Source organism: Reichenbachiella sp. MALMAid0571 (assembly GCF_040151475.1).
Classification (GTDB): domain Bacteria; phylum Bacteroidota; class Bacteroidia; order Cytophagales; family Cyclobacteriaceae; genus CAXBNB01.
In genome coordinates, this window is sequence record NZ_JBDKWG010000122.1 from 1 (window position 1) to 115343 (window position 115343).

Consider the following 115343-nt stretch of genomic DNA (forward strand, 5'->3'; position numbering starts at 1 on the left):
CTGTGCCACCTGAGGCGGTCAGCAGGTTGCCTTGCGCATCGGCCAACTGAACCGTTACCGTACTCGTACTGGCTCCATCGGCTACTACCGGACTGGTTGCTGCTATTGTCGTATTCCCATTGGTTGGATCGGCTGAGCCAGGGGTAAAGACCACCTGTACCGGACTGCCATTGACTACTGTGTCATCTACTGTGTCGTCATTATCTGTGTCTATCTGGGCGGTCACATCGGCCGTACCTGCTGCCATGGAGGTCAATGTCACGCTCACTTGGCCACTCGCATCCGTCTGCAATGCGCCCGTACTGCTCAACGTGCCCAAGGTCGTGGCAAACTGGATTTCTACGCCAGCCAGTGCCAAATCATCTCCATTTTCATTCTTTAACTGGACGGTGATCGTAGCTTCTTCTGAGCCATCGGCTACCCTCGTTAAGGCCACCCCACTGATTAAGGTACCTGTGGCTGTTGCACTAGGGTCATCATCTGTGATGGTATAGGTAGTGATTATTTCTGTAGTAGCACCTCCATCAGCATCTCCAATTGATAATGATGTACCCGGATTTTGCAAAGTCAAAATAATTGTCTCATTAGGCTCTGGGGTATTATCATCTGTAATACTCAAATTCAGGTCACTTACACCAACAATATCAACAGTTTGGGCCATACTATAATCTGCTGCAGGTATAGTAACAGTAACCGGAGATGGGACATTAAAAGCATAATCCGTACTCCCAATTGCCGTACCACTAAAGGCTACTTCAACAGTAGCATCACTCAAAATAATTCCACCCTGAACAGTCAGGCTTGGAAGGTTTCCACCTAACGTTTCATCATCAGAGGAAGTGGCATCAGTAAATTCTACCAAAATTGGAATTGCAGCAATAGTGAAATATTCTCCGTCACTTAAATCCAATGTCAATTCCCAATCTGTACCATTGAGGGTCATTAACTCGGGCACATCATCCGAAAAATTTGTATCCGTACTTTTAATCAGGTACACATTGGATAGTGTAGCAGGCAACTTGGACGCAAGGCTACTGCTATTCGCAGGTATGCTAATTTCCACATTACCAATCGCTCCCTCTTCATGCACCAACCAACTTCTACCTAATATTTCATAATTGGCAGGAGCTCCTGTGGTACTAAATTCTGCAATAGATCCATTGTTATTCCCTACAGTTAAAAAATTCAAATCTGCACCAAAAGTGCTGGCATTTGAAGTATTGTCTACAGCTATTGCTCCCAGAGCTAATGTGACCAATGCATCACTATTGACGGATTTAGATTGTTTTTGACTCAGCGCAGAGTTATCATCACGACCTATACCAAAAATATCGTTATTGTAAGAAGACGCATTCGTGGCGTCCTTATCCCACATTTCCGTAGTTCCATCGCTGGCTAGGTAATCTTGTGGTGCAGTTTGGTCTAATGTGATACCGTATTTTAGAGCAAGGTAAGATTCGATTCTTTGGCGATCTGTAACCGATCCATCTTCCCCATAGATAATAACTTCTGAAATATCCCCATCCCAGTGATTTGTCCCCGTCCCAGAGACTCCTATAGGTAATGTTGTTAAATCACCTGGGGATGCCCCTGCCTGTGTAGTGGAAGCATCAAGCCCATTGATACGTGCAATATTAGTCCCCAATGCTATTCGTGCACTGAACAATCGACTTATTCCCATAGAGTAGTCACCAATATTTCCAACTACTGAAGTTGTACCATCTACAGTATGTTCTAAACCAGTACCATTATTAACAACCAAGTTATATTGGTCTTCAGTGCTACCTAACAACTCTTGCTGCGAATTAGAACTAGTAGAACCTACCGCAAATATTTCATAATCGCCATTAACACCAAGTCCGCCTGGAGCACTAACATCCATCTGATTTGTACTAAAGGTCAACGTTGTATTAAAATTGGCAGTGCTTGAAGTACCATCAGGGTTTCCATCTGAAGCGGTCGCATTGTTTTCATTCACAGACTGGTCGTCCCATTGGGTTACTGTGGCTCCCCCTGTCACACCTACATCTGCTTTTAACCAAAGACTAAGGTTACCAGCCACTCCTCCAGGTGCGGTATTATCCAGGAAATTTAACGGTACATTACTTTCATGAACCGCCCCTGAACCGGAATTGGTCACAATGGAAGCATCCGCCCCAACAAATGCTGAGTTGGTAAACTGAAAGTTTAGCGAGTTTACGTTTTCTGAATCATCATGATTGGTTGCAGTTCCTGTAAAGGTAAGAACAGCACTATATCCGTTTACAGCAACTGTCAAGGCAGGAGTTAGCCCTGCAGGCAGGTTGGTTATAATGTAGTCGGAAGTATGTGTCAGGGTCGTGCCAGCATCAGAAAGCTGATCGCCAGAAATGTGTATAGTCAATGGAGTAGCATTATCAATTGACCCATCATTTATCAGGTTTTCGCCATACTCTCCCAGCGTTGTTGCCACAACTGAATTGCCAACTCCTAAATCTGCAACACCGTACAGTCTGATACCATCCGATGAAATACCAAACCCCGTGTTGTTAGGGATGGTACCAGAATAGATTGACAAACCAGGATCCACAGATACAGAAGTGGAAATGACTGTTGTAATGTCGTATGATGTGCTTAGGGTGCGCCCTACCAATTTGTCTCCACCTGAAGAAGAAAATTCGTATAGGATCGTACCATCCTGATTGAAGAAAATATCCATACACTTATCAGAAGCCACACCACTGAGTGTATTTCCGGTGACCACCGCAGTTGAAACATCGAAGGCAGTAAGAGAATACTCAGTGATTAAATTGGCACTCGCTTGAGATACAAGCATTATTGTTCCTGTATTATTAAATTCTATCGCTGTAGCTTCTGCCAGACCTGTTGAAAGAGATTGACCAGAACCAGTATAATAGGCATTGATAACATCATAGGCTGTGCCAAGAAAGTACTCTTCAATTGTCCCAGCACCCAGCAATACAAACATCTTAGTTCCATCACTACTGAATGTGAAGGCTTCAGCCCTTGTACCATACACACCATTAAAGCCAGTATCAAAAACTTTACCTGTACTGGAAAGAGTAGTTACGTCAAAAGCAGTAGTTGCATTGTATTCCCTGATTTCGCCTGAAGGAATACCGGATGTTCCATCGTCTCCAAGTACATAGGCCGTCATTCCATCGGGAGTAAAATGAATGTCAACTCCGGTAATATTGCTATCTGTTCCTGCTGCTGTAGGAGCGATTGTGAAGTTTCCCCCGCCGAAGGGTACATACCCCAAGTATGGTTCTTTAACAGGAGCAGCAATCGCCAATGTGAATTCATTGCCGTCATTCAAATCCAATCCTGTAATCCTCCAAATATCACTGCCCTGATCTATCAATGACACAGGCGTTTCATCAGCCAGACTACCATCATTATTGGTATCGACAATGAGGAAATAAGGCAGGCTCTGCGTTGTAGCTGGCACATCAAATTCTGCATCTGCCATATTGAAATCCAACTGTAACGTACCTACTTCACCCGACTCTTGTACACTCCATTGGCGTGACAATATATTCAAGCCCGTTGGAGCTCCTGTAGCAGTAAATGTTGCTGCACCGTCATTATTCCCAATCGTAAGAAATTCACGATTGCCAATATCCGTGAAATTATAACTTGTTGGAAGGTTGCTATCGTCCGTACTTTCACCCTCGGCAAGTAAAGTTACGATGGCATCACTATTTATCGACTTGGATTTGAGCTGCCCCAAGGCAGAAGCATCGTCCCTTCCTATCCCAAAAATATCATTATTATGCGTCGCTGCATCAGAAGCATCCTTGTCCCACATCTTCGTAACCCCATCTGATGCGATGTAACCCGTTCCAGTGCTTTGATCTAAGGTAATGCCATATTTAAGTGCAAAATAAGACTGAACCCTTTGCACATCCACTCCAATGTCAATATTGGAGTCGTAATAAATAATCTCAGCTATATTCCCATCGAAGACATTAGCAGTGCCATCATGACCTATAACAAAATCGGATGATATAGGGGCTACATTTCCCACATTCGTAAAGCTGGCTAAACTTCCATCGTCATATATTGTTGAGCTGCCAGCATCATTTCGAGTAGCCGTGAATCCTCTATATTCTAATCTGGTGGTGGATGCGGGATCAATATTTTGAGTGGTACCATTAAATGCTTCTACTCCCGCATATTCCGTTTTAAAAATATTGCCATGAGCTACTGAAACAGAATTGTCCAAGTTGGCTTTATAAACCATAAAAACGCTGATATTATCCCCAACAGAAAAGCTTGGAGTAGATAAGCCATATCCCTGATTATTAGCTTCTCTGGTAAACTCAATTGTAGTATTGAAATTGAAAAACTCACTGTCGGAGGTATTATATTTTATAGTGGATGCAGCTGTTGGTGGAACCGTGGTGCCCAGAAGCGAAGTAGTAGCATTGTTATCGGATTTATCTACCCAATTGGTAATATCTGTGCCATCGGTTGTCACTCCTCCGTTATCATCCGCTTTAAACCAAAGCCTGGCAGTCGCTCCTACCCCTCCCGGACTTATCTGTACCGCAGCGAGGGTGAAAAACAGGTCGTCAGCCAAGGTCACCCCTGTGATCTCCCCGTTGGCATCTAGTGGCCCCAATTGAGTATATCCTGAAGAAAAATCCCCGTCTGCATCTGAAATAAGGTAGTAAGTGGTAGCAGCAGTTTGTCCAAACCCATCAAATTTCAGGTTTACCGCTCCCACACTTCCCGTATTATCCACTTTCCATTCCCTTGCTATCCGTCCCTGATAGACGGCAATGTCCAATTCGGAAGTCTGAAGTGTTAATACCCCACCATCATTGGCCACTGTCAAAAATTGTAAGTCGTTGGTATGTGCTGTGGTACGGGCTGGATCGTTGTTTGTAGTAGCAAAGTCATTGTCAAGTGCTATGGTCACAATTGCCCCTGAATTGGAAGATCTACTTATACGCTGATCAAGCTCCGAAGCATCATCCCTACCTATACCAAATACGTCAACATCAAAGGTTCCGTTGGTTTCCGTTCCATCATTGGTCCAAATAGGAGACCCATTGGAAGCTATATAGTTGGTAGCTGAAGTTTGATCCAGTGTAATCCCATATTTTAGAGCCATGTAAGATTGTACTTTCTGTAAATCAGTACCGAATAAATCATCGGTATAGACCACTATTTCACTGATCAATCCCTCCCAATCTTCTCCTCCATTATCAGAATCACCTCCAATAGTCGTTTCTATAGTGCCATCAGTGCTTACGTGTGCAGATCCTTTACTCCCTCTATTGCCATCATACCCAATAGTGGCATCCGTTGATGACCAAGAGTAATCAAAAAGTGATAATTTATTCGGTATAAATGTTCCCTCTGCGGGTTGAAAGTCACTACCATCAAAAATGTTGGTTAATGCATCCTTAGTACCCAATTGTGGATCTTGACCTCCTGTGCCTGCTGTACCAAATCCAATAATACTATTGTAACCGCTTGTGGTTGGTTGGCTGGCAATGGTGAATACTGAACCATCCTGACTGGCTGCAAAAGTGGCTGTGGTAAGATTGACCAATTCTGCGTTAGCAGCAGCAAAATCAAGTGTATTGATGAAATTATTGGTTTGATTTCCTACAACCAGCGTTGGTGCTGCATTTCGTTCAACAACATCAATGCCTATAAAGGATTGATCCTGCCAATAACTTACTTCGTCCCCTACAACAGCAGGATCAGTTCCTGCCACATCATCAAATACTCCATTGTCTGTTTTCAACCACAGTCCAAGGTTAGCAGTAACCCCACCGGGTGCTTTTTGAAATCTGGCCAAGGTAAAAGTGACCCCATCCAATAGCGTTACTCCTGTAAGTTCCCCATTGGCATCCAATTGGCCCAAAGTAGTAATGCTACTGGAAAAATCCCCATCAGTTGTAGTTACCAAATACCAATCTTCGTTGAACCCGTCAAACTTAAGATTGACGGCACCTACACTTCCAGTATTATCCACTCTCCACTCCCTGACCAACCTCACCTGATATTCCAACAAATCAAGTTCTGAACTTTGATTGGTAAGAGTTCCTCCATTATTGCCAATCACTAAAAATTGCATATCACTTGTGTGAGTCGTAGAACGGCCTGCATCGTTGTTGGCACTTATAAAATCATTGTCCAATGCGATGGTTACTACTGCATCGGAGAGTATTGATTTTGAAACCCTCTGATCTAGTCCGCTATTGTCATCTCTGGCAATACCAAAAATATCATTGTCATACCCACCGCCCAAAGTCCAAACAGGAGTAGCATCTGAAGCCAGGTAATTGTGAGATAAGGTTGATCCATATTTTATTGCCAAATAGCTGTTGATTTTTTGTCTATCTGTCTGAGACAAAACGACAGAATATTCTATGATTTCCTGACCCCATCCGCTTTGTCCGTATGTGCTTCCTCCTCCAACAGTGAGGTAATTGTTAACAGATAGCGCCGCATTATTAATGGTTACATTATTAATACTTTCATCTCCATCAAAACCCACTATTGTTTGACTTCCTGGTTGATCAATAATAGCACTAATAATACCTGTCGTTCCTGTTGCCCATTCTTTACTCGTATTGTATTGATTGTACTGGTAGGTTGTATAGTTTCCCTTGCTTCCTCCTGAGGCAAAAGGAGCAGAGATATAATGAATACTTACAGAATTTGCTCCTGGGTAGGTATTGTAGCCAAATCCCCATCTATGAGAACCTCCATCTGAATTGGATGCACTTGAAAAACGCATAAAATGTGCGTAAATACTTCCCGGAGATGCCTGATTGTTGTGATATGCTGCGAATATACTATGCGACTTGGCATAGCTGCTGCCTGTCACCGTTTGATGTAATCTCGTCTTTCCTGTAAAATCAATATAAGGATTAAAATTACTTGAAGGTGTTCCAGAATTAAAGGTCGGTAATAAAGCTGTTGTACCCTGAGCTAAAACTGGATTATTTACAGAAAGAGATTCCTTATCACTCCATTGAGTTACTGAGGAGCCCGAAGTTACTACATTTACGTTGGGATCTAACCAAAGATCAAGCCCAACAACAACCCCTCCCGGAGCTACTACAAAAGATGCAAAAGTAAAATACTGGCCATCTGTAAATGTAACATCTGCATAATTATACGTTACCCCGTTGATGGCTTGTGTATTGGCTGACATATCGGTAGCGATATCCGTACCATCAAAAGTTGCATCGCTACTTTGAATAAGTTTCAGGCTGTTCAAACCTTCTTCAGGCCACATTACCCTTACTGTTCCTAAAGAACCAGTATTGCTCACTTTCCAAATCGCAGGGAAACGATTATTCACACCATTAATACCTGTTAGAGATACAATGGGTTCTTTTTCTAATCCATTGTCGCCCCATAGTAAGAATTGACCATCTGTGAAAGTACCAGCATTGTCGGCATTTGTATTTGCCATACCTGTTGTACCTATCAATACTTGTTCCCCTTCATTTACAGATTGTGATTGTTTTTGATTTAGTGCCGACAAATCATCTCTACCTATACCTGCTATGTTATTGTGATACGCTTGGTTAGCAGATGCATCCCAAACAATTGTTGTTCCATCTGAAAGTACATAATCTCCTTCATTTATACCATCTCCATTTGGGGCTTCAAATGGAGTTGTATTAAAATCAGTATCTGCATCTAGTGTTGAACCATACTTAATTGCCAAATATGTATTTACACGTTGTACTTGTGCATCCGTTAGTATGGTTGTGTAGCGAATATGCTCGGACATAGCTCCACCATAAAAATAATTTGGCGTATTATTCCCATCTCTACGAGCCCCTAAATAATATGAGCCAACAACCCCTTGCTGAGCAGCTGATTGATTGCCTGAATATGTCTCTATTTTTGCGCCTCCGAAATAATAATCTGCGGCTCCATCTGTAGCGGACGGTGTAGAGCTCCCGGTCATTATCATGCCGTGAATAGCAATATTTCCTATGGTTGCCAAATTTGGATATGTATCAAATACATGTCCTCCCGACCCGGTATTGGGATAGGGTGTTTCTATAGATATCAGTGAAGCGGAACTGTAATAGAAGGATCTTCCTCCATTATTAGAAGTGTTATTATGGCGATTAAAACTCCAAAGTGAACTTGCCGTTACATTATCGGGTTTATCTACCGTGAATATGGAAATGTCATCACTATTAAGATCAGAGTCAAAAGCTCTGCCCAAATAACCCGAGGAATTAAATTCTATTGAAGGATTAAAGTTTGTTGCTTTTGTTATTGAATTGAAAGATTGTGCACCAGCACCATTACTGCTATTATCAAAAACTTTAGTCGTTGTTACATCTGTCCAATATTCCACATTGTCAGAATCGTTAGCCAAAGTAACACCAGCATCAGAAAACACATTTTGATCAGCCCTAAGCCAAAGGCGAAGGTCAGAAATCACTCCACCTGGAGATGGTGCTGTATAAGCCAATGTAAATACGTCTCCATCATTTAAATCAACACCTGTAAAGGTAGCTTTGCCTCCTATTACTACACCTCCAGTAATTACAGATGCATTGGTGAAATTGCCATCTCCATCAGTATCTATAAGAAGTTCAATATTCGATGCTAGTGAAGATACATTGTCAAAAGCTATAGTCAAATTACTTACATTACCAATTTCTGAAACTTTCCATTCTCTAGCTAAACGATATGCGGCTGATGCAGCTCCTGATAATTCGGTACTTTGCAAATCTGTACTTCCATCATCATTGCCCCATACCAAAAAGTTCTTGTCTGCGGCAAGAGTGTTCGCATTTGTAGGATTGTCCACTGCGATTGCTCCCAGACCAATGGTTACTATATCGTCTACATTTATAGATTTGGATTGTTTTTGATTAAAAAATCCATCGTCATCCCTACCAATACCTGTAACATCATTGGTATAAGCCGCATTGACGGTGGCATCCCAAACTTTAGTGGTGCCATCACTAGCAAAATAATCGGTAGCGACTGTTTGGTCTAGTGTAATGCCATATTTCAGTGCCAGATAGCTTTCTATCCTATCTTTTTCTGCATCAGTTAAATTTCTATTATAAACAATCACTTCAGATATATCGCCTATAAAAGCTTCTCCTGCTGTTCCTATTCGTACCCCAATATGGCTACTGCCTGATGAGAACTGTGTATTGTAAGTTCTTGCTGATGTAGAAACCTCCCGCCCATCACTATTGATACTTGCAGTTGTACCATTATGGTCATACCTGCCTATAAAAGGTTCGTTTACCGTAAAAGCCCCTGCTCCTGTAAAATCATTGCTCCAACCTATATAGCGCAAAGTCCCATTCTCATAACGCCAAGATTGGTTTTGGCTTGTGGTATTTACACCATAACTAAAAGCAGTTTGACTACTAGTGGTGGTTATCTTTGAAACTATAAAAACAGTACGGTCATCATTTCCTGTAGGAAACGCATTGAGGTCAACATTTAACTGATTTAAATAATCATTACCATCAAAAACTACGGAGTGATTGAAATTGATAACATTGCTTACCAGTTCAGGGTCACTGGCCACAGCTTGTTCATAGTGGTTTTCGTTACCGGAGAAATCCAACCAACCATTGCCGACAGTGAAATTGCCATCTGCCTGCCCAGAAATATCGGCACGAGCCCAAAGAGCTATACCCGCATCTACATTGGCGGGTCCTTTTGGGTTAATGGCCACTGCACTACTGAATTCTGAAACCGAGCCATTTTGAGTGTTGTCTTTTAACGTAGTGGTCCAAAAACCATCGGTAGCTCCTCCGCCACTAACGGTAACGATATGCGGCCCAACTCCTGAAAGACCTGTAGCTACATCGGTGTAAGTACGTCCATTGTATTTTTTGTCGCCAACTTGGTTTGTGAAAAACTCTACGTCACAATCTGTACAAAATGCTGGCAAAGTAAAGGTAACCTCATAATTACCACTGCCAGCATCTATTGAAGACATCAACCTTGGTGTGTCCCCATCCAATTGCTCGAGATCATTGTTTCCATTGTTAGCAAGGTTATCTATACCTGCCAGGTTATTGTACATACTGTTTTGAGAAATATGTACACCATCTACTTCTCTTATACTTATTGCCTCAGCGGCATTATCGAAAAAGGTATTTCCAATAATATCTAAATCAACAACAGAATTGTTATAGTACAGCCAAACACCATAGCCAGCATAAGATGAAGCAACTGTTCCGCTAATAGTATTATTTAAAATCTTAAGGTTAGAAGTACTATTAGCACCTCTCATATCCCACTCCATAGCCGCACTGCTAAGGTTTGTGAACGTACTGTTCTGTACGGTTATGTTTTTTTTCTGGTAATTATTGTCAAATTCAACTCCATAATTGGCTGTATTTGTTTCTGAATTGCCAGAGAACGTACAATCGTCAATGGTTAAATTATTTACTTCTAATCTAGTATATAATCCATGAGAATCGGCCTGATTTATAGTTACATCTGTAAAAACGGCATTTTTCGTTTCGTCATCATTTATATGAGAGTAGAAATAGATTCCATAATCACCATCATCTAAACTCGCCCCATTATCAGTTATATTTAAGTCAATATCCACATTGGTCAATGTAATGCCATTGACTACACCATTGAAACGAATCATTTGATTTCCTGTGTAACCATCAAAATTATCGAAGGTTGAGTTGATAATACTAATATCGGTTGATACACCGCCAATAAAAATTCCATAAACCTCCGCATCATGTATTGTCAAACCATCAATCGTAACATTAGAAGTTGTGGTATTGAAATAAATTCCGTAATCGCCATCATCTGTAGTAGTTGAATGATCTAAGTCCAACTCTACGTTGGTCATGGAAATATCATCAGCAACGCCAACAAAACGCATTCCAAATGCCGTAGTGCCACCTTCATCATTTATAAATTGGAAACCGTTAATATCTACATTTGTTGTTGTTGAAGCAAAATAAAGAGCATACGCATCTATATTGGTAAATGTGTTATCAGTTAATGTAATGTCAGTTGCCGTGCTACTAAATAAAACACCGTAATCACCATCATTTCCATTTGCTGTCAAATCTAAATCAATATCACAATTCTGGATGGTTACATTATTGGCTGCCCCCCCAAACCTAATTGCTATAATACCTCCACCACCAGAGTCACTTAAGTCAAAATTATCTATTAGCACATTTGTTGCAGTACCAGAAATATAAATAGCACCATGACCAATGTTTTGCTGTTGGGTCATGGTGAAATTTAATACTGTAAGATTTAATGCATTGCCAGCGTAATAAATCCCATAATTAAAATAATTACCTCCTGTATGTAAAGCAACTATATTTTCTATAGTAATGTCCGTAGGGCTACCACTGAAGCTAAAAGGCTGATAACCTGTATTTTGAATAATAAAGTTTCTGAAAGTAGCAAAATCCCCTGTTGCATCTGCTCTAAAAACATATCTGGTAATATCACCTCCATTACCATCAATTGTAATATTTCCAGAGCCATCGCCTATTCCATCAATAGTTACATTTGGCACAGAAATTATTGGCAAATCACTCAATATGGTAATAGTGCTACCGCTCAGTGCTACATCGAACACAATGCTATGCGGACCTGCACCCGCTGCATTGATATCAGTTATTGCTTGGCGGAGAGATCCCGCTCCTGAGTCATTAATAGTAGTTACAGTAATATCTGTTGCTAGTACATTTAAAGAAAAAATGGTACATACAATCAATAATTGTATGTTGCGTAAATGTTTTATCATAATGCTCTGATTCAGAATTGCTCTGAACAAACATTATCTATCTCTAAAGAAAGAACAGTTTCTAATAACTAGATACCAATATGTACGAATGTTTTATATAGTCATTTTCCTTGGGTGATAGATTTCTGCTTGGTCGGCTTTAGATTTAAAAAAAGTGTAAAAATTATTTTTTACTATTCTATTATGAATTCGTATTTTTGCATATTATTAAGAGGAGCGTTGATAGATTTTTGCTTGGTCGCGAAATCAAATCTTAAAATAGCGCTCCTCTTTTTTATTCTCATCCTAACAAACATAAATATATTTATTAGATACTCTTCATAATAGTTATTTCACTTATCTTCTTTTTATGTGAAATGTCCTATATTTATTTTAAATGTCCTCTCCTTGTTAACTAATCTTTAAGTTTATTTGGCTCGTTCATACCAGAATAGAAGTATTGTATGCTTCAATCATGTTATTAAATTCTTCCATTTTCAATCTGGAAATAGGTATATTGTATAACTCGTTTACACAACGAAGAACTGCTTTTTTTGACTTGAGAGTTCCAGTCATTTCTATTACGGTATATAAGTTAACTATGTAAGACCTGTGACAGTTATACAAGTAAGTAAAAGAATTCAGTTGTACTTGTAATTCAATTATGGAGGTTCGTAAAACTTTTTTCTTTATCTCATTAGAGTGGCTTTTATAATTGACTTCTACATAATTGCCACGTGCTTCTATAAAGACAATATCCATTGGGTTGAGTTCCAATACATCTTCCTTGTTTTTACCAAGTAGCCGAACATAAAGACTATTTTGTTTTTCAGGCTCTACTTGAAGCGGTCTCTTTTCAAATTTCTCTTGAATTTTTTTGTTCTTTTTTAACTTTAAGAGCAGAGCGAACTTCATTAAATACCTATCTGTTGAAAAAATTAAATAATACATCACCCAACCTATAGTAAAAGAATACTTTAAGACATCAGTAAATACAGGAGGCTCCAATTGTACCTCCACTTCTATCTTTCCATCCAAAAAACCAAAAAACCAAAAAACCATAACGGCTACAATCAAAAAGATACTATTGGCCCAAAGTAAATCCTTACCGATAGTCCAATTTTCATCAAGATAATTCACCATTATCAAAAATGACAAGTAATATGTACCTCCAGCTATTATGCTAAAAATCATACTCAAATAAAGCTGAACATCAAAAGTAAATCGATCCAGTTCAAAGGGCTGGAGCAAAATCAAAACAATAAAAACCTTTGAAAATAATACTATAGAAGCAATTTCAGGATAGAACCAATAAAACTTTGGGGGACATTTAGCAGAAAGAAAACGCATTCGATTTAAGTTATGATCAAATGATAAAGACAAGCAATACTAGAGTCATAAATTCCAAAGAGATTTCTGTCCCTTTGTAATCTCTACACACAAAACGTCTTTGTACTACTGTGTAGATTACATGTACTAAAAATGTTGACAGTATGCCTATCTTGAATAGAGGAACTCCTTCCTCAAAGCAGGACACATTATAAAGAAGGGCTAGGTTATTAAAACTTTCGTAGAAAGTTGTTCCTTTCTGTGTATCAGGTAAATTGATTCAAGTAAATAATTAGAAACACTCAAATAGAATTGAAAAATCATAGCTCTTGAAAGGATAGAAAGACGAAAACAATTTAAAAAAATTGAATTTAGCATTTTTTTAAATAAAAATACTAACAAAAGTTAAATTTTTAACATTTTGAAATAAAATAAGGGGAATAAAACAATACAAAGTAAATAGTTAAAGAATTAGGAGTACCCCGGAAAGTGAGATGGCATATATGAATAAAAAAACAATCAAACATACTATATAACGGTATGATGACATACTCCGTTAGACCCTGGATCCGAGTCAGCATACAACACTACTATTACAATTGAAGGATACGCCAAAGAGTACTACTTCCTTGTAAATAAAAAAGACCACCCAACCTGAGTAGTCTTTTTCTTGATGAGGTCCCGAGCGGATTCGAACCGCTGTACGAGCTTTTGCAGAGCTCTGCCTAGCCACTCGGCCACAGGACCATTTTATTTGAGTGCAAATCTATTACTAATTAGAATTGCCTACAAAAATTGATTGATTTATTCTATCAACTTTTTTTCAATACGGAAAAAGAAAATAAAGGGTGCTTTTGCACCCTTTAAAATTTATTCTTCTGTCTTCTCTTCAGCTTGATCTTCAGTCGCTTCTTCTTTTTTCTTAGAAGCTTCTTTTTTAGCTTTTGGAGTTTCCTTCACTTCTTCCTCAGCAGGAGTATCCTCTACTACCTGAGCTTCAGCTTTAGGCTCATCTTTCTTCTTCGCTGCAGCCTTTTTTGTAGCTGCTTTTTTAGCACCATCTTCCAATTGCTCTTTCAAAGCACTTAGTGCTTCAAGGTCACCAAGTGTAGATTTTTCTGATCCTTTGTTGATCTTTTCGATAGTGTTTTCTCTTGTTGGTTTTTTCTTCTTCGCAACCTCTTTGTCTTTAACATCAGAGTAAACCGCTACATGAGAAAGTACAATTCTTTTTTCGTCTTTAGAGAACTCAGTTACGATAAACTCAAGGCTTTCTCCAACTTCAACTTTAGAATTGTCTTCTTTTTTCATATTTCTGGCAGGACAGAAACCTTCCAACCCGTAAGGAAGTTCAAGAACAGCTCCTTTGTCACTTACAGAAATAATGCTACACTTATGAGATGATCCTTTGGTAAATACTGTTTCGAAAGTATCCCATGGATTTTCTTCCAATTGCTTATGACCTAATGCCAATCTTCTGTTCTCAACGTCCAGTTCAAGAACTTTTACTTCCAGCTCATCATTCACATTGATGAATTCTGATGGGTGCTTGATTTTTTTAGTCCAGGACAAATCAGAAACGTGCACTAAACCATCTATTCCTTCTTCAAGTTCTATAAACAACCCAAAGTTTGTCAGATTTCTGATCACTCCTTTATGAGTAGTACCTACATCATATTTGGTCAATACATCTTGTTTAGTCCAGGGATCTTCGGTCAATTGCTTAATGCCAAGAGACATTTTTCTGTCATCTCTATCAATAGTCAATACTACTGCATCAAGAATATCTCCAATGTTGATGAAATCCTGAGGGTTTCTTAAATGCTGAGACCATGACATTTCAGATACGTGAATCAATCCTTCTACTCCAGGCTGAAGCTCCAGGAACGCACCATAATCTGCCACATTCACTATCTTACCGGATACTTTTGATCCTACTTCAACTGTTTTATCCAAAGAATCCCAAGGATGTTCGGTCAATTGCTTCATGCCAAGAGAAATTCTTTTCTTGTCATCATCAAAATCCAGTACAACTACGTTGACTTTAGCATCCAGACTCAATACTTCCTCAGGATGATTTACTCTACCCCAAGAGATATCGGTGATATGAAGCAATCCATCTACCCCTCCAAGGTCGATAAACACACCAAAGTTGGTCATGTTTTTGATCACTCCTTCGAGAACCTGACCTTTTTCAAGGTTGGTTAAGATTTCAGTTCTTTGTTTTTCAAGATCTTTCTCTATCAATACTTTGTGAGAAACAACAACATTGTCGTTGGTATAGTTGATTTTCACAACTTTCACTTCCATTTCTTTGTCAACGAAAATGTCAAAATCTCTGATAGGTTTCACATCAATTTGTGAACCTGGCAAGAAAGCCTCAACACCAAATATATCAACGATAAGCCCACCCTTAGTTCTTCTTTTCACCATACCATTGATAACTTCATCGTTATCAAGAGCCTTTTGGATACTTTCCCAAGCGTGAACAATCTTAGCTTTTCTTCTGGACAATACCAATTGACCATTGGCATTCTCCTGTTCTTCTATAAATACATGAACCTGATCGCCAATTTTCAAATTTGGCAAATCTCTAAATTCTGACGCAGATACTAATCCATCGGATTTAAACCCAATGTTCAGAATCACATCTCTGTCAGAGATACTCACAACAGTTCCTGCTACAACTTCTTTTTCTACTATCTGATTCAATGAACCACCATATAACTCTTGAAGTTCTTCAATTTGAGCTTTAGAATATCCTTCACCAAAACCTTTGGTTTGAACACCATCCCAGTCAAATTCTTCCTCTTCTTCAACCGCTGCTACTGGAGCAGCTTTTGCTTCGGCAACTGGTTCTTGAACTTCTTCCTCAGTCTCACCTACAGTTTCTTCAGCCACTTCTTCTTTCGGTTCCTCAACAGCAATTGCTTCCTCTGCTACCACCTCTTCTTTTGGTTCTTCAACAGCAGCGGTTTCCTCTGTAGAAGGTTCTTCTACCGTTTCTTCGGATGCTGTTTCAGCTACAGTTTCTTCTACAACTGTTTCTTGAACTTCTTCCTTGCCGTTTTCTAATTCTTCTTTGTTTTCCATTTTGTTCAACTCTGTTTACAATACAACCCTAGAGTTATCAGGTGTATCTTTAATTATAAAAAAATCTCCACGTAGAGACCCGTTCTTTTGAACGGAGCGCAAAGTTAAATAATAATGGGATTAATGCAAGTAGATTTTTACTCGCCGATATTCACAGACACCATCAAAAGGCATTTGCCACAGTTAAGAGAAATACATAAGTACAAACAACAGGCTGATTTCACTATTTAGCTAAATTATATTGGATAACCATAAATCCTTAGATTCAATTTCTAAAAGTTTACCAGGAAATTATTTAGAATAATTCTAAACAATCTTGATTTTTCAAGAAACGAGACATAAGTTTGCTTCCTTATTTTTAATAGGTCTAAATAACAATAAAATGAAAAAAACTTATAAAGTAATAATAGGAATGACATTTTGCATGTCAGTCTTTGTTGGCTGTGGGGATGATGAACCGATAGTTGATACTCAGGAGCAGTTAAAACAAGAAGTAATGGAAACCTATGCTAACATAGTATATGCCAGCTATGTTGACTCTTATAATGAAGCTGTTAAATTGCAAACAGCCATCACGGCATTTTTAGCCGAACCTTCCAGCACTACAAAGTTTGAAGCTGCGAAACAAGCCTGGCTGGATTCAAGAGAACCATATCTACAAACTGAAGCATACAGATTTGCAAGTGGCCCTATTGATGATGAAGACGGGCCAGAAGGTTTTTTGAATGCCTGGCCACTGGATGAAGCATATATAGACTATGTGGAAGGAAATTCTACTGCCGGCATTATCAACGACCCCAATTCATTTCCAACTATCTCTAAAGATGTACTGGAATCACTTAACGAACAAGGAGGAGAAGAGAACATAAGCATCGGATACCATGCAATTGAATTTTTATTATGGGGGCAGGATTTAACAGATCCTTCAGCAAAAATGCCAGGTCAAAGACCAAATACAGACTTTGTTGATCAGGGAACTGCCTCTAATCAGGACCGAAGAAGAAAGTACATGGAAGTATGTGCTTCATTACTCTTGGATCACTTACAATTGATGGTTGATGAATGGAATCCTGACAATTCCGGAAACTACAGAGAAACTTTCCTTGCCCTGAATTCTTCTACCGCTTTAAAAAATATATTAACAGGTATTGGGGTATTATCCAAGTCTGAGTTGGCCGGGGAAAGAATTTTCACTGCTTACGACAACAGAGATCAGGAAGATGAGCATTCTTGCTTCAGTGACAACACACATAGAGACACCAGACAGGATGCACAGGGAGTAAAAAATGTTTATCTGGGTTCATATACGCGAGTAGATGATACCGTTGTATCTGGAAAAGGGTTACATGACTTAATGGAAGAATTGAATCCTGAATTGGCTACCTCTATACTTGCGCAACTCAATCTGGCTTTTGACAAAGTAGATGCGGTGGGTATTCCATTTGACAATGCGATAAATGATGATACCGAAAGGCCTAAAATCATTGAAGCTGTGAACGAACTTAGAACTCTCGGTGACAATTTTGCAGCAGTAGCTACTGTACTAGGTTTTAATATAAATACAGGCTTGCCAGACTAAAACCCGAAAATCCCCTTGTAAAAGAGGCTTTTCTATAAATATTGTTAGTTTTTAATTTGCCATTTGTTTCTTTTTGCAATGCAAAAAGAAACAAATGGCATTCTCTATTATAAAATCACTGATGCTTCTTAGATTATTAACACTATTGTCTGTAGCTATAACAATTATATCTTGTGGCAGTGACGAAATAGATCCTACACTTTTCCCTGAAGAAAATGAAGAACTATCCGGAGGTCTTACTACTATATTTGATGAATCTCCCAATGCATTTGGCTTGCAAGCCCCTAATTTATCCTCAGACGAGGGGCTGCTTTTTTTCGTAGGAAATTCTTTTTTCAACCAAAACTGGGTAACGTCACCATCCTCAACTACCGCTCGTGACGGTCTGGGTCCTTACTTCAATGCCAGAGCATGTAGTTCCTGCCACTTTAAAGACGGCCGAGGAAGGCCACCGGAATTCAGCGGAGAGCTCAATACCGGGCTATTATTAAGACTGGGCAGCAATACTCTGGATGCTCACGGAGGCTCTTCAGCAGACATCAATTACGGCGGACAGCTACAAGACCAGTCCATACTAGGTATAATGGAAGAAGGTGGCTTTGAAATTCTATACAGTGAAGTAACAGGAGAATATGAAGATGGAACAAAATACTCTCTGAGAAAACCGCTTTATAAGTTGTTAGGATTAAACTACGGAGACTTGAGTGCTGATACACAGATTTCTCCAAGAGTAGCGCAACAAATGATTGGATTAGGACTTCTTGAAGCCGTATCAGAACAAGACATTGTTGCCATGGCTGACGAAAACGATTCTAATAATGATGGCATAAGTGGCAAACCTAACTATGTCTGGAATGTTGAAAAACAAAGTAAAACCATTGGTAGATTCGGATGGAAAGCAAACCAACCAACCGTGCTTCAGCAATCTGCGGGTGCACTAAACGGTGACATAGGAATCACAAGCAGATTATTTCCTGACGAAAATTGTGTTAAAGGTTGTGATGACCTGGCAAATGGCGGTGAACCTGAAATTGATGATGATGACCTTGACAAAATAGCACTTTACTCCAGTACGTTGGCTGTGCCTGCCAGAAGAAATTGGGATGACCAACAGGTATTGAAGGGGAAGAAAGTTTTTAATGAAATTGGTTGTCAAAATTGCCACATTCCGAAATTGACCACAGGTCAGCATCCAAGTATTGAGGCTCTATCTAATCAGGAAATCAGACCCTATACCGACTTACTCCTGCACGATATGGGAGAGGGCCTGGCCGACAACAGACCTGACTTTGAAGCCAATGGTAAAGAATGGAGAACAGCTCCTCTTTGGGGCATTGGGCTGGTAAACATAGTAAACAGCCATACATTCTTTTTGCACGACGGCAGAGCTCGAAATTTGGAAGAAGCCATACTTTGGCACGATGGTGAAGGAAAAAGTGCTAAAGATGCCTTCTTAGCCCTTGAGTTATCAAACAGACAACATCTAATTACCTTTTTAGAATCACTTTAAGATGACGGTATTCCAAAAATCAATCATTGTATTAATCACTCTTTCCTTAGCGGCATTGATCATCCCATCTTGCTCAGATGGCACAGTGGTTTACTCCGAATTAGATTATTATAGAGAAGGTCAGCTTAAAAACACTTTCAGAAATGAAATCGCTCCATTGCATGCATTATTTGCAGGTGAGTGTGCCAAACTAAGTAATGTTTCTATCACATTCACCAATCAACTTAATGAAGAGAATCTAATTAAACTCAGGAAACAGTGGCTGGAAACCATTTTGGTCTGGAAAAGATGTGAATTATACAACCAAGGACCAGTTGAGCAGAGTTTTATTCACAACTCTATTGACAAATGGCCTGTCAATGCAACAACTATAGAAACAGCTATCAACGGTGAAGACATTATTGATAAATCGTACATAGCATCTCGTGGTTCTAATGCTAAAGGACTTGCTGCCATAGAATATTTGATTTTTAACCAAGAAAAAAACACCTCTGAGGTGTTGAATGATTTCAGCAACTCAAGAAGATTAGATTATCTTTCATCACTTTCGGAAAACTTAGTTGAGGTATCAGAGTCAACCAACTCGATGTGGACAGGTTATCAAAACGAGTTTGAAACGCAAGCAGGTGGCGGGCTTGAAGGCGGGCAAAATAAGTTAATCAATAACCTGATCAACCTGTTGGAAGAAATAGTACAAACTAAAGTAGGCAAAGTATTAGGTAATAGCAATGGAGGAACTCCAATGCCAAGCCTTGCAGAAGGCTACAATAGTGCTGCTTCTCTTCAAATGATAAAAGCCAATCTGAAAACCATAGAAAGATGCTACACTGGTGAATTCTCTCAAGCTCCTTTTCGGGTAGGGTTTGATGAGTTTCTCATACAATCAGAATCTATTGCTCTCAATGAACGTATTCTTAATCAGATTCAATCTTGCTATGAATCTATTGACAAAATACAGAATGAATTAGGTAGTGCAGTAATTTCCGAAAATCAACAAGTAGTGGCATTATACGATACTTTTGGTGAGCTTTTGATCCTACTGAAAGTAGATTTGGCCAACGTATTGGGTTCGACCATTACCTTCACCGACAATGACGGGGATTAAGGCTTATTACCAAAGCTTAAACTCAAAGGTTTCCCTCCAACCGTTAATAATTTTCCGGATTGCTTTCGGATTATTAATGGTAGCTTCTCAAATAAGATTTTTACTTAAAGGGTGGGTTAAAGAGCTTTATCTGGCTCCAAAATTTCATTTCACATATCCGGGATTTAGCTGGATCACTCCCCTTCCTGAAGTCTGGATGTATTCTCTGGTGGTAGCTACAATCCTTTTGGCTCTTTGTGTATCTCTGGGACTCTTTTATAGAATATCCATTATTCTATTTTTTTTATCATTCACCTATTTAGAATTAATAGACAAATCATTTTACCTCAATCATTACTATTTTGTTTCCCTCATTTCCTTTCTGTTAATCTTTCTACCTGCTAATGGTAAATTTTCATTGGATACGATTTTATTTCCTCATGTGAGAAAAACCAATGTAACCAAGTGGTTGATTGAAATAATCAAATGGCAAATTTGTCTGACTTATATTTTCGCCGGAATAGCCAAAATAAATTATGACTGGCTCATCCTTGCCCAACCATTAAAAATATGGCTATCAGCCAGAACTGATACCCCAATTGTGGGGTCATTTTTCAACGAACCATGGGTAGCTTATCTATTCAGTTGGACGGGGATGGTGTATGACCTTACCATTGCGTTTTTTCTTTTGAAAAGAAAAACCAGGCCATACGCCTTTGTATTTGTCATTATATTTCATTTGATGACCTGGACACTTTTCAACATTGGTATGTTTCCATTTATCATGATTTTTTCCGCCCTTATATTTTTTGATGAAAAGGACTGGAAAAAAATATTTTTCAAACAAACAAATGTTGAGGCTATAAATGAAAGAAAACCCATTTTTCTATTTAAAACAAAGTCGTTACAATATATAATGACGGGATATTTCATAATTCAAATTATATTGCCACTGCGTCATCATCTGTACAAAGGCAATTTGAGATGGACAGAAGAAGGTTATCGATTTGCCTGGCATGTAATGGTTGTTGAAAAAACAGGCTACTGTGAATTTATTGTCAAGGATAAAGACTCTCAAAAGAACTGGACAGTTCATCCCAGTCAGTACCTGACTAAGGTTCAGGAAAAACAAATGTCGTTTCAGCCTGACATGATCTGGCAATTTGCAAAATATTTAGAATCAGATTTTAAGGAAAAAGGAATTGCTGACATGTCAATAAACGTAAAGAATTTTGTGTCACTCAACGGCAGAAAAAGTCAACCATTAGTTGATCCAAATATCGATTTAACTGAAATAGAAAGCGAATTCCAATTATCTGAAATAATTGTAAAAGAGGAAGAATTAGAATCAGTTGAATTAAACTGAAGCTGTTAACTTTTCAACGCTCATTATATCTTCATTGATCTCATCAGACTCTATCAACCCATCCCTCAGACGAATGATACGGTGTGCATATTTTGCTATATCCTCTTCGTGAGTTACCATAATGATGGTATTTCCTTTTTTATGAAGATCCTCAAACAACTCCATAATACTATATGAAGTTTTAGTATCAAGATTTCCTGTCGGTTCATCAGCCAGAATGATACTGGGATCATTTACCAAAGCACGGGCAATAGCCACACGTTGACGCTGACCACCGGACAGTTCATTAGGTTTATGCGATCCTCTATCCTCCAACCCCACTCCTCTCAAAGCTGCCTCAGCCCTTTCTTCCCGGTCAGATTTGCTATATCCGGCATATATCAGCGGTAAAGCTACATTTTCCAAAGAAGTAGATCTGGGTAAAAGGTTAAATGTCTGAAAAACAAAACCTATCTCTTTATTCCTGATTTCAGCCAATTCACTTTCTGACAAATTACTTACGTCGTTGTTATTTAAAATATACTGACCAGAAGACGGTGTGTCCAAACAACCAATAATATTCATCAGTGTAGATTTGCCCGACCCTGAAGGTCCCATAAAGGCAACATACTCACCTTTATTGATCTTAATGCTAATAGACTTCAAGGCATGAATGGTTTCCGAACCCATCACATACTTCCTTGCAATTTCGGTGGTACTGATTATTTCTGACATAAAATTAAGTTGAAGGTTATAGAAAAAATTATAACGTTATTAGTTTCTAATTTGATACATTAATAGTCGATTTCTTCATCTTCATCAAATGAAGAGATCATACTGCTCAATAAATCATTGAATTGAATACCTTTTTCCAATGCATGTTTACTAAGGTAACTGTACTCTACCAATCCAAACAATACAAACTCCATTAAGAACAATTTTTCGTTTGCATTTTTAGCCTTACAGTGATTTTTAATCAACTCCTCTAATCCTGTAATTGAATTCAACACCTCCTGATATTCTTTCTGAGTATAATCATTCAAAATATCAATCATATTACCTTTCTCAAACCAGGTAGAAATCGCTTTATATGGATCTACACTCCCTTTTTTGTTTCGAACTTCTTCAGGATTTGGAAAAATATCAGGCAACATTGTTCGGATAGCCTTTCCGATCAAACTTTGAGCTACTATTCCCGGCCCTTCCTGTTCTCCTTCATACACCAACTCCACCTTTCCGGTAATCGCCGGAATAACGCCGATGAAATCAGAAATTCTCACAAAAGTTTCCTTTTCTCCATTTTTCAAAGCCCTCCGTTCTGCAGCACTAACCAAATTTTCATAAGCAGAAATAGTCAATCTTGCAGAAACGCCACTTTTTGCATCTACATACTCACTATTTCTTGCTTCTATTGCTATCTGTTCGATCAACCTCTTTGCAAAATCATTCACCTCCACATCCACTTGCATGTCATCCGCTATAGCTGCTTCCTGAGCGGTAATTTTCATACCTGTTTCTATAGATTTAGGATAATGGGTGATAATTTGGCTGCCCAACCTATCTTTCAGAGGAGTAACAATGCTTCCTCTGTTTGTATAATCTTCCGGGTTTGCTGTAAATACAAATTGTATTTGAAGCGGTAATCTCAACTTAAATCCTCTTATTTGAATATCTCCTTCTTGTAGAATATTAAACAAGGCCACCTGAATTCTTGGTTGGAGATCGGGCAATTCGTTGATTACAAAAATTCCGCGATGCGCTCTGGGTACCAGTCCGTAATGAATCACTCTTTCATCTGAATATGGAAGTTTAAGTGTTGCTGCCTTAATCGGATCGACATCACCTATCAGATCGGCAATCGATACATCAGGAGTAGCCAACTTTTCAGTATAACGGTCATTTCTATGCACCCACTCCACCTCTAAATCATCACCTTGTTCACTTAAAGCATCAAGGCCAAATCTTGAAATAGGATTTAAAGGATCGTCATTTAACTCAGAACCCTTTATCACTGGCATGTATTCATCCAGCAGTAATATCATCTGACGTGCTATTCTGGTTTTGGCTTGGCCTCTCAATCCAAGCAGGTTGATATTATGCCCGGATAAAATCGCTCTTTCTATATCAGGAATAACCGTATCTTCATAACCCCAAATACCTTCAAATACATCTTCTTTATTTTGAATCTTCGAAATCAGGTTTCTTCTCAACTCTTGTTTAATAGTTTGAGACAGATAACCTGCTTTTTTCAACTCACCTAAAGTACTTATCTTCTTCACTTCTTCTGGTGAGAATTTTTTATACGACATACGCTACAAATTTTTCTTTCTATTGTTTTTAAAATCCTCAAACACCAAATTTCCAAGCCCCTTCAAGTTGCTATAATAAGCATTGCCATTGTTGATTTTGGTAAACTCTTTTACAAATTCCTTTAAGTAAGGATCAGAGGCTATCATAAATGTAGTTACCGGAATATTGAGCCTGCGGCAAGCAGCTCCAAGGTTGTACGTTTTATTCAAGATCTGAGGATCAAGACCAAAACTATTCTTATAGTATTTAATGCCTTTCCTCATACAAGTAGGTTTCCCGTCTGTAATCATGAAGATCTGCTTGTTGCTATTTTTCCTTTTTCTCAGTAAATCCATTGCCAACTCCAATCCTGCTATCGTATTGGTATGATAAGGCCCCACCTTTAAATAGGGTAAATCTTTAATCTCTATTTGCCAGGCGTCATTGCCAAAGACGATAATATCTAGTGTGTCTTTTTTATATTTTCTGAGAATCAACTCGGACAAAGCCATCGCCACTTTTTTTGCAGGAGTAATTCTGTCTTCTCCATACAAAATCATAGAATGGCTGATATCAATCATCAATACCGTTGAAGTCTGAGTTTTAAACTCTCGCTCCTCCACTTCCAGGTCATTTTCTGTAAGTGCAAAATCGGAAAAACCATGATTGATCTGCGCATTGCGAATAGAATCCGTCATTGATATCTGATCAGGAGTGTCTCCAAACCTATATTCTCTCATATCCGAATTTCGCTCATCTCCCAATCCGGAATGAAAAGTTTTGTGCTCACCCTTTCCTGATTTTTTGAGTTTGCCAAAGATTTCTTCAAGTGCACTTTTTCTTATTTCCTGTTCGGATTTAGCACTGATCTTAAATTCACCAGTTTGATTATCTTCAGTCAGAAAGCCTTTCTTCTTCAGGTCTTCTATAAAATCCCCCATACCATAATCGGCGTTGGTAATGTTGTATTGCTTGTCAACATTGGTCAACCAACTAAGTGCCTCACTTACATCTCCTGATGTAATCAACAATAGCTGCTGTAGGATATTCCACAGGTTATCAAAAGCTGATTGATCTTTGTTCTTGTCAGGTACAAAATCCGTAATCCGGTAGCCTATCATTTACTTATTTGGGGAAATTATTTTATCAATACAATACATCAGGATTGTTTAACAGCAAACCTGTGATTCAGATTTTTAATTTAGCGATTATTTCGTTTAATTTAAGTAAACAATCTGTTTTTACCTTCATTCTAAACACATGGCTGGCAGGAAACCAATATTTGCAACCCTCATTGTTGATATTGTGACTTTTATTAGTCACACCTTATTAAAATCGCTAGAACCCAAAGAAGGAAAAGCCAAAAAGAAAACAGATCACAAAAAATGGGAATAATTATACCCTTATTATTTGGTAGGCATGGTTCTGAAAATCACATCCCACAGAGGAGATGATACACCAAACGCTCTTTCCGGCTGTTTGTAATGGTGGATTCCGTGGTGTACCCACAAAATCTTAAAAAAGTTTTTAGGTGGTTGAAAAGCATGTACCATATAATGCACCCATAGGTAAGATGCATAACCCATATAAAATCCCGGGAGGAATCCATATACCAGATCACCCATTATTACTTTAAAAAACAAATAAAACAAGAAAGCCAGGGTCACACTTGCCGGTATTGGCATGGCTAGTCTGTCTTTATCTTTAGGATAGTGGTGGTGAACACCATGCACGGTATAAACAAACTTCTTTTTAGCTTCAGTATCTTCACTCATGTGAAAAAGAAAGCGGTGCATGATATACTCAGCCAGAGTAAACAACAAAAAACCTACGATGAATAAAACCATAACCGCTGGGATATTCAGTCCTATTTTTGCACTACCGTAATAAACCAAACCAATGGAAAATATAGAAAACATAACCAAAGGAATAGCTATATGAGTTCGGGTTATTCTCTCAATAAAAGGGCTTTTAGACAAAACTGTCGTTCCCTTCATTTCGGGTTTAATACTCTTATGATCCAGCATAATAAATCAAATTAATCCAGAAAAACTTCCAGATAATGCAATTATATGAGACAAATTTAATTTGTGACAACCGATCAAAGAAATAAAATCAAAAAAAAGGCAATTAAAATAATCAATATCATGAGTCTAATTTATTTTTCGACAGTTTCCTTACTGTTTTATGGGCTGTTTGGCTTCCAAGGCGACTTTAAATGTTTCTACAGTTTCTGTATAGAAAGTTTCATACATTGGTAAAATACTCTCTAAGTCAAAAGTTTTTGCCCTATCCAACGCTGCTTTTTTAAATGTCGCCAAATTATCCTTGTCCAAAATATGGATTGCCTTTTCTGCCATACATTCGATATCACCAATATCACATAAGAATCCTGTTACTCCATCGAGATTCAACTCAGGCAAACCACCTACATTGGTACTGATGACTGGCACTTCACATGCCATTGCTTCCAATGCTGCCAATCCAAAACTCTCCTTTTCAGATGGCATGATAAAAAGATCGGATACCGACAGCACTTCCTCTACAGCTTCCAGTTTACCCAAAAACCGCACATCGTTCAGGTTACAAGAATCACGGCACAAATCTTCTATTCTTGTTCTTTCCGGCCCATCACCAACAAGGAGCAATTTGGAAGGGACTGTTTCCCGTATTTTGTTAAATACCTTCACCACATCATCTACCCTCTTAACCTTTCTAAAATTGGATGTATGAACAATCAATTTTTCACCATTAGGACAAATGGCTTTTTTGAAATGGTCTTTCTTTTGTTTTTTAAACCTGTTCAAATCGATGAAATTAGGGATCACACGTATTTCCTTAGTTACATTAAAGTGATCATAGGTGTCTTTTTTCAAGTCTTCAGACACGGCGGTAATACCATCGGACTGATTGATTGAAAAAGTAACAACAGGTTCCAGTGAAGCATCTTTCCCTACAATGGTGATGTCCGTACCATGCAGGGTAGTAATGAAAGGAACGTCAATCCCTGAAGATTTCAATATTTCTCTGGCCATATAAGCTGCCGATGCATGCGGCACAGCATAATGCACATGTAACAAATCAATATTTTCGTGCTTTACCACATCTACCATTTTACTAGCCAATGCGATCTCATAAGGTGGGTATTGAAACAGTGGATAGGGTTTGATATCTACCTCATGATAAAAGAGGTTTTCGTTGAAAAAATCCAAACGGGTAGGTTGCGAATAGGTAATAAAATGAACCTTATGCCCTTTCTCTGCCAACGCCTTTCCAAGTTCTGTTGCCACAACCCCAGACCCACCATAGGTGGGATAACATACTATTCCTATCTTCATTAAATTGGTTTTATCTAATCACTTTTAGAATCATTCTGAACCAGAAATGACTCATACATTATGTCATGAATTCTAGTACGTATATTATTCTGAATGAGTTTATTATTTTGAGCATCAGGATACACCCTATTGGACAAAAACACATAGACCAAATCATATTCAGGATCAGCCCAGACAATAGTACCGGTAAACCCGGAATGCCCAAAAGCTTTATCTGATGCATATTTGGATGCATTTTCAACAAGAGAATCCGGTTTATCCCAACCCAATGCCCGGCGATTTGAATCTCCTTGTTTTTTAATAAATTTCTGTACAGTCTGCTCAGAAAAATACCTGTTGCCACCATAGTAGCCCTTTTGCAAAAGCATTTGCATGTATTTCCCCAGATCACTGGCATTGCTAAATAATCCGGCATGGCCGGATATTCCATCCAAAAGGGCTGCATTTCTATCGTGTACATTTCCCCAGACCAAACTATTTCTGAGATAATCATCCTTTTCCGTTGGTGAAATTCTGTCTATAGGAAACCTGCAAAGCGGGGCATAACCTGTCGATGACATTCCCATGGGATCAAATAAATTTTGACTCAAAAACTCATCTATTGATTGGTTCAATTGGTTTTCTGCCAAATCCTTCAATACCATAAATCCCAAATCACTATATAAATACTCATAACCTCCACTATCTTTTTTAAGGGAATTGAAGCCGGAAGCAACTATCCAACTGCGAATGGAATCCGCCCAATTTATGGAAAGTGTTTTGTACTTATACCTGCGTCTTCCGGGTAGCTTAAACCTAAAGTCATCTCCATCCGGATCAAATTCAGCATGCCTCCAAAAGGGTAAATACGATTTCAATCCTGACTGATGAGTCAATAAGTCTGTCAGCTTCACGCCAGACTTATCAGAATTTGCAAATTCATTGATATAACTTCCGAGACTATCCTCCAATGAGATTTTATTCCAGTCTGCCAAAAACATTAAAGAAGGTACAGTAGCCACCACTTTGGTAATAGAGGCTATATCATATATTGTTTCATTGTCCACATGCTCGGTACTATCATAGGTGAGATGACCAAAGGACTTATTGTACACCACTGTTCCATTTTTAGCCATAAAAACCTGACACCCCGGAAATGCACCCATTTCAATCGCATCCTTTACTACAATATCTATTTTAAACAATTCATCGGTATCGACCTGTAAACCGGTAATATTTCCATACTTGAATCTTCCTGTTTCAGGAATGGTTTCACCCATCACTAAAACAGAGTCTTGCGCGGAAACCCAGTGCAACCTTCCTGTGATTTTTCTGGCTCCAAATATGTTTTGTGGAATCAAATGCACATAGTTGTCTTCATTTGAGGGAGTCCAAAGTATAGTCTCAAAATCTAGTAATTTCTCAATATACTTCTTATCTCCACTGTAGATCACCACTACGTGAGATTTTTCATTAATTTGTTTGAGGTAAAATAAAATATCATCTGACTGCTCCAAATTTAATGATGTAATATTGGCCAAAACAACATCAAAGTGATGCAGTGTCTCTACCGACTTCTGAGTGTTTTTCCTAAAATATCCAAAATCATAATGAGCTACACCAGTATATTTATCTATATACTTTCTAAATGTATTATCTTCTATTGTATTTCCGGAAATAGAAGCAAAATGGTATTTATCAAGATGCCGAATAGGAAAAATGCCACTTTCGTTTTTCAACAACACTACAGAACCAAACAGTGCCTTTTCATTAATATTTTCAATATCTATGTAGCGCTGGTCTCCTTCCTGCTGATTGAGTAAATCAAGTTCTCGCTTAAACCTGATAACCTGCTTGCCCTTTTCTTTAAGTATTTTATTTTTAGGTGGTTTGGTTGAAAAGAGTGTGTGTAAAATATCTTTGGCCAGCTCGATATTCTGCGGTAGAAGAACCATATCTGCTCCTTTTTCTAAAGCCTGAAAACATATATCTCCGGAAAAATTATCCGAATATTCCGGCTTACTTAAAAACAATCCTGAAAAACCTATTTCTTTCCTTTTTTCCAAATCATAGGGTTCACCCTCGAAGACCGAAGTATCAAGTTTATTAACAAAAACACCAGCATATTTTAATTGATCTACCTGGATTTTATTATCCTTGATCAAACCATCAGAACTGCCAGCCACAATGGCAACTCCCGCAGACTTTAGCCCTTCTAAATATTTTGAAATCCACCAATCTGCTTTGGTCTTTATTGGATCAAGAATGACCATATCAAAACCTACTTCTCTAATTTGTCTGCCTATTAAGAATCCCAAATCGGTTATTAATGAATCATCCGTTAATAATTCAATTTTAGATCTGTCGGGCAACTCCTGACCTCCATCAAGTGGAAATGAAAGTAATTCAGGAAGATTTAATGCTACAAAAGGCCTCTGAGGAAAGGAAGTCGATTTGAGACTTGAAATCCATTGCTTCACTTCAGATTTTTCACCATTGCTGATGATAACCCCTCCTATATGCCCGGTATTTACAATATCATTGACTTTCCTAAGGTCTTGTTCTTTATGAAAATCACCAACAGAAAGCACCAGCAACTTCGATATTCTTTCTCTTTTATTTAAGGAAACATAGACACTGTCTTCATAAGATAATTTTGATTTAATAAGCGCAAAAGATCCAAAAACGGGATAAAAGAAAAACATGAAGAAAAATAGTCCAATAACTCTTTGCACTTTGGAGCGTAATAATTGATATGTTGGATAAATTTGCATCTGGTTATTAAATTCGTCTAACCATTGAATTTGATTAAATTCTAATATAACCTAATATCTTCTCGTGAAACAATATTTACAACAATATTAGTGCCCGGATAAAAGAAATTTACTTTTCCGATTCAAGAATTTAAAGAATCGAACTAATTTTAATGCATAGAAATGAGAATTCCTTCAATCATAAAAACCCCAAAGTACAATCGGTTCAAATTTGAACCCAGGCATTATGATCCCATAAAAGAAGAAATTGAAGAAAAATTAAAAATGGCCAGAGCTCAAAAGGAATTCGATACAACGGGTTATCAATCCAGCATATCTGCTGCCTTTAGTAAAAGACAAAAGAAAAACAGTCAGGCATCAACATTTCAATTGATATTAGCCATAGTCCTGATGGGAACTTTCGTTGGGTGGCTATTTTATGGCAATCAGTTTTTTTATGCGTACCTGTTGCTATCACCTATATATTTTTATTGGAGATTGAAAAACAAATGGCGTAAAAGTTAATGTCGGACATCATCAAACTTTTACCGGACTCCATTGCCAACCAAATAGCGGCTGGTGAAGTAGTACAGCGACCAGCATCTGTTGCCAAGGAATTGTTGGAAAACAGCATTGATGCCGAAAGTCAAAATATCAGCCTGATTGTAAAAGATGCAGGAAAAACGCTGATACAAGTAGTAGATGATGGCAAAGGTATGTCAGAGACTGACGCACGCATGTGTTTCGAGCGTCATGCCACTTCTAAAATAAAAACTTCGGAAGATTTGTTCCGAATCAAAACCATGGGTTTTCGGGGAGAAGCATTGGCATCAGTGGCAGCTGTAGCACGTGTAGAGCTTAAATCTAAACCGGAAGACAAGGAGTTGGGTACATTCATTCACATAGAGGCGTCCGAACTCAAGACACAAGAACCAATTTCAACCAACCAGGGTACTTCTATTTCTGTCAAAAATTTGTTTTACAATGTCCCGGCAAGGAGAAACTTTCTTAAAAGTACTCCTGTAGAAATGCGTCACATCATTGATGAATTTCAAAGAGCTTCTCTTGCTCAACCGGAAATAGGCTTTACCCTCCATCACAATGGAGAAGAAATATATAATCTCCTTCAAGGCAAACTCAGCCAAAGAATTGTATCCCTTTTTGGTAAAAACTACGGCCAACAATTGATCGCCTGTCAGGAAGAGACAGACTGGATTCGGATTCAGGGATACGTTGGCAAACCCGAAAACGCTAAAAAAACCCGGGGAGAGCAATTCTTCTTTATCAATGGACGATTCATTAAAAACAATTATCTGAACCATGCCGTGACCGGAGCATACGAAGGATTGTTCAAAGAAGGACACTTTCCATTTTATGTTCTCTTTATAGAAACAGATCCGATACATGTAGATATCAATGTGCATCCTACTAAAACGGAGGTGAAATTCGATGATGAAAGAAGCGTATATGGAATAGTAAAGTCTGCAGTAAAACAAGCACTGGGAACCCACAATGTCTCACCTTCTTTGGATTTCAACACTGATGTGAACTTTGAAAGTTTGGCTGTTTCAAAGATGAATTTCGACAGACCATTTAAACAAGATAAAAATTATGGTAGTTTCAAAAACATAGATAGACAAAGGAGCCATTCAGTTCAGTGGGAACAATTGTATGAAAGTGCCATAAACGAATCCATTCCTGATATTGATGAAGTTCAAAAGGAAGCTTCTTTTGAACAAAAGAACCAACTAACCTTTGAAAGCAAAGTGAACAGGGAAGATTCACCGGAAAAATCTGATTTACTGGATGGAAACAACGCCCCTACTCTTATCCATCACCAGTATATCGTAAGACAAGTGAAATCAGGGATGCTGGTGGTAGATGCAAAGTTGGCATACGAGAGAATTTTGTTCGAGAAATACAATGGGTATATCTACAACAAAAAATCCGGTAGTTCTCAAAGATGTCTGTTTCCTCAAAGTGTTGAATTAAACCCTGCCGATTACACTTTGGTGATGGAATTGAAAGAGGAAATCGAGGCTCTTGGTTTTGAATTTGAAAACTTTGGAAAAAATGCAATAGTCATCAATGGTGTACCCACTGATTTGCCTTCTTCAGGGGAAAAGGAATTATTTGAAGGACTAATCGAGCAATTTAAAATCAATAGTGAAAAATTGTCGTTAGAAAGAAAAGAAAATATGTCCCGTGCTATGGCCAAAAGAACAGCAGGGAAAACAATTATAAAAAATGACAGTATAGAATTGGATATATTAATAGATAGGCTATTTGCCTGTGCTCAACCAAACTATACTGCAGATGGAACTCCGACATTCATTATATTGGGGCTTGATAAAATTACTGATTTTTTTAAAAGATAGATATGTTTAATCTTACACCCATGGTGAAAAAAATCCTGATCATCAACGTTGCGTTGTTGGCTTTAGGATCATTATTGAATTTTAATCTCTCCGCTATATTCGGAGTACATTATATCTTTTCTGATAGCTTTTACATTTTCCAATATGTGACCTATATGTGGCTTCATGCCGGATTTGGACACCTATTTAGCAATATGCTGGCTGTCATTGTTTTTGGGCCAATGCTGGAGCGGGTTTGGGGATCAAAGAGATTTCTTACTTTTTATCTGATTACGGGTATCGGTGCGGGTTTGCTTTTCGGGGTGGCTGACACTATAGAAAAAGGAAACTTAAAATCAGACATGGAATCTTACATGTCACACCCTAACCCTGAGGACTTTTATAAGTACATACACGAATATAAGTCTCGCTACGACATGGTAGCCCTTGGTGATTTTGCTGACAAATACTACGATGATGCAACAAATAGTAGCTACATAGAACAATCAGTTACAGTCGTCAACCAGATTTATGAAGATCTTTCCAACATACCAATGGTAGGTGCTTCCGGGGCTGTCTTTGGGATTTTGCTTGCCTTTGCCATGCTCTTCCCAAATACAGAATTACTATTATTGATCCCTCCCATGCCTGTAAAAGCTAAATATTTAGTACTTTTCTATGGGCTTTATGAGCTTTACTCCGAAATCAACAGATCCACTGGTGATAATGTTGCGCATTTAGCCCACCTTAGCGGTATGTTGATAGCCTATATTTTATTAAAATACTGGCAACAGAAAAGAGGCAATTTTTATTAAAAAAAATGATTTAGAAGAATAAAAAATGAACAGCAGTTTTTTAGAAGATTTTAAGAATGCGTGGGGAAAGCCAAACAATGCTTTGGCTCAGATTATATTGATCAACGTAATTATTTTTGGGGCGTTGGCTGTGCTCTACGTTTTTGGAAAAATACTGGGACTGGAAGCCATCTTTGGTTTTGTTCACGATCAGTTTTCTATTCCTCCATTGTTCAGTGATTTTATTTTGCGCCCCTGGACAATCATTACTTATGCATTTGCCCATAGCCTTGACAGTATTTTTCATATTCTGTTTAACATGCTTATTTTCTACTGGTTTGGCCAATTGATCGTTGAGTATTTGGGAAATCAAAAAATCATCAGTCTGTATGTACTCGGGGCTCTTGCAGGAGCAGTAGTATATCTACTGGTTTATAATTTTGTCCCTTTTTACAAAGAGCAAGCTGGTTTTTCCGGTATGGTTGGAGCATCCGCAGCAGTGTATGCGGTCACTGTGGCTGCCGCCACACTTATGCCTAACTACTCTTTTCATTTGCTCTTTTTCGGTCCGGTAAAAATAAAATACATAGCCGGATTTTATATTTTAACCTCATTTTTAGGCTCAGTAGGAGGAAACGCAGGCGGAAATATTGCACACATGGGAGGTGCTGCCATGGGGTACTTTTATATCAGACAACTTCAATCTGGAAATGATATTGGCCTTTGGGTGATTAGTACAATGACTTTTTTTAAAAGTTTTTTTGTAAAACAATCTAGAATAAAAGTAACACATAAAACAGAAAGACATCAGTCAACAAGTAGTCGTACTACCACATCATCATCCACAAGAACCTCAGTAGATCAGGAGGAGATAGATACTATTTTAGACAAAATATCAAAGTCGGGTTATGAAAGTCTTTCCAAAAGTGAAAAACAAAAGCTTTTCAACGCCAGCAAAAAATAATTACCTGGAATCTGATAAGGTTACCGACGAGTATTCGCAAATGCCTTTTAGCGGAGGATTGTGCTTAGAAACCTGTACTTCGACAGTTTCCACCTGAGAAAATTTACTCAAAATAGCTTTGTTGATTTTATAAGCAATATGCTCCAGCAACTTGGTATTTTCTGACATTATACCTGAGATGATCTGATATACCTCTACGTAATTCACTGTACCGGAGATATCGTCATGGGTGGCCGCTATCCCAAAATCGGTAAATAAAGTAATATTTACTGTATATCTGTTGCCGACTTTTTGTTCTTCATGATGGTAGCCATGATGGGCAAAGTATTCCAGACCCTCCAGTTGTATCTTACCCATGTATTAGTCTTCCAACTGATCGAAGAATGATAAATCATCCTTTTCCACTGCTTCCATTACTCTTTTAGTATTTTCAGCCTTCACTTCCGATCGTTTTGTAATAGGATCATCTCCAATGATACGATTTCTTTTTATTTCTGAAGTTTCGTATCTGGGTTCTTCGTTGATTTCCGAATCAGGTGACTCAACTTTCTTTTCATTTTCAGAAGGAACTTTTTTCACTTCCTCCATGTCAATCTTAGATTTCGCTTCATCATAAACCACTTTCTTAGAGGTTTCGCGTAGCATCTCCTTTACCTTCTTTAGATGGCCTTCAATGCCAAATCCTCCCTTTTGATTGTTTAGTTTAGTGACTTTCTCCATCACATCACCAGAAAGCAGCTTAAGTTGGGAAATCATATTGTCTCGTTGGTTCTCAATAATACGATAGTTCTCTTCGATCTCTTTTACTTCTTTTTGCATTTCTTCCAGTATCTCTCTGGCTTTTTCATCTGCATTTTCAATGATTATTCTTGCATTGCGTTTTGCTTCATTAAGAAGACCATCAGAACTGATCTGAACCTCTCTCATATGCAATTCAGCAGTTTTGTTGGCTTGATCTATTACACTGGCACTGGTGTCTTCTGCTGTCTTAAGGGTTTTAAAAAGAGTGTTTTCCACTTCCCGAAGCTTCTGGACTTCTTTTTCAGCCTGTTCAAGTTTGATTTTAACATTCTTGTTGTCATCCATCATCCTCTCCCATTCATGAGATAATGAAAGTAAAAAGGCGTTTACTTCGTCTTTATCCAGACCCCTAAATGCCTTTTCAAACGTTTTTTGTCTTATTTCTAATGGAGTGATTTTCATGATTAAGCCATTTAAAATGTAATGCATGCGAATTTGGTGCTTTCACATACAACTTTCTTCAATTAAATTAATAAAATGGTGGTTTATTAATTAAGCGGTGGCTTATAATGCAATTATACTAATATTTTTTGAAACTAATCAAATTATGAAGTCACTTTGATGTCCCACACGCTTAATGAACGATCGTCACTGGCAGAAATAAGGTAATTATTGAAGTCAGACCAATATAACTTATTTACTGAAGTCAGGTGTCCATTGTGGCGTGCTTTATCTATGACCTTCAAAAGCTTCCTTCGTTCATAATTCCAAATCTTAATAGTTTTGTCCATACTTGCCGTAGCAAAATATTCACCATTGGGGTGGAAGGATATGTGATTGATCGCATACATATGAGCAACAATAGATTGTTTTAAAGTGTAGTTTTGATCCACATCCCAAAACTTCAGGTGTGCGTCCCTGCTTCCAGTAAGGTAGAGTTTGTTATCAGGTGAGAATACTCCTGAAAAAATTGATTTTTCATGTCCTTCATTCACTTTTTTCACTTCAAAATCTTGTGAATCCACTATCCTAAAAGAATTATCACTAAAACCACATGCAATCTCATTTCCACCAGCCATTACGGCAATTGTTCTCAAGCTTACTTCAGACAGTGTTACTTGCTTTCTGATTTTAAGGTCATTTAACCCAACTTCGATTAAACATCCATCACCTGTACCAATCAGGATACCATCACCAATCATTTGAATATCAAAAATCTGAGATTGGGTTGTTTTTAAAGATCCTATTTCCTTTCTGTTACTTACATCTATTAAGTGAATACCCTCAAAGTTCTGGCCTATGACCAGAGTGTTGTACATAGGTATAAATCTCAGGGCATATACGGACGTTGGCAGTTTGGCTATCAACCTGCCATTTTCAAGATTATTTAAATCCCATTCTATAATCTGGCCATCAGCACCCGAGGAATAAAAAATATTAGACGTTGCTCCTCTTTCAATAGAATAAACAGCTCCCTTATGGCCAGTATATGTATGTATCTTGTTTATTTCAACCATGTGAGTTGGTTAGTCAATGATTGCCGTACGTATTTTTTCGGCAGTAGTAGCCAACTGCTCCTGGGTTACACTCAATTTGGGCGCACTAAAGTTAATGTCCCTCATACTGTTCATAGGGATCAAATGAACATGTGCATGAGGCACCTCAAGACCTATAACAGTAACCCCTACCCGCAAACAGGGAATGGCTTTATCAATCCCATTGGCTACTTTTTTGGCAAAAAGATGAAGACCGGAAAGAGTATCATCATCCAGGTCAAATATATAGTCCACTTCCTTTTTGGGAATCACAAGTACGTGCCCGATGACCAGTGGTTCAATATCAAGAAATGCTAAATAATCTTCATTTTCAGCAACTATATGAGCCGGAATTTCTTTATTAATGATTTTTGTAAAAATGCTTGCCATGTCAATGTTTGAATATCAGGTAATACGAAACTCAAAATAATAATTTTAAAACTGATTTAGTGTTCAAAATTCATTTGTTTTTTTGAATCCTATCTTGTTAACTGATATCAATGCTGATAGTTTCAATAATTACATATTACAGAAATAAAAAAAGCGGTAGAAAACCGCTTTAAGTATTATTTTAAAACCTGTAACCGGAAGAAATCAGTCGATTACATTCCTATTTCCAAAATTTCAAATTCAATGTTTCCTGCTGGTGCTTTCACTACAGCAATTTCCCCAACTTTTTTACCCAACAAACCTTCTCCTATCGGTGATTTTAAAGAGATTTTACCAGATTTTAAATCAGACTCTTCTTCGGATACAAGTGTATAGGTCACTTCCATTCCATTCTTTTTGTTTCTGATTTTCACTTTGGACAACACAGATGCTTTTGATGTATCAATTTTAGATTCATCCATTACACGGGCATTGCCTACTGCTACTTCCAGTTTAGAAATTTTCAATTCTAATAGCCCCTGAGCCTCCTTAGCGGCATCATATTCTGCATTTTCACTTAAGTCTCCCTTGTCTCGTGCTTCTGCTATTTGCTTTGCCATATCGGCACGTCCCTTAGTTTTCAAATGCTGCAGTTCATCTTTTAGTTTCTGCAATCCTTTTTCAGTATAATAAGATACATTTCCCATAATTACCTTCTTTTATAAATAAAAAGAACGGCTTCATATATCTGAAACCGTTTCGTATCATTTCGTTATTAAATTTCGTATTGAGTCTGCAAATATAGCAAATATTGAAATAATTATCTCAACAGATATCAAATTATCAGTATGACAATTTTGATATTTTGTCCGTCAGTATCTGATTTATTCGCTCGTATGATTCAAAAGTCCAGCCTCCTACATGAGGTGTTAAAAGAACATTTTCCATTTGGATCAGTCGTTGAAAAACGGCTTTCTGTTCGTCAGTCAACTGGTCAAGCTTTTCGTTTTCCAGCACATCAAGAGCAGCACATTTCACTTTTCCTTCTTCTAAGAAATCTAAAAGATCTTTCAGGTTCAGTACTTCACCCCGAGATGTATTTAAGACCACAATATTTTTTCTGAAATTCAGAAAAAATGACTTATCAGCCAGGTTTCTGGTTTCTTCAGTTAAAGGTACATGAAAACTTACCACATCTGCCTTTTCATAAATTTCCTGCATTGAGGCTTCTTTTACCAACAGCGATGAATAACCACTTTTGTACTTGTCATAAGCTATTACATTGCAGGACAATCCGACCAGTTTTTCTGAAAAAGCACTTCCCATCTGACCATATCCAATCAAAGCTATGGTTTTGTCCTTCAATTCAAAACCTCTGTGACCCTCTCTGTCCCAAACCATTTGTCTGACCATCAGGTCGCCAACATTGATCTTGTTGGCCAGGCAAAGCAACATACCAAGTGCATGCTCTCCCAAAGCATCTCTATTGCCTTCAGGTGCATTTACAATAGTAATTTTTCTGTTTTCCAACACTCTCACATCCAATTGATCAATACCTGCTCCAGCTCTGGCTACAAATTTAAGCTTGCCGGCATTTTGAAGCAATTCAGCATCAATAGTTGTTTTGCTCCTGACCACAATACCTACATATTCCGATAAAGTGTCAATTATTTCTTGTCTTGTAATTTTAGGTTTATAGTCAACATCAAAGTCTAAGTCCTCCAGCAATGGAATGATACTCTGATGCATGGTATCGATAATCAATATTTTTTTCTTGTGGGATTGCATTTGTTTTTTGGAAATAGAATTCTGTAATGATGTCACTTCTACAAACCATAAAGCGCATGTGCTACTGTAAAATAGACACCCAAACCGAGTAAATCGTTGGCAGTGGTGATAAAAGGCCCTGAAGCCAATGCCGGATTCACACCAAATTTATCCAACACCAACGGAGTAATGGTTCCCATAAAAGAAGCCAGCAGAACAACGCTAAACAAAGCTATAGAGACAATACCCGCAATTGTTTGGTCAGAAGTAACAAAAATCACGATTCCGAAAACTATCAGTGCCAGTATGATTCCGTTCACTATAGCTACAAAAAATACTTTGATCATCTTTTGAACCATCGTATCTTCAAAAGCATTTGGGTTAGCCAGACTCTGCACAACGATAGATGAAGATTGAATTCCTACGTTACCACCCGTAGCGGTGATAAGTGGAATGAAAAATGCCATTATTGGAATTACTGAGATGTCGGTTTCAAAATTGGAAATAAACCATGCTCCAAGTAATCCGCCCACCAAACCGATCACCAACCAGGGAAGACGGGCTTTTGACAGCATCCATACACTATCATCTTCTTCCACGTCCGCAGTGATACCTGTCATGAGCTGCCGATTTTCTTCTGCCTGTTCCGTAATTACATCGATGATATCATCAAATGTAATTCTGCCTACCAATTTGCCTTTCACATTCACCACAGGGATAGCATCCAAGTCATATTTCTGCATTATGGCTGCCACTTCCTCTTCATCCACGAATGTTTCTACCGATACTACATCTTCATTGTAAATGTCTGCAATGCGGGTATTGTCATCTGCAAGAATGATCTTTTTTAACGAAACTTTACCCAGCAGTACTCCAAGATTGTCCACCACATACACAGAGTATATTTGTTGTACGTTTTCAGCTTGCTTCCGTATTTCTTCTATGCACTGCTTTATGCTCCAATTCAAGTTGGCTTTAATAAGCTCTTTGGCCATCAATCCACCTGCTACGTCTTCATCGTATCGAAGGAGGTCGAGCAAGTTGGCAGACTTTTCTTCATTCTCAAGAGAAGCGATCACTTCTTCTCTGACATGAATATCCAAGTCCATCAAAATGTCTGCACCGTCATCCGAATTCAGAATTTCAACGTATATGGCTATTTCTTCCGGAGAAAAATTATTTAGAAAATCCCGTCGGGTATCTTCATCCAGTTCACTAATGATCTCTGCCGAAACCTCAGGCTCTAATAAATCAATGACATACTTGGAATCCTCTGTTTCAAACTCATCCAACAACTCGGAAATATCTGCTGGTTTTACACCTTCAAGAATGGTTTTGATAAAATCATCCTCCTGAGCTTCAACAGCCTGTCCAAATCGTTCCAAAAATTCTTTGGAGAGTTCGAATTGTAGGTTTTCTATCACTTGATTTTGTTAGTAAGGTCAACGAAATCCTGAATACTAAGCTGTTCAGCCCTTTTATTCATAACTTCCAGACTTGTTATGTCTTCGGACAAATTTAGACCTTTTAAGGCATTGCGCAATGTTTTCCTCCGCTTTTGGAAACCCTCCTTAACTACCAGCCTAAACTGTTTTTCATCACAATCCAGCCGAACAACCTTATTGCGTCTAAGCCTGATTACAGCAGAGTTAACCTTTGGAGGGGGGTTAAATACCTCCGGACCGACAGTAAATAAATACTCTATATCGTAATACGCCTGTAAAAAAACGCTCAAAATACCATAAGCCTTGGATCCGTGTTTTGATGCGATCCGTTCTGCCACTTCTTTTTGAATCATGCACACCACCTCTCCCACTTTTTCCTTTTCATCTAAAACCTTAAAAAAGATTTGAGATGAAATATTGTAAGGGAAATTTCCAATAATAGAAAAACTTTTACTCTCAAATAAAACATCTGTATCCATTTTCAGAAAATCGCCATGTAGCACCTTACAGCCTTCCCCTACGTACTTTCTTTCTAAATATGCAATGGACTCTCTGTCAATATCCAGTAAAATCAGATTTGGTATTTTTTCTTGAATAAGAAAATCTGAAAGTACTCCGGTACCCGGGCCTATTTCCAGTATATTCTCATTTTCTTTCTCCAGAGTCAACGCCGATACTATCCTTTCGGCAATAGTTAAATCCTTTAAAAAATGTTGTCCTAACTGCTTTTTGGGTCTGACACTGGTCATAGTATAATACTTTATAAAAATCGACTAAATTGCACTCCAATAACCCATCAACTTTGATTTGGGGATAGTCACATTGCAAATAAAGGTAAATAGTTGCTGAAAGCTACATGGAAAAAGAATCTAAAAAGATCAACTCAAAACCAATAATTGGCATAACCATAGGTGATCTAAACGGTATTGGTACTGAGGTCATTATTAAAGCTCTTGATAACAACAAAATATTGAATCAGGTTACCCCTGTAATATACGGTTCTTCTAAAGTTATATCTTATTACAAAAAAGCACTTGATAATAATAATTTCAATTTCAATCAAATCAGCAAACTGGAAGACATTCGTCATAAGAAAGTGAATGTACTCAATTGCTGGGATGATATGGTGGATATAAATCCAGGTGAGGTCAGTGCCAACGGCGGCAAATATGCTTTTATCGCTCTGGAGCAGGCCACCAGAGATGTAACATCCGGACATCTGGATGCCATCGTAACTGCTCCCATAAACAAACACAATATTCAAAGCGATGATTTTAATTTTCCAGGTCATACCGAATACCTCACAGATATAGTTGGAAAAAATGACAGCCTGATGTTTATGGTAAGCAATAGCTTGCGCATAGGTGTAGTAACAGGACATATCGCACTCAAAGATGTGGCATCTTCAACCACAACAGAAAAAATTCAGTCCAAGCTTGATTTGATGATAAAGTCTCTCAAAAAAGATTTTGGAATCGTAAAGCCCAAGATTGCAGTTCTGGGGCTGAATCCCCATGCGGGAGAGAAAGGCTTGCTGGGGTCTGAGGAAGAAGAGGTTATCATCCCATTGATAGAAAATTATAAATCAAAAGGGCAGATAGTTTTAGGACCTTTTCCTGCTGATGGCTTCTTTGGAGCAGGACAGCACCATAAATTTGATGGCGTATTGGCCATGTACCACGATCAGGGACTTATTCCATTTAAAGCACTGACATTTGAATCAGGAGTGAATTTTACAGCAGGGTTACCAATTGTCAGGACTTCACCGGATCACGGAACCGCCTTTGCCATAGCAGGCAAAGATCAGGCAAGTGGCAACTCCATGAGACAGGCAATTTATCTGGCTATGGATATTGCCAATCAAAGACGGGAATATCAAGACTAAACTAATTTTGGATTGAATCCGGTATTCAGGAATATTTCAAATCATGCCGCTCTTGGTATCTGGTACGTGTCAGATTCGATAGAGGTACTTTACTCTCAACTGGAAGAGAATGCTCCTGATGAAATTAAAAAATATCATCCTAATAAAAAAGTAGAGTTCTTAGCTTCAAGAATACTCATGAGGAAGCTCTGTGGTTTTTTGGAAGTGCCATACGAAGGAATGTGGAAAGACGACTGTGGCAAACCGTATTTGTTGAATAATGATCATCATATATCCATTTCCCACTCCTTCCCTTATGTGATTTGTATGCTGGACAAAAAGCATCCTTGTGGAATAGACATAGAAGCACCAAAAGACAAGTTATTAAGAATCAAACATAAATTCCTAAGTCAGACAGAACAAGATCATGTGGCTCAGAATGTGGATTTGCTTTGTCAATACTGGTGTGCCAAAGAAGCTTTGTATAAACTTTATGGAAGAAAGAGGCTTTCGTTTTCAAAAAATATCAATATCAAATCGGTGGATAAAAATATACTCATTGGAAGTATTCATACAGATGGTCAATCGGACGAATATAAATTAGTGTCAGAATTAATAGGTGGTTACTATTTAGTTTACAGTATATGATTTTTAATTTAAAAACTTGTATTTTTCTTATACATTAAGTATTATTACTTGCATTCTTTATAAGCAATCGAACATGTTATTACGTTATTTTCTAGTCATTTTGGTATTAACAATTAGTTGCCTTGATTCTTATGGTCAAAAAGTAGAAAACATTCCTGACTTTTCATTGAAAGACGTAGTTTCAGGAAAATCCATTCCTTTTTATAGTTACAAAAAGAGCAAGGCCATTGTAGTGATCTTCACATGCAACTATTGTCCGTATTCCAAGCTGTACGAGCAACGAATTGCAGATTTAGCAAATGAATACACCCCAAAAAATGTTACCTTCATGTTGATCAACTCCAACAATTCCTCCCTGAGTAAGGATGAGACCATCGAAAATATGGTCAAAAAAGCCAAAGAAAGCAAGTTTAATATTCCTTATTTTGCGGACAAGCAACTGGTGGCTAAAAAAATCTTCCAGGCAGAAAAAACCCCGGAAGCTTTTGTAGTGACTGATGTGAAAGGCACTTTGTCTGTTGTTTATAGAGGTGCTATTGATGACAACCCTCAGTCACCTCAAGAAGTAGAAAATAACTACATCAAAATGGCTTTAAACAACCTGCTTGCAAACAAAGTTTCCCCAGTGACCTTCAACAGACCAACAGGGTGTCGTATCAAAACTGAATAACTCATTCAAGCTTTACCAAACTCAGAAAGTATGGTAAAGCTTTATTTTTCTTTTCTTTGTTATTTGATGGCTTTTGTCCAAATCGGTCTCGGTGCATGATTGATTACATCTTTGGATACATGGCCTGCCAGCCAGTGAAGTAAACCATGTCTGTCGTGAGTACCCATAGCAATCATATCAGCATCTATGTCTGCAGCAAATCCCATGATAGCTTCTGCTTCATCTACATAGCGAACCACATTCACTGTGAAATTCTCAAGTTTCACATGTAAGGCAAATTTTTTGATTCTCTCCTCAACTTCATCCTCCCTCAGCCAGGTAGAATCATACACTTTAACAATATGGATTTTAGCTCCATAATGTTTCTGCATGAGTTTTAGTTCGTCTATAACCTGAACCTGATCATCATTCAGATCAGTTGCAAACACGATATTCTTTACACTGGACAAATCTCTAAATTGTTTTACAGTAATTACCGGACAACTGGCATGGCGTACCACTTTATCAGTTACTGATCCAACAAGAATCTCCTGCAATCCACTTGAGCCTTTGGTTCCCATCAGGATAAGACTGCTTTTGTGCATCGTAATGTGTTCAATAATGGATTTGTAGGTGTTGCCCATATCCACCTTATAAGAAATATTTATGTCCTTAAATTTTGGATCATCAACAATCGCTTGCAACTTCTCTTTGGTCTTTTCTATCAACTTGAGAATATACAAATTTTCCATAGGATCATAGTGACTTTCACCTACTGTTTCAAATGCATTGTAATGAGGGTCTTCAACAACATGGAGCAACAATATATCTGAATTTGTATCTGTGGCCAGTGAATGTGCAGTCAATAATGCATTATTTGCTTCTTCGGAAAAATCGATAGGAACTAGAATACGTTTCATGGTTTTTATTTTTATATGTAATGTAGTATCACGCAATTACAGTTTTTTTTTACAACTCATTCTTAGTTTTTTTTGCAAAAAATTATATGTAGTAAAAATAGAAGGGCTTCTGGAAATGCAAAATGACAAAATTATTGATTATCGATGACATTTATCAATATCCCCTTTTTTCGTAAATTAATCTTTTTTTTATTTTTTCTTAAAATAAAATTATTGAATCTTCGTACTGTTTTCCTTTAATGGAGAAAATATCTCTTATGAATAAGCAACATATCTTCAAAAGCCTATCGCTTTTAATTCTAACCCTCGCAGGACTATTTTTCAGTGGGTGTGGAGGTACGAAAGAAAAAAAAGAAAGCCTCATTATCAGAAAGCTATCAAAAGTCACTTCTCCTAAAAATGGGTCGAAAGTGGTAATCAATGAGTCAATAAATTTCCAAATTTCCGTTTCTCAGGACACTGTAAAAATAGATTCGTTTTTTGTCAAAATTGGTACAGAACTACTCTATAATTCCAATCAAAACAGTTTGGCTAGTTCTTCCTTTTCAAAAACTGGGAAACATCATTTATCATATACGGTTTTTCTAAATAATGGAAGCAAAGAAGTCCATAGCCAACAACTTTCCTTTCTTTCGGATGTTGAACCAACAAAATACTCGTATAGAAAAATTAACACCTACACACACGATCCGGATGCTTACATTCAAGGCCTTTTTTACGAAAACGGATACTTCTACGAAAGCACAGGACACAGAGGGGAATCTTCCTTGCGAAAAGTGGAAATAGCTACAGGAAACGTTTTACAGAAAATTGATCTGGACGAAGAGTTTTTCGGAGAGGGGATTACTCCTTACAAAAACCAAATATTCATGCTCACATGGGAATCCCGAAAAGGATTTGTTTTTGATAAAAATGATTTTTCTGAAGTGAGGCAGTTCAATTATCCGACAGAAGGCTGGGGAATTACTACCATAGGCGACTCACTGGTGATGAGTGATGGTACTGAAAATTTATATTTTATAGACCCATCCTCATTTACCGAAATTGGTCGGATACAGGTCTATAACCAAGCCAAATCAATAGAAGGGCTCAACGAGCTTGAATACATCAATGGTGATATTTATGCCAACATATACCAAACCGATAATATTGCGATAATAGATCCAACTAGTGGAAAGGTAAAGGGCATTATCAATCTGGCAGGAATTTTTAATAAAGAAAACTATGGACGCAGGTCGGAGGTGCTTAACGGTATCGCTTATGACCCTGAAGGCGACCGCCTGTTTGTAACTGGCAAATTCTGGCCAAAAATGTATGAAATAGATTTAGTACCTTTTCAGGAACCAACTATATAACCCGATATGAGTTTAGACAACATGACCAACAAAGTAAAGACCTTAGCCGCCACTAAAGGTGGTGCCATTAAGTCAAAAATTAAATTTCAATTTGATGAAGGGTGTATTTACCTTGACGATACGATATCACCCACAGTAGTATCGAATGAAGACAGTGCAGCTGATTGCACTGTAAAAGTCAGCCTTTCAAATTTTGAAAAACTAATCAATGGCGATATGAACGCCATGGGCGCATTTATGATGGGAAAGCTAAAAGTAGAGGGAGACATGTCTGTGGCTATGAAACTTTCGTCTTTGTTTTAAACATACTCTCATGGAGGCACAAGAGCTAGAAAAGTTAAGGTATCCGATAGGTAAATTTTTAAAATCGGAATCAGTTTCATCAGAAGATATCAAAAGATATATCCAAACCATTGAAGGCTTCCCCGACAAGCTGATTCATGCTGTATTTGGGCTCTTTGACGAGCAGCTAGATACTCAATACCGACCAGAAGGCTGGACAATCAGGCAGGTAGTGCACCATTTGGCTGATAGTCATATAAATAGTTATGTGCGGTTTAAATGGGCATTAACAGAGGACAATCCTACTATCAAAGCTTATGATGAAGTGCAATGGGCAGAACTGAAAGATGCCTCTTCTGCTCCTGTCGAAGTATCGCTTAAACTACTGGAAGCTTTACACCGTCGTTGGACGATGATGCTTAAAAATCTTACTCAGGAAGATTTTCAAAGAAAATTTGTACATCCGGAAACCAAAAGGGAAATAAGTCTTGAGACAAATCTTGCTTTATATGCCTGGCACTGTAACCACCACCTGGCACACATCGTCAATTTGAAGCAGAGCAAAGGCTGGTAATATTTTTTGCCCTATGTGTAGGCTAAAAATTAACAAATAATGAAGTTTTAGTGATGGGTTTCTACGACAGTGAATTTCTGTTTAATGTTGTACCAATCAATCTGAAATAAACTTTCTGATAATGAAAAAAGATTCACTTTTAATACTACTCTTAATCGCCACCCTGATCGGTGCATGTCAAAACAATACAAAGCCGCTTATTTTCTCTGCTATCGGAGATGTGCCGTATTCAAAGGAAGTAGAGATGGAACTGGAGGAAAATATCAAAATTCACAATGCAAAGTTCCAATCGTCTTTTCTCATTCATCTGGGCGATATCAAACCCGGTAAATTGCCATGCGAAGAGGAAATATATGCCAATGTATCCAGTCTTTTGAAAAGATTTGAAACTCCTGTTTACATTATTCCCGGAGATAATGAATTCAACGACTGTGACAATACCAGCGAAGCTTTTTCTCTCTGGGAAAAGTACTTTATGCATTTTCATGAAAACTGGCAAGTGCCATGGAAAACAGAATACCAGCCAGAAAGGAAAGAGAATTTTACCTGGGTAGAGCAAGACGTGCTCTTTGTAGGATTAAACCTGGTAGGTGGATCGGTGCATGACTCCACAGAGTGGGACAGCAGGTTGAAAGCCAATGCAGATTGGATAGAAAGTCTGATTCAAAAAAACAACAAGGTACTCAATGCTTTGGTGGCGTTTGGACATGCCAATATGGACAAGACAGAAAAGTTTAAGGTGTTTGTGGAAAAATTCAGGTCTATTGCCGCATCTTTTCAAAAACCCATACTCTACCTTCAGGGTGATGGTCATGTGTGGATTCACGACCAGCCATGGAAAGAGCAGAACATACAAAGGGTACAAGTCGATGCAGGAGCCAGAATACTACAAGTAGAAATAGACACCAAACAGGAGAATCCTTTTATTTTTACTAAATGGAGTAATTAAGTGACTTATAGAACCGCTCCAAACCTAAGTAATCAGGATGTTTCCGTTTTCCTTATATATCCCTTTAAATCCTAGTTTTCAGCAGGTACTTCATCCTCTATCAATATAGCTTCCGTATCAGCACTTGGGAATGGTATATCCAGCAAAGTAAGTAATTCCACTGTTTGGTTAAATGACTTATCAGCTTGCTTGTTGGAATATTCGGTAATGAATTGAATCGCCTGCTCCGGACTAATTTTATATTTTTCCAACGCCTCTTTTTCAAATTTCTTTTGCGCTTTTATTAGAGACGTTTCTGTTTTCATTTTCTTTTTATAAGCCACCGGATATTTTTCTACAAAGTCCATGTTAATATTTGCAGAGAGTACTTCAAAGTTCCAATATGCCAGATTCTTGTCCATTTGATGAATATCAGAAGGGGGAGTGTAATGATCCTGAATAGAATTGAAATAGCCTTCTTTTGCATAATTATCCGGCACTTCGGTCACTCCGCAGTACCAGGGTATAAATGGCTGAACATCGCATCTTCTTGGAGCCAACCACATTACTGTTCCTATTTCTACTGGCATCCACGGACGTGACTCTACCACAAAGCTATAAATAGTACCACCATTACAAATCATCCCCTCATTGAGTTCGTATGGATTTCCAATGGTACAACTTTTCGTTTTATCCATTCCCTGCATACCCTGGCTATGCCCTGCCAAAAGTTCCATAAGTTTTTCTTTACTTACTTTATTTTTGGGCTTAAAAGTAAAGGGAAAGTTATCATTTCGATTGTAATCTTCTTCTAATGAGCTGTATGCTGACCATGCTCTTCCGGTGTTGCCTTTGTTGCTAAGCGCACCTTTGGACGCATAAGCTTTACGAAAATTGAACGTACCATCTTTATCGGCATCATACCATCCTCTCTTCTGAGCATACGAGATCAGGTCTGGTGAGCCAAGATAGTTATTGGAGTCATTCAGATCCATTTCCGCAATTGGATAATAGTTGGGAAGGATCATCACTTCGTCATCCGGCACACGGGCAGCAGCCCATCTTCTGCCTCTCACAGCAGAAAACACCCATGCCTCTTCTCTGTCAGATATGCAATAGGATCTTCCCGATCCTCTGTAGCCAAACTGCTCAATAAGGCTACCCGCTATTTCGATAGCTTCCCTTGCTGTTTTGGCCCGCTGTGCCATAATAAGACGCAAATCGTAGAGGATACCTCCCTGAACTGTATCCGATTCAGTTTCTTTCGAACCACAAAAATTAGAGCCTATGATTACCCCATATTCATTCATAAAACCGTCCGACACTTCCATACCCGGCACTTCCATCCAAAGGAATTTATTTGTAGTTGCCACTTGAGGAATCTTGCCTCCGTATTGAAGCGTTTGCTCCGCTCCTTTTGGATAATTTTTTCTTGGTACCACATAATAGTTTACCAGTTGAAACCCATCGTCATCATTGTGTCCGTAAAGAAGTGCACCATCTACAGAGGCATCTTTTCCTACAAGCACTGAAAAACAGTTGTATTCTGAGGGTAGAATTTCCTGACCGAAACATGGTAAAAAGAATGCTAATAAAAGTAATGTATAGATAGTTTTCCTTAGGCTATTTTTCATATTGGTAATATTATTTGCTATTTGATTTCGAGTCGAAAATACATCTCAAAAATTTAGCCAAAGATAGTTTGGCCACCAACATGAACTATTTAATTTTCAACTTTTTACTAACTACTTAAGAAAATCATTCCCCAAACAACATCCTAAAACACACAGCGTCATCCACCTTGCTTTTGTCCAAAGGAGCATAAAAGCCATCCAGAAATGAAGAGACAGAACTCCATGAAGTATGCACCATGCCTTTGATATGTTGAGCCGTTTCTTCCTTTGCATTTTTTCTAATATTTTCAAGAAAAGTCAATTGTTCTTGAGCAACTGCTCCTTTGCGCCAAGATGAAGTAGCTACATCAAACCCTTTTAAAGCAAAATAAGCTGCAGTTGGCTCAACCCTTTCATAATGCCAGTCGCAAATCATGATGTCTTTGGGGATCATATCTATAGCCCTGTGAGTATTGTTCATACTCGCTTCCCACATACCCAGTCCGGTGGTTTTTCCGTCTAACAGGCGATCACCCCAAATCCACAACTTCTTACCTGATTGCGCCAAATGATTCCTGATTTTTGTGAGTTCACCTGCGAAAAGTTCGGCTTTATCTCTTCCGTTGCATCGGGGGCATTCTTCTTGTCCGATGTAAAAAACCTCATCCATGCCGGCATGGAAAGCATTTGCCTGAAAAGCGGCAACAATTTCATCCACCAGTTCAAAAACCACTTTGTGCACATCCGGATGTAAAGGACAATAGCTTTTACAATAAAGACCGTCTTCATTTGGCCACTCATATTTCTCAGGAAGTGTCACACCGGGGGTCTCGTCAAATTCGGGATATACTTTCAATAGCATTCCTAAGTTGGAAGCCCAGGACTGATGCCCCAGTAAGTTAATTTGTGGCACAATCTCAATACCATGTTTTTGGCAGACAGTCACTATCTTATTAACATCATCTTGAGAGAGTCCATTTTCTTGTGCCAGTTCAGGATAAGATTTGTATTGAAAATTATAATCTACCCTCAACACCAGAGTATTAATCTTTCTGGGGGGCAATTCTTCATTGATGAATTTAACAAACCTGCCCACAGTTGCCTTATCCGGAACAGCAATGGCTAAACCTCTTATGGGCAGTTCATCTTGTGCATTTACCAAAAAACTCAGGCAAAGAGCTGTGATGATTAAAAGTATTCTTTTCATTTTAAAATAGTTTAAAAATTTAAGACGAATATTTAGCTAGTAAAACTACTGTTTTACAAACACCATGCAATGCTGCCAGGGAAGGTTGCCAATGTTGCGTTCCAGTTTCATGCCTGCCACTCGCATTTCTTTCACAGCCTGCTGTTCTGTCATCTTATGTACCTTCTTGATGGGCACTTTATCATCTTCCCCCCGATATTCAATCAAATATATTTTACCATCTGTCCGCAGTGCCTTTTTGATAGAAGCTATCATTTCTATAGGATAATTAAACTCATGGTACACATCCACCATCAATACCTTGTCCACTGAGTTTTCAGGCAGGTTCACACTTTTCTCACTTCCTTTGATAACCGTTACATTTTTATGCGAACCCTCTTCTTTGTTTTTACTCAACTCAGCAAGCATTTCATCCTGAATATCAACGGCGTAAACAAGTCCTTCCTCGGCCATTGTTGCCATCCTAAACACATGATAACCTGATCCGGCACCAATGTCGGCTATCACATCACCAACACGAATATTCATATTTCGCAATAGTATAGAAGTGTTTTCTTCTGCTTCACGCTCAGGTCTGTCGAGCCACTCCATTCCCTGAAACCCCATGACATGAGCAATTTCCCGCCCCATATACCATTTCCCTATTCCATTCGGGTCGCCTGTCTTAAAAGTGTATTGTCTAGCTGGGTTTTGTGCCATACATCCACACAAAGGCATCAAAATAACAAGCAGGAATAATAAGTGAATATTTTTTTTCATTTTATTCAATAAAAAAACCGGAACAAACATAAACCAAATCTGGAGGTGATTTTTATAGTTGAAACTTATCAACTCAATTTAACTAGGCCTCTCCTTAAAAATACCGAGTGTTAGGTATAATTGATTTATCATTTTCCAATAGAAAGTTGTTTTCCGGGATTTATTGTTTTTTCACGGATACCATTATCGTCGGATAATCCAAATTCGTTTATTTTCATGGTCTAGATTTGTCGTTTTTGGTGTATGTACACAGGTATTCTGCAAAACTCGTTGGGTTCTGTTAACGAAATACTTTGTCTAGCCATAGTAATTAAATTTGGTGAGATATACACCAAACATCGTAATTGATTACACAGATTAATGAGAATTGCGCATAATTATTTCATGCTGACAATTTGCATTTTATGACTGGAAATATTCATGATCGTCAACGTCTTTCTAAAAAACTTAGGGAGTAAATAGCACCTTGTTTTCCTTATGTTCAATGTTTAAAGCATGAAATTCACACCTTTTCTCTTTTGAAAACAACCAAAAACTTGCTCGTCCTCGCCCAGGAAATCCAGGTACCTCCATTCACAGGTTCCATCTTCACTAAATCCCATCCTTCCTCTCCCCATCGTTGAAAATTTTCTTCTAATTCAGCTTGAAATGCTCTCTTTCCTAAATGAAATGCACTTATGGTCAATAATTTGTATTCGTATTTTTTCATTTTCTTTTACTTACGTTCTGTTGTTATTGTTCTTAATGTTGGTGTATTCCTTAGTGGCTCCAATCACACTTAAAGTTTGGAACAAATAGAGTAGCGAATGAAGTTCAACGGTTTAGCTATGAGCAGTAGTGTCCCGCAGAGTACTTTGCTTATAGGTTTTGTTGGGTACCGTATTTGTTACTATTTTTTTATAATATTCCAGCATTTCGTTCGGCATCATTTGATCAAATTTTGAAATTGCCATATTCTCCAAAAGATCTTTATTAATCACTTTAATTTTTAAGACTGTATTTGAAATATACCTAACTAAATGGTAGTGAAAATCGTTGAGTAAATGGCCGTAGCAATGTTGTTGGCTATTTATTTTTTTGGTTTTACCAAAACTCTGGATTTGTTTTCTTTTTAAACCATTTTCTGATAACAAATTTTCCAAAAATTCAGGTTTTATCTTAGGCATTGAGTTATTTGAACATTCTACGCATTTGAGATGTCCTTTTCTTGGCAGGAATGATTTGTTTGAACCAAACAAAATTGCATCTGCATACACACCTTCTATTATTTCTGAATGAAATTGTTGTATGCAATCGTTTATAGTATTTTTATCTATTTCCTCACCCGACAAATCCTCAAGAATTGAAACGGTAATGTCTGCATTCCAGACATCATTTTCCCAACTATACCCCCTAGTATAAAGCACATTAGAACTATTAACTTTTCGATTGTATAATTCATCAAATTCCGAATCCATAGCCGCAATGACCGTGGAAATATTATTACTTTCAATTTCGAGGGCGATTGCGTTTACTGTTGCTTTTGAACCAACGGCTTTAAATTTTAAATTGAGATGGTCGGTAAACCTGTTGAATAATTTACGCCAAAAAATAATGTCAATTGCTTTTTCATTGTATTCGTCTGAATAGATATCTTCAATTGACCAGCTAATATTTCCGCCCTCAGTAAAAACTACTGCGTCAACATTATAGAACAAGCATTGATTGGCTAAACCGTTTGATGTCCTTGTAAAGCTCATGTTGTGATGTGGTTTTCAATTTTAATTACAGAATTTGAATAACTACTTACAATATCTGGTGAGTGTGTAGCAAAGACTATTTGAGAATTGGGGTTTATTGCTTTTAAGCTACTAACTAGTTTTTCTTGCCAAGCAACATGTAATGAAAGTTCGGGTTCATCAGCTATGTATACATGAGGAGTTGATTGTTGAAGTAGACTCTCACCCAAGATGATAATTAGTTGTTTTTCACCTGATGATAAGTGCTGAAGTGGAAATTTTTTGCCGCTTTCAGTTTCAATGAGTAGTTCATTTCTTTCTGAAAATATTAGCTTTTTCCTTTGTAATAAACCGTTTACTACATCTAAAAAGGTGTCACGATATTTGAAAATATCCTTTTGTTTGGAAACAAGTTCACTCCATTTTTGAACTACTCCATGTATACGTCTAGTTCCAATTAAAAATGATAAATCATTAATGTTTAAACTTTCATTTGAGGTAATTTTCTTGATAGAATTGTCGTACGACTCAAAGTGCTTTTCAAGTTTTTTGGCATATGACCTTTCCGGTAACTTAAATTCTGAAAAAATGTCTTTTAAATAACGTTGTTCATCAGTTGATTTTATTGTGTTGAGAACCTTAAATAGCTCTTCCTGTGATTCATCAGCCAACAGTGACAAGAAAATAAATCTTTGGAAAGATTCAGTCTCAGAAGCCGCTTGTCTTTGTAACACAGAAAAGTATCTGAGAAAAGAATTATTAAGTTCTTTAATTTTCTGATCTACGGATGACTCATTATTTTCTTCTCTTGGATTTCTGCTACTTACTCTATGAATTGAGAGCCAATTAATATTAATCAAGGATTTGATTTGTTCATATATGTCTTCGTCATATTCCCTTCTTCGTCTACCTAGGAGTCTTTGATGAGCGAATTCCGATCGATATCTGAAAAGGTTTTCTTCTTCGATTTCATTTAAAGGATATTCCTTCAATTTTTCTTTCGAAGAAGTTTTTATTCTGAATACAATTTGTGGATAAGGAGTTAGGTCAGATTTCTTTTTCTCTATTTCAATGAATGGTTTGAATTTTTTGCTATCAAAACTTCTAAGTCGGACATGAACTTTGTCGTATTGTATTCTGTCAAGAACAGGAAAATCTAGCATCAAGGTTGCTACAACTAGGTTTATAAAGGTTGTCTTCCCTGAACCATTAACACCTATAATAAAGTTTATATCCTTATCAAAGTCGATTTCAACCGTTTTGTCTCCCCAAAACCCGTCAATTTTTACGTAATCTATATAGTTCATTTTACTTTTTTTATATGATGCTCAACAATTCAGTATACGCCATTAGTGGCACATACTTGACCTATGTCAATATCAAATCTAATCAATAAATAATGTTACTTATGTTTTTATTGCCAAGTAAATAACATCTACCAAGAGGAGTTTGAACAAGCTAGTGTTGGTTTTTACTTTTGCTTGTAGCTATATGAAGCTGAGCCAGTGGCGATAGTTTTGTCGGCTTCTCCTTCGTGGTAGGCTTTCATTTCGGTGAAGATTACTCGTACACCATTTTTGATGCTCCGGCCTTCTATGATGAGGTTTTTTTGAAAGGCTGGCCGGAGGTAGTTTACGGTGATGTTGATGGTGGACAGGTGGTCTTCAAAGCTTTTGAAATTGAGCATAGCAACGGCTCCTCCCACAGCATCCATGGCTGCTGAGATGATCCCGCCATGAATCCGTCTGTTCAGGATGTCACCGATTAATTTTTCGTTGAATGGTATTTTGAAAGAAACAAAATCAGCTTCTATATGTACCAGTTCAATGCCAATGAGGTTGTGCATGGGAATCATGCCTTCCGAAATACGCCTGAGCAGCAATTCGGCATTAAACTCATTTTGCTCCGGTTTTAGCATAATAGAAAATTACGAATCAGTGATGAAAGTTTCACTATTGGAAGGGCAAACGCATTTAAAAATTTATTACCCTCAGGCTCCTGCCTCGCCAGCAGGCGGGTGTTCTGGGGTCTGCTAGAATAGACTGTACCTCTAACAGATACCGCAACTAGTGCGGTAAGGAGGTTTTTGTTTTTAAATGTGTTTGCTCTGTCACCACTGGTTCGTATTTGTTTTTACTTTAAAATTACAAATTTGGCTGAGGTGTCATCCTCAAATATGGCTTCACCTCTTTGTGTCCTTTTGGAAACAACTCGGGTATTTGCTCATTCGTGACGGCTGGTACAATTACGCAATCATCTCCATTCTTCCAGTTTGCAGGCGTTGCTACCTTGTGGTAAGCAGTGAGTTGCAGAGAATCAATCACCCTAAGCAATTCGTCAAAATTTCTTCCTGTAGAAGCAGGGTAAGTAATCGTCAACTTCACTTTTTTGTCCGGCCCTATAATAAACACTGACCTTACCGTCATTTTATCATCAGCATTGGGGTGAATCATGTCATAAAGTGAAGAAACCTTTCGATCCTCATCTGCTATGATCGGAAAGTTTACGGTTGTGTCCTGAGTTTCGTTGATGTCTTTGATCCATCCTTTATGCGATACCAATCCATCTACGCTCAAAGCCATCACTTTCACATTTCTGGCGTTGAATTCATCTGTATATTTCGCTACCGTTCCCAATTCTGTAGTACACACTGGTGTATAGTCCGCAGGATGAGAAAACAATACGCCCCAACTGTCTCCCAACCATTCGTGAAAATTAATTTCTCCTTCTGAGGTTTGTGCTGTGAAATTCGGAGCAATATCTCCTAATCTTATTGTTGGCATTTTGTAAATAGTTTTTAAATGAAAAAAAATATTAAACTTGATATTACTATACGCTAAAATTCCTCTCAGGTCGAGGCTTTTATATGAAAATAATTTTCCTGAATCAATTATAGTATATAGTGACTTAAATCCTTGTTTTGGATTAAACCGGAAAGCTTTTCTTGCACCTGATCTTTGGTGATTACAATCTTGGCATTTGGTCCGATGATGTCCGGTATATCAAATAGAATGTCGTTGAGCAGTTTGCTCATCACTGTATGCAACCTTCTTGCGCCAATGTTTTCCACATCAGCATTGATATTAAAAGCCATTTCGGCAATCTCTTCCAATGCATCCTCCTGAAAAGTGATTTCGACATCTTCAGCTCCGACAAGTGCCTGATATTGTTTGGTCAATGCATTTTTTGGCTCCTTTAGAATCCGCAGAAAATCATCTTTGGTAAGGTCGTCCAGCTCTACTCTGATCGGAAACCTTCCCTGCAACTCCGGAATAAGATCTGACGGTTTCGCAAAATGAAATGCTCCGGCAGCAATAAACAATATGTGATCGGTATTGACTACTCCATATTTGGTATTGACGGCACTGCCTTCCACGATTGGCAGCAAATCCCTCTGTACTCCTTCTCTGCTCACGTCCGGACCACCTTTCTTGGAAGCCCCTACAGCAATTTTATCTATCTCATCTATGAATACTATTCCGGTATTCTGAGCCTTTTCAATCGCCTCTTCTTTCACCTCATCCATATCGATCAATTTCGCAGATTCTTCTTCCAGCAAAATTTTTCGGGCATCAGCAATAGATACTTTTCTCTTTTTTACTTTTTTCGGCATCATATTGCCAATCATGTCCTGCAAGTTCATCATCGACACCTCATCCATTGCTCCCCCGCCAATCATACCTATGCCATTGCCTCCCGGCTGCTTCACGCTGATGTCTATCTTCCTGTCATCCAATTCTCCATTTCGGATTTTTTCTCTGAAGCGTTCTCTTGTTTTTTCGTTGAGTTCTGCATCATTTTCCGGCATTATATCTTCAGAATCAGAAGTAACAACTACAGCTTTTGCAGGAGACTTCACTGGAGGAATAAGAGCATCCAATATTATTTCTTCGACTATAGCTTCCGCTTTGGCCTTTACCACTTCCTTTTTATTGGCTTTAATCAAACTTACAGACTGCTCCACCAAGTCTCTGATCATACTTTCCACATCTCTTCCTACATAGCCCACCTCGGTAAATTTGGAAGCCTCCACTTTTACAAATGGTGCGTCAGCTAATTTGGCCAGTCTCCTTGCTATTTCGGTCTTTCCTACTCCGGTAGCACCTATCATCAGAATATTGTTGGGAATAATTTCTCCCTGAATCTCTGATTTTACATTCATCCTTCTCCATCGGTTTCGAAGGGCTATCGCTACATTTCGCTTGGCATCTTTCTGTCCGATGATGTATTTGTCCAACTCGATGACTATCTCCCTCGGCGTAAGGTATTTATCTTGTTCCAACATTATTCTATTGTTTTCTTCTTTAAAACTCTATTTAAATTTGACGTAATAGTCAAAAAACTTCTTCCCCCACTGGCATGGTAAGTGGCATTGGTATAAGCCAATTCAAAAGCTTTGATTCTTACCATAAATCCGAAATTAAATCCGGCACCACCAGAGGTATTTGTCAATCTCAACTCTTTTCTTAACAGATGGTTGTATCCCAATCGGATATTAAAATTCTTGCCTAAAATAAGTTCCGTTCCAATATTGATGTGTCTGAATATTTTATCTACTTGCCCGGGTTTGTCATCTTCGTTGCTCAGGTTTTCATCAAAGTAGGCAACATTGTCTCTATTGAGATTGTAAGCTGTAAATGTAAAACGGAATGGCATGTGTTCCGGTTTAAAAGTGATACCAGCTTGTACATCAAAAGGCAAAGTTCCATTGCTTGAATCGGTATAGTCTGATAGCAAAACGCCAAGACTTTTCATATTCAGTCCTATTGTTAATTCCTTTTCAGGATGTCTATACAGCCCTCCCAAATCCAAAAAAAGACCAGAAGCAGAATAAGTATAAATTGATGATTGCACAAACTTCAGGTTTACTCCCATGGAAAATGGTCCAACTTTGTGGCTGTTTGATACAGTTACTGCCGTTTCCCCTGCATCAAACTTTCCAACCGAATTGCCAGAAGCATCATAACTTTCAAACTCACCATAGGACATACGCTGTACTCCAAAACCCATAATCCCAAATTTTGTAAATTTTCGAGTGTAAGTAAAAGAACTATACTGGATGTCGGCGTAAAATCCCAGATAGCTTACAGACAAATAATTATGGTTTTCACTATCAAGCAATGCCGGATTTGACAAAAACATCGTCGCATCATTTTCAGTAGCCGAAACTACAACACCTCCCAAAGCTGCCGTTCTGGCGTTGACTGGCATATTCAAAAACTCAAAAACTCTTTTACCTCCAATCTGGGCATATAAAAAACCTGTGTTTATCAATAGAAATATAATAAATACAGACTTCTTCATTTTCAATATTTTCAAGGAAGATGATCAGAAGTTACGACAGCACTTCTTTTTCTTCAGGAATATCTAATTTCATCGGGTTGTCCACCTTAGAAGGCAACAATGCCACATCCAACACTTCCTCAACGGTTTCAACAAAATGAAACTTCATATTGGTAATGTATTTAGGATTGATTTCATCTATGTCCTTTTTGTTCTTTTGACACAATATAATTTCTTTGATCCCTGCACGTCTAGCCGCTAATATCTTCTCTTTGATGCCTCCAACAGGCAAAACTTTTCCCCGAAGGGTTATTTCTCCGGTCATTGCCAGTTTGTCTTTCACTTTTCTCTGTGTAAAAATAGAAGCAAGAGAAGTAAGCATAGTGATACCTGCCGATGGACCATCTTTGGGTACGGCACCCGCCGGTACATGCACATGCAAATCATAGTTTTCAAAAACTTTGTAGTGAATGTCCAACTTCTCTGCATTGGATTTGAGATAGGAAAGAGCAGTCATTGCAGATTCTTTCATCACATCTCCCAACTGCCCTGACAGTGTCAATTTTCCCTTACCTCTACTCAGGCTTGATTCGATAAACAAAATCTCCCCCCCTACCTGCGTCCAGGCCAACCCTGTCACAACGCCAGGGAATTTATTATTTTGATAGAGTTCCTTATCAAACACCTCTGCACCCAATACTTCCTGCACGTCCTTTGGAGTCACTTTTTTACTATATTCCTCTTCCATTGCAATGGACTTAGCAGCATTTCTTACAATTGAACCTACTTTTCGTTCCAAATTTCTAACTCCTGATTCTCTGGTGTATCCGTCTATTATCTTTGTTATGGCTTTTTGATCAAAAGTCAGATCTTCTTTCTTCAAACCATGCTCCAGCTTTTGTTTTGGAATCAAATGTTTTTTGGCAATTAGCGTCTTTTCTTCCAAGGTATAGCCATTTATTTCAATGATTTCCATTCTGTCTCTGAGTGCAGGCTGAATGGTATCCAATGAATTGGCTGTAGCTATAAACAACACTTTCGAAAGGTCGTAATCAACCTCAAGGTAGTTGTCTTTAAATGTAGAATTTTGTTCAGGGTCCAGTACTTCAAGCAAAGCCGAAGATGGATCTCCTCTAAAATCTGATGCCACTTTGTCTATTTCATCCAATACAAATACCGGGTTGGATGTTTTAGCCTTCTTGATGTTTTGGATCACCTTGCCCGGCATGGCACCTATATAGGTTTTTCTGTGCCCTCTTATTTCCGCTTCATCGTGCACTCCTCCGAGCGACATCCTTACGTATTTTCTATTCAACGCTTTAGCTATAGATTTTCCCAGAGAAGTTTTACCCACTCCTGGAGGGCCATAAAGGCATAATATTGGTCCTTTCAGATCATTTTTCAATTTCCTGACTGCCAAATACTCAATAATCCTGTCTTTGACTTTTTCAAGGCCAAAGTGATCTTTATCCAATATCTTCTTTGCCCTTTTCAGGTCAAAATTATCGGTGGTCAGGTCGTTCCAGGGCAAGTCAAGCAACAACTCTGCATAATTTACTGCTACCGGATATTCGGCTGCCATGGGGTTCATTCGTAGGATTTTATCAATCTCCTTGCTGAAATGTTCACTGACTTCCTTAGGCCAGTTTTTGTCCATCCCACGGTTTCTCAACTCATCGATCTCCTGCTCCGGGCTACCCTGTCCCAACTCATCCTGTAGCACTTTTATCTGCTGTCGCAAATAATAATCCCTTTGCTGTTGATCTATATCGGTATTGACTTTGTTCTGGATTTCATTTTTGAGTTCGAGCATCTGAATATCCTTCAGCATGTACTGAAGTAATTGCTCGGCTCTTATTTTTCCATCGTTCAGCTCAAGCAACTTTTGTTTTTCCTTTACATCGGCATTCACATTTGAGGAAAGGAAGTGAGTCAAAAAGCCAAAACTCTCTATGTTCTCAAGTGCTATCTGTGCTTCCTTAGGAATTTCCGGGTTGAGCTTCAATATTTTCTTTGCCGAATCCTTCAGAGACTGCACTATAGCAACGGTTTCCTTTTTAGTTTCATCGGGATATTGCTCTTCCAGTATTTTAACTTTTGCAGTCATGTATGGATTTTCCCTTATTACTTTTTGAAGTTCGAACCTGCTCTTTCCCTGAATAATAATAGTCGTATTACCATCGGGCAACACTATCATTTTTATGATTTTGGCAAGTGTCCCCACTCTGTAAATATCATTTTCACCCGGATCTTCTGCTTGCAGGTTCTTTTGTGCTGCCACTCCTATCAACCTATCACCCCTGTATGCCTTTTTTACCAGGCGGATAGATTTTTGCCTGCTCACTGTAATGGGTATCACTACTCCTGAAAACAGTACCGCATTTTTTAACGGCAAAATAGGAATGAATTCGGGTAAATTTTCCTGAGACAGCTCCTCTGTATCTTCTGAATGAATTAACGGAATAAGTTCCTCTGTATCTTCTTCTATCAAATCCGATAACATCATTGAATTATATAAATTGTTATGCTCCATAAATGCTTTTCAACCTTCACTGTCAAAATGACATAATTTCTTTCTACGTAGTTATATTATTTAACCAACGCAGCAAGTTGCAATAGATATGCCAAAGAATTTGTAATTAAAACAGGCACAAGTTTAAAATCAATTAATACTGTATTAATTTTGATTATCTTGTTTGGAATATGATTTTTCAAAAAATCATCGTTAAACAGGTGAAAGAATAAACAGAAGACAAAAGAGTGAGCCACACCCCTTATAATATTAGAAGCATGTCTTCCAAGCCTGTTCTACTGGCAATCTTGCTAATGCTTTCATTTCAGTATTGTAAAGGTCAATTCAATGGTAAAAGAAATAAAAAAGAGTTAATTCTTGAAGTTGACACCATCGCAATCAATACTGAATTCAATATTTATGATTTCAAAAACATCAATCGTATTAGAGAGTACTTCAACAAATCAAAACTGGAACATATCTTAAAGCTGGAAAAAGAAAAAGACTGGCCTAAGCTTTATTATGCGCTCAAAGACTACATTAAGAATTTCGCCATTAGAAATTTTTATGTCGATACTTATTGGATTTGGAGGCTTGCCAAATTGACCGAATTGTATGGAACAGAAGAAGAAGCCCGGTCTCTTTATAAATTGGTACTCAGACACCACCATCAGGGAATAGACATCCACGAAATAGAGATTTATTACGATTCGTTAAATACTCAAATGACAGATCAGTTTGTGCCACTGGATTATTATTATAAATTGGTGGAACACCGTAAAGCGATAGACACACTTCGTCCTCCTCCGGGAGTATTGCTGAACATGGGTAGAAGGATCAATTCAAGAAAAGCAGATTATGGTCCCACTCTGGCACTCAATGATGATGTACTCATTTTCACATCTCAAAGAAACGAATCTGAAAAGGGGTTGGATTTCACAGAAAATGAAGACTTGTTTTTCAGCACAAGAAAAAATGGTTTCTGGGATCTCAGTCAGGAACTCAAAGCTATTAACACTCAATACAATGAAGGATCGGCATGCCTGAGTCGTGATAAGAAAACACTTTATTTTTCCAGATGTGAATCTCCACTCTCAATGGGCAATTGTGACATCTTTATGGCCACCATGCAGGAAGACAGTACTTGGGGAGGAATCAAAAATTTAGGATTTAATGTAAACAGCATCAGTTGGGACTCACATCCATCATTATCACATACCGAAGATACATTGTACTTTGCATCGGACAGAATTGGTGGATTTGGATTGTCAGATATTTACTTTACATATAAAGATGGAAATGGTGGGTGGGCAAGAGCCCAAAATCTAGGGCCTGTAATCAACACAAGGAAGAATGATGTAAGTCCATTTTACCATCCAAAACATCATGTGTTGTACTTTAGTTCTAACGGGCAACTGTACTCCTTCGGTGAGTTTGATATATACAAAGCTTACAAAAAAGACAATAGGTGGAGTGAACCAGTGAATATTGGCCCATTGGTAAACGGTCCGGGAAATGAATTTTACTTTACCATTGACTCTGAATCCAGAGACCTTTACTACTCCCGATCTGCCAATCGTGATCTTACCAAGCAGGATTTGTACTCTTTCCCACTTCCTATGGGTGCCAACCCAAATGCATTAACCAGAGTAACAGGTTCATTAACAGATTCCCTGACCGGAAAACCATTTACAGGGATAGTATCCATTATTGACATGGATGAAAAGGTAGAGGTGGCTCCCAAATACCTGAAAGCTGATGGAAGTTTTGAGTTTGACCTGGTAAACAACCGCAACTATTTGCTGGTGATTCAAGGAGATGAGTTTTTCAGAATTGAGGAAATGTTTTATCTGGACGGGCCCGCTGACTTCAGAAAAGTAACAGAACCAATTGCCAGCCGGGTGAAATTTGAATCCATAGAATTTGATATCGGACAGTCTAATCTAAAGACTGAAATGTACGGTGATCTAAACAAAATAGTAAATTTTATGTACGACAATCTGGACTTTTTTCTAAAGATATCAGGACATACAGATTCTTTTGGCTCAGCAGATGTCAACTTAAAATTATCCAAAGAAAGAGCCAAAACTATTCGTGATTATATCGTGATTTTTGGCGGAGTTGATCAGCACAGGGTAAGTCATGAAGGCTATGGAAGCACACAACCTATAGTTGACGAAATAACCGAAGAGGACAAAAAGCTTAACCGAAGGGTGGAATTTGAAATCTATCGGCCAGCGGTGGGAGTCGGGCAGGGGAAGTAATGGTTTTTTTCTTGAATTGGTAATATCGGATAATTGTTTTTGCTAAAAAAGTTACGTCCCTCTTTGTGCTTATATACTAAAGTAACATCTTAGCATCAAAGAGAACTATTGAAACAGAATGAAATACACGCAATTTACTCAAATACTACATCAACAACTTATTCAACAAAAATCAACTACCGCTTTCCAAATATATCTTGAAAAAGATTTAATTTTCTCATTTCTAAAAGAAACAAACACGCCAAAGTTTACGATTGTTCTTAACAAAAAAGGCTGGAATGCCTTAAAATCATTAAATGAGACCAAAATAGCTGAAGCATATATTGATTCTAATATTGAAATCACAGGAGACCTTTTGGAGGCATTCGAATTGCGCTCGTTACTCGGAAGAAAAAATTGGTTCTTTAACTTATGGAATGTTCATATTTCTCCGTTGATATTTGGACAAATCACTTCTGATAGAAAATGGATTGCTTCCCATTATGATCATGGGGATGAACTTTACCTCAATTTTTTAGACCAAACTCGGACTTACTCACAAGGAATTTTTGAAAACGAAAATGAAACACTTGAAACCGCAATGTTACGTAAACATCAATATGCATTTGATAAATGTAATTTAAAACCCGGACAAGAGGTTTTGGATATTGGTGGAGGCTGGGGTTCTTTTTTAGAATTTGCTGGAAAAAAGGGAGTTCGAATAACAAGCATTACTATTTCCAAAGACTCTCAAGCTTACTTGAATAGAATTGTGCAAGAATACAACCTACCATGTAAAGTTCAAAACTCTCATTTTCTAGAATTCAAAACAGAAAAGAAATTTGATGCCATCATAAATATGGGAGTTACAGAGCATTTACCCAATTACAGCAAAACACTTTCAAAATACACTGAATTACTCAAGCCTAACGGTAAAATTTATTTAGATGCCAGTGCTTCTGACAACAAGTTTGACTTTTCAACTTATATCAATAAATACATCTACCCTGGCAATCCTTCACCATTATGTTTAGCGGATTATTTGAAGCACCTAGCGAGTTATCCCTTAGAACTGGAAGAACTGATAAATGATGGTAATAACTATTACCTCACAGCCAAAAAATGGTGTCAAAACTTAGAGCATAATAAAGATACAATCGCTAATAAATACCCAAGTCTTTATAGAATATTTGAATTATATCTTTATGGTACGGCACATGCATTCAAAACTAAATCAATGACAGCTTACAGAATGATATTGAGTTTGCCATCCTAGCTAGGATAGGATTAGGAATTTGGCAATGAGGATACAGAAATATACACTACTTCTTTGAAATCTATTCAACCTATTAATATGAAGAGTTGAATACTTGTAAAGTGAAAGTCATCAGAATAATAACTGTGTAGCCATGGATAGTCTAACGACTAATCCCTTTTGCTAATTCTTTCTGTATATGAATTTGCTCTTCCTTGCACATTAACTATATATACACCTGAAGGAAGATTTTTAAGTTCTGACACTGTAATTGAATTAGGCCCCTTTAGCACGTTATACTCTCTTGAAAAGAGCACCTTTCCGTTTATGCTCATCAAGCGTATTTGTGCCGTGCCTGTTTGATCAGAAACGAATTTCAAATCGAATGAAGACTGATATGGATTTGGCAAAACCTGCAACTTATCCCTTTCAATTTCTATAGAAACTAATTTAGTCTTAGAATATTCAAAACCTCCATCAAAGTCGATTTGCTTCAGCCTATAAAAAAGTGAGTTGTTTAATGATGATGAAATATTCACATCCTCGAAAAAATAATCTATTCTCTGATTTGAATTCCCATTACCTTCAACTTCTCCAAGTTTAGAAAAATTAATACCATCTATTGATTTTTCAACTTCAAACTTCCAATTATCCTCTTCGGATGCAGTCGCCCACTCCAATTTTACAATATCTCCTTGCTTAGCAGCATCAAAGAAAAGAAATTCTACTGGTAATGGTTCATCATTACCAGACATAGTCCAAGGTGAAAAAGAACTAACCCCTGAAACAGTAACCCCCCCGCCACCTGAGCTCTGCCCATCTACTGGCTTTTCCCATGAAGTTCCATTCCATCTTTGTGCCTGTAATCCGGTTATTGAACCTACTTCCGAACCAGCAGCACGGAATGTTATGTCGGCAGTAATTGTAGCCGAGGAGTTAATCAACCAAAATCTATCTACAGTATTTTCGCTATTGTCCTCATCAACCACTGGTAACACCCCAGGAGCTGAAGTACGCTTATTCAAATTTCCAATGCCATACGGTAATGGATTTCCATCCGCAACTCCCGCCGTACTCAAACTAACCGTTCCTCCTGCGCTCAACGTTGTAATATCCAAATCAAAGAAAATAGGTGTTGAACCATCAATCGCAAATGGGTAAACGTAATTGCCAGTAGTCCCAACAGTCCAATTTATAGTGCTCGCTTCACTATAAATATATCCACTATTTCGGGAAATTGCATTGGTGCTGGTATTGGTAATACTCAAAGTGTTGTTGTTCATATCGAGCAGACCAGAAGAAAGGGTGAGTGTTCCACCTATAGTAGTATTATTATTGAATTCAATTCCACTTGAGTTGTTCACAATAACATCGTTAAAACTTAGCCCCGAACCAGAAATGGATTGTAGAGAACTTCCATTGAAAGTAATTGTTCCTCCTGTTACGTTCACAGTTCCAGAATTATTCCAATTACCAGAAATGTCCAAATCACCATCTGACATGGTAAAATCATTTGAGGTCAGATTGCCACCAATTGTAAAACTGCTGTTTGCCCCATTTTGGATTACATTAACGGTACCTGTAACATTCTGATTCACGTTTACCGCAGCATTGCCAGAGACTGTAATATTCATAGTTCCTACTCCTCCAGTAATATTACCTGTAATATCAACTGCTCCATTGTCAGAAGCAGTTATGTTCACAGTACCAGCACCTCCTGTCAAATTTCCGCTAATGTTCAGTTGACCATTTCCTACAACATTAATATCCACTGTGCCAGTACCACCCAAAAGATCCGTACCAATATCCATTCTACCATTACCGCTTATATCAATATCAATGGCATCCAAAACTCCACTTACATTGCCAGACACATTGAGGCGGCCATCGTCATTTGAGCCATCACTTCCTGAAATGGTTATGTCAATGGCATTGCCAGTACTTATTATGTTTCCAGTCGCGGTTATAATTCCACCTGTTACCACTAGCTGCGGATTTGTATCCCCTACCTCATCATCAAATTCAATATTATCACAATCAACTGCCCCCGAATTTATTGTGAATATTGGAGACCCATTTATACCGTCATCATTGCCCTCTGCTCCATTATCTGAAAATATTATATCCTCTGACATGTTTATATATCCTCCATTAACCGTCATCGTCGAGCCATCATCAATTACTGCGATATTATCTACATTCAATGTTAGAGAAGAACCAACAATAACATCAGCCCCTGACTGAATAGCCATATCATTGTTTATTGTAACCGTGCTATTTGACATTGTTAAGACAGCCTGCTTGAACAAATAGACATTATTAATGTTATAATCACTACCACCATATGTGAAGGTCGTACTTCCATCTATGACGGGATGGTTTCCGCCTGGCAAATAGTCATCTCCATTGATACCATAGTTATTGTTACTCGAAAGAGCACTTCCAGGGGGGTCACTCCAATTACTTGATGTCTCCCAATTGTCACTTGTTGATCCGTCCCACTCATAGTCATAAGATGCCCATGACTGCTGAGCCAAGAGCAAAACCAAACATATTAATAATAATCTCATCACTTAGCTTAAGGATAAATTTCTGCCAAAATAACAAAAAAACTTTACTTAAAACACTATGAAGGGATTGAATTTCCGTGAATTATATATTTTTTTTTGAAACTACTAAAAGTACAAGAATCAAACTTAAAACAATCCAACACCAAGGCTTGGAAGCAACCAGCGCATACATACTGGATGAATCATGCAGTCTAACCTCTTTAACCTCAAAGGGACTACTACTAAATTTCCTCTGCCCATTGAAGTCAGTCACAGAAGATTGTTGATCCAAAGTTGCATAAAGAACTGTCTTTCCAAAAGATTTTTGGACAATGCTCATAGCATCCTGCTGTTGATTTAAAACTCTTTGTGAAGTAGTCCAGTTTGTACTTAATACTACAATCAAATTTGCTTCATTTTGAATATAACTATCAACAACAACAGGAAATACACTTTCAAAGCATATAACAGGTGCAATATTAATATTCTTGTATCTAAATGGCCCTTCAAATGGCACCACTCCGTATGTCTTATCATACCTAGTGGGCCATAGCCCTTTTCTTTCCAAATAATTGAACGCCTTGTAAAAAGGAATGCTTTCAGAGAACGGTACTAGACTTTGCTTCGTTCGCCAGGCTATTTGTTTATCTGGAGTAACAAACAAGGATCCATTGTAAATATCAAAGTAAACTCCTGGTTCATTTCTCCTTGGCTTTGCACTTGGTGTAGGTGGCTCATCTGCTCTAAACATTTCAACTAAAATAGCACCAGAAAAAATTGGAACACCATATTCGCTACTTAGAAACATCAATCGCTGAATAGCTTCATGGGTTTCTAGGTTATTTACAATAAGAGGTTTTTTTTCCATGTCAACAAAAAAACTCTCAGGGCATATGATCAAATCTATTTTGCGCCCTTTATTTTTCTCAATTTCTGTTTCTAAGAGATCGATCTTAGCAGAAAGATTATTTTTAATTCTATCAATTTTCTGTTTGTCCGGTTGAAAAATTGCGACTTGCAAAGTTCCTTTTTTTTGAGCATCAGGTGCAGTGAGGTAGGTGATCGCAATTATTAGGACAAAAAGACCAAGAGGTAAGGCATGGTATATTTCAACCTTTTCATTCTTAATCTTTTGGAACAAAAACACAAGACCACAATTGAAACCCAGAATCAATAAGGTACCACCCTCTTGTCCTAAGAATGGATAAATTCCTAGAAAAAATGGAGTATTTGATAAACCAACCCCCATATTAAAATAAGTCATTCCAAAATCCCAATAGTATTGAACAACCTCCTGACTGAGGTATATAAAAGGAAAAAGAAAAAGAGAGGCACTTAACCCTCGAGATTTGGCTATCTTATGAGCAATAACAACTGGCATAGACCAAATAATGGGTATAAATACTAGACCAATAGAAAGAGGAATAAAGTAGTCTCCTTCAATTAATAAAGGGCTATGAATAAGAATCAAAAAAAGCTGAAATGACAAATAAAAATAAAGAAAAGCTTTGCGAGTTTTTTTCTGCTCAAATACAGCCATCAAAACAGGAACAAAGGCAAAAAAGAGTATAAAGTTCAGGTCAGAAGGCGGCCATGCAACAGCCAACATCACAGAACTCGCAACCACAAAAAAAATATTTCTTAACGTATGCTTTTTCACTCTATTATTTAAGATTTGCCTAAACGTCAAAAATCGGTATTGTAACTTAATAAAACTTAATTACTTCTTCTTTTTCCTTCCTTTTTAGATTCGGTACATAAACTTCGCCCTTCGATTTACCTACCGGAAGCAGTAAAAAAGGTCTTTCATTTTCGGGCCTTTTAAGTATTCTTTGCAGAAAATTCATCGGACTGGGAGTATGGGTAACCGTTACCAATCCGGCATTGTGGATAGCTGCAATTAACAAACCACATGCGATCCCTACAGACTCATTGACATAATAGTTGTTGTGTTTTTTCCCTTCTTCATCAATTTCATAAACTCGTTTGAACGCTACAATCAGGTATGGTGCTTCTTCCAGAAATGGCTTCTTCCAATCAGTGCCGATAGGTGCAAGATCGCCTTTCCACCTATCACTCATACGGCCATTATAACTTTCGTATTCTTCCTTTTCCGCCGCTTCTCTGATTTCCTTTTTAATCTCTGAATCAGAAACCACACAGAAAGTCCATGGTTGTTTATGTGCTCCGGATGGAGCTGTTGAAGCCGACATTACTATATTTTCTATTACTTCACATGGGATACTTTCACTGGAAATATCACGAACAGTTCTTCTGGTCTCTAACCACTGGTAAAACCCTATACTCTTCTCAATTATCTCATTATCTGTGTATTGAGGAGTATTGTACAAAACATGAGTATGTTGATTAATACGTTTTGTTTTCATACCTTCTTAGCTACTCAACAATATTTCAGTCTTGAAGACTAAAAAGAGGTTATCCTTTTTTAGTCCAATTGTCTCTCAAGGTCACTGTCCTGTTGAATACATGTCTTCCTTCTGTTGAATCCTTATCCAGAATAAAATATCCCTGACGTTCAAATTGCATTTGATCTCCCACTTTAGCTGTTGCCAATGAGGGTTCTACTTTGGCTTGTTTTATTTCCAGAGAGTCAGGGTTCAAATGATTCTTAAAGTCATCATCAATTGTATTGAGGTTTTCAGTGATAAACAATCTATCATATAACCTCACTTCAGCATCAATTGCATGATTGGCAGAAACCCATCCCAATGTGCCCTTAACTTTTTTACCTGAGGTATCCTGTCCACTTTTTGTTGAAGGGTCGTACTCGCAGTATATTTCAACTACTTCACCCGTAACTTCATCTTTCTTGAATCCAGTGCATTTTACAATGTAGGCATATTTCAACCTCACTTCCCTATCAGGGCCTAATCTAAAAAATTTCTTTGGTGGATCTTCCATGAAATCAGACCGTTCGATATAGACTTCATTACTAAAAGGTATTGTCCTTTTACCCGCCGATTCATCTTCAGGATTATTAACAGCCTCTAAATCTTCGGTTTTACCTTCAGGGTAATTGGTGATCACCAATTTCACCGGATCTAAAACACCCAGCACACGATTGGCTGTTTTATTCAAATCTTCACGAACACTATGCTCTAATAGTGCCACGTCAATAATACCATCTCTATTTGACACACCTATTCTATCTGCAAAATTCCTGATGGATGCCGGAGTATATCCTCTTCTTCTTATACCGGATAGTGTAGGCATTCTGGGGTCATCCCACCCAGTTACATAATTCCCATCCACCAATTCTTTAAGTTTCCTCTTACTCACAATGGTATAGCTAAGATTGAGTCTTGCGAATTCAGTTTGTTCGGAAGGAAATATTTCTAATTCTTTGATAAACCAATTGTAAAGAGGCCTGTGAGAAGCAAATTCCAATGTACACAATGAATGTGTTATATTTTCAATCGAATCTGATTGACCATGTGCAAAATCATAGGTAGGGTAAATACACCATTTATCTCCTGTACGGTGGTGTGCCACTTTCTTGATACGGTAAATCACCGGATCCCGCATCTGCATAATTGGCGAACTCATATCAATATTGGCACGCAATACTTTTTCACCTTCTTCATATTTGCCTTCTTTCATTCCGGCAAACATCTCCAGATTCTCTTCTACACTTCGGTTTCGAAACCTGCTTTCTACTCCAGGCCGGGTTGGAGTACCACGGTCTGCACTTATTTTCTCAGCCGAATCATCATCAATATAAGCCTTTCCTTTTTTGATCAGTTTAACTGCAAACTCATACAGTTGATCAAAATTATCAGAGGCATAATATTCCCGGTCTTCCCAATCAAAACCCAACCATTTGATATTATCTTTTATCGAATCTACGTACTCTACATCTTCTTTTTCGGGATTGGTGTCGTCGAACCTAAGATTACACAGACCATTATATTTGGCAGCTATACCAAAATTTAAGCAGATTGACTTAGCATGCCCAATATGTAAATAGCCATTTGGCTCAGGAGGAAAACGAGTATGCACTCTACCTCCATGCTTACCACTAGCAATGTCTTTTTCGATCATTTGCTCCAAAAAATTCAGTGATTCTCTTTCCTCACTCATAGTCTCGATATTTAAAAGCGCAATTTTAGTCAAAATACACCTGACAACCATCAACTGTCATTATGAATTCAGTGGGAATGTAAATTAATGTAAGTGTTCTATAGAAATGAAAAAGAATGACTTAGAACCTGTAAATCTCTGAAACAGAATAATGAAAGTTCCTTATTTTTTCTCCGCACAAACAATTAATGTAGCAACTTTCATCATTTGTCCATCTATTTCCTGATTTGGTTCTTCTTTCTCTATTGCGGACGTTACTTTAAAATTGTTTTGGGTTAATAAATCCATAAGTTGTTCCTTTTCATACATTTCAAAACCAAATTTCACAAAAGGATAATCTTGCATGATCACCTTTGGCCTTATAGATATTACTATCAACCCTTCAGGTTTCAGAACCCTTGAAATTTCAGTAAGAATCAATTTTGGATTGTCCCAAAAATAAAGCGTATTAACTGAAAACACTTTATTAAAGGTCTCTTCTTCAAAAGGAAGCCGGGTTGCACTTGCAAAGTAAAATTGAGCCCGCCTGGTTTCAATAAAATCCTTGTTATGCCTGGATGCCTCATCCACCATAGCCTGCGAAAAATCACAGCCTGAGTATTTGATAGTATCATCTATTGACAGGATATCCTTGACAAAAAAACCATTTCCCATTCCAATTTCAAGAATGTTATCGCCAGCCGCCAATTGAAGTGCTTCGATGGTATGCAGATTTATCTGCCTATTCCCTTCATTCATTTTTTTGGCCACTTCTATAGCGTATTCACCACTTGGCTGCCTTAGCTGATTGGCGATAGCTTTCAGGGTTTCTTCATCCATTCTTTCAAATAATTTGACATTCCTTATTTTATCAGTATTTATACTTACACAAACCTACCGAAATGTTACCATTTATAATTACCGTTTTCATCGGAGTTTAAAACATCTATGTTCTTCTTAAAATTGAGGAATAATTCAAGTAAAATAAAACAGATCACAAAGATGAAAAAAGTAGTTTTAATCCTTCCTGCAATTCTTTTGTTCTTTTCTATTGGTTATGGACAAACAAGAAATGGTCTAAAAGGCCCGGCTGCAAAAAATTACAAACCATGGAAAGACAAAAACAAGTCCCATGCAACTTTAGTAACATTTGATAAATCTGATAAGAAATTGATGGGGCCAGAGGCAAAAAATCACAAACCATGGGAAAATAAAGAGAAATTCCAGAGTGTGACTCTCGTCTCAACCGCTAATGATAAGAAAAAGCTAATGGGACCAGAGGCAAAAAATCACAAAGTTTGGCAAAATTAGTCTGATAGCCTGAACCCGAGTTCGGTTTTATAAAGCTCTGTTTAATGGTTCATTGATAACACTAAACCGAGCTCGGTTCATTTATATTCAACCAAAAAGTGGTTGACAAGTATTACATGTTATATTGGAATTTATTATAACTAAATTCCTCTCAATGTCGACAGACAGGCAAATTTAATAAGCAGATCCTGGGCGAAATGTATCTTTTGGTAGAGTTGGGGTATATTTTTCCAGCCTGTCTGCCGACATTGAGAATGACACATCCACGCACAATAGCAATCTCATCTCTTAATCATTCAAAACCAGCCTGATGTTTTTTCTCAAATCATAATAAGAAACTATTGAAGTTTTTTATATCTAATTCTTTTAGGTTCAACATCCCCGAGACGCTTTCTTTTATTTTCTTCATATTCTGAAAATGGCCCCTCAAAATAAGTCACCTGGCTGTCTCCTTCGAATGATAAAGTATGGGTACAAACCCTATCAAGAAACCAACGATCGTGAGAAATGATTACCGCACAACCACCAAAGTTTTCCAATGCTTCTTCCAAAGCCCTCAAAGTATTTACATCCAAATCATTGGTGGGCTCATCGAGCAACAGCACATTAGCACCTTTTTTCAGTGTAAGTGCCAGGTGTACTCTGTTTCTTTCTCCTCCGGATAGTACTCCCACTTTCTTTCCCTGATCAGATCCGTTGAAGTTAAACTTACTGACATAGGCTCGTGAATTAATCTGTCTTCCACCAAGTTCTATTAATTCATTTCCTTCAGAAATAGCTTCCCAAACTGTTTTATCAGGATCAAGATCATCGTGCTCCTGATCCACGTAGGCAAGCTTCACTGTTGAACCTACATCGAATGTACCTGCATCAGGTTTTTCCTTTCCTGTAATCAGATTAAAAAGCGTTGTTTTACCAGCTCCATTGGGACCAACAATACCAACTATACCACCTTGCGGTAGAGAAAAACTCAAATTTTCATAAAGCAATTTATCTCCAAATGATTTTGAAACACCAGTAGCTTCTATCACCTTCGAACCCAACCTTGGCCCGGCGGGAATAAACAACTCCAATTTCGCTTCTTTTTCATTTGCATTTTCACTCAGTAAATCATCGTAAGATTTCAACCTTGCTTTGGCTTTGACACCCCGGCCTTTAGGAGTCATCCTTACCCACTCCAACTCTCTCTGCAATGTCTTCTGTCTTTTGGATTCTGTTTTCTCTTCCTGAGCAAGTCTGTTTTGCTTTTGCTCCAGCCATGAAGAATAATTTCCTTTCCAGGGAATACCTTCTCCCCGATCCAATTCCAAAATCCATCCGGCTACATTATCCAGAAAGTATCGATCGTGAGTCACAGCTATCACTGTACCTTTATACTGCTTCAAATGCTGCTCCAACCAATGTACCGATTCTGCATCAAGGTGGTTAGTCGGCTCATCCAGAAGCAATACATCCGGTTCCTGAAGCAGGAGTCTGCACAGTGCCACCCTTCTCTTTTCTCCTCCGGATAAATTAGCAATTTTAGCATCACCGGGAGGAGTTCTGAGTGCATCCATTGCCCTTTCCAATCTTGAGTCAAGTTCCCAGGCATTATTTGCATCTAGTTTTTCCTGTACTTTGGCTTGATCCTGAATTAGCTTATCCATTTTATCAGGATCTTCCAGTATCTCAGGGTCACCAAATTTCGCATTGATATCTTCAAACTGCTTCAACAAATCAACAATCTCCTGAACACCTTCTTCTACACACTCTTTCACAGTTTTACCAGGATCTAACTGCGGCTCTTGTTCCAAAAGACCAATGCTATAATCTTTAGAGAACACAACTTCACCCCTTATAGCAGTATCCAACCCGGCAATAATTTTCAATAATGAGGATTTACCTGAACCATTCAATCCAAGTACTCCTATTTTAGCTCCATAAAAAAATGATAAATAAATGTTTTTGAGAACCTGTTTTTGAGGAGGGTAAATTTTACTTACTCCCGACATTGAAAAAATTATTTTTTCGTCACTCATTTGTTAGATTATTATTTTTTGACTTTTGATTACTGCAATAAAAACACCTGAAAAAGGAAATATTGAAACCATTTTGGTAATATTTTCTTAATTGACAAATATGCTAAAAATATTTTGTCTTTATGATGAATTCGTAAATTTGCACCCTCATAAAAATGATTGATTGAAATTGGCTGAAAAAGAGATTCCATACGGTTTTATCCAAGACAATAAAATATTCAGAACAGGTGTAAATGGGGGTAATCCGATAGTACTAAGGGATTGTTCGGAAGAAAGCAAACTGACAGTCATCAAAGAACTTGAAGAGGCTTATAAAAAATTCCTGTCAGAGTTTATTCAAATCGAAAATCGCATACTAGGCACAGAAAACAAAGGGTCTTTTTTGGCAAAATTGATCAACTTAAAAGATCGACTCCAAACACATAGCGGACTGGGAGACTATGATTCCATTTTCAATAAAATTACTTTATATGAAAATCAAATTGAAGACCTGATACAAAGTAATAGAAAAAGGAATACAGAGATCAAGCAGGCTTTAATTCTGGAATTAGAACAAGCTTTGAAAAACAATGACTTCCACGAAGCTGGGGTAACTATCAAAGACATAAGAACGAGGTGGATCAAAACAGGTAATGCTGAAGATTCTGTCAACAAAGAATTAGAGAACCGTTTTTCTGAAATGACTCAATCATTTTTTGATAAACGCCAATCGTTTTTTGATGACAAAAAGAAGCTGACGGATTCTCGTATAAACAAATACGATTCTGTAATCTCAGAGCTTGAAGAAATAATCAGGAGTAAGGACTTACACAAACATACCAGCAAAGTATCTCAGCTACAAAAGGACTGGCAAACAATAGGGCACGTACCCATCAAAGAGTACAAGGTTAGAAATGAAAAATATTGGAGTCTTTGCAAAGAGTTTTATAAGGATCTTAAAGTTGACAGGCAGAAATCAGCAGTCAAAGAGGATGTTAAAGGCAATTTAAAACTCAAACAAGCCATCATTGAGCAGTTTCAGGAGCTGGAAAAAAAGTCACTTCATCAGGATACCAAACTTTCGGTAGAAACCGCCAAAAAAATGTGGAAATCAATAGGAAGAGTACCAAAAGATCAAGTGGAGGTTTTAAACAAATCTTACCTTAGCGCACTCGACTCTATTTCTGAAAAAGCATTTATTTTTCAATTAGCCAACCGAAAATTTAAGGGTTTTGTAAAAAAGGATGTTGAAGAAAGAAACAAATTGCTAAATAGGTTGGTTAAGGAGTTATTGACTAGAGACAAAAGTGAACTGGAAACCTTCAAAATGAACTTAGACAATATGCATGTAAATAAAGGATCGTTTGTTGACATGCTAGAGAAAAAATTGCAAAATCAAGAAAAGAGAGTCTTAGCAAAAAAGTCTATTTTGAAGGAATTGCAATTTAAAAAAACAGAAGGTTCAAAGAAGTAAGTTTCCTCAACACACTCAATTTTGTCAAAAAGTCTGTCTATATTAAGCTATCAGAATAAAATCAGACTTGCATCTGGCAATATTTCAGACTCTGAATAAAAATAGAAATTTGTTTGATTTGACAATATAAAATATATTTTTGCAGGATTATTGAAAAACACGTAAAAGGAGGGTAATAATATGTACTGGACATTAGAATTAGCGTCATATCTCGAGGATGCACCTTGGCCTGCTTCAAAGGATGAATTGATTGATTATTCAATTAGATCCGGAGCTCCACTGGAGGTAGTTGAGAACCTTCAGGAATTAGAAGATGACGGTCAGCCTTATGAAAATATTGAAGAAATCTGGCCTGATTATCCTACTAAAGAAGATTTCTTCTTTAATGAGGATGAATACTAATAAAAAATTAAGCATACCAAAAGCCTTTTCTGACCTGGAAAAGGCTTTTTTTATTTCAATAAAGATTCTGCAAACAACAAATCATCCTTTGTTGTAATTTTGATATTGGTATAATCTCCATCTATCAGGTGTATTTTCACACCACTATTTTCTAATACTCCGGCATCATCAGTAAAGTCAGAATGCTTAGCCCTGTCAAAGGCACTTTTAATTAAAGATGACTTAAAAGTTTGTGGTGTCTGTATTGATCGGTAAGCATTACGATCTACAGACCTGTTGCCGTTCTCACTTATTTTCCTGATTGATTCTTTTAATTTTACTGATGTTACCGCATTTCCAAAAACAGAAGCTTCGTCAAAAGATTGAATAATGATTTCTTTACAAACAAGAGGACGAACTCCATCATGAATGGCGACTAAACTATCTTCTGAAACCAGGTTTAGTCCATTTTTCACAGAATCAAATCTTGTTTCACCTCCTCCTACTATTTTGTGGACAATACCAAAGGAATACTCCTCCTTGAGCAATTCCCAGGTTTTAATTTGATCTGAAGGAAGCACCAATATAATCTGAAGATCAGGTATGGCTTCATGAAATGCCTCCAAAGTATGCATTAATACCGGCTTTTGTGCTAAAATTAAAAACTGCTTAGGCACATCCATCCCCATCCTTATCCCTCTGCCTCCTGCTACTATTATTGCGTATTTATTCATTTCATTGATTCTACTCGATGCTGCAATTTATGAACTAAGGGCACAAAAAAAAACTTCAACCAGAAGGCCGAAGTTTTTACTGAATCTATTTTTTCTGTTTTTAGATAATCAACATAGCATCTCCATAAGAAAAGAATCTGTACTTTTCTTTGATGGCAACCTGATAGGCTTCTTGTACCAATTCAAAACCTCCAAAAGCACTTACGTTCATCAATAGTGTGGATTGAGGTAAGTGGAAATTAGTAATCAGCCCTTTACATATTTTAAACTCAAAAGGAGGGAATAAAAACTTGTCTGTCCAACCCTCATTTGCTTTCAATCGTCCATTAGCAGAAACTGATGACTCCAATGTGCGCAAAACAGTTGTTCCTACAGCAATTACTTTCTTTTTCTCTTCCAACTTCTCATTTACCAACCTGGCCGTAGTTTCAGGGACAATATAATTCTCCGAATCCATTTTGTGCTTAGTGAGATCTTCTACATCCACAGACCTAAAAGAACCCAATCCAATATGCAAAGTAATTGGGCTCACATCCACACCTTTCAATTCCAATCTTTTTAGCAAGTGCCTGGTAAAGTGCATTCCTGCAGAAGGTGCCGATACAGCTCCAATCTTATCAGCATAAATTGTCTGAAAACGCTCTTTATCTTCCGGCTCTGCCTTTCTTTGAATTTCTCTTGGAACTGGTGTTTCCCCTAACTCATCAATGGCTTTGTAAAATTCCTCGTTAGTGCCGTCAAACAAAAAACGAATAGTCCTTCCTCTGGAAGTAGTATTGTCGATTACCTCAGCTACCAAATCACCCTCCCCAAAATATAATTTATTTCCAACTCTGATTTTTCTGGCCGGATCTACCAATACATCCCAAAGGAAAAGTTCTTTATTCAGTTCCCTCAATAAAAAAACTTCAATTTTTGCACCTGTCTTTTCTTTATTACCGTATAGCCTTGCAGGAAAAACTTTTGTATCGTTAGTGATCATGGCATCACCTTCATCCATGTAATCAATTATATCCTTGAAAACCTTATGTTCTATCTTACCTGAATCTTTATGGACTACCATCAGACGAGATTCGTCTCTATTTTCAGTTGGATATAAAGCTAGAAGACCTGGCGGCAGGTCAAATTTGAACTCGGATAATTTCATTCGTTATTAATTAAATTACGTAGTAGGGAAGAAATATTTATGAAAATATTGTTAGTTGAATCATTAACTTGCAAAAGTATTTTCATAATCAGTTTTGAATGTGAAATTGGTTGATTCTATACTGGATTAAAAATTAGTGTGCAAAATTAGTAAAATGTAACTATAAAGTTTAGGTGTAATTAAAATATTTCAACAATGAAAATATTCAGACTGGTTTTGGAGAGTTTTAGATTTGCCTGGCAAGCCCTAAAAGCCAATCTATTGAGGACAACTTTATCTCTTTTAGGAGTCACTGTTGGTATTTTTGCAATTATAGCCGTGTTTACTTTAGTTGATTCATTGGAAAGAAGTATCAATAAAAGTTTTGATTTTTTAGGGTCTGATAATATTAATGTTGAAAAATGGCCTTACTCTTTTGGAGGTGGCCAATATCCATGGTGGAAATACCTGAACAGGCCTTACCCAACCTATGATGAGTATAAATTTTTATCTAAAAATGCCAACAACCAATCAGGAATTACAATTTTTGCAAGCAAAGGAGGCGTAACTGTTAAAAACAAAAACAGCAGTAGTGGGGGCATAAGTATAGTTGGGGCTTCTTATGGGCACAACACTGTATATGATATACCTATCGAAACAGGCCGTTTTTTCAGTATTCAGGAAACAGAAAACGCTGTAAATGTGGCTATAGCGGGAAACCGACTGGTAAAAGAACTGTTTCCTTTTCAATCTCCCCTGGGACAGGAAATCAAAATAAAAGGACTGAAATACACCATAATAGGTACTCTTAAAGAAGAAGGTGAAAGTTTCATAGGTACCCCAAGCAATGATGACAATATTTACATTCCTTATAAAAGTTTTACCAAATTGTACTATGTAGGCAGAAAATATGGAATAGGTTCTTCAATCAGTTTGAAAGGAAAAAAAGATGATCCGGGATTGTTTAAACTAGAAGGGGAATTAAGAGGCTTAATGCGTGGCAGAAGGGGGCTTAAACCAAAGGAAGATGATGATTTTGCGTTGAACAAGCCGGAAGCACTAAGTAATTTTATTGGAAACACATTTGATATACTAGGTATTGCCGGAGCAATCATTGGTAGCTTTTCCATACTGGTGGGAGGTTTTGGAATTGCCAATATAATGTTTGTATCCGTAAGAGAAAGAACGAACATTATCGGAATTCAAAAGTCATTGGGAGCTAAAAATTATTTCATTCTTTACCAGTTTCTCTTTGAATCTGTTTTCCTAAGCCTTCTAGGTGGTTTAATTGGTTTGGCAATGGTCTATTTACTTACTTTCCTGCAATTGGGATCTCTGGAACTGGTAATGACTGCTAAAAATATAGTCATAGGGTTAGGAGTATCTTGTTTTATTGGAATTCTATCCGGAATAATTCCTGCTGCTATGGCTGCAAGACTAGACCCTGTAATTGCCATAAGAACAAATTAATACACACTATTCGTTGTAAAAATTCATAGTACGTTCAATTCCAATTGAGCAAAACGACAAGATCATTTCACATGCTTTGTCGATACGTTCTGTGATATTGGCCATCTGATCCTGATCAAAATTACTAAGCACAAAATCTACCTGCTTTCCTTTAGCAAAGTCATTTCCTACTCCAAACCTCAATCTGGCGTAATCATTTCCACCTAGTATCTGTTCTATGTTTTTAAGCCCATTATGCCCTGCATTACTTCCTTTCGCTCTCATCCTAAGTTTTCCAAAAGGAAGAGCGATATCATCAGTTACAACCAGTACATTTTCTTTGGAGATTTTCAATTCTTTCATCCAGTAGTTCACTGCCTTGCCACTCAGGTTCATATATGTAGTTGGCTTTATCAAATGGATTGCTCTGCCTTTGTGTTTAAAATCCGCAACATACGCAAGTCGGTCATGCTCAAATTTCCCATCAAATTTATCGATCAAACGATCCAACACCAGAAATCCTATGTTGTGTCTGGTCAACTCATACTCAGTACCAATATTTCCCAATCCGGCTATCAGGTATTTCATATTTTATTATTATAGAGTCTAATTCCATGTAGTTGTAAAAGAAAATATTCAATGACTTTATCTACCAAAAATAATTCCCTCTGTTAAAACCAAAAAATCCTGCCCATATAATGAGCAGGATTTATAATAACTATTTTTAAAGAAAGCTTATTCTGCTGCTGATTCTTCCACTGCATCCTCTGATGCTTCTGTTGCTTCCTCCTCTTCTTCAGTTGAGGTTTTTCCTCTAAGAGCTCTCGGTATTTCTACAACTGCTACAGACGCCTGAGGTGTATCCAGAATCTGGAAATTTTCAGAAGGAACCTCACTTACCTTAATGGCACGGCCAAAATCCAATGGTGTAATATCCACATCTATGTGCTCCGGCATGTCCTTAGGAAGGGCATTAACTTTCAATGTCCTCCTTTTCTTCACCAAAGTACCCCCTTTGGTTACGCCTTTAGATTGTCCAATAAAGTGAACCGGAATATCCATTTTGATGTGCTTTCCTTCAAACAATTCAAGAAAGTCAACATGTAAAATAATTTCACTTACCGGATGGAATTGAATATCCTGAAGAATACACTTAAATTCTTTTCCTTCAATGTTTAAGTGCACGAAATGAGCTTCTCCTGTATAAACCAACTCCCTGAATAATATCATTGGGGCATAAAAATGAATTTGCTCTTCTCCTCCGTAAATTACGCAAGGAACCATGCTTTCATTTCTCAGCCTCTTGGACTCTGATTTACCGAGATTTGCTCTATTATACCCTATAATCTCAATGGTTTTCATAATATAAAATGTTTGTTTATTAATGATTTATAAATAACGAACTAATGGATTCATGATCATGAATCTTCCTGATAGCTTTTGCCATAATTTCGGCCAAGGTAAGCACTTTAATTTTTGACAATTCTTTTTTAAGCGGGATACTATCGGTCACCACCAATTGTTCCAATGCTGAATTTTCAACATTTTCATACGCCTTTCCTGACAAGATAGCATGCGTACATACTGCTCTTACAGAGTTAGCACCTTTTTCCATTACCAAATCGCCTGCCTTGCATAAAGTACCAGCAGTATCGATAATGTCATCAACAAGTACTACATCTTTTCCAGTCACATCACCAATGATTTGCATAGAAGCGATCTCATTGGCTCGTTTTCTATGCTTATCGCAAATCACCATTTCTGCATTGAAAAATTTAGCGTATTGCCTTGCCCTTTTAGTTCCTCCCACATCCGGAGCTGCTATCATCAAGTTTTCAAGGTTCAAACTTTTAATATAAGGAACAAAAATGGAAGACCCGTCTAAATGATCAACCGGAATATCAAAAAAGCCCTGAATCTGATCAGCATGAAGGTCGCAGGTCATTATCCTGTTAGCACCAGCAGCCTGCAATAAATTTGCCATCAGTTTAGCTGCAATGGTTACCCTTGGCTTGTCTTTACGGTCTTGTCTCGCATAGCCAAAATAAGGAGCGACCACTGTTACGTACTTGGCACTTGCCCTTCTCGCAGCGTCTATCATGAGCAAAAGCTCCATAATATTGTCCGTAGGGGCATATGTGGATTGTATTAAAAACACATCGCACCCTCTGACAGACTCACTGAAACTGAAAGAAAGTTCCTGATCACTAAACCGTTCAGAATTACACGCTCCTAATGGCTTGCCATAGTGTTGAGCTATGCTTCTTGCAAGATTCTGCGACCCTTGCCCCGCAAATAATTTTACTGATGATGTCATCTTTATTTGTTAAAAAAATATCCCGATCCATCCCTCTTTACTGGGATCAGGGATCGGGATCATTCTTTTTTGTTGGCCTACTAGGGCTCGAACCTAGACTCTTCTGGACCAAAACCAGACGTGTTGCCAGTTACACCATAGGCCAATCTTATACCCCTCTTAATTTGGGAACACAAAATTAGTATTCTGTTTTTTAATTAGAAAGTATTTACGATAAAAAGGTGAAAATTAATTACGTGTTTTTTTCTCTATTGGTTCGAGTCGCTCAAATCAGGATTCCTCTAAGGATACCTCCATGTAATTGCGTAATTTCCACAACTAGAATACAACCAGTCTGTATTGAAAAAAGCCACCCCTTTCTACCAGCAGTAAAGCAAATGATATGTTGAATCAATCAAAACTTAAATGTAAGCCCGGCCTTCAAGAAAAAAGGAACTCCCGGTGTAAAGTGTATTTCTGAAACTGAACTGGCTTCTCCTGACAGCCTTGACTCGGTATCAAACTGTGCTTCTCTCCATTCGGTATTGAATATGTTTTCTACAGAAACTCCAAACGACCAAAAAGGGCGATTGTAATTGATATTCATATCGGAAACAAAATAACCTTGTGCAACCACTGAATTGGTCTCATTGGCTGCTCTATCTTTCAGATACCTGTATTTTATACTCCCACTTATTCTTTTTCCCTGATAAGACATTCCTCCTGAACTGGTAAATGTTGGTGCCAAAGGAATATAATTGGCTCCTTCGACTTCATCTATGGATTTAGGATTGGCATAGTTGATATTGCTATAGGCAAACAAATTGTCAGTAACCTGATATGTCAAGCCAAAATCAATACCAGACCTTTTTGTTCTCCCACTTGGTTCTACAATACCACCATCGCCTACATACACGAATTCCTGCTCAAGTGACAAATGCCAATAGGCAATATCCACAAACAGACGCTCAAAAGGCCTGTAAACAGTACCAAGATCAAATCCCAAAGCAGCAGGCAAAGTATTGATGGCTGCTGCATCTAATACTACCCTTGCATCATTGCTATGAAAGCTTCTTCCTGTTTTAGCATAAAACTGAAACTGATCATTAGCCCTGTAAACCACGTTTAACTTAGGAGAAAAAAATGCCTGAGTCTTGGACTTACGTTGATAGGTTGACTGCAATGCATCCACTTCCTCAAACCTAAACTGGTCTAATCTTGCTCCAAAATTGACCAGCCACTTGTTTCTTTCCCAGGTAAAATCAGAAAATAAAAAACCATTGACTTCATCAATATCAGCCAGTGCAATTGGAATCAGGGTTTCTCTCCGGTTGCGGGTGTGTGACAATTCATTACCATCAATGTCATCATACCTAAATCCTGCTCCACTTTCGATGGCAAAATCTCCCGAAAACACAGAAGTATTATAATTGTAACTTGATTGTAATCCATATATTTTTCTACTTTCTTTTTGCTTTATCTGATCTCCATTAACAGGGTCTTCTAAAAAAAAGGTGAAATTAGAATACAGTTCAAAATCATAATTGGACATATACGCTTTCGTTTTTACGAATTGATTTTCGCTCAACGTAGTTGTATAGTCTATCAGAAAATTTTGTCTGGAAGTTTGGCCTCCTTCGGTATCGTCTATGGCTCCAAACCTTCCTATCTGCTCAACAGCCCTCAACGGAATTTGCCCTGAAGCATCCCATTTACTCTGAAAGTTGGAAACTTGTACTTTAAGAAAATTGTTATTGATCTGAGTAGTATATTTTCCAAATATATTTAGTCGATTGAAGTTTTGAGGCGAATCAAAAGGACCATCAGTCATTAGGTACTCTGTAGCCAAATAGCCATCCGAATTACCTGATCCGCTAAATAAATCAATCATGCTTACCATACGAGAGGTATTAAAGCTTCCTCCTTCCAGTTTAATGAAATTACCATCAATCCTGTCCCGGGTTTTAAAGTTCACATACCCGGCAGTAGTAAAGTTTCCCTTTTGCGCATAGTAAGGCCCTTTGCCAAAATCAATTCCTTTTACCGTTTCAGGAATTAGAAAATGTAAATCAGCATAGCCCTGCCCATGTGCATGAGAAACCATATTCACAGGGATACCATCGGCTGTAATTTGTATGTCTGTACCATGGTCTATATCAAACCCACGCAGGAATATTTGCTCAGCCTTGCCTCCGCCTGCATGTTGAGATATATACAGACCCGGTACTTTTCTCAATATTTCCTGCGAAGAGTTTACAGGGTTTAGTTTAAGTTGCACATCGCTAATTCGGGATATTGCATTTATATCAGACATGATAACCACCTGCCCTAATTCGATAGGAGCTGGCTCCATTTTGATATTCCAATTGGTTTCTTTATTTGCAATAAACTGAACACGTGTGTATCCAACCATTGATATTAAAATAGAATCTCCCGCACTGACTTCCTTCAAGACAAAATTCCCATTAACATCTGTATGGGCATGGTTTTCACTCGTTTTATCATAAATGGTCACAAACTCTATCGGATCTCCGGTTTGGCCATCTACAATTCTACCTGTTGACTTGTCCTGAGCACAAACTAGTATAGAAATGTGAAGTAAAATTACGAGTAGTTTTAGTTTCATTGATTCAATAATTACTGGTTTTAATTGAATTTGATTCTACATACGAAACTACAACAAGGAATAGATTTCTGAAACTAAAATAAGATCAATTACTTTTTTTAGTTACAATCACTTAGTTGCTTTTTCTTCTACCCATTTTCTTGCTTCAATAAAAGGAAGAATCCAAGGTGAAACTTCATCTTGTCTTTCAGGGTAATGTGCCCAGTTCCAGGGGAAAATAGCCCTTTCTAGGTGCGGCATGATTGCAAAATGCCTTCCATCGTTAGAATACACCGCAGCTACATTATAATCTGATCCATTAGGGTTTCCAGGATACTCGCTATAGCTAAATTTGCAACCTATATTATAATCACTTTCATTACCCGGCAAATCAAACTTACCTTCTCCATGCGCAAGCCATACACCCATTCTCGTTCCGGATAGCACTCCAAACATTACAGAATCATTTTTTGGAATAGTAACATCAACAAATGTCGATTCAAATTTATGAGAATCGTTGTGCTTCATTTTAGGATGGTCACTCATTTCAGGAAAAATCAATCCCAGTTCCATCATCAGTTGGCAACCGTTGCAAACACCAAGGCTCAGCGTGTCTTCTCTTTTGTAAAAGTTATCCAAAGCATTCTTCGCTTTTTCATTGTACATAAATGCTCCTGCCCATCCCTTTGCGGATCCTAATACATCGGAGTTGGAAAAACCACCTACAAAAACAATCATATTCACATCGGATAAATCTTCTCTTCCTGAAATAAGATCCGTCATGTGTACATCTTTCACATCAAAACCTGCCAGATAAAGTGAATAGGCCATTTCACGATCACCATTTACACCCTTTTCCCTTATGATAGCAGCTTTAATACCAGACTTGTTTTTTCTCCTATTGTTCAACCCCGATGCTTCAAGACTCCCTGCCCAATTTTTAGGAAAATTAAATTGAAGTGGCTGGTTTTTGTAATTATCAAAACGATCCTGAGCCAGGTTGTTGCTGGTTTGAGATTGATCCAGCAGGTATGATGTTTTAAACCACACATCTCTGTAGTAGTCAATATCCAAAGCTACAAAAGTTGAATCATGGTGAATTCTGATCTCTCGTTGTTTACTTACTACTCCAATGTCCTCAAAATCAACACCATCTTTTTCTAATGCTTCAACAGCATCAATATCATCAACCTGTAAAATCAGTGCCGGATTTTCGCTAAAAAGCACTTTAACCAATTCTGTATCACTAAAAGTGGATAAATCAAGGTTCATTCCCATTTTGGTATTTGGGAAATTCATTTCGAGCAAAGAGGTAACAAATCCTCCTGAAGAAACATCATGACCTGACAAAATTTTACCTTCTGAAATAAGCTGTTGTACTGTCTTAAATATAGTTTTTATATCTGAAGCTTGCTTAAGCTTAGGTGGTGTATTTCCAATAGCATTTACAGATTGTGCAAAGCTACTGCCCCCCAACTCAAATTGATTGTCTGTAAGGGGAATATAAATAATTTTAGAGCCTTCAATCGGTTTAAGATTAGGACTCAACACTTTAGTGATGTCTGACACTTCACTTATCGCAGAAATAATAACCGTACCCGGGGAATCAACAGTTTGTCCATCTGCATATTTTTGAGACATAGAAAGAGAATCTTTACCTGTTGGTACGTTAATTCCCAGTTCAACGGCAAATTCACTGATCGCCTCTACTGCTTTGTATAATCTGGCGTTTTCTCCTTCTGTTTTTGTAGGCCACATCCAGTTAGCACTCAATGAAACACCTCCCAGTCCATGAGCCAAAGGAGCCCAAATCAGGTTGGTTAAACTTTTGGCTATAGCCAGTTTAGAGCCTTTCACGGGATCAGCCAATGCGGCTACTGGCGCATGCCCCAGAGATGTTGCAATCCCTTTGTTGTTTACAAAATCCAGAGCCATCACAGCTACATTGTTCAATGGCAATTGGATTTCTCCACAAGTTTGTTGCTTGGCCACTCTTCCTGTTACCGATCTATCTACTTTATTAGTCAACCAATCTTTACAAGCCACGCCTTCCAATTGGAGAACTCTTTCAAGGTGTTGCTCAAGTTTTTTAGAATTGTATTCAGGTTCTTTATAATTAGTACGGATATTTTTATCTACCAGCACTGTTTTAGGTGCAGATCCAAACATGTGCGACAACCCCCAGTTAATGGCAGCCTTTTTACCGCCATTTCTACTCAACACAAATTTATTATCACCTGTTGCTTCTCCAACAGTATATATAGGAGCTCTTTCTCTATCTGCTATTTTTGTAAGCAATTCAATATCCTTCTCTTTGATAGCCAGTCCCATTCTTTCCTGAGACTCATTGCCTATTATTTCTTTATCAGAAAGGGTTGAATCTCCTACTGGCAATTTATTAATGTCAATGTTTCCTCCGGTTTCTTCAACCAATTCAGAAAGACAATTGAGGTGCCCTCCTGCCCCATGATCGTGAACTGAAATAATTGGATTGTTCTTGCTTTCTACCAATGCCCGAATCGTATTTGAAACTCTTTTTTGCATTTCAGGATTGGATCGCTGAACAGCATTGAGTTCAATGGCATTAGCATATTCTCCTGTAGCAACAGAGGACACAGCCCCTCCTCCCATTCCAATTCGATAATTGTCACCACCAAGTATTACTATTTTATCACCCTTGTTTACGGCCTTTTTTTGTGCATCTTCCTTCTTACCATAGCCAACTCCTCCGGCTTGCATGATTACCTTGTCAAAACCCTGAATCCTGCCATCTTCCTCATGCTCAAATGTCAACAAGCTTCCACAGATCAAAGGCTGCCCAAACTTGTTTCCAAAATCACTGGCTCCATTTGATGCTTTAATCAGTATTTCCAATGGCGTTTGGTACAACCATTTTCTTTCCCTGATGTTTTCCTCCCACTTTCTACCTTTTTCAAGCCTTGGGTATGAAGTCATGTAAACGGCAGTCCCTGCGAGCGGGATACTCCCCTGACCGCCAGCCATTCTATCCCGGATTTCTCCACCCGAGCCTGTAGCAGCACCGTTAAATGGCTCAACTGTAGTCGGAAAATTATGTGTTTCAGCCTTCAGTGACAAAACAGACTCAATCTCACCTGTTTCGAAATAATCAGGCTTGTCTTGGGTAGCGGGAGCAAATTGTTCCATCATCGGTCCCTTGACAAAAGCCACATTGTCTTTATAAGCAGACTCAATCAGTCCCCAATTTTCCTTTGATGTTTTTTTAATCAACTTAAAAAGTGATTCCGGTTTTTCCTCTCCATCAATGATAAAAGTGCCATTGAAGATTTTATGCCGACAATGTTCAGAATTCACCTGAGAGAATCCAAATACTTCACTGTCTGTCAATTTCCTTCCCAAATCTTTGCTCACACTTTCCAGATATGTCACCTCTTCATCATTCAGTGCCAAGCCCTCCTTTTTATTATATTCTGCTATATCTTCTATATCCAATATAGCATCAGGCATTTTGTCTATGGTGAAAATATCCTGATCAATGGCATCATATTTATGCATGAGCATTGGATCAAACTCCGCATTCACATAAAACTCTTCTATCCGCTCTATTCCTTCAATTCCCATGTTTTGGGTGATTTCCACCGCATTGGTACTCCAGGGTGTTACCATTTCCCGGCGTGGACCTACAAACCCTCCTTTGATCTCAGAATCTTCTAATTTCTCAGCATCCCCAAGCAGCCAACTCAGTTTGCTATTGTCCTGATCCGTGAGGGGTTTTAAAGATTTTATTGCGTAAAAAGTGTTGTTGTCTTTTTTGAAAATTGAGATCATTGGAATGCCAGTTCGATTCTATTTCGCAAAAGTAAGATTTATTTCTAAATCTAGTACCCGAGAATCTTTAAGCCCAAAATTTAATTGAAGAAAACTGATTGATAATCACAAAAAAGGCTTGTGAGAAGTTTACCCACAAGCCCTAAATTCGTCATTCGTTTCTTATTACAGTTTTCCAAACATGTAGTTACCTTTGGCATCCTCATCATTGGAATAGAAGAAATCGTTTAACAGGCTCAACACTTTAGCTTTATCGATTTCAATGGTGCCATTTTCGGACATCATAGCGTAAGCATAAGTTGCCTCTTCTTTAGGTTTACCATATACCTTAAAAAGTAATTCCCATTCCTTTTCTTCAATTAACCCATTTTCATCAACATCTACACCATCTATAATCGCATCAGCCACATTGGTCACGGTTATTTGATACATGTCTTTGTTTCCCATAAATGCTTCACAGAACACCAGCCATTCTTCAAGGCTTATTTGGTTATCATTATTAGTATCTGCAAATTTCCTGGCTTCATTCCAGTCTTCTATTAGTCTCTGGCGCAAAAAATTGTATTTATCAGTACCAGGAGCCCATCCCCTTTCTGAAGATAATCTCTCGGCTACCTCTTCATAGTCCTTTTGATCCAATACTCCATTACCGTTAGCATCCCAAAATTTAAAGAGTTTGGCGATTTTTTTTTGTTGAAATTCTGTAAGCATAATACTTTAAGTATGTTAAATTTATGTATGAAATATTTTACCTGTGTAAGATATATATTGTATTACTTTCATTAATAAAAAGACAGAAAAAGAATCGTCTTTTCTACTCCAACTAACCATAAGCGACATCTTACCATACCAGAGTACATGAGAACCTAAATCACGTTCACTTCCATTTCCAGTTCTATTCCAAATTTTTCAGCAACTGACTGTTGGATTTCTACAGCGAGATTCTTGAGGTCTAATCCCTTCCCATTTCCATAGTTTACCAATACGAGGGCCTGATTTTTATGCACCCCGATCTCACCAGTAGTTTTACCCTTCCATCCACAGCTTTGTATGAGCCAGGCGGCAGGTACTTTCACTTCGTTGTTGGGCAGTTCGTATCCGGGTATTTCAGGAAATTCCGCTTTTAACCCTTCATAGTCTATTGCCCCAATAGTTGGATTTTTAAAGAAACTTCCGGCATTGCCAATTTCTACAGGATCGGGCAACTTAGATTGTCGGATTTTTATTACCGCCTGACTCACATCTTTAATGGTCGGTGTGGCAATACCTGCAGAGGTTAACGTTTCTTCTATCGCTCCATAAGATGTATTCAATACAGGTTTTTTGGAGAGCTTTAGGCTTACTGAAGTGATTACGTATTTGCCCTTTAGTCCAAGTTTGAATACACTCTGTCTGTATCCGAATTGACAGTCCTCTAGTCCGAATGTTTCAATTTCAAAAGTTTCTTTATTTAATGCCTCCAAAGACTCAAATACATCCTTTATCTCTACTCCGTAGGCTCCAATATTTTGCATCGGAGCTGCCCCAACTGTACCGGGTATCAGAGAGAGGTTTTCGATTCCACCATAACCATTATCCACAGCATACAGCACCAGCTGATGCCAAACTTCACCAGCACCCGCTTTCAACACCACACTATCATTATCTTCGGTTATTCTTTCTATCCCGTGTATAGAATTTTTAATGACCAACCCTTGATAATCGGATGTAAACAACACATTTGACCCTCCTCCCAAAATTAGTTTTGGGAGTGCTTTGTGTTGCTCATCTTTTAAAATGGAAATTAGCTCACCTACATTATGGATTTCGATGAAATAACTGGCATTTACCGCTATGCCAAAAGTATTGTAAGGCTTAAGGGGAACGTTTTTTTTTGTCTTCTGCATACATTAAAAACAACTCTATAAAGGGTTTGCAATTTAGTCAGACTAATGAGATTATTTACCCTTTGAGAAAATTACAACAAAATCTAAACCACAAAAATGGGAATACATTGCACATTTAGCTACTGCTACTTTCCATTGAAAATCAATTATTTACACTAAAAACATCATCAATTTTTAGCCTGTTCACTTCTTATGCCTCCTATTTTATTATTTTGAGCGAATAAGAAAATCATCTGATTGATTATAAGTTCTTTAATGTGGATAAAAATTGAATAAAGGACTATGACGTGAAGCATATTTTTGTATTTTTGCAGCACTTTAAAATCACTACATGAGCGAGGAAAATAAAACGAACAAGGGAGATTATTCAGCAAGTAATATACAAGTCTTAGAAGGACTGGAGGCAGTAAGAAAAAGACCAGCGATGTACATTGGAGATGTAGGGACAAAAGGGCTACATCACATGATTTGGGAGGTCGTTGACAACTCTATTGACGAGGCACTGGCAGGCCATTGTGATACCATCAGTGTAACTATTCACGAAGACAATTCGGTTTCTGTAACAGACAATGGTCGTGGTATTCCTACCGATTACCATGAAAAAGAAAAGAAATCTGCTTTGGAAGTGGTAATGACAGTACTTCACGCCGGAGGTAAATTTGATAAAGACACCTATAAAGTTTCAGGAGGTTTACACGGTGTAGGTGTTTCTTGTGTGAATGCCTTGTCAACAGATCTTAAAGCGACAGTTCATCGAAAAGGAAAAATTTACGAACAAGATTATAAAATTGGAGTTCCTACTGCTCCTGTTAAAGAAATTGGCACTACTGATATCAATGGCACCACCATCCATTTTTGGCCTGATGCCAGTATATTTAATTCAACTGAGTATAAATATGAAACGGTAGCTACCAGACTGAGAGAATTATCTTTCCTTAATGCTGGAATTACAATTAACCTGACTGATCGCCGTGAAAAAGAGGACGATGGCAGTTTCAAGTCGGATTTATTTTTATCTGAGGGAGGATTGGTTGAGTTTGTCGAGTACCTGGATGTATCAAGGGAAAAACTAATTCCTGAACCAATATATATGGAAGGGGAAAAAGGTGGAATACCAGTTCAAGTTGCAATTTCCTACAATACTTCTTACAGTGAAAATGTGGTTTCGTATGTGAACAACATCAACACCATAGAAGGCGGTACTCACGTTGCTGGATTTAGAAGAGCTTTAACGAGAACATTGAAAAGTTATGCTGACAAGTCTGGTCAGTTAGATAAATTAAAAATAGATATCAATGGAGATGATTTTCGTGAAGGGTTAACAGCAGTGATTTCTGTAAAAGTAGCAGAACCGCAGTTTGAAGGACAAACCAAGACAAAACTTGGTAACTCTGACGCCATGGGAGCTGTAGATACTTCAGTAAGTGAGATTCTCAACAACTACCTTGAAGAAAACCCTAAAAGTGCCAGGTTAATAGTACAGAAGGTGATTCTAGCTGCTCAGGCAAGACATGCAGCTCGCAAGGCACGTGAGATGGTGCAGAGAAAGAATGTACTTTCAGGAACTGGTTTACCGGGTAAGCTGGCCGATTGCTCTGAAAAAGATCCTTCTTTGTGCGAAATCTACCTTGTTGAGGGAGATTCTGCCGGTGGATCTGCCAAGCAGGGACGTGACAGGAAATTTCAGGCTATACTTCCATTAAGAGGTAAAATCTTAAACGTAGAAAAAGCTCAGGAACACAGAATTTACGACAATGAAGAGATTAAAAACATGATCACTGCATTGGGAGTTAAATTCGGGACAGAACAGGATGAAAAAGCATTAGACATGCAAAAATTAAGATACCACAAAGTGATCATCATGACGGATGCTGATATTGACGGTAGCCATATCAGGACTTTGATCTTAACATTCTTTTTCCGATACATGAGAGATTTGATCGACAAGGGGTATTTATACATTGCACTTCCTCCACTCTATTTACTAAAGAAAGGAAAACAAGAAAGATATGCATGGTCAGAGGAAGATCGTGTAAGGGTAACCCGGGAGTTGGCTAAGGATGGCAAAGAAGATTCTGTAGGGCTACAAAGGTACAAAGGTCTTGGAGAAATGAATCCTGAGCAGCTTTGGACAACTACTATGAACCCTGAATTTAGAAGTCTCAAGCAAGTAACAATCGATTCAGCTGCAGAAGCAGACCACTTGTTTTCCATATTGATGGGAGATGAGGTAGCTCCCCGCAGAGAATTTATTGAGAAAAATGCGAAGTATGCAAAAGTCGATGTGTGATTTTTGCAGTTAACAATATAGACAAAGCGGTTGGGTTTTCTCAACCGCTATTTTTTTATCCTCACCGTACTCCAACTTGCCTCTAGTACTGGTTTTGCATCAATATATCCTTTCCCTTTTTGGACAATAAGATCCTTTTTCAAATGAATATTTTTGATTTTATAAGTTACCATTTGATCAAAATATACCGGTTCAAGAAATTTAGCGATATCTACTTTGACCAAACCAAACAACCCATTTGTGAAACCTGTTTTTCGCACTCCCGCTCCTCCACATTGGATGATAGATTCTATTAACATAACCTGAGGAACATGCAACAGATCCGATTTTCCTTGAAAGATCTTATGAGATTGTTTGAAAATGTAAGTACCTACTACTTCATCAACATTAGCAGATAAAATTTCATCAAAAAATAAAAAAGCTTCTCCATGAGGAAGAAGTTTACTTTCCATCACTCACAATTGCACCATCTTCCAACCGAACTATTCTTGATCCGTATTCGGCATTTTTCTCTGAATGGGTCACCTGAATGATGGTCATACCTTCATCGTTGAGTTTTTTAAACAGATTCATGATTTCTTCCCCTTGTTCAGAATGAAGATTTCCCGTAGGTTCGTCTGCCAGAAGCAGTTTCGGCTTGCCTATAAGGGCTCTTGCCACTCCCACCAGTTGTTGTTGCCCTCCGGAAAGCTGGTCAGGAAACAAGTCTTTTTTTGCTACCATCTGAAATTTATCAAGCATTTCTGCTACCAGGCTTTGTCTTTCTTTACTTTTTACTCCCCGATAAAGCAAAGGCGTTTCGATGTTTTCATATACAGTCAGTTCATCGATGAGGTGATAAGCCTGAAATACAAACCCAATGTACTCTTTGTGTAGGTTTGAGGTTTTTCGTTCACTAAATTTATGAACTGGCTCATCCAGAAAATAATACTCACCAGCAGAAGCCTTATCAAGCATTCCTATGATGTTCAACAGAGTAGATTTCCCTGAACCAGATGGCCCCATGATGCTTACAAATTCTCCCTCTTTGACCACAAGGTCTATTCCTTTTAAGATAAAAGTTCTCCTAAATCTGGACTCTATGTATTTATCAGCATTCTTTAATGTAATCATGAAATTTGACTGAAAAGTGAACCTACTTTTTTTTCAAATATAGCCTTATCGTCTTAAAGTTTGTGAACCAAGTTTGAAAATAAAACTACATTGCTGATTATTGCCTTTGCGAATACATTCAATGTCGTAACAATGAATTAATTTGTTTCGTTGTTACGGACAATCAAAATTCTAAACTTATGTATAAAATTATTTTTACCGTACTTTCTCTAGTATTAATTCAATCTCAGATTTTCTCTCAAACAATGGACTTTGAGACATACAATCCACCATCGACACTGGTTGTACCTGAGCATGAAGTAACCAGGGCTAAGTTTCCTTTTATCGACGTACACAATCATCAAAGCACCAGTGATCGTGACCTTGGCCCGTTGGTAAGTGAAATGAACGACCTGAACATGAAGGTAATGGTGAACCTTAGTGGTAAACGTGGAAGTAAAGAGCGTTTACTGAACGGTATCAAAAACGTGAAAGAAAATTATCCAGACAGGTTTATAATTTTCACCAATATCGATTTCAGTAATATAGACGATCCAAACTGGTCAGAAAATGCAGCGAAAATATTAGAAGAAGACGTAAAAGCCGGGGCAAACGGTTTGAAAATTTTTAAAAGCCTTGGGCTTTATCATAAGGATAAAAATGGAAATAGAATAGCAGTTGACGACCCTAGAATTGATGCCGTCTGGGCCAAATGTGGGGAACTGGGAATCCCGATACTAATCCATGCAGCCGATCCTAAGCCATTTTGGTCTCCCCACGATGATCAGAACGAGAGGTGGCTTGAATTAAAATTAAGATCCGGAAGAAAAAGATCGGATACAGATCCTGCTCCATGGGATCAAATCATCGGAGAACAGCACAATGTATTTAAAAAACACCCCAAGACTAAATTTATCAATGCCCATTTGGGCTGGTATGGAAACAATCTGGACAAACTGGGAGAGTTGATGGACAAATACCCTAATATGTATTCGGAAATCGGAGCTGTGATTGCAGAGCTTGGCAGGCAACCCCGAAGAGCAAAAGAATTTCTAACCAAATATCAGGACAGGGTAATGTTTGGCAAGGATTCATACAACAAAGAAGAATATTACACCTACTTCCGGGTATTGGAAACTGCAGACGAGTATTTCCCCTACTACAAAAAATACCATGCCTATTGGAAAATGTATGGGCTGGATTTATCTGACGAAGTATTGAGGAAAATATATTACAAAAATGCTTTGAATGTGATTCCGAATATTGACAAGTCGTTGTTTCCTTGATATTTATAAAAAACCTGTCAGGTTTCATTCCCCAACTCCTCTAAGGCTATAAATATTTGATGAGTTTAAGTGAGCAAACCTGACAGGTTTCTTCGTCCATATTATTTAAAACGATCTGACAAATCCAACAACTCTATCTTCCTAAACTGTACTCCATGGCTTTCGGCTTGTAGTGCGATATACCCTTCTTTCAAGGATTTCCCTTCATTTTGCACAAACCAGGATAAATCATCTACCCAGGGACGTTTTCTGTCACCCCTCTTCTCCCATCCACCTATATGTGGCTTGGTATAGGTCAGAGCGGTATCGCCTTCTACTACATGGTGTACGATCGAGTCCCCTAATACAATCGCCTCAATGTTGACCCATTTCTCACCAGCTGGTGCTTTATAGGTTGAATAAAGCATGTGGTTTTTATGTAATACTCCTTCAGCATATACGTGGGTCCCGGGAGAAGCTAAATTCCCATTCGTTCTCTTTTCCCCTTCCACTTCACCGAGAAATTGTAGTTCTATGGATGCCGGAAAATCCTGATTGAGTTGTTGCTCTTGTGCAGATTGAGAATGCAACATCACTCCACTGTTAAAATTTTCCCATACTTCCCCTCCAGGCAATTGCTCGCCCACAAAACGGTATTCAATTCTTAAACGATAATGTGAATAGGGTTTTTCGTAATATAAGTGGGCATATTTTTTATCAAAGGTTTCGTACTCGCTATAGTCCACTTTCAAAATACCATCTTCAACTTTAAAGGTGTTTTTATAATTTTCATTGATTTCCAGACCCGAAAACTTTATATCCCATCCAGAAAGATCTTTACCATTGAATAATTGAATCCAATGTTCCTGATTTTGGATTTTAGATTCACTGCCTGAGCAGGAAAAAAGCATGGCAATTACGGACACGCTTAGTATTGTTGATATTGAAATTCTCATGCCTAAAAGTACAATAATTATTTGATTGATCAATGCTCTGGTCTGTTCCTGTCCTCTTTAGGGTTCATCCCCTAATGAACCACAATAGAGAATAATGATGATACGAGTAATTCTGTAGATATTAGAACACTCCCTCCATATCAATCAGGGATTTGATATTTATGCGGTTGAATTATCAATTTTATTTGTGAACTTTGAACACAAAACGTTCCTTAGAAAGGTTTTAAATGTCAAATCAAAAATCATTTTCACAGATTTTGAGATACCTGCTACTCATTTTGGTTTTTCTTGTACAACATGCTGTCAATGGTCAAAAAACTGTACTAAGTGGAGTGTATCAGGGTCAGAGTCTCTACATTCAGAATCCATATCTGGTAAGTGAGCATAAATATTGTATTGATACCATAATCGTCAACAAGCAGGATATATATATCAACCCACAGCTTTCTGCGGTCAAATTAGATTTCGGAAAAGAGATGCTCTTTGCGCCAGTAATGGTAATGATCAAGCATAAAGAAAATTGCAAACCGAAATTTATAAATCCGGAAGCCATTTTGTATCACAGCTCTTTCAAGTTTGATTCGCTGGTTGTAAACGATTCTTTAATCAGGTGGCATACCAAAGGAGAAAAACTTGAAGGTCTGTACAGCATTGAAAAATTGAATGGTACATACTGGCAAGTTATGAATACAATAAAACCCAAAGGACAATTCGAAGGAGCAGACTACATCTATTTTCCCGAATTTGACAAGGGTGGCAATAGATTTCGAATCAAATACTCTCTTCCAGACAATAGATACATCTATTCAGGAGAAGTGGAAATGTTTTATTTTGCCAAACCAATTACTTTTTCTCCTAAATCGGTCATAGATGAAATGGTATTATCGCAGTATGCAGATTATCAAATCATGGATTTGAAGGGAAACGTTATAGTGAGCGGATCAGGGAAGGTTATTCCACTCAGAAAACTAAAAAGAGGTGATTATTTCATTTATCTGGAAGGAGATACAGAATCCTCTGCGGTCACTTTTCCCTTCAATAAAAAATAAAAAACATTTAGTGCCCTGACCTGATTCCATCCACAATTTAGGATTCATTACTTTTTGCCTGCCAGATGATGATGGTCATAATACCTGAAAACTCCATGCGGACGACATGACAAATTCATTCCCACGGTTATATTGAAGATGTCAATACTTTTAATCTTTATTACCAATAAAGACTACTCGTTTATGAATTTACTCAAATTCAATAATTATATTATTAACATTGCGGTGAAATGAAATAACTATACTGAATTGTCATTTAGAACCCTTTTAGTGGTGAAAATAGATTCAGATTCTAAAAAGGCTTAACTATCACGAATGAAGATTTCCGCTTCTATTTACTCCAATAAAGAAAGAACAGTTGAAGATTTGGCTCAAGAACTGGACAGTTGCCATATCGACTATTTTCATGTCGATTGCAATGACGACCTTTTGGTATTCGACGATGTAAGTAGAATCAGGAAAGTCAGCAGCACTCCTATTGACATGCACATCATCAGTGATACACCTGAAAAGTATTTTGATAAAATACTGGAACACAAAATAGAGTTTGTCTCTTTTCAGTATGAAAACATAAAAGGAAAACTTGATTTTCCAGAAACCAATGACACCCAATTTGGATTGGCAATAGTGTCAGATACGAGTGTTGATGTATTCGAAGAGTACAAAGACGATTGTGATTTTGTGCTGATCATGACCACTACGCCGGGTCAAAGTGGTGGTAAATTCAGACCTGACAATTTCAGAAAAGTACGAGATTTTAGAAACAATTATCCGGGAAAGTCCATAGAAGTAGATGGAGGGGTAAACGATGAAGTTGGTTTTATCCTGAGAATGATGGGCGTGAATTCTGTAGTTTCAGGTTCGTATCTTGTCAATCATGAGTCGATTGCGACAGCATTGCTTCATCTAAAAAGCTCAATTATTCATTCCGATTTTAAAGTGAAGGATTTTGCAATTCCGGTAGAAAATTGCCCTACGCTTGTCGATGGTGATTATAAAATGACCGACATCATTCGTCAAATAGACGATTACAATCTGGGGTTTACTTTTATTACAAAAAGTACAGGAGAGTTTGTCGGCTTATCCAGTAATGCCGACGTACGTCATGGAATGCTCAGACATTTGGATGACCTCAACGCCATAGAATCGGAGGACATCATCAATAGAAATCCCGTGACCATCAATGAAAACAGCACGATTTCAGAGTTACTACATTTAATTCAATCAAAGAAATTTTTAATATCCTTTCTGCCAGTGGTCAATGACCAAAATAAACTGACAGGGGGGCTTTCGTTCATCAACTTAATAAGAAGCGAATCATGATCATCCACTTAAAAGAAAACATATCCGACGACAAAGCAATAGAACTGGCAGCCAAAGCTTCTGCCATTTATTATAAAAAAGACGGGTTCTACGTATTGATCACAGGATCGGCACAAAAAGAAATCAATCCTGAACTGGAACCTTATGCCGATGAATATTTTGCAATGAGCTCCGACATCCAGTTGGCGAGCAAAGACTACCGACCTGAACTCAGGGAGATCACCTTAGGCAAAGCAAAAATCGGTGGGAAAACAAACAATACTTTGATGATCACCGGGCCATGTTCTATCGAGTCGATGGAGCAAATTACTCAAAGTGCAGAGTTATTAAAAAAACACAACCTGACTACCCTAAGAGCTGGATGCTATAAGCCGAGAACTTCTCCCTACTCATTCCAAGGTCTGGGCTTGGAAGGATTGAAAATGCTTAGCAAAATCCGTGATGAGTATGGCTACAACATCATCACAGAAGTGAGGGATTCTACTCATATAGATGAGGTAATCGAATATTCTGATATCATTCAGGTTGGGGCAAAAGCCATGTACGATCAGGGCATCTTAAGGAAATGTGGCAAATCAGGCAAACTGGTATTGATCAAACGAGGTTTTGGAACGACACTACAAGAGTTTGTTCAGTCTGCCGAATTTGTACTGTCAGGTGGCAATGAAAATGTAATGCTTTGCGAAAGAGGCATCAGGACTTTTGAAACCAAAACAAGGTTTACGCTGGATTTGTGCGGAGTGGCCTGGTTGAAAGAAAACACCAATTTGCCCGTCATATTAGATCCCAGTCATGCACTGGGCTATCGTTACGGCATTGCAGACTTAACCCGTGCCTGTGTGGCTATGGGTGTTGACGGGCTTTTAATAGAAAGTCACCCTGACCCTTCAGTCGCCAAATCAGACGCAGCACAACAACTGAATTTTGATCAATTCACTACAATGTTCGAAAGCTTACAGCCAGTAGCCAATGCTGTTGGTAGAAATATCATCTAATCCAAAACCTTTATACTTTTCTACTTTCAAACCTTTAACTCAGTAAATGAAACCAACATTATTAGTACTTGCAGCAGGAAGAGGCAGCCGGTTTGGCGGAGCAAAACAAGTAAGTGAAATGGGCCCTTCGGGGGAAACCATTATGGAATACAGCATCCACGATGCGCTACAAAGCGGTTTTGGTAAAGTGGTCTTAGTAATTAACAAACAGGTTGAAGCCGATACCATTGAGATCATGTCCAATACAAATATTGATCCTTCACTGATTTCCTATGCTTATCAGGATTTGTTCGTTGAGCATATAAGCGATAACATTCAATCTGAAAGGTTGAAGCCTTGGGGCACTGCTCATGCTATTTTATCGGCTGAGAAATTGATTGGTACCCCATTTGCCATGATTAATGCGGATGATTTTTATGGTCGTGATGCATTTAAGACAATGGCAGACTTCCTTTCAACTGTAGCAATAAAGGACTCTTCCAAATACAGTATGGTCGGTTATGATTTGATCAATACTTTGTCAGACAATGGCAAAGTCTCCAGAGGAATATCTGTAAGCGATGACAATGGTTATTTGACTTCAATAACTGAAACCCACAATATTTTCGCTGATGGGAATAAAATTTTATGTTCAAGTGACTCTGATGAAAATGTAGAAGTAAAGGAAGGTCTGGCATCAATGAATTTTTGGGGATTTAATCCCAATATTTTCAAAGAAATGCATGAGCAATTTCAGTCCTTTCTATCCTCCACTCCTAACCTCACCAAAGACGAATTTCAAATTCCGTCTGTCATTGACAAAATGATCAAAGACGGTAAAATCACTGTTTCTGTATTGCATTCAAAAGCCAAGTGGTTTGGAGTGACCTATAAAGAAGACCGTCCAGTTGTTGTAGAAAAATTATCAGAATTCGTAAAGGAAGGAAAATATAAAAGTCCGTTGTGGAAATGACGATCAGTTGGCAATTACTAATTTGTGGCTTTTTATATGCTTCAATAGAATTACCATTAACCGAATATGATAATACCCTTGAAATAAAAGATACCTTTCAAATGCCAAATAAAATCAGTGTGGGAGACACCATTCCAAACTTCACCTTGTTAGATCAAAACAGTAAAGAGGTTTCTATTACGAATAAAATTGGACAACCATTGGTCATCTACTTTTATCCAAAAGATGACACTCCGGGCTGCACCAAGGAAGCTTGCTCCTTTAGAGATCAATACGACGTTTTTGGAGAATACGGTACAGAGATTATCGGCATTAGTTCAGATTCCCCTGCTTCTCATCTTAAATTTGCAAAAAAATACAATCTCAATTTCATCTTGCTCAGCGATGAAAAGGGTGAAGTAGAAAAACTCTTTGGTGTCCCCCGTTCTGTATTAGGGCTTATTTCCGGTCGGGTTACCTACATTATAGATAAAAACGGAGTTGTCAGACACGTATTCAATTCCCTTTTTAATGCTGAAAAGCACGTAGAAGAATCCCTTCGGATTATCAAATCCATGGAGTAAAACATTCCTAAATCAATCATTAATCTGTCCCGAAAACGGCTAGATGGTTTTGATTGAAACCTTCGAAAGCTTTTATTTGTAGTCATCTACACCATAAAATCAAACAAATGCCAAATAAAACAGCAGTCGTATCAGGAGGAACCAAAGGAATAGGAAAAGCCATTGTCGCCAAATTTATGGAAAATGGATTTGATGTCATCACTTGTTCCCGAAACCAAAACGATTTGGATGCACTAAAAGATGAAACTGTTGCAGCTACTTATCAGGGAAAACTATTCACTTTTAAATCTGATTTGTCTAAAAAAGATGAAGTGATAGATTTTGCGAAATACATCCAAACAAAATCAGATCATGTGGATGTATTGGTAAATAATGCCGGAGTTTTTCTTCCAGGTGAAATGAGCACGGAAAAAGAAGGTAGTTTGGAATTCATGATAAATACTAATCTCTACAGTGCTTATCATTTGACAAGAAGTTTGATTCAGGGAATGATCGCAAGCAAATCAGGAGATATTTTTAATATCTGTTCAGTGGCTAGTAAAATGGCCTATCCCAATGGAGGTTCATACAGTATTTCAAAATTTGCGATGTATGGTATGTCTAAAGGATTGAGGGAAGAGCTAAAGCCACATGGCATCAGAGTTACTGCTGTGCTGCCCGGAGCGACTTATACAGCAAGCTGGGATGGTGTTGACCTGCCTGAAGATAGATTTATCAAGCCTGAAGATGTGGCAGAAGCGGTATGGTCTGCCTATTCGTTATCCAGAAATTCAGTGGTAGAGGACTTAATCATCCGTCCACAGTTAGGAGATATTTGATCTTAAAACCTTCCAAAGATTTGAAACCTTTGGAAGGTTGTTCTTAAACTTTTAATCCTGATCCAACGCTTTATCGATCAAAAAAGCAATGTGCTGGCGGTGAGCCTTGCTTGCAGTATCACCATAAGCACTACTGGCCGTTTTTTTAATCGACTTAAGATTGTAGAGTGCCATCGACTTTGCCATGTTAGTATAGGCACTTTTAGCATCTATTATCCCAATAAGTCTTTTCACATATTCTATTTGGAGGTTTTGCCTGAAAGAATTTACTGATTTATAGGCATCCGCCTTAAAAATAGCATTGTTAAGATCAGCCATGTATTCAGAAAGGCTGTATTTGTTTCCATATAATTCACTATCAGAAATTCTTTGCAAAGTGTTCACATGAAGAATGTGAGACAAAATATCTTTTTGAGAGGACAATACCCTTGCATGCAGCTTTGGATCTTCCGGGCCCGAAAAGAAATTAAATCCTCTGCGTTGCAATGCCATATAGTTGTACAACTCAGAAGGAACGGCATATGCATCAGGAGAAAAAATGTATTCAGAAAGAGCATTCATTGCCCTTTTTTGGTCTGCATAAGCAACAGGAGTATATGGTTTAACTGTCTCTTGCTGGCCCACCATTGACCTGTCCACATAGACACCACCAATAAATCTGGAGATCACCCTGCCTGCAATGGCATATTGACCGGACAATATGCTAAATGCCTGTGTCAGCTCCTGATAGGATTTTCCTTCAACACTGTACTTTTCTTTGATTTTTCCCATCAGGTTGTTCACAATTTTAAACCTGTCAATGGAATAGCTTATCTGATCATTGGAAAGGTCTCCAATCATCACTCTTGGATCTATTGCTTTTCCGGCTGACCGCATATCATCTGCATCATTTCCAAAAATCAATTCCGGATCTGTAGATTTAGAAAGGATTTTTTCCAATTCATCATCTGTATTAACAACAGAATATCCAAATTCAATCGCCCATTTATCATAAGGGCCTACTGCCACATCATAGTATTGTCCCTGTTTGCTTCTGCCAAGGGTTAAATTGATGGCAGTGTAGTCCATCACAGAACCAGTCAGACATTTCCCTTTTATAAAATTTTTATCAGCAAGCTGCTCGGGTGTAAACCTCTGGCTAGCTTTCATGTTGTGATTGAGTCCCAAGGTATGGCCAACTTCATGCATTGTCAATGCAATCATGGATTCTTCCTGCATTCCTTTCAAATCTTCCTTTGAGGCTCCTTCCGCCATCAATAGTGCTTGTCCGAAAAGGGTATTTGATTGAGTCAGATATCCCATGCTGCAAAGTTCTGGAGTCAGTTCTTCAGAGCTTATCTCATATGTATTATAAGAATAGCCACTGGTAATATTGAAAAGCTTGTCGTATTTCACCCTGTTGGTATGGTGTACAAACTCAAGCATGATATCAGCACCTAAAATTTGTCCCGTACGTGGATTGACAAAACTTGGCCCATATCCACCGAATGGAGGATTAGCAGAAGAAGTCCATCTCAACACATTATAGTTAATATCACCAGCATCCCAGGTAGCTGTATCAGGCTGCACTTTTACTGCCATTGCATTCTTAAAGCCTGCCTGCTCAAAAGCCTTGTTCCATGCCAATACTCCTTTTTTTATGGCATCTCTGAATTCGTAAGGCGTGGTATTCTCTATCCACCAGGTAATTGGTTCTACAGGTTCGGACAGGGTGGCATTCTTGTCTTTCTTTTCCAGATTCCATCTATGCACCAAATCCATATAAGGTACAGCTTCTTTGGTGGTCATATCTGTCACTTTAGTAGTAAAATAACCAACTCTGGGGTCGTCTATCCTCGCCTGATAATTATTTTCAGGTACTGCTATAAAACTATGCTGTACCTGAACACTGATGTATCTCGAGTCAGTAATGGCATCAGTATCAATTGGATTGGGTTTTTTATTGTCAAATGTATATTCTACAACTACATCTGAGTTTTCTTCATAGTTTCTGATGTCAACATATTTTGTTTTATCACTACTCAATCCACCAAGTTTAAAGGCTTTAGGATCTTTTGAAAATGCCGTCACATCAATAACACCCAGTACATCTTTCAAAAATAACGCATCTGCTTTTATCAGGTATTGCCCTTCTTCCGGGCTTCCAGCTTCTATTTTTCCGGAAAACATGATGGCATTAGATATATTGGCATCAGCCGCCCTGCTCAAAGGATTCTCAGGATCGAAATACAACGAGGTATTTTGACTGACAAATTCAATTTTATCATAATACTTCCGGATTTTAAATATCTGTGAACCACGGAAACTTCCTTTGTTCATACGCCCTTCTACTATCCCATTTTCGAAATAATAGAAATGAATGTATTCTTTATCGAACTGATCTTCTTTGATAAGTATCTTAAGACTCCCGGAAGTGGAGTCTCTATAAAAAGTAAACAAACCATCTATAGCTTCATGCTTTTTGATCGCATCCGCTACTTTTTTTGGTCCCTTATCTTCCTTTTTTTCTGTGGTAGTTTTTTCTGCCGCTTCATCTTTTTTCTTTTTCTTTTTTTGTGCCTCCACATCAGGTGTAGCTACAATCATGGCAACCAATACCAATCCAATAAGATATAAAACCTTGTTTTTCATCAATCTATAGGTTAAAGTGAAAATTATAGATGCGTAATTTAAAGTACTTGTTTGATCTGTCACATCACAAGAATTTAAGCGGTAATATTCATTGATAAGTAGCTCAATTGAAGAAAAATAAAGGTTAATAGCACAGGAAACAATAGATTATTCTCATTTCACAAACAACATACAAAGCTCACACATGACCACATGATATATTTCAAACTGCAATTGTCGTAATTCCATTTTGGTCATATTAGATTTGCATATCAATGGAAATAGCTAAAAAATACTGTCGCAGCTTAATCTCTTACCTTAGAAGAGAAACAGTAGAAGTGAAAATAGGAAATGTTCCTATGGGTGGAAGAAATCCCATTCGCATCCAATCGATGACTACTGTAGATACCATGGATACGAAAAATTCTGTGGCTCAGTCCATTCGGATGATTGAATCCGGATGTGAGTATGTAAGAATTACAGCACCGAGCATCAAAGAAGCTCAGAATCTGGAAAACATAAAAAAAGAGCTTCGACATAAAGGTTACCAAACTCCTTTGATAGCCGACATTCATTTCACACCAAATGCAGCGGAGCTGGCAGCCAAAATTGTGGAAAAAGTTCGGGTAAACCCAGGAAATTATGCTGATAAAAAGAAATTTGAAAACATCGAATATTCTGATGAATCTTATGCACAGGAACTAATAAGGATAAAGGAGAAGTTCACTCCTTTAGTGAAAATATGTAAAGAGCACGGTACTGCAATGAGAATTGGTACCAATCATGGTTCCCTTTCAGATCGGATAATGAGCAGGTTTGGAGACACTCCATTAGGAATGGTAGAGTCTGCTTTAGAGTTTTTAAGAATTTGTGAAGAACTGGAATACTACGACATAGTATTGTCTATGAAATCCAGCAATACCAGAGTAATGGTTCAGGCGTACAGACTGCTGGTTCAAAAACTGAAGGAAGAAGGTTTGAAACCATACCCCATTCACTTGGGTGTAACAGAAGCAGGGGATGGTGAAGATGGCCGTATAAAATCTGCTGTAGGGATTGGTACGCTACTCGAAGATGGCATAGGTGACACTGTTAGGGTGTCACTGACCGAAGAACCGGAATTTGAAGCTCCGGTAGCTCAGGCATTGGTTGATAGATATTTGACAAGAACAGTTTCAAAAGAGCAGGCCATTGTAGAAAAAAATCCGATAGACCCGTTTGCTTACCATAAAAGAGAAACACGTGAAATTCTAAATATTGGTGGTCAGAATGTACCACGTGTGGTTGCTGATCTAAGCCATTTAGAAAATATAGAAATTCAAGATTTGAAGAATATCGGGCACTTTTACTTGCCCGAACCAGACAAATGGAGGATGAATGATACCGGGGCAGATTTTGTCTTTACCGGAAATCACCCTGTTTCTTTCATGTTGCCAAATGGCCTGAAAGAAATTGTAAATTATATCTACTGGGGTGAAAATCAGAATAAGCAGAACATATATCCATTATTAAGTACAAAAGAGTTTAATGAAAATATTCCATTGCATCCTGAGTTAAATTTTGTTGCAATAGATACAAATGATATCTCTTTTATTAATAAGATAAAAAAAGATCAAAACATAGTGTTACTTTTAAGTACCACCGAAGATCATGCTATGGCCTCACTTCGATATCTTATATTCGAATTGATACGAAGCGAAGTGAATCTACCTGTAATTATCCGCAGAAACTATGCCGGATTAACTGAAGAGCAATTTCAATTATATGCCGCTACAGATATAGGAGGGCTGTTAATTGATGGCTTGGGAGATGGTGCAATGCTAAACTTAATGGCCGAAGGAAAATGTCAAACCAAATTATCCAATAGCACTGCATTTGGAATTTTGCAGGCAGCAAGAACTCGAATGACCAAAACGGAATACATTTCCTGTCCTTCTTGTGGCCGTACTTTGTTCGACTTGCAAGAAACTACCGCAATGATCAGAAAACGAACCGATCATTTAAAAGGGGTGAAAATAGGCATTATGGGCTGTATTGTAAATGGCCCTGGAGAGATGGCCGATGCTGATTATGGCTATGTAGGATCGGGCAAAGGAAAAATCACATTATACAAAGGTCAGGAAGTCATTAAAAGATCCGTACCTTCCGCTCATGCTGTCGATGAGCTGATCGAAATAATAAAATCAGATGGAGCATGGGTTGAGCCGGAAGCCCAACCAGTGCTCACATGATGATCTTATTTCAACAATACTCCTAAGGTAAATCCAGCACTAAACGCCATGGGAAAGTCATTGTCTCCTGCTGAAAACCCATAAAAATATCCTTGATCGTCATCGTTGGAAAATCCATACCCCAAGCCAACATGCCAGTCCAGGGACATTATTTTACCCAGTACGACTTGCTTCCCATAATTGATGAGCAAAGCTGCTGCAGTAATTGATTTTGATGATCTGTCAAATTCTTCATGTCCAAATATAGATAGTGCAAGTTCAGGTCGGATATAAGACCCTCTCAGCAAATGCGTTCCAAATGTACCTTCAGTGGCATAAGCTGGTTTTAATTTGAATTTAGGGCCTACTTTAACGAATACTCCATTATCCCTGTAGGGTTCATCTATTTTTTTACCCAACCCAATAATTCCTATTTTAGCTTCTATACTGGTAAAGTTTTTCAGGTATCGCTCATAGCCAAAAGTAGTATTGCCGGTAAGTGGTGAAAAGAATTCGATTTTAATGACAGACTTCTTTGTGAGTGAGTCAGGTTCGAGGGTTACTGCCTGACCTAAAACAGAGAAACTCAGCAAGCTAAACAGAAAGAATATTGAGAAATTTTTCATGTGATTTATTGTTTGATATTGTAGTAATGATGTCAAGAAATAAACCACTGCCCCCTAAATTAAAAAAATTATATTTCACAGTTACTCATAGATGCGTTTGCATCAACAGCCTGGCCAATGAATAAAATCCATTAAAGCTTTTTCGTAACCAGGCTTTCCATTTAACTTAGTCAAAAAATGGTATGAAAAGCGACAAACCACAAAAAGACGAAAGCTCGATCAAAGAGTATTTTTCTATAGGGGAGGTTTTCACTTATTTCTTTAGAAAAAAAAGTGATAAAAAAGAGACCAACATCAACCTGAGAATGATGCACGGTGTAAATAAATTTTCGATTATTGCTTTTTTACTTGGAATGACTTTTTTCATTCTCAAAAAAGTATTTTTTCACTGATCTATGGATATCGAATCATATAGAAACTATTGTATTTCCAAGCCTTTTGTAACAGAGGAATTTCCATTTGATGTCAATACTCTGGTATTTAAAGTAATGGGAAAAATGTTTGCCCTTACAAACGTAGAAGCATTCGCAAGTGTCAACCTTAAGTGCGACCCTGAAATGGCTGTGGAACTGAGAGAAACTTACCCGGCTGTTATTCCCGGCTACCACATGAATAAAAAGCATTGGAATACTGTACTGATGGATGGTAGCCTGAGTGATGACCAAATCAAAGAATGGACTGATCTTTCATATCAGTTGGTTGTAGATAAACTGCCAAAAGCAGAAAGAGAAAAGATTAACCAATCTTAAAAAAATAGTCTTTTTTACCTTCGAAAAGGCGGTGTATTCCAATAATTTAAAACCCAAATCATTCCCTATTGTAGAAAATATTTTACATTTTTGGCAGTTAGTACTTTGTGTTATGATACTCTACCTAAATTTTCTTACGTGGCAGTGAGATATATAGTATATACTATAGCAATTGCCATTGGGCTTGTCGTATCTTCTTGTAAGGACAAGGTGATATGCCCTGCATTTCAAAGTACTTATATTTTGAATGACTCCATACGAATGGCTAAATACTCATTATTTGGAGAAGATTCATTACCAAAATTTCAGATAGCGTCAAGGAGAAACAAATATGGTATTAGTGAGAAATATCGTTTCTTTGATTTTTTCAGAAAAAACTATGACCTCAGAACTGCTCCGAAAAAGAATCAGCTGGGGCCACCAGCCAAAGATTCATTGTTTGTGCATCCCGGCGATACTTTAGATTTGATGGATGAAGGAGAATTCATCGCAAGCGATTTTGCGAATTCAGACTCATTGACAACAGATTCGTTGGCAATTGTACCAGACGTAGTAGCTTCTAACAATACCGAACCACAAGGACCAAAATATAAGTACCGTTACGATCAGAGAAATCCCTACAGTACTGAGCAGATTTACTACAACAAGTATTTTGGGGAAATGTTGGTAGATAAAAGACCTCCCCCAAAACCCGTGGAAGAAAAGGTAGAAGAAACGATCGTTGAAAGTGATACTACAGCTTCTTCAGGTAAAAAGCTGGTTCCCGGTTTTTTAAAGAAAAAGAAAAAATCAAAGGAAGAAGAAACCGAACCTGAAGGTGAACCAGTAGAAACAGAAGAAACCGAAGGACAATAATCCTGATCCCATAATTATATCAATCCTATTATAGGTTTTGTTGATCAAGCTTAATATTGGTTGTAATTTTCCACCTTTTAATTCTATTTCTCAATGCTTCAAAATGCACATCCATTAGCCGAACGATTGAGACCTTCCTCATTAGCAGAGATGGTAGGGCAAGAGCATTTAAAAGGAATATTGACACGAGCACTAAAATCTGGTGCTGTTCCTTCTTTGATTTTTTGGGGACCTCCCGGAGTTGGTAAAACAACTATTGCTAATATCATAGCCAATGAAGCCAAACTTCCATTTTATACACTAAGTGCTATCAGTGCTGGTGTAAAAGATGTGAGGGACGTGATCCAACGGGCAAAGATGGGGACTAAATCTATTTTGTTCATTGATGAAATACACAGGTTTAACAAGTCTCAACAAGATGCATTGTTAGGTGCTGTAGAAAAGGGTTACATCATACTTATAGGTGCTACTACCGAGAATCCAAGTTTTGAAGTCAATTCAGCACTCTTATCCAGATGTCAGGTTTATACTTTAAAACCGTTATCTGAGGAAAATCTTTTGGAACTCTTGAATATAGCATTAAAAAAGGATGCTGTGTTGTCAAAGAAGAAGGTGAAAATAGAGGAAACCGGTGCTTTGCTGAAACTCTCCGGTGGAGATGCAAGGAAATTCCTGAACCTCGTGGAGATGACGATTGAATCATCTTCGGATGTAAAAATAAAAATAACTGATGTTCAGGTGACAGAAGTGGCACAAAGAAAAACTGCCATCTACGACAAAAAAGGGGAAATGCACTATGATATCATTTCTGCCTTTATCAAGTCCATCAGAGGAAGTGATCCCAATGCCGCAGTATATTATCTGGCAAGAATGATAGAAGGTGGCGAAGATGTAAAATTTATTGCCAGAAGAATGTTGATACTAGCTTCAGAAGATATTGGTAATGCCAATCCCACGGCACTGGTTATAGCAAACAATGCCTTTCAGGCTGTCAACGTCATTGGCTATCCGGAAGCCCGGATCATATTGTCACAATGCGTTATATACCTTGCCTGTTCCGCCAAAAGCAATGCCAGTTATATGGCAATCAATAAGGCACAACATATTGTAAAAGAAACAGGTGACCTGCCTGTACCCCTTGAACTAAGAAACTCCCCCACAAAACTGATGAAGGATATGGGCTATGGCAAAGGATATCAATATGCACACGACCATGCAGGAAATTTTGTAGCTGCAGAATTTTTACCAAAGGAAATCAAAGGGACAAAACTCTATGAGCCGGGTAAAAATCCCAGGGAAGAAGATATGAGAAATAAGCTTAGAAGTCAATGGAAGGATAAGTATGGATATTGACCAACTCTGATATTCTATCCAATTGTTAACAAAAGTAGAACCTTTATCAGTTGGACTGAAAAAGGTTCGTTAAGTTAACAACAAGCACGTTCTCCCTTATAAGTCAAACTGGGTTTGCATACCGTTGGCTTCACAAATAGTTGAACATTAATGGTTCCATCATGTTCTTCTACATTTCTGATACTAAAATGAGAAGTACGAATAGTAGAATCACCATATTCAAAAAATATTTCTGCGTCAGATTTGATAGGAGATTTCGAATGCACTTTTTCGAAAATTGACAATGCCTTTTGAGATGTCCATGGCTTTCTTATTTTTTCATTCGGGTTAATCAGAAGTTGAACAATGGTCTGATTATAGGTATCAGGGTTTCCACCACAATCAACAGAATTAACAGTCGCATTTTTGATTTCTGTGATGTGATACGTAGGCAATATAAATTTACCTTTCTCTATTTCAAATTGTAACCTCGATGTGGAATGATTTTCTAATAGTGTGGTGAATTCTTGTGTTTTCATAACAGCTTGTTTTAATTTAAATATTTGATTATTGTAGGTTACCAGTGGTATTGAATTTCAATCAATACTACCATTAATCGTAATATTACGATTAATGGTTTCACTATGTGTGCTTTTTTATAAAAAACTTCTCAGTATCTAACAAGGAATGAACATAAAATCACCAATAACAAAATTCATTCTAAGAATATTCCAACTTGGATTTCAACAAAAGATAAATAAGGCTGGTATCTACTCTTTTAGCATGCATAAAATAGAATGATCTTATTTTTAAGTCTATATTAGTGTTGTAAATAGAAAAATGACAGCAAAATTTCATACATACTCTTTTTCAGCATTCCTGCTGTTGTTTTGTAGCTATGACGGTTGGTCTGATGATCGGAGAACAGGCTTTGATCCAAATCTTTCTTTGAATCAAATGATTATGGATCAGTGGACCAATAAAAACGGACTACTGTCCAGCAACCTTACTTCAGTATATCAATCTCAAAATGGCTTTATTTGGGTCACAGGCCACAATGGTTTACAGAGATTTGATGGCGTTAATTTCGAATCATATACAGTACTTAATATCCCTTTTTTAAATTCCAATTCCTTTTATCGCATTTTCGAGTTTGAAAAGGATTCCCTCTGGTTTACCACTGAGCGTAGTGGCATTGTAGGTATGCACAACAATGTTGCATTTTCATTTAATGGTAATAACATTATTCCGAAAGCTATTATCACAATGTTTCGTTCAGACAAAGATGAATTGTGGATTGGAACTAAAAATAGTGGTTTGTATTATAAAAAGGGAAAAGGCGATCCTCAAAAGGTCTCCGAAATTCCCGAGATCACAATAAACAATATCATATCTGATTCGCAGGGTAACATATGGGTAGCGACTGACGGAAAAGGGCTGTATAAGATTTCCTCTCAGCAGACAATAATAGAATATAACAAAGAATCAGGTTTGATTAGTAATGTTGTCAATCACCTTCAAATTGACAACAATGACAACATTTATGTGGCTACTCTAGATGGGGTCAATATTATTGAGCACAATAAAATACTAAAAATTGATGCTTTTGATGGATTAGATGTTAATCAGATTAAAATAGATGACTATGGCACCATTTGGCTGGCAACTGAAGAGGGAGTAGCAAGGTGGAATGCCAAATCTAAAATTTTTGAATTGTTTTCAGAGGATGACGGACTTCCTGCCAGACAAGTATCAGGATTGACTTTTGATAAAGAAGGTAGTCTGTGGGTAAGTACCAAAAAAGCCGGATTGGTAAGATTCCGAATCGGTAAGATTACTACGATTTCCACATTGGATGGCCTTACTTCTGACAAAATCAATATTATAGGAAAAAATGACGGCACATTATATATTGGAACTGATAATGGTGAAATCAACTTATTGAACAGCGGAAATATCACTCAATTGAATTATGACATTGATATGGAAGGCAAAGGAATAAGAGATTTTTTATTTGATTCTAAAAAGAGACAATGGGTAGTAAACTACAGTGGTGTTTTAAAAATTGAAAATGGTGTCAAGAAAAAATATGATATTGATAATGGTCTTCCTTCCAGTGAAGTCAGAAGAATTTTTCAAGACTCCAAAGAACGAATTTGGATCGGAACAAGAACCGGAGGATTGGTTGATTTTGATGAAAAATCGGGAAGTACCATATATGACAAGTCCAATGGACTGAGCTCAAACTATATTCTTTCAATTGAAGAGGATTTGAAAGGAAATATTGTGATAGGGACAAATGCCGGAGGTTTAAGTACAATAGATGAAAAAGATTCTGTTTCTACTTTTCATTTTCAAAATGATGATTCCGGTATTCTAATCTTCAACACCCACATAGATGAAAATAATGGTTATTTACTATGCACCAACATAGGGTTGTATTATTTCATTGACGGGGAGTTTACTAACATCCAAATAGGTTCAGATGCTAACCCAAAAACATTTTTTGACCTGATTGATGACACGATTGGAGGATACTGGTTAACCTCAAATTTTGGAATTCTGAGAATAGAAAAATCAGACATAGAAAAACAACTCAACGGAGAACTCTCTTTCATCAAATATGACTTGTACGACAACAATGAAGGCATGCTGAACAATGAATGTACAGGGGCTACCCGTTCATTTTTGGATACGGAAACCGGAAAGATATATATTCCTACTTTTCAGGGAGTTGCTGTAGTTGACCCTTCAATTAACCTTACAAATGAGACAATCCCCGAGGTATATATTACCTCACTAAAAGTGGATGATAATCCTCTAAATGTAAATAACAGTCCGCTTAAAATAGCACCAGGAGCACTTAGATATACGTTCGATTTCACAGCTCTGAGCTACCTTTCACCAGCTAAAGTAACTTTCAAATACAAATTAGAGGGGTTTGACAAAGACTGGATTGGACCTGTACACAACAGATCAGTAGAATATACCAACTTACCCTATGGCAACTACACCTTCAAAGTAAGAGGAACCAATAGCAGCGGTATATGGAATGAACAGGGAGCAAATTTATCATTTTTTGTAACTCCATTTTTTTATAAAACAGTATGGTTTTATCTCATTTGCGCACTGTTTATTACACTTATTCTGGGATTGATATACAAATGGAGAATCAGGGATATTACAGCCAGAAATCAGGCTCTGGCAAAAATCAATACTGAATTAGACCGATTTGTCTATAGTACTTCTCATGATTTGAGAGCCCCATTGGCCTCTACCATAAGTCTGATAAATATTGCCCGAATGGAATCATCTTCGGAAGTAAAAAATGAGTATATCGATTTGATAGAGGGGTGTATGAACAAAATGGATCACTTTATTAGCGACATCATCGACTTTTCAAGAAATAAGAATGCAGAAGTCAAATCTGTCATGTTTAATATTAAAGAACTTGCCTCTGAAATATTTGCTAATCTGAAATATTTAGATCACGCAGCTACTTTGAAATCAGAAATTGAAGTAATAGGAGACAATATTATTTCAGGCGACATGTTAAGAATCAAAATGATCTTAAGCAATCTCATCACCAATGCCATACTCTATTCCAATGATAAAAATCCATATGTGAAGGTACTGATAGACACCAGCAAATCACCGATGGAAATCACAATAGAAGACAATGGTATTGGTATATCAGAAGTAGAAAAAAATAAAGTGTTTGAGATGTTTTACCGGGCAAATGATAAGAGTAAAGGATCGGGATTGGGGCTATACATAGTAAAAGAAACCGTAGACAAACTGGGAGGTAAAATTAAAATGAAGTCTAAATTGGGTGAAGGTACTACCTTCAGGATTTCACTTCCAAATCTTAACAAATAATACATTTTTCAAAATAAGTAACCAAAAGGTATAAATATGAATCACAGATACTTTCTGATTGGACTGATAATGTTGGTGTTTTTTGTAATATCTTATATTACAAATATTCTGGGAACAATTATTCCCGATGTGATTTCAGGGTTTAATATAAGTGGAACATTGGCCGGTTTTCTTGCCTTTTCATTTTTTATAGCTTATGGTGTCATGTCTATTCCATCAGGTTTCTTATTAGAAAAATATCATGAACGTCCCATTTTGGTAGGTTCTTTCCTTTTGGTATTCATTGGCTCCTCCATTTTTGCACTATTCCCAAATTACATAGCAGCTAGTTTGTCTCTTTTTATTATTGGATCGGGTATGGCAGCATTACAGGTAGCAGTCAATCCATTGCTTAGGGTATCAGCTGGAGAAGAACATTTTGCTTTTTACTCTGTACTCGTTCAATTGGTCTTCGGCTTTGCATCTTATCTTAGTCCCTATACCTATACTTATCTGGTAAAATCCATAAAAGAGGTTTCTACAGACAAAGGCTTTTTCATCGAGTTTTTATCCAATAATGTACCTGCAAATTTGCCTTGGGTTTCTCTCTACTGGCTCTTTGCTGTTATAGCATTGGCAATGGTAGTGATTGTTTATTTTTCCAAATATCCCGAAGTAGAACTTCAGGAAGACGAGAAAGCCGGGAGAAAAGAAACCTATAAATTGCTACTCAAAGATAAATACGTCATACTATATTTCTTTGGCATATTTTCTTACGTAGGTTCAGAACAGGGAGTAGCCAACTGGGTTTCTCAATTTTTGTATCAATACCATGGTATGGATCCCCTACAGGAAGGAGCACAGGCAGTTTCTCTTTTTTGGGGCTTGCTGACAGCAGGTTGCTTGCTTGGGCTGATTCTATTGAAAATAATGGATAGTAGAAAAGTATTAATTCTGTTTTCAGGTGCAGCTATAGTCACGCTCACTTTTGCTCTGTTTGGCAATGCTGATATCGCCTTGTTTGCTTTTCCACTCATGGGGTTCTTCCTGTCGGTAATGTGGGGAGTGATCTTCTCTCTTGCATTAAACTCCATAAAAATGCACCATGGTTCATTTTCCGGTATTTTAGTTACAGGTATAGTCGGAGGAGCTTTCGTACCATTAATCATCGGAGGTATCAGCGACTTCTTTTCACTTAAAGTAGGCATGATGGTTCTTTATCTGACAGTAGGCTATATTTTTGCCATCGGTTTTTGGGCCAACCCTTTGGTGAAAAATAAAACCATCTCATCTGGAAAAGAATAAACAGTCAAATTATCATGATCATTGTTGGAAACGCCGTTTTGTCTGATGACATCAAAGAAAAACAATTTGTTTGTGATCTGGACAAATGTAAAGGTGCGTGCTGTGTAGAAGGTGACCTGGGAGCTCCTTTGGAGGAAAGCGAGTTAGCCTTGGTAAATGACAGTCTGAAAGCAGTCAAACCCTATCTTTCGGCTGAAGGGTTAGCAGCAATTGAAAAAAATGGAGCTTATCTGCTGGATGAAGAAGGAGACTACTCCACCACTACTATAGGTGGCAAGGAATGTGCTTTCGCCGTTTACGATCAAAGTGGTATGTTGCAATGCGCCATCGAACAAGCCCATAACGACGGAAAAACTGATTTCAAAAAACCAATATCCTGCCATCTTTATCCCATTCGTATTACAAAATACGACCATTACGATGCATTAAACTACGATCGGTGGGACATTTGTGCAGCAGCTTGTACTCTTGGGGAAAAGCTAAAAGTTGCCGTATATAAATTCCTCAAAGAGCCTCTCATCCGAAAATACGGTAAAGACTGGTACCAACAACTGGAAGATCAAATTTCAGAAAAAAGCTAACACTATTTATTATTGACCAGGTTTTCTCCAAACCCGGACAAACAGTTTTTTTATATTGCTCAACCTATTGCTTGTGGTTTCGCTTTTTTACAATAGAAAGAGAACAGGTCAAAAATAGCACTTCTCTTGCTCTATCCCCATACTCCAATTAGTTGACAACAATCGTCATTATTTCTGGTGAACTTCATCATACACTTTTGGTGATGCAAATCAAACCCGAAGTTGATATCCATCATAACTCCCTTATGATCCCCAATCTAATTTTACACTCGTAAAAACAACAAACAAATAAGTCATGAGATGTATAATATTTGGAATAATCGCTTTTTTCTATTCTTCATTTTTATTTGGTCAAGCCAATCATAAAATTGATTTAAAAACCAGTAATATCA

The 115343-nt window shown here is 37.8% G+C and carries 88 protein-coding genes and 2 tRNA genes (1 of these 90 running past the window's edge); 38 read left to right on the top strand and 52 right to left on the bottom strand.

Annotated features, from left to right (window positions below):
- The 4 genes from AAOP42_RS09145 to rpsA all read right to left on the bottom strand — a co-directional run.
- A partial coding sequence (locus AAOP42_RS09145; RefSeq protein WP_349528192.1) for a DUF8202 domain-containing protein occupies positions 1 to 11767 on the bottom strand: 11767 nt, incomplete at its 3' end.
- A gap of 420 nt (positions 11768 to 12187) precedes the next feature.
- Complete coding sequence (locus tag AAOP42_RS09150; protein WP_349528193.1) at positions 12188 to 13096, bottom strand: LytTR family transcriptional regulator DNA-binding domain-containing protein; 909 nt, start codon at positions 13094 to 13096, stop codon at positions 12188 to 12190.
- A 655-nt stretch (positions 13097 to 13751) separates the two neighbouring features.
- Positions 13752 to 13822, bottom strand: a tRNA-Cys gene (locus AAOP42_RS09155).
- A gap of 123 nt (positions 13823 to 13945) precedes the next feature.
- On the bottom strand, positions 13946 to 16168 hold the full coding sequence (rpsA, locus tag AAOP42_RS09160) for a 30S ribosomal protein S1 (RefSeq protein WP_349528194.1): 2223 nt from the start codon (positions 16166 to 16168) through the stop codon (positions 13946 to 13948).
- A 382-nt stretch (positions 16169 to 16550) separates the two neighbouring features.
- On the opposite strand from rpsA, the gene AAOP42_RS09165 reads away from it, so the two are divergent.
- The 4 genes from AAOP42_RS09165 to AAOP42_RS09180 all read left to right on the top strand — a co-directional run bounded on the left by AAOP42_RS09165 (position 16551) and on the right by AAOP42_RS09180 (position 21707).
- The gene (locus AAOP42_RS09165) at positions 16551 to 17747 is read left to right on the top strand and encodes an imelysin family protein (protein ID WP_349528195.1); all 1197 of its coding nucleotides are present in this window, start codon (positions 16551 to 16553) and stop codon (positions 17745 to 17747) included.
- Positions 17748 to 17841: 94 nt separating this feature from the next.
- Entirely contained in the window at positions 17842 to 19257 is a 1416-nt protein-coding gene (locus AAOP42_RS09170) for a di-heme oxidoreductase family protein (RefSeq protein WP_349528196.1), read from the top strand.
- A gap of 1 nt (position 19258) precedes the next feature.
- Positions 19259 to 20362, top strand: a complete 1104-nt coding sequence (locus AAOP42_RS09175) for an imelysin family protein (protein WP_349528197.1) — start codon at positions 19259 to 19261, stop codon at positions 20360 to 20362.
- Positions 20349 to 21707, top strand: coding sequence for an HTTM domain-containing protein (locus AAOP42_RS09180; protein WP_349528198.1), 1359 nt, complete (start codon positions 20349 to 20351; stop codon positions 21705 to 21707). The genes AAOP42_RS09175 and AAOP42_RS09180 overlap by 14 nt, the downstream gene beginning before the upstream one ends.
- Here AAOP42_RS09180 and AAOP42_RS09185 read toward each other — a convergent pair.
- The 6 genes from AAOP42_RS09185 to AAOP42_RS09210 all read right to left on the bottom strand — a co-directional run bounded on the left by AAOP42_RS09185 (position 21699) and on the right by AAOP42_RS09210 (position 30027).
- Positions 21699 to 22421 carry an ABC transporter ATP-binding protein gene (locus AAOP42_RS09185; RefSeq protein ID WP_349528199.1) on the bottom strand — a complete coding sequence of 241 codons (723 nt, stop codon included), beginning with the start codon at positions 22419 to 22421 and terminating at the stop codon, positions 21699 to 21701. The two genes, AAOP42_RS09180 and AAOP42_RS09185, sit on opposite strands and share 9 nt — an antisense overlap.
- Before the next feature lie 59 nt (positions 22422 to 22480).
- Positions 22481 to 23995 (bottom strand): sigma 54-interacting transcriptional regulator, encoded by a 1515-nt coding sequence (locus AAOP42_RS09190; protein ID WP_349528200.1) that lies wholly within the window; start codon positions 23993 to 23995, stop codon positions 22481 to 22483.
- A 3-nt stretch (positions 23996 to 23998) separates the two neighbouring features.
- Positions 23999 to 25096: a vWA domain-containing protein gene (locus AAOP42_RS09195; RefSeq protein WP_349528201.1), complete on the bottom strand. Its 1098-nt coding sequence runs from the start codon at positions 25094 to 25096 to the stop codon at positions 23999 to 24001.
- Between the two features lie 285 nt (positions 25097 to 25381).
- Positions 25382 to 26002, bottom strand: a complete 621-nt coding sequence (locus AAOP42_RS09200; protein ID WP_349528202.1) for a sterol desaturase family protein — start codon at positions 26000 to 26002, stop codon at positions 25382 to 25384.
- A gap of 150 nt (positions 26003 to 26152) precedes the next feature.
- Positions 26153 to 27313 (bottom strand): N-acetyl-alpha-D-glucosaminyl L-malate synthase BshA, encoded by a 1161-nt coding sequence (gene bshA / locus AAOP42_RS09205; RefSeq protein ID WP_349528203.1) that lies wholly within the window; start codon positions 27311 to 27313, stop codon positions 26153 to 26155.
- A 14-nt stretch (positions 27314 to 27327) separates the two neighbouring features.
- Positions 27328 to 30027 (bottom strand): serine hydrolase domain-containing protein, encoded by a 2700-nt coding sequence (locus AAOP42_RS09210; protein WP_349528204.1) that lies wholly within the window; start codon positions 30025 to 30027, stop codon positions 27328 to 27330.
- A 201-nt stretch (positions 30028 to 30228) separates the two neighbouring features.
- Here AAOP42_RS09210 and AAOP42_RS09215 point away from each other — a divergent pair, with 201 nt between their 5' ends.
- From AAOP42_RS09215 to AAOP42_RS09230, 4 genes are read left to right on the top strand one after another with little or no spacing between them, the layout of a single operon-like run.
- Complete coding sequence (locus tag AAOP42_RS09215) at positions 30229 to 30570, top strand: hypothetical protein (RefSeq protein ID WP_349528205.1); 342 nt, start codon at positions 30229 to 30231, stop codon at positions 30568 to 30570.
- Positions 30570 to 32423, top strand: a complete 1854-nt coding sequence (mutL, locus tag AAOP42_RS09220; RefSeq protein WP_349528206.1) for a DNA mismatch repair endonuclease MutL — start codon at positions 30570 to 30572, stop codon at positions 32421 to 32423. Before AAOP42_RS09215 ends, mutL begins: the two co-directional genes overlap by 1 nt.
- 2 nt (positions 32424 to 32425) lie before the next feature.
- A complete protein-coding gene (locus AAOP42_RS09225; protein WP_349528207.1) occupies positions 32426 to 33217 on the top strand; it encodes a rhomboid family intramembrane serine protease in 792 nt (263 codons plus the stop codon).
- A gap of 25 nt (positions 33218 to 33242) precedes the next feature.
- Positions 33243 to 34160 carry a rhomboid family intramembrane serine protease gene (locus AAOP42_RS09230; RefSeq protein WP_349528208.1) on the top strand — a complete coding sequence of 306 codons (918 nt, stop codon included), beginning with the start codon at positions 33243 to 33245 and terminating at the stop codon, positions 34158 to 34160.
- On the opposite strand, the gene folB is transcribed toward AAOP42_RS09230, so the two are convergent.
- From folB to rsmA, 8 genes are all read right to left on the bottom strand, one after another.
- Complete coding sequence (gene folB, locus AAOP42_RS09235; protein WP_349528209.1) at positions 34161 to 34517, bottom strand: dihydroneopterin aldolase; 357 nt, start codon at positions 34515 to 34517, stop codon at positions 34161 to 34163. It abuts the gene before it with no gap.
- A gap of 3 nt (positions 34518 to 34520) precedes the next feature.
- Positions 34521 to 35363 (bottom strand): DivIVA domain-containing protein, encoded by an 843-nt coding sequence (locus AAOP42_RS09240; RefSeq protein ID WP_349528210.1) that lies wholly within the window; start codon positions 35361 to 35363, stop codon positions 34521 to 34523.
- Positions 35364 to 35506: 143 nt separating this feature from the next.
- On the bottom strand, positions 35507 to 36418 hold the full coding sequence (locus AAOP42_RS09245) for a WD40 repeat domain-containing protein (protein ID WP_349528211.1): 912 nt from the start codon (positions 36416 to 36418) through the stop codon (positions 35507 to 35509).
- Positions 36419 to 36427: 9 nt separating this feature from the next.
- Positions 36428 to 36826, bottom strand: coding sequence for an HIT family protein (locus AAOP42_RS09250; RefSeq protein WP_349528212.1), 399 nt, complete (start codon positions 36824 to 36826; stop codon positions 36428 to 36430).
- Between the two features lie 212 nt (positions 36827 to 37038).
- Positions 37039 to 37512 (bottom strand): transcription elongation factor GreA, encoded by a 474-nt coding sequence (gene greA, locus AAOP42_RS09255; protein ID WP_349528213.1) that lies wholly within the window; start codon positions 37510 to 37512, stop codon positions 37039 to 37041.
- A gap of 136 nt (positions 37513 to 37648) precedes the next feature.
- Positions 37649 to 38593, bottom strand: a complete 945-nt coding sequence (locus tag AAOP42_RS09260; RefSeq protein ID WP_349528214.1) for an NAD(P)-dependent oxidoreductase — start codon at positions 38591 to 38593, stop codon at positions 37649 to 37651.
- A 38-nt stretch (positions 38594 to 38631) separates the two neighbouring features.
- Positions 38632 to 39993 carry a magnesium transporter gene (gene mgtE, locus AAOP42_RS09265; RefSeq protein WP_502947652.1) on the bottom strand — a complete coding sequence of 454 codons (1362 nt, stop codon included), beginning with the start codon at positions 39991 to 39993 and terminating at the stop codon, positions 38632 to 38634.
- On the bottom strand, positions 39993 to 40766 hold the full coding sequence (gene rsmA / locus AAOP42_RS09270) for a 16S rRNA (adenine(1518)-N(6)/adenine(1519)-N(6))-dimethyltransferase RsmA (RefSeq protein ID WP_349528216.1): 774 nt from the start codon (positions 40764 to 40766) through the stop codon (positions 39993 to 39995). Before rsmA ends, mgtE begins: the two co-directional genes overlap by 1 nt.
- Positions 40767 to 40873: 107 nt before the next feature.
- Between rsmA and pdxA the strand changes: the two genes are divergently transcribed.
- The 3 genes from pdxA to AAOP42_RS09285 all read left to right on the top strand — a co-directional run bounded on the left by pdxA (position 40874) and on the right by AAOP42_RS09285 (position 43199).
- Positions 40874 to 41902 (top strand): 4-hydroxythreonine-4-phosphate dehydrogenase PdxA, encoded by a 1029-nt coding sequence (gene pdxA, locus AAOP42_RS09275; protein WP_349528217.1) that lies wholly within the window; start codon positions 40874 to 40876, stop codon positions 41900 to 41902.
- 12 nt (positions 41903 to 41914) lie between these two features.
- Positions 41915 to 42529: a 4'-phosphopantetheinyl transferase family protein gene (locus AAOP42_RS09280; protein WP_349528218.1), complete on the top strand. Its 615-nt coding sequence runs from the start codon at positions 41915 to 41917 to the stop codon at positions 42527 to 42529.
- 73 nt (positions 42530 to 42602) lie between these two features.
- Positions 42603 to 43199 (top strand): redoxin domain-containing protein, encoded by a 597-nt coding sequence (locus AAOP42_RS09285; protein ID WP_349528219.1) that lies wholly within the window; start codon positions 42603 to 42605, stop codon positions 43197 to 43199.
- A gap of 59 nt (positions 43200 to 43258) precedes the next feature.
- Here the strand turns inward: AAOP42_RS09285 and AAOP42_RS09290 are convergent, their stop codons facing one another.
- Positions 43259 to 44098: a universal stress protein gene (locus AAOP42_RS09290; RefSeq protein WP_349528220.1), complete on the bottom strand. Its 840-nt coding sequence runs from the start codon at positions 44096 to 44098 to the stop codon at positions 43259 to 43261.
- 257 nt (positions 44099 to 44355) lie between these two features.
- On the opposite strand from AAOP42_RS09290, the gene AAOP42_RS09295 reads away from it, so the two are divergent.
- From AAOP42_RS09295 to AAOP42_RS09310, 4 genes are all read left to right on the top strand, one after another.
- Positions 44356 to 45453 (top strand): glutaminyl-peptide cyclotransferase, encoded by a 1098-nt coding sequence (locus AAOP42_RS09295; RefSeq protein WP_349528221.1) that lies wholly within the window; start codon positions 44356 to 44358, stop codon positions 45451 to 45453.
- Between the two features lie 6 nt (positions 45454 to 45459).
- A complete protein-coding gene (locus AAOP42_RS09300) occupies positions 45460 to 45756 on the top strand; it encodes an SCP2 sterol-binding domain-containing protein (protein WP_349528222.1) in 297 nt (98 codons plus the stop codon).
- A 10-nt stretch (positions 45757 to 45766) separates the two neighbouring features.
- Complete coding sequence (locus tag AAOP42_RS09305) at positions 45767 to 46309, top strand: YfiT family bacillithiol transferase (protein WP_349528223.1); 543 nt, start codon at positions 45767 to 45769, stop codon at positions 46307 to 46309.
- A gap of 121 nt (positions 46310 to 46430) precedes the next feature.
- Positions 46431 to 47258 (top strand): metallophosphoesterase family protein, encoded by an 828-nt coding sequence (locus AAOP42_RS09310; protein ID WP_349528224.1) that lies wholly within the window; start codon positions 46431 to 46433, stop codon positions 47256 to 47258.
- Between the two features lie 71 nt (positions 47259 to 47329).
- Here AAOP42_RS09310 and AAOP42_RS09315 read toward each other — a convergent pair whose 3' ends face one another.
- The 11 genes from AAOP42_RS09315 to lon all read right to left on the bottom strand — a co-directional run bounded on the left by AAOP42_RS09315 (position 47330) and on the right by lon (position 60350).
- Positions 47330 to 48766, bottom strand: coding sequence for a dipeptidase (locus tag AAOP42_RS09315; protein WP_349528225.1), 1437 nt, complete (start codon positions 48764 to 48766; stop codon positions 47330 to 47332).
- 229 nt (positions 48767 to 48995) lie between these two features.
- Complete coding sequence (locus AAOP42_RS09320) at positions 48996 to 50057, bottom strand: family 20 glycosylhydrolase (protein ID WP_349528226.1); 1062 nt, start codon at positions 50055 to 50057, stop codon at positions 48996 to 48998.
- 45 nt (positions 50058 to 50102) lie between these two features.
- Complete coding sequence (locus AAOP42_RS09325; RefSeq protein ID WP_349528227.1) at positions 50103 to 50816, bottom strand: class I SAM-dependent methyltransferase; 714 nt, start codon at positions 50814 to 50816, stop codon at positions 50103 to 50105.
- A 502-nt stretch (positions 50817 to 51318) separates the two neighbouring features.
- A complete protein-coding gene (locus AAOP42_RS09330) occupies positions 51319 to 51525 on the bottom strand; it encodes a DUF4177 domain-containing protein (RefSeq protein ID WP_349528228.1) in 207 nt (68 codons plus the stop codon).
- A gap of 112 nt (positions 51526 to 51637) precedes the next feature.
- Entirely contained in the window at positions 51638 to 52555 is a 918-nt protein-coding gene (locus AAOP42_RS09335) for a DUF4435 domain-containing protein (protein WP_349528229.1), read from the bottom strand.
- Complete coding sequence (locus AAOP42_RS09340; protein ID WP_349528230.1) at positions 52552 to 53841, bottom strand: AAA family ATPase; 1290 nt, start codon at positions 53839 to 53841, stop codon at positions 52552 to 52554. The genes AAOP42_RS09335 and AAOP42_RS09340 overlap by 4 nt, the downstream gene beginning before the upstream one ends.
- 164 nt (positions 53842 to 54005) lie before the next feature.
- Positions 54006 to 54452 (bottom strand): hotdog fold thioesterase, encoded by a 447-nt coding sequence (locus tag AAOP42_RS09345; RefSeq protein ID WP_349528231.1) that lies wholly within the window; start codon positions 54450 to 54452, stop codon positions 54006 to 54008.
- Between the two features lie 226 nt (positions 54453 to 54678).
- On the bottom strand, positions 54679 to 55317 hold the full coding sequence (locus tag AAOP42_RS09350; RefSeq protein WP_349528232.1) for a peroxiredoxin: 639 nt from the start codon (positions 55315 to 55317) through the stop codon (positions 54679 to 54681).
- A gap of 107 nt (positions 55318 to 55424) precedes the next feature.
- A complete protein-coding gene (hslU, locus tag AAOP42_RS09355) occupies positions 55425 to 56819 on the bottom strand; it encodes an ATP-dependent protease ATPase subunit HslU (RefSeq protein WP_349528233.1) in 1395 nt (464 codons plus the stop codon).
- The gene (gene porQ / locus AAOP42_RS09360) at positions 56819 to 57838 is read right to left on the bottom strand and encodes a type IX secretion system protein PorQ (protein ID WP_349528234.1); all 1020 of its coding nucleotides are present in this window, start codon (positions 57836 to 57838) and stop codon (positions 56819 to 56821) included. Before porQ ends, hslU begins: the two co-directional genes overlap by 1 nt.
- A 31-nt stretch (positions 57839 to 57869) precedes the next feature.
- Positions 57870 to 60350, bottom strand: coding sequence for an endopeptidase La (gene lon, locus AAOP42_RS09365; protein WP_349528235.1), 2481 nt, complete (start codon positions 60348 to 60350; stop codon positions 57870 to 57872).
- 257 nt (positions 60351 to 60607) lie between these two features.
- Here lon and AAOP42_RS09370 point away from each other — a divergent pair, with 257 nt between their 5' ends.
- Positions 60608 to 62593 (top strand): OmpA family protein, encoded by a 1986-nt coding sequence (locus AAOP42_RS09370; protein ID WP_349528236.1) that lies wholly within the window; start codon positions 60608 to 60610, stop codon positions 62591 to 62593.
- Positions 62594 to 62711: 118 nt separating this feature from the next.
- The gene (locus AAOP42_RS09375; RefSeq protein ID WP_349528237.1) at positions 62712 to 63848 is read left to right on the top strand and encodes a class I SAM-dependent methyltransferase; all 1137 of its coding nucleotides are present in this window, start codon (positions 62712 to 62714) and stop codon (positions 63846 to 63848) included.
- A gap of 149 nt (positions 63849 to 63997) precedes the next feature.
- Here the strand turns inward: AAOP42_RS09375 and AAOP42_RS09380 are convergent, their stop codons facing one another.
- From AAOP42_RS09380 to AAOP42_RS09400, 5 genes are all read right to left on the bottom strand, one after another.
- Positions 63998 to 66397 (bottom strand): T9SS type A sorting domain-containing protein, encoded by a 2400-nt coding sequence (locus tag AAOP42_RS09380; protein WP_349528238.1) that lies wholly within the window; start codon positions 66395 to 66397, stop codon positions 63998 to 64000.
- Positions 66398 to 66479: 82 nt separating this feature from the next.
- On the bottom strand, positions 66480 to 68036 hold the full coding sequence (gene lnt / locus AAOP42_RS09385) for an apolipoprotein N-acyltransferase (protein WP_349528239.1): 1557 nt from the start codon (positions 68034 to 68036) through the stop codon (positions 66480 to 66482).
- Positions 68037 to 68082: 46 nt separating this feature from the next.
- Complete coding sequence (locus AAOP42_RS09390; RefSeq protein WP_349528240.1) at positions 68083 to 68763, bottom strand: nitroreductase family protein; 681 nt, start codon at positions 68761 to 68763, stop codon at positions 68083 to 68085.
- Between the two features lie 49 nt (positions 68764 to 68812).
- Complete coding sequence (locus tag AAOP42_RS09395; RefSeq protein WP_349528241.1) at positions 68813 to 70477, bottom strand: glutamine--tRNA ligase/YqeY domain fusion protein; 1665 nt, start codon at positions 70475 to 70477, stop codon at positions 68813 to 68815.
- A gap of 162 nt (positions 70478 to 70639) precedes the next feature.
- Positions 70640 to 71296 carry a class I SAM-dependent methyltransferase gene (locus AAOP42_RS09400; protein ID WP_349528242.1) on the bottom strand — a complete coding sequence of 219 codons (657 nt, stop codon included), beginning with the start codon at positions 71294 to 71296 and terminating at the stop codon, positions 70640 to 70642.
- 162 nt (positions 71297 to 71458) lie between these two features.
- Here AAOP42_RS09400 and AAOP42_RS09405 point away from each other — a divergent pair, with 162 nt between their 5' ends.
- Complete coding sequence (locus AAOP42_RS09405) at positions 71459 to 71767, top strand: hypothetical protein (RefSeq protein WP_349528243.1); 309 nt, start codon at positions 71459 to 71461, stop codon at positions 71765 to 71767.
- A 338-nt stretch (positions 71768 to 72105) separates the two neighbouring features.
- Here the strand turns inward: AAOP42_RS09405 and ettA are convergent, their stop codons facing one another.
- Complete coding sequence (ettA, locus tag AAOP42_RS09410) at positions 72106 to 73785, bottom strand: energy-dependent translational throttle protein EttA (protein ID WP_349528244.1); 1680 nt, start codon at positions 73783 to 73785, stop codon at positions 72106 to 72108.
- A 163-nt stretch (positions 73786 to 73948) separates the two neighbouring features.
- Between ettA and AAOP42_RS09415 the strand changes: the two genes are divergently transcribed.
- Both AAOP42_RS09415 and AAOP42_RS09420 read left to right on the top strand, forming a co-directional pair.
- Positions 73949 to 75238 (top strand): DUF349 domain-containing protein, encoded by a 1290-nt coding sequence (locus AAOP42_RS09415; protein ID WP_349528245.1) that lies wholly within the window; start codon positions 73949 to 73951, stop codon positions 75236 to 75238.
- A gap of 180 nt (positions 75239 to 75418) precedes the next feature.
- The gene (locus AAOP42_RS09420; RefSeq protein ID WP_349528246.1) at positions 75419 to 75640 is read left to right on the top strand and encodes a DUF2795 domain-containing protein; all 222 of its coding nucleotides are present in this window, start codon (positions 75419 to 75421) and stop codon (positions 75638 to 75640) included.
- Positions 75641 to 75690: 50 nt separating this feature from the next.
- Here the strand turns inward: AAOP42_RS09420 and AAOP42_RS09425 are convergent, their stop codons facing one another.
- Both AAOP42_RS09425 and queA read right to left on the bottom strand, forming a co-directional pair.
- The gene (locus AAOP42_RS09425; RefSeq protein WP_349528247.1) at positions 75691 to 76353 is read right to left on the bottom strand and encodes a 2-C-methyl-D-erythritol 4-phosphate cytidylyltransferase; all 663 of its coding nucleotides are present in this window, start codon (positions 76351 to 76353) and stop codon (positions 75691 to 75693) included.
- Between the two features lie 100 nt (positions 76354 to 76453).
- The gene (gene queA, locus AAOP42_RS09430) at positions 76454 to 77500 is read right to left on the bottom strand and encodes a tRNA preQ1(34) S-adenosylmethionine ribosyltransferase-isomerase QueA (protein ID WP_349528248.1); all 1047 of its coding nucleotides are present in this window, start codon (positions 77498 to 77500) and stop codon (positions 76454 to 76456) included.
- Between the two features lie 195 nt (positions 77501 to 77695).
- Between queA and AAOP42_RS09435 the strand changes: the two genes are divergently transcribed.
- Complete coding sequence (locus tag AAOP42_RS09435; RefSeq protein ID WP_349528249.1) at positions 77696 to 78949, top strand: ABC transporter permease; 1254 nt, start codon at positions 77696 to 77698, stop codon at positions 78947 to 78949.
- A gap of 6 nt (positions 78950 to 78955) precedes the next feature.
- Here AAOP42_RS09435 and pth read toward each other — a convergent pair whose 3' ends face one another.
- The 8 genes from pth to murB all read right to left on the bottom strand — a co-directional run bounded on the left by pth (position 78956) and on the right by murB (position 89522).
- On the bottom strand, positions 78956 to 79516 hold the full coding sequence (gene pth, locus AAOP42_RS09440; RefSeq protein ID WP_349528250.1) for an aminoacyl-tRNA hydrolase: 561 nt from the start codon (positions 79514 to 79516) through the stop codon (positions 78956 to 78958).
- Positions 79517 to 79663: 147 nt separating this feature from the next.
- The gene (locus AAOP42_RS09445; protein ID WP_349528251.1) at positions 79664 to 80290 is read right to left on the bottom strand and encodes a 50S ribosomal protein L25/general stress protein Ctc; all 627 of its coding nucleotides are present in this window, start codon (positions 80288 to 80290) and stop codon (positions 79664 to 79666) included.
- A gap of 19 nt (positions 80291 to 80309) precedes the next feature.
- On the bottom strand, positions 80310 to 81245 hold the full coding sequence (locus tag AAOP42_RS09450) for a ribose-phosphate pyrophosphokinase (protein WP_502947651.1): 936 nt from the start codon (positions 81243 to 81245) through the stop codon (positions 80310 to 80312).
- A 72-nt stretch (positions 81246 to 81317) separates the two neighbouring features.
- A tRNA-Gln gene (locus tag AAOP42_RS09455) sits at positions 81318 to 81390 on the bottom strand.
- A gap of 249 nt (positions 81391 to 81639) precedes the next feature.
- Complete coding sequence (locus AAOP42_RS09460; RefSeq protein WP_349528252.1) at positions 81640 to 83850, bottom strand: TonB-dependent receptor; 2211 nt, start codon at positions 83848 to 83850, stop codon at positions 81640 to 81642.
- Positions 83851 to 83958: 108 nt separating this feature from the next.
- Complete coding sequence (gene purL, locus AAOP42_RS09465; RefSeq protein WP_349528253.1) at positions 83959 to 87636, bottom strand: phosphoribosylformylglycinamidine synthase; 3678 nt, start codon at positions 87634 to 87636, stop codon at positions 83959 to 83961.
- A gap of 165 nt (positions 87637 to 87801) precedes the next feature.
- Complete coding sequence (locus AAOP42_RS09470; RefSeq protein WP_349528254.1) at positions 87802 to 88347, bottom strand: EF-hand domain-containing protein; 546 nt, start codon at positions 88345 to 88347, stop codon at positions 87802 to 87804.
- A gap of 155 nt (positions 88348 to 88502) precedes the next feature.
- Complete coding sequence (murB, locus tag AAOP42_RS09475) at positions 88503 to 89522, bottom strand: UDP-N-acetylmuramate dehydrogenase (RefSeq protein WP_349528255.1); 1020 nt, start codon at positions 89520 to 89522, stop codon at positions 88503 to 88505.
- 331 nt (positions 89523 to 89853) lie between these two features.
- On the opposite strand from murB, the gene gyrB reads away from it, so the two are divergent.
- Positions 89854 to 91812 carry a DNA topoisomerase (ATP-hydrolyzing) subunit B gene (gene gyrB / locus AAOP42_RS09480; protein WP_349528256.1) on the top strand — a complete coding sequence of 653 codons (1959 nt, stop codon included), beginning with the start codon at positions 89854 to 89856 and terminating at the stop codon, positions 91810 to 91812.
- 47 nt (positions 91813 to 91859) lie between these two features.
- Here the strand turns inward: gyrB and AAOP42_RS09485 are convergent, their stop codons facing one another.
- Together AAOP42_RS09485 and AAOP42_RS09490 are read right to left on the bottom strand one after the other, a co-directional pair.
- Entirely contained in the window at positions 91860 to 92264 is a 405-nt protein-coding gene (locus AAOP42_RS09485; protein ID WP_349528257.1) for a 3-hydroxyacyl-ACP dehydratase FabZ family protein, read from the bottom strand.
- Positions 92254 to 92925 (bottom strand): ABC transporter ATP-binding protein, encoded by a 672-nt coding sequence (locus AAOP42_RS09490; protein ID WP_349528258.1) that lies wholly within the window; start codon positions 92923 to 92925, stop codon positions 92254 to 92256. The genes AAOP42_RS09485 and AAOP42_RS09490 overlap by 11 nt, the downstream gene beginning before the upstream one ends.
- 179 nt (positions 92926 to 93104) lie before the next feature.
- Here AAOP42_RS09490 and AAOP42_RS09495 point away from each other — a divergent pair, with 179 nt between their 5' ends.
- A complete protein-coding gene (locus AAOP42_RS09495) occupies positions 93105 to 94190 on the top strand; it encodes an amidohydrolase family protein (RefSeq protein ID WP_349528259.1) in 1086 nt (361 codons plus the stop codon).
- A 101-nt stretch (positions 94191 to 94291) separates the two neighbouring features.
- Here AAOP42_RS09495 and AAOP42_RS09500 read toward each other — a convergent pair whose 3' ends face one another.
- On the bottom strand, positions 94292 to 95125 hold the full coding sequence (locus AAOP42_RS09500) for a 3-keto-disaccharide hydrolase (protein WP_349528260.1): 834 nt from the start codon (positions 95123 to 95125) through the stop codon (positions 94292 to 94294).
- A 227-nt stretch (positions 95126 to 95352) separates the two neighbouring features.
- Between AAOP42_RS09500 and AAOP42_RS09505 the strand changes: the two genes are divergently transcribed.
- The 6 genes from AAOP42_RS09505 to AAOP42_RS09530 all read left to right on the top strand — a co-directional run bounded on the left by AAOP42_RS09505 (position 95353) and on the right by AAOP42_RS09530 (position 100825).
- Complete coding sequence (locus tag AAOP42_RS09505) at positions 95353 to 96174, top strand: hypothetical protein (protein ID WP_349528261.1); 822 nt, start codon at positions 95353 to 95355, stop codon at positions 96172 to 96174.
- A 315-nt stretch (positions 96175 to 96489) separates the two neighbouring features.
- Complete coding sequence (locus AAOP42_RS09510; protein ID WP_349528262.1) at positions 96490 to 97497, top strand: CBS domain-containing protein; 1008 nt, start codon at positions 96490 to 96492, stop codon at positions 97495 to 97497.
- Positions 97494 to 98492 carry a bifunctional 3-deoxy-7-phosphoheptulonate synthase/chorismate mutase gene (locus tag AAOP42_RS09515; protein WP_349528263.1) on the top strand — a complete coding sequence of 333 codons (999 nt, stop codon included), beginning with the start codon at positions 97494 to 97496 and terminating at the stop codon, positions 98490 to 98492. Before AAOP42_RS09510 ends, AAOP42_RS09515 begins: the two co-directional genes overlap by 4 nt.
- Before the next feature lie 46 nt (positions 98493 to 98538).
- Complete coding sequence (locus AAOP42_RS09520) at positions 98539 to 99444, top strand: nucleotidyltransferase family protein (RefSeq protein ID WP_349528264.1); 906 nt, start codon at positions 98539 to 98541, stop codon at positions 99442 to 99444.
- A 101-nt stretch (positions 99445 to 99545) separates the two neighbouring features.
- Positions 99546 to 100007 (top strand): peroxiredoxin, encoded by a 462-nt coding sequence (locus tag AAOP42_RS09525; RefSeq protein WP_349528265.1) that lies wholly within the window; start codon positions 99546 to 99548, stop codon positions 100005 to 100007.
- A 107-nt stretch (positions 100008 to 100114) separates the two neighbouring features.
- On the top strand, positions 100115 to 100825 hold the full coding sequence (locus tag AAOP42_RS09530; protein ID WP_349528266.1) for an SDR family oxidoreductase: 711 nt from the start codon (positions 100115 to 100117) through the stop codon (positions 100823 to 100825).
- A gap of 51 nt (positions 100826 to 100876) precedes the next feature.
- On the opposite strand, the gene AAOP42_RS09535 is transcribed toward AAOP42_RS09530, so the two are convergent.
- Positions 100877 to 103456 (bottom strand): zinc-dependent metalloprotease, encoded by a 2580-nt coding sequence (locus AAOP42_RS09535; protein WP_349528267.1) that lies wholly within the window; start codon positions 103454 to 103456, stop codon positions 100877 to 100879.
- A 254-nt stretch (positions 103457 to 103710) separates the two neighbouring features.
- On the opposite strand from AAOP42_RS09535, the gene ispG reads away from it, so the two are divergent.
- A complete protein-coding gene (ispG, locus tag AAOP42_RS09540; protein ID WP_349528268.1) occupies positions 103711 to 105666 on the top strand; it encodes a (E)-4-hydroxy-3-methylbut-2-enyl-diphosphate synthase in 1956 nt (651 codons plus the stop codon).
- A 5-nt stretch (positions 105667 to 105671) separates the two neighbouring features.
- On the opposite strand, the gene AAOP42_RS09545 is transcribed toward ispG, so the two are convergent.
- Positions 105672 to 106271, bottom strand: a complete 600-nt coding sequence (locus AAOP42_RS09545) for a hypothetical protein (protein ID WP_349528269.1) — start codon at positions 106269 to 106271, stop codon at positions 105672 to 105674.
- A gap of 182 nt (positions 106272 to 106453) precedes the next feature.
- Between AAOP42_RS09545 and AAOP42_RS09550 the strand changes: the two genes are divergently transcribed.
- The 4 genes from AAOP42_RS09550 (at position 106454) to AAOP42_RS09565 (ending at position 109228) form a co-directional block, all read left to right on the top strand.
- Positions 106454 to 106663 carry a DUF6728 family protein gene (locus AAOP42_RS09550; protein ID WP_349528270.1) on the top strand — a complete coding sequence of 70 codons (210 nt, stop codon included), beginning with the start codon at positions 106454 to 106456 and terminating at the stop codon, positions 106661 to 106663.
- A gap of 3 nt (positions 106664 to 106666) precedes the next feature.
- Complete coding sequence (locus tag AAOP42_RS09555) at positions 106667 to 107020, top strand: MmcQ/YjbR family DNA-binding protein (protein ID WP_349528271.1); 354 nt, start codon at positions 106667 to 106669, stop codon at positions 107018 to 107020.
- Between the two features lie 138 nt (positions 107021 to 107158).
- The gene (locus AAOP42_RS09560; protein ID WP_349528272.1) at positions 107159 to 107875 is read left to right on the top strand and encodes a hypothetical protein; all 717 of its coding nucleotides are present in this window, start codon (positions 107159 to 107161) and stop codon (positions 107873 to 107875) included.
- A 93-nt stretch (positions 107876 to 107968) separates the two neighbouring features.
- Entirely contained in the window at positions 107969 to 109228 is a 1260-nt protein-coding gene (locus AAOP42_RS09565) for a replication-associated recombination protein A (RefSeq protein ID WP_349528273.1), read from the top strand.
- Between the two features lie 74 nt (positions 109229 to 109302).
- Here AAOP42_RS09565 and AAOP42_RS09570 read toward each other — a convergent pair whose 3' ends face one another.
- Positions 109303 to 109746, bottom strand: coding sequence for a DUF6428 family protein (locus AAOP42_RS09570; protein WP_349528274.1), 444 nt, complete (start codon positions 109744 to 109746; stop codon positions 109303 to 109305).
- A 301-nt stretch (positions 109747 to 110047) separates the two neighbouring features.
- Here AAOP42_RS09570 and AAOP42_RS09575 point away from each other — a divergent pair, with 301 nt between their 5' ends.
- The 4 genes from AAOP42_RS09575 to AAOP42_RS09590 all read left to right on the top strand — a co-directional run.
- Positions 110048 to 113086 carry a sensor histidine kinase gene (locus tag AAOP42_RS09575; RefSeq protein WP_349528275.1) on the top strand — a complete coding sequence of 1013 codons (3039 nt, stop codon included), beginning with the start codon at positions 110048 to 110050 and terminating at the stop codon, positions 113084 to 113086.
- A gap of 36 nt (positions 113087 to 113122) precedes the next feature.
- Positions 113123 to 114370, top strand: a complete 1248-nt coding sequence (locus AAOP42_RS09580) for an MFS transporter (RefSeq protein WP_349528276.1) — start codon at positions 113123 to 113125, stop codon at positions 114368 to 114370.
- A 14-nt stretch (positions 114371 to 114384) separates the two neighbouring features.
- Positions 114385 to 114951 (top strand): DUF3109 family protein, encoded by a 567-nt coding sequence (locus AAOP42_RS09585; protein WP_349528277.1) that lies wholly within the window; start codon positions 114385 to 114387, stop codon positions 114949 to 114951.
- A 295-nt stretch (positions 114952 to 115246) separates the two neighbouring features.
- Positions 115247 to 115343, top strand: partial view of a YceI family protein gene (locus AAOP42_RS09590; RefSeq protein WP_349528278.1) — the beginning only. Its footprint extends 464 nt past the window's final position; the window shows 97 of its 561 coding nt (coding positions 1–97); it begins with the start codon at positions 115247 to 115249; its stop codon lies off the right edge, out of view.

What these genes read in the sequence shown, in the direction of transcription:
- AAOP42_RS09150 (WP_349528193.1), bottom strand. Translation starts at nt 13,096, where the DNA reads ATGCGTTTTCTTTCTGCTAAATGTCCCCCAAAGTTTTATTGGTTCTAT.
- rpsA (WP_349528194.1), bottom strand. Translation starts at nt 16,168, where the DNA reads ATGGAAAACAAAGAAGAATTAGAAAACGGCAAGGAAGAAGTTCAAGAA.
- AAOP42_RS09165 (WP_349528195.1), top strand. Translation starts at nt 16,551, where the DNA reads ATGAAAAAAACTTATAAAGTAATAATAGGAATGACATTTTGCATGTCA.
- AAOP42_RS09170 (WP_349528196.1), top strand. Translation starts at nt 17,842, where the DNA reads ATGGCATTCTCTATTATAAAATCACTGATGCTTCTTAGATTATTAACA.
- AAOP42_RS09175 (WP_349528197.1), top strand. Translation starts at nt 19,259, where the DNA reads ATGACGGTATTCCAAAAATCAATCATTGTATTAATCACTCTTTCCTTA.
- AAOP42_RS09180 (WP_349528198.1), top strand. Translation starts at nt 20,349, where the DNA reads ATGACGGGGATTAAGGCTTATTACCAAAGCTTAAACTCAAAGGTTTCC.
- AAOP42_RS09185 (WP_349528199.1), bottom strand. Translation starts at nt 22,421, where the DNA reads ATGTCAGAAATAATCAGTACCACCGAAATTGCAAGGAAGTATGTGATG.
- AAOP42_RS09190 (WP_349528200.1), bottom strand. Translation starts at nt 23,995, where the DNA reads ATGTCGTATAAAAAATTCTCACCAGAAGAAGTGAAGAAGATAAGTACT.
- AAOP42_RS09195 (WP_349528201.1), bottom strand. Translation starts at nt 25,096, where the DNA reads ATGATAGGCTACCGGATTACGGATTTTGTACCTGACAAGAACAAAGAT.
- AAOP42_RS09200 (WP_349528202.1), bottom strand. Translation starts at nt 26,002, where the DNA reads ATGCTGGATCATAAGAGTATTAAACCCGAAATGAAGGGAACGACAGTT.
- bshA (WP_349528203.1), bottom strand. Translation starts at nt 27,313, where the DNA reads ATGAAGATAGGAATAGTATGTTATCCCACCTATGGTGGGTCTGGGGTT.
- AAOP42_RS09215 (WP_349528205.1), top strand. Translation starts at nt 30,229, where the DNA reads ATGAGAATTCCTTCAATCATAAAAACCCCAAAGTACAATCGGTTCAAA.
- mutL (WP_349528206.1), top strand. Translation starts at nt 30,570, where the DNA reads ATGTCGGACATCATCAAACTTTTACCGGACTCCATTGCCAACCAAATA.
- AAOP42_RS09225 (WP_349528207.1), top strand. Translation starts at nt 32,426, where the DNA reads ATGTTTAATCTTACACCCATGGTGAAAAAAATCCTGATCATCAACGTT.
- AAOP42_RS09230 (WP_349528208.1), top strand. Translation starts at nt 33,243, where the DNA reads ATGAACAGCAGTTTTTTAGAAGATTTTAAGAATGCGTGGGGAAAGCCA.
- folB (WP_349528209.1), bottom strand. Translation starts at nt 34,517, where the DNA reads ATGGGTAAGATACAACTGGAGGGTCTGGAATACTTTGCCCATCATGGC.
- AAOP42_RS09240 (WP_349528210.1), bottom strand. Translation starts at nt 35,363, where the DNA reads ATGAAAATCACTCCATTAGAAATAAGACAAAAAACGTTTGAAAAGGCA.
- AAOP42_RS09245 (WP_349528211.1), bottom strand. Translation starts at nt 36,418, where the DNA reads ATGGTTGAAATAAACAAGATACATACATATACTGGCCATAAGGGAGCT.
- AAOP42_RS09250 (WP_349528212.1), bottom strand. Translation starts at nt 36,826, where the DNA reads ATGGCAAGCATTTTTACAAAAATCATTAATAAAGAAATTCCGGCTCAT.
- greA (WP_349528213.1), bottom strand. Translation starts at nt 37,512, where the DNA reads ATGGGAAATGTATCTTATTATACTGAAAAAGGATTGCAGAAACTAAAA.
- AAOP42_RS09260 (WP_349528214.1), bottom strand. Translation starts at nt 38,593, where the DNA reads ATGCAATCCCACAAGAAAAAAATATTGATTATCGATACCATGCATCAG.
- rsmA (WP_349528216.1), bottom strand. Translation starts at nt 40,766, where the DNA reads ATGACCAGTGTCAGACCCAAAAAGCAGTTAGGACAACATTTTTTAAAG.
- pdxA (WP_349528217.1), top strand. Translation starts at nt 40,874, where the DNA reads ATGGAAAAAGAATCTAAAAAGATCAACTCAAAACCAATAATTGGCATA.
- AAOP42_RS09285 (WP_349528219.1), top strand. Translation starts at nt 42,603, where the DNA reads ATGTTATTACGTTATTTTCTAGTCATTTTGGTATTAACAATTAGTTGC.
- AAOP42_RS09290 (WP_349528220.1), bottom strand. Translation starts at nt 44,098, where the DNA reads ATGAAACGTATTCTAGTTCCTATCGATTTTTCCGAAGAAGCAAATAAT.
- AAOP42_RS09295 (WP_349528221.1), top strand. Translation starts at nt 44,356, where the DNA reads ATGAATAAGCAACATATCTTCAAAAGCCTATCGCTTTTAATTCTAACC.
- AAOP42_RS09300 (WP_349528222.1), top strand. Translation starts at nt 45,460, where the DNA reads ATGAGTTTAGACAACATGACCAACAAAGTAAAGACCTTAGCCGCCACT.
- AAOP42_RS09305 (WP_349528223.1), top strand. Translation starts at nt 45,767, where the DNA reads ATGGAGGCACAAGAGCTAGAAAAGTTAAGGTATCCGATAGGTAAATTT.
- AAOP42_RS09310 (WP_349528224.1), top strand. Translation starts at nt 46,431, where the DNA reads ATGAAAAAAGATTCACTTTTAATACTACTCTTAATCGCCACCCTGATC.
- AAOP42_RS09320 (WP_349528226.1), bottom strand. Translation starts at nt 50,057, where the DNA reads ATGAAAAGAATACTTTTAATCATCACAGCTCTTTGCCTGAGTTTTTTG.
- AAOP42_RS09325 (WP_349528227.1), bottom strand. Translation starts at nt 50,816, where the DNA reads ATGAAAAAAAATATTCACTTATTATTCCTGCTTGTTATTTTGATGCCT.
- AAOP42_RS09330 (WP_349528228.1), bottom strand. Translation starts at nt 51,525, where the DNA reads ATGAAAAAATACGAATACAAATTATTGACCATAAGTGCATTTCATTTA.
- AAOP42_RS09335 (WP_349528229.1), bottom strand. Translation starts at nt 52,555, where the DNA reads ATGAGCTTTACAAGGACATCAAACGGTTTAGCCAATCAATGCTTGTTC.
- AAOP42_RS09340 (WP_349528230.1), bottom strand. Translation starts at nt 53,841, where the DNA reads ATGAACTATATAGATTACGTAAAAATTGACGGGTTTTGGGGAGACAAA.
- AAOP42_RS09345 (WP_349528231.1), bottom strand. Translation starts at nt 54,452, where the DNA reads ATGCTAAAACCGGAGCAAAATGAGTTTAATGCCGAATTGCTGCTCAGG.
- AAOP42_RS09350 (WP_349528232.1), bottom strand. Translation starts at nt 55,317, where the DNA reads ATGCCAACAATAAGATTAGGAGATATTGCTCCGAATTTCACAGCACAA.
- hslU (WP_349528233.1), bottom strand. Translation starts at nt 56,819, where the DNA reads ATGTTGGAACAAGATAAATACCTTACGCCGAGGGAGATAGTCATCGAG.
- porQ (WP_349528234.1), bottom strand. Translation starts at nt 57,838, where the DNA reads ATGAAGAAGTCTGTATTTATTATATTTCTATTGATAAACACAGGTTTT.
- lon (WP_349528235.1), bottom strand. Translation starts at nt 60,350, where the DNA reads ATGGAGCATAACAATTTATATAATTCAATGATGTTATCGGATTTGATA.
- AAOP42_RS09370 (WP_349528236.1), top strand. Translation starts at nt 60,608, where the DNA reads ATGTCTTCCAAGCCTGTTCTACTGGCAATCTTGCTAATGCTTTCATTT.
- AAOP42_RS09375 (WP_349528237.1), top strand. Translation starts at nt 62,712, where the DNA reads ATGAAATACACGCAATTTACTCAAATACTACATCAACAACTTATTCAA.
- AAOP42_RS09380 (WP_349528238.1), bottom strand. Translation starts at nt 66,397, where the DNA reads ATGAGATTATTATTAATATGTTTGGTTTTGCTCTTGGCTCAGCAGTCA.
- AAOP42_RS09390 (WP_349528240.1), bottom strand. Translation starts at nt 68,763, where the DNA reads ATGAAAACAAAACGTATTAATCAACATACTCATGTTTTGTACAATACT.
- AAOP42_RS09395 (WP_349528241.1), bottom strand. Translation starts at nt 70,477, where the DNA reads ATGAGTGAGGAAAGAGAATCACTGAATTTTTTGGAGCAAATGATCGAA.
- AAOP42_RS09400 (WP_349528242.1), bottom strand. Translation starts at nt 71,296, where the DNA reads ATGGATGAAGAAACCCTGAAAGCTATCGCCAATCAGCTAAGGCAGCCA.
- AAOP42_RS09405 (WP_349528243.1), top strand. Translation starts at nt 71,459, where the DNA reads ATGAAAAAAGTAGTTTTAATCCTTCCTGCAATTCTTTTGTTCTTTTCT.
- ettA (WP_349528244.1), bottom strand. Translation starts at nt 73,785, where the DNA reads ATGAGTGACGAAAAAATAATTTTTTCAATGTCGGGAGTAAGTAAAATT.
- AAOP42_RS09420 (WP_349528246.1), top strand. Translation starts at nt 75,419, where the DNA reads ATGTACTGGACATTAGAATTAGCGTCATATCTCGAGGATGCACCTTGG.
- AAOP42_RS09425 (WP_349528247.1), bottom strand. Translation starts at nt 76,353, where the DNA reads ATGAATAAATACGCAATAATAGTAGCAGGAGGCAGAGGGATAAGGATG.
- queA (WP_349528248.1), bottom strand. Translation starts at nt 77,500, where the DNA reads ATGAAATTATCCGAGTTCAAATTTGACCTGCCGCCAGGTCTTCTAGCT.
- AAOP42_RS09435 (WP_349528249.1), top strand. Translation starts at nt 77,696, where the DNA reads ATGAAAATATTCAGACTGGTTTTGGAGAGTTTTAGATTTGCCTGGCAA.
- pth (WP_349528250.1), bottom strand. Translation starts at nt 79,516, where the DNA reads ATGAAATACCTGATAGCCGGATTGGGAAATATTGGTACTGAGTATGAG.
- AAOP42_RS09445 (WP_349528251.1), bottom strand. Translation starts at nt 80,290, where the DNA reads ATGAAAACCATTGAGATTATAGGGTATAATAGAGCAAATCTCGGTAAA.
- AAOP42_RS09450 (WP_502947651.1), bottom strand. Translation starts at nt 81,245, where the DNA reads ATGACATCATCAGTAAAATTATTTGCGGGGCAAGGGTCGCAGAATCTT.
- AAOP42_RS09460 (WP_349528252.1), bottom strand. Translation starts at nt 83,850, where the DNA reads ATGAAACTAAAACTACTCGTAATTTTACTTCACATTTCTATACTAGTT.
- purL (WP_349528253.1), bottom strand. Translation starts at nt 87,636, where the DNA reads ATGATCTCAATTTTCAAAAAAGACAACAACACTTTTTACGCAATAAAA.
- AAOP42_RS09470 (WP_349528254.1), bottom strand. Translation starts at nt 88,347, where the DNA reads ATGCTTACAGAATTTCAACAAAAAAAAATCGCCAAACTCTTTAAATTT.
- murB (WP_349528255.1), bottom strand. Translation starts at nt 89,522, where the DNA reads ATGCAGAAGACAAAAAAAAACGTTCCCCTTAAGCCTTACAATACTTTT.
- gyrB (WP_349528256.1), top strand. Translation starts at nt 89,854, where the DNA reads ATGAGCGAGGAAAATAAAACGAACAAGGGAGATTATTCAGCAAGTAAT.
- AAOP42_RS09485 (WP_349528257.1), bottom strand. Translation starts at nt 92,264, where the DNA reads ATGGAAAGTAAACTTCTTCCTCATGGAGAAGCTTTTTTATTTTTTGAT.
- AAOP42_RS09490 (WP_349528258.1), bottom strand. Translation starts at nt 92,925, where the DNA reads ATGATTACATTAAAGAATGCTGATAAATACATAGAGTCCAGATTTAGG.
- AAOP42_RS09495 (WP_349528259.1), top strand. Translation starts at nt 93,105, where the DNA reads ATGTATAAAATTATTTTTACCGTACTTTCTCTAGTATTAATTCAATCT.
- AAOP42_RS09500 (WP_349528260.1), bottom strand. Translation starts at nt 95,125, where the DNA reads ATGAGAATTTCAATATCAACAATACTAAGCGTGTCCGTAATTGCCATG.
- AAOP42_RS09505 (WP_349528261.1), top strand. Translation starts at nt 95,353, where the DNA reads ATGTCAAATCAAAAATCATTTTCACAGATTTTGAGATACCTGCTACTC.
- AAOP42_RS09510 (WP_349528262.1), top strand. Translation starts at nt 96,490, where the DNA reads ATGAAGATTTCCGCTTCTATTTACTCCAATAAAGAAAGAACAGTTGAA.
- AAOP42_RS09515 (WP_349528263.1), top strand. Translation starts at nt 97,494, where the DNA reads ATGATCATCCACTTAAAAGAAAACATATCCGACGACAAAGCAATAGAA.
- AAOP42_RS09520 (WP_349528264.1), top strand. Translation starts at nt 98,539, where the DNA reads ATGAAACCAACATTATTAGTACTTGCAGCAGGAAGAGGCAGCCGGTTT.
- AAOP42_RS09525 (WP_349528265.1), top strand. Translation starts at nt 99,546, where the DNA reads ATGCCAAATAAAATCAGTGTGGGAGACACCATTCCAAACTTCACCTTG.
- AAOP42_RS09530 (WP_349528266.1), top strand. Translation starts at nt 100,115, where the DNA reads ATGCCAAATAAAACAGCAGTCGTATCAGGAGGAACCAAAGGAATAGGA.
- AAOP42_RS09535 (WP_349528267.1), bottom strand. Translation starts at nt 103,456, where the DNA reads ATGAAAAACAAGGTTTTATATCTTATTGGATTGGTATTGGTTGCCATG.
- ispG (WP_349528268.1), top strand. Translation starts at nt 103,711, where the DNA reads ATGGAAATAGCTAAAAAATACTGTCGCAGCTTAATCTCTTACCTTAGA.
- AAOP42_RS09545 (WP_349528269.1), bottom strand. Translation starts at nt 106,271, where the DNA reads ATGAAAAATTTCTCAATATTCTTTCTGTTTAGCTTGCTGAGTTTCTCT.
- AAOP42_RS09550 (WP_349528270.1), top strand. Translation starts at nt 106,454, where the DNA reads ATGAAAAGCGACAAACCACAAAAAGACGAAAGCTCGATCAAAGAGTAT.
- AAOP42_RS09555 (WP_349528271.1), top strand. Translation starts at nt 106,667, where the DNA reads ATGGATATCGAATCATATAGAAACTATTGTATTTCCAAGCCTTTTGTA.
- AAOP42_RS09565 (WP_349528273.1), top strand. Translation starts at nt 107,969, where the DNA reads ATGCTTCAAAATGCACATCCATTAGCCGAACGATTGAGACCTTCCTCA.
- AAOP42_RS09570 (WP_349528274.1), bottom strand. Translation starts at nt 109,746, where the DNA reads ATGAAAACACAAGAATTCACCACACTATTAGAAAATCATTCCACATCG.
- AAOP42_RS09575 (WP_349528275.1), top strand. Translation starts at nt 110,048, where the DNA reads ATGACAGCAAAATTTCATACATACTCTTTTTCAGCATTCCTGCTGTTG.
- AAOP42_RS09580 (WP_349528276.1), top strand. Translation starts at nt 113,123, where the DNA reads ATGAATCACAGATACTTTCTGATTGGACTGATAATGTTGGTGTTTTTT.
- AAOP42_RS09585 (WP_349528277.1), top strand. Translation starts at nt 114,385, where the DNA reads ATGATCATTGTTGGAAACGCCGTTTTGTCTGATGACATCAAAGAAAAA.